At 69.5% G+C, this 115343-nt stretch carries 99 protein-coding genes and 1 pseudogene (2 of these 100 cut by a window edge); 56 read left to right on the forward strand and 44 right to left on the reverse strand.

Features of this window, described 5'->3' with window-relative positions:
- The 8 genes from H074_RS11965 to H074_RS12000 form a co-directional block, all read right to left on the reverse strand.
- Positions 1-272 carry the start of a flavodoxin family protein gene (locus H074_RS11965; protein ID WP_007030295.1) on the reverse strand. It extends 340 nt beyond the left edge of the window, so 272 of the gene's 612 nt are visible here — the first part of the coding sequence; its start codon is at positions 270-272; the stop codon falls past the left edge of the window.
- Entirely contained in the window at positions 269-1567 is a 1299-nt protein-coding gene (locus H074_RS11970) for a UDP-glucose dehydrogenase family protein (RefSeq protein ID WP_007030296.1), read from the reverse strand. The genes H074_RS11965 and H074_RS11970 overlap by 4 nt, the downstream gene beginning before the upstream one ends.
- Positions 1568-1571: 4 nt before the next feature.
- Entirely contained in the window at positions 1572-2513 is a 942-nt protein-coding gene (locus tag H074_RS11975) for a glycosyltransferase family 9 protein (RefSeq protein WP_007030297.1), read from the reverse strand.
- Positions 2510-3196, reverse strand: coding sequence for an SDR family oxidoreductase (locus H074_RS11980; RefSeq protein ID WP_007030298.1), 687 nt, complete (start codon positions 3194-3196; stop codon positions 2510-2512). Before H074_RS11980 ends, H074_RS11975 begins: the two co-directional genes overlap by 4 nt.
- A complete protein-coding gene (locus H074_RS11985; protein WP_007030299.1) occupies positions 3196-4554 on the reverse strand; it encodes a PfkB family carbohydrate kinase in 1359 nt (452 codons plus the stop codon). The genes H074_RS11980 and H074_RS11985 overlap by 1 nt, the downstream gene beginning before the upstream one ends.
- The gene (locus H074_RS11990) at positions 4551-5114 is read right to left on the reverse strand and encodes a D-sedoheptulose-7-phosphate isomerase (protein WP_007030300.1); all 564 of its coding nucleotides are present in this window, start codon (positions 5112-5114) and stop codon (positions 4551-4553) included. The genes H074_RS11985 and H074_RS11990 overlap by 4 nt, the downstream gene beginning before the upstream one ends.
- A 16-nt stretch (positions 5115-5130) precedes the next feature.
- Complete coding sequence (locus H074_RS11995; RefSeq protein ID WP_007030301.1) at positions 5131-6753, reverse strand: carbamoyltransferase family protein; 1623 nt, start codon at positions 6751-6753, stop codon at positions 5131-5133.
- Between the two features lie 614 nt (positions 6754-7367).
- Positions 7368-8327 carry an NAD-dependent epimerase/dehydratase family protein gene (locus H074_RS12000; protein ID WP_039922236.1) on the reverse strand — a complete coding sequence of 320 codons (960 nt, stop codon included), beginning with the start codon at positions 8325-8327 and terminating at the stop codon, positions 7368-7370.
- A gap of 70 nt (positions 8328-8397) precedes the next feature.
- Here H074_RS12000 and H074_RS12005 point away from each other — a divergent pair, with 70 nt between their 5' ends.
- Genes H074_RS12005 through H074_RS12015 form a run of 3 tightly spaced genes read left to right on the forward strand, consistent with a single transcriptional unit; the run spans position 8398 to position 11049 of the window.
- Positions 8398-9285 carry a polysaccharide pyruvyl transferase family protein gene (locus H074_RS12005; protein WP_039922238.1) on the forward strand — a complete coding sequence of 296 codons (888 nt, stop codon included), beginning with the start codon at positions 8398-8400 and terminating at the stop codon, positions 9283-9285.
- Positions 9282-10154, forward strand: a complete 873-nt coding sequence (locus tag H074_RS12010) for a glycosyltransferase family 2 protein (protein WP_007030304.1) — start codon at positions 9282-9284, stop codon at positions 10152-10154. Before H074_RS12005 ends, H074_RS12010 begins: the two co-directional genes overlap by 4 nt.
- Positions 10144-11049 carry a glycosyltransferase family 2 protein gene (locus H074_RS12015; RefSeq protein WP_007030305.1) on the forward strand — a complete coding sequence of 302 codons (906 nt, stop codon included), beginning with the start codon at positions 10144-10146 and terminating at the stop codon, positions 11047-11049. Before H074_RS12010 ends, H074_RS12015 begins: the two co-directional genes overlap by 11 nt.
- A 113-nt stretch (positions 11050-11162) precedes the next feature.
- On the opposite strand, the gene H074_RS12020 is transcribed toward H074_RS12015, so the two are convergent.
- The 4 genes from H074_RS12020 to H074_RS12035 form a co-directional block, all read right to left on the reverse strand.
- Positions 11163-12380, reverse strand: a complete 1218-nt coding sequence (locus H074_RS12020; protein WP_007030306.1) for a glycosyltransferase — start codon at positions 12378-12380, stop codon at positions 11163-11165.
- A 29-nt stretch (positions 12381-12409) separates the two neighbouring features.
- Complete coding sequence (locus H074_RS12025) at positions 12410-13375, reverse strand: glycosyltransferase (protein WP_007030307.1); 966 nt, start codon at positions 13373-13375, stop codon at positions 12410-12412.
- Positions 13376-13403: 28 nt separating this feature from the next.
- On the reverse strand, positions 13404-13835 hold the full coding sequence (locus H074_RS12030; protein ID WP_007030308.1) for a DUF4383 domain-containing protein: 432 nt from the start codon (positions 13833-13835) through the stop codon (positions 13404-13406).
- 97 nt (positions 13836-13932) lie between these two features.
- On the reverse strand, positions 13933-14814 hold the full coding sequence (locus H074_RS12035) for an SDR family NAD(P)-dependent oxidoreductase (protein WP_007030309.1): 882 nt from the start codon (positions 14812-14814) through the stop codon (positions 13933-13935).
- Between the two features lie 149 nt (positions 14815-14963).
- Between H074_RS12035 and H074_RS12040 the strand changes: the two genes are divergently transcribed.
- Together H074_RS12040 and H074_RS12045 are read left to right on the forward strand one after the other, a co-directional pair.
- The gene (locus H074_RS12040) at positions 14964-15656 is read left to right on the forward strand and encodes a methyltransferase (protein ID WP_051071917.1); all 693 of its coding nucleotides are present in this window, start codon (positions 14964-14966) and stop codon (positions 15654-15656) included.
- On the forward strand, positions 15640-15855 hold the full coding sequence (locus H074_RS12045) for a CDGSH iron-sulfur domain-containing protein (protein ID WP_007030311.1): 216 nt from the start codon (positions 15640-15642) through the stop codon (positions 15853-15855). Before H074_RS12040 ends, H074_RS12045 begins: the two co-directional genes overlap by 17 nt.
- On the opposite strand, the gene H074_RS12050 is transcribed toward H074_RS12045, so the two are convergent.
- The 3 genes from H074_RS12050 to H074_RS42035 are packed head-to-tail and all read right to left on the reverse strand — an operon-like array spanning position 15823 to position 19463.
- A complete protein-coding gene (locus H074_RS12050; protein WP_007030312.1) occupies positions 15823-16833 on the reverse strand; it encodes an iron-containing redox enzyme family protein in 1011 nt (336 codons plus the stop codon). The two genes, H074_RS12045 and H074_RS12050, sit on opposite strands and share 33 nt — an antisense overlap.
- An 18-nt stretch (positions 16834-16851) precedes the next feature.
- Positions 16852-17949: a carboxylate-amine ligase gene (locus H074_RS12055; RefSeq protein WP_007030313.1), complete on the reverse strand. Its 1098-nt coding sequence runs from the start codon at positions 17947-17949 to the stop codon at positions 16852-16854.
- Positions 17946-19463, reverse strand: a complete 1518-nt coding sequence (locus H074_RS42035) for an FAD-dependent oxidoreductase (RefSeq protein WP_007030314.1) — start codon at positions 19461-19463, stop codon at positions 17946-17948. The genes H074_RS12055 and H074_RS42035 overlap by 4 nt, the downstream gene beginning before the upstream one ends.
- A gap of 83 nt (positions 19464-19546) precedes the next feature.
- On the opposite strand from H074_RS42035, the gene H074_RS12065 reads away from it, so the two are divergent.
- From H074_RS12065 to H074_RS12080, 4 genes are all read left to right on the forward strand, one after another.
- On the forward strand, positions 19547-20845 hold the full coding sequence (locus tag H074_RS12065; protein WP_007030315.1) for an ATP-grasp domain-containing protein: 1299 nt from the start codon (positions 19547-19549) through the stop codon (positions 20843-20845).
- Positions 20846-20848: 3 nt separating this feature from the next.
- Positions 20849-22873, forward strand: coding sequence for a CocE/NonD family hydrolase (locus tag H074_RS12070; protein WP_007030316.1), 2025 nt, complete (start codon positions 20849-20851; stop codon positions 22871-22873).
- Complete coding sequence (locus tag H074_RS12075) at positions 22860-23783, forward strand: alpha/beta hydrolase (protein ID WP_007030317.1); 924 nt, start codon at positions 22860-22862, stop codon at positions 23781-23783. Before H074_RS12070 ends, H074_RS12075 begins: the two co-directional genes overlap by 14 nt.
- Positions 23784-23935: 152 nt before the next feature.
- Entirely contained in the window at positions 23936-24385 is a 450-nt protein-coding gene (locus H074_RS12080) for a DUF6098 family protein (RefSeq protein WP_007030318.1), read from the forward strand.
- A 448-nt stretch (positions 24386-24833) separates the two neighbouring features.
- Here H074_RS12080 and H074_RS12085 read toward each other — a convergent pair whose 3' ends face one another.
- Positions 24834-25922: a carboxylate-amine ligase gene (locus H074_RS12085; RefSeq protein WP_007030319.1), complete on the reverse strand. Its 1089-nt coding sequence runs from the start codon at positions 25920-25922 to the stop codon at positions 24834-24836.
- A 70-nt stretch (positions 25923-25992) separates the two neighbouring features.
- On the opposite strand from H074_RS12085, the gene H074_RS12090 reads away from it, so the two are divergent.
- Positions 25993-26352, forward strand: a complete 360-nt coding sequence (locus H074_RS12090; RefSeq protein ID WP_007030320.1) for a hypothetical protein — start codon at positions 25993-25995, stop codon at positions 26350-26352.
- Between the two features lie 10 nt (positions 26353-26362).
- On the opposite strand, the gene H074_RS12095 is transcribed toward H074_RS12090, so the two are convergent.
- Positions 26363-27301, reverse strand: coding sequence for a universal stress protein (locus tag H074_RS12095; RefSeq protein WP_007030321.1), 939 nt, complete (start codon positions 27299-27301; stop codon positions 26363-26365).
- Between the two features lie 118 nt (positions 27302-27419).
- Between H074_RS12095 and H074_RS12100 the strand changes: the two genes are divergently transcribed.
- Positions 27420-27611 carry a DUF2795 domain-containing protein gene (locus H074_RS12100; protein WP_007030322.1) on the forward strand — a complete coding sequence of 64 codons (192 nt, stop codon included), beginning with the start codon at positions 27420-27422 and terminating at the stop codon, positions 27609-27611.
- Between the two features lie 144 nt (positions 27612-27755).
- On the forward strand, positions 27756-28049 hold the full coding sequence (locus H074_RS12105) for an STAS domain-containing protein (RefSeq protein ID WP_007030323.1): 294 nt from the start codon (positions 27756-27758) through the stop codon (positions 28047-28049).
- A 23-nt stretch (positions 28050-28072) separates the two neighbouring features.
- Here the strand turns inward: H074_RS12105 and H074_RS12110 are convergent, their stop codons facing one another.
- Both H074_RS12110 and H074_RS12115 read right to left on the reverse strand, forming a co-directional pair.
- Entirely contained in the window at positions 28073-29317 is a 1245-nt protein-coding gene (locus H074_RS12110) for a PucR family transcriptional regulator (RefSeq protein WP_007030324.1), read from the reverse strand.
- Positions 29318-29339: 22 nt separating this feature from the next.
- Complete coding sequence (locus tag H074_RS12115) at positions 29340-29741, reverse strand: STAS domain-containing protein (RefSeq protein WP_007030325.1); 402 nt, start codon at positions 29739-29741, stop codon at positions 29340-29342.
- Between the two features lie 210 nt (positions 29742-29951).
- Here H074_RS12115 and H074_RS12120 point away from each other — a divergent pair, with 210 nt between their 5' ends.
- Entirely contained in the window at positions 29952-30647 is a 696-nt protein-coding gene (locus tag H074_RS12120) for a DNA alkylation repair protein (protein WP_007030326.1), read from the forward strand.
- Between the two features lie 78 nt (positions 30648-30725).
- Here H074_RS12120 and H074_RS12125 read toward each other — a convergent pair whose 3' ends face one another.
- Positions 30726-31109 (reverse strand): nuclear transport factor 2 family protein, encoded by a 384-nt coding sequence (locus H074_RS12125; RefSeq protein ID WP_007030327.1) that lies wholly within the window; start codon positions 31107-31109, stop codon positions 30726-30728.
- 124 nt (positions 31110-31233) lie between these two features.
- On the opposite strand from H074_RS12125, the gene H074_RS12130 reads away from it, so the two are divergent.
- Both H074_RS12130 and H074_RS12135 read left to right on the forward strand, forming a co-directional pair.
- The gene (locus tag H074_RS12130) at positions 31234-31815 is read left to right on the forward strand and encodes a PadR family transcriptional regulator (RefSeq protein WP_007030328.1); all 582 of its coding nucleotides are present in this window, start codon (positions 31234-31236) and stop codon (positions 31813-31815) included.
- The gene (locus H074_RS12135) at positions 31808-32230 is read left to right on the forward strand and encodes a VOC family protein (RefSeq protein ID WP_039922277.1); all 423 of its coding nucleotides are present in this window, start codon (positions 31808-31810) and stop codon (positions 32228-32230) included. The genes H074_RS12130 and H074_RS12135 overlap by 8 nt, the downstream gene beginning before the upstream one ends.
- Positions 32231-32236: 6 nt before the next feature.
- On the opposite strand, the gene H074_RS12140 is transcribed toward H074_RS12135, so the two are convergent.
- Positions 32237-34090, reverse strand: a complete 1854-nt coding sequence (locus H074_RS12140; protein WP_039922240.1) for a glycoside hydrolase family 5 protein — start codon at positions 34088-34090, stop codon at positions 32237-32239.
- Positions 34091-34161: 71 nt separating this feature from the next.
- On the opposite strand from H074_RS12140, the gene H074_RS12145 reads away from it, so the two are divergent.
- From H074_RS12145 to H074_RS12155, 3 genes are all read left to right on the forward strand, one after another.
- Positions 34162-34713, forward strand: coding sequence for a cysteine hydrolase family protein (locus tag H074_RS12145; protein WP_007030331.1), 552 nt, complete (start codon positions 34162-34164; stop codon positions 34711-34713).
- Positions 34714-34808: 95 nt separating this feature from the next.
- Positions 34809-35810 (forward strand): aldo/keto reductase, encoded by a 1002-nt coding sequence (locus H074_RS12150; protein ID WP_007030332.1) that lies wholly within the window; start codon positions 34809-34811, stop codon positions 35808-35810.
- Entirely contained in the window at positions 35810-36244 is a 435-nt protein-coding gene (locus tag H074_RS12155) for a VOC family protein (RefSeq protein ID WP_007030333.1), read from the forward strand. Before H074_RS12150 ends, H074_RS12155 begins: the two co-directional genes overlap by 1 nt.
- Positions 36245-36257: 13 nt before the next feature.
- On the opposite strand, the gene H074_RS12160 is transcribed toward H074_RS12155, so the two are convergent.
- Both H074_RS12160 and H074_RS12165 read right to left on the reverse strand, forming a co-directional pair.
- Positions 36258-36845 (reverse strand): hypothetical protein, encoded by a 588-nt coding sequence (locus H074_RS12160; RefSeq protein WP_007030334.1) that lies wholly within the window; start codon positions 36843-36845, stop codon positions 36258-36260.
- A 145-nt stretch (positions 36846-36990) separates the two neighbouring features.
- Positions 36991-37803, reverse strand: coding sequence for a PhzF family phenazine biosynthesis protein (locus H074_RS12165; RefSeq protein ID WP_007030335.1), 813 nt, complete (start codon positions 37801-37803; stop codon positions 36991-36993).
- 80 nt (positions 37804-37883) lie between these two features.
- On the opposite strand from H074_RS12165, the gene H074_RS12170 reads away from it, so the two are divergent.
- A complete protein-coding gene (locus H074_RS12170) occupies positions 37884-38330 on the forward strand; it encodes a GNAT family N-acetyltransferase (protein WP_007030336.1) in 447 nt (148 codons plus the stop codon).
- A gap of 112 nt (positions 38331-38442) precedes the next feature.
- Here the strand turns inward: H074_RS12170 and H074_RS12175 are convergent, their stop codons facing one another.
- From H074_RS12175 to H074_RS12185, 3 genes are all read right to left on the reverse strand, one after another.
- Positions 38443-38865: a YkvA family protein gene (locus H074_RS12175; protein ID WP_007030337.1), complete on the reverse strand. Its 423-nt coding sequence runs from the start codon at positions 38863-38865 to the stop codon at positions 38443-38445.
- Positions 38862-39449, reverse strand: coding sequence for a Chromate resistance protein ChrB (locus H074_RS12180; RefSeq protein ID WP_007030338.1), 588 nt, complete (start codon positions 39447-39449; stop codon positions 38862-38864). The genes H074_RS12175 and H074_RS12180 overlap by 4 nt, the downstream gene beginning before the upstream one ends.
- Before the next feature lie 145 nt (positions 39450-39594).
- A complete protein-coding gene (locus H074_RS12185; protein WP_235096735.1) occupies positions 39595-39963 on the reverse strand; it encodes a hypothetical protein in 369 nt (122 codons plus the stop codon).
- Positions 39964-40447: 484 nt separating this feature from the next.
- On the opposite strand from H074_RS12185, the gene H074_RS12190 reads away from it, so the two are divergent.
- Positions 40448-41251 (forward strand): endonuclease I family protein, encoded by an 804-nt coding sequence (locus H074_RS12190; RefSeq protein WP_007030340.1) that lies wholly within the window; start codon positions 40448-40450, stop codon positions 41249-41251.
- A 39-nt stretch (positions 41252-41290) separates the two neighbouring features.
- Here H074_RS12190 and H074_RS12195 read toward each other — a convergent pair whose 3' ends face one another.
- Positions 41291-41770, reverse strand: coding sequence for an NUDIX hydrolase (locus H074_RS12195; protein WP_007030341.1), 480 nt, complete (start codon positions 41768-41770; stop codon positions 41291-41293).
- A gap of 327 nt (positions 41771-42097) precedes the next feature.
- Between H074_RS12195 and H074_RS12200 the strand changes: the two genes are divergently transcribed.
- The 3 genes from H074_RS12200 to H074_RS12210 all read left to right on the forward strand — a co-directional run bounded on the left by H074_RS12200 (position 42098) and on the right by H074_RS12210 (position 45995).
- Positions 42098-42514 carry a DUF6228 family protein gene (locus tag H074_RS12200; RefSeq protein ID WP_007030342.1) on the forward strand — a complete coding sequence of 139 codons (417 nt, stop codon included), beginning with the start codon at positions 42098-42100 and terminating at the stop codon, positions 42512-42514.
- A gap of 528 nt (positions 42515-43042) precedes the next feature.
- Positions 43043-44494 carry an amidase gene (locus tag H074_RS12205; RefSeq protein ID WP_007030343.1) on the forward strand — a complete coding sequence of 484 codons (1452 nt, stop codon included), beginning with the start codon at positions 43043-43045 and terminating at the stop codon, positions 44492-44494.
- Positions 44495-45068: 574 nt separating this feature from the next.
- A complete protein-coding gene (locus H074_RS12210) occupies positions 45069-45995 on the forward strand; it encodes a hypothetical protein (RefSeq protein ID WP_152521396.1) in 927 nt (308 codons plus the stop codon).
- Positions 45996-45998: 3 nt separating this feature from the next.
- On the opposite strand, the gene H074_RS12215 is transcribed toward H074_RS12210, so the two are convergent.
- From H074_RS12215 to H074_RS40725, 6 genes are all read right to left on the reverse strand, one after another.
- Positions 45999-47081 carry an SAVED domain-containing protein gene (locus H074_RS12215; RefSeq protein WP_007030345.1) on the reverse strand — a complete coding sequence of 361 codons (1083 nt, stop codon included), beginning with the start codon at positions 47079-47081 and terminating at the stop codon, positions 45999-46001.
- Between the two features lie 545 nt (positions 47082-47626).
- Positions 47627-47968: a VOC family protein gene (locus tag H074_RS12220; protein ID WP_007030346.1), complete on the reverse strand. Its 342-nt coding sequence runs from the start codon at positions 47966-47968 to the stop codon at positions 47627-47629.
- A gap of 81 nt (positions 47969-48049) precedes the next feature.
- The gene (locus tag H074_RS12225; RefSeq protein ID WP_007030347.1) at positions 48050-48919 is read right to left on the reverse strand and encodes a carboxymuconolactone decarboxylase family protein; all 870 of its coding nucleotides are present in this window, start codon (positions 48917-48919) and stop codon (positions 48050-48052) included.
- A complete protein-coding gene (locus H074_RS12230; RefSeq protein ID WP_007030348.1) occupies positions 48916-50151 on the reverse strand; it encodes an RNA polymerase sigma factor in 1236 nt (411 codons plus the stop codon). The genes H074_RS12225 and H074_RS12230 overlap by 4 nt, the downstream gene beginning before the upstream one ends.
- The gene (locus tag H074_RS12235) at positions 50148-50522 is read right to left on the reverse strand and encodes a YciI family protein (RefSeq protein ID WP_039922242.1); all 375 of its coding nucleotides are present in this window, start codon (positions 50520-50522) and stop codon (positions 50148-50150) included. The genes H074_RS12230 and H074_RS12235 overlap by 4 nt, the downstream gene beginning before the upstream one ends.
- Complete coding sequence (locus H074_RS40725; protein ID WP_161630677.1) at positions 50504-51085, reverse strand: hypothetical protein; 582 nt, start codon at positions 51083-51085, stop codon at positions 50504-50506. Before H074_RS40725 ends, H074_RS12235 begins: the two co-directional genes overlap by 19 nt.
- 148 nt (positions 51086-51233) lie before the next feature.
- On the opposite strand from H074_RS40725, the gene H074_RS12245 reads away from it, so the two are divergent.
- The gene (locus H074_RS12245) at positions 51234-52343 is read left to right on the forward strand and encodes a DUF4037 domain-containing protein (RefSeq protein ID WP_039922279.1); all 1110 of its coding nucleotides are present in this window, start codon (positions 51234-51236) and stop codon (positions 52341-52343) included.
- A gap of 35 nt (positions 52344-52378) precedes the next feature.
- Positions 52379-52525 (forward strand): LbetaH domain-containing protein, encoded by a 147-nt coding sequence (locus H074_RS40730; protein ID WP_161630678.1) that lies wholly within the window; start codon positions 52379-52381, stop codon positions 52523-52525.
- A gap of 627 nt (positions 52526-53152) precedes the next feature.
- On the opposite strand, the gene H074_RS12255 is transcribed toward H074_RS40730, so the two are convergent.
- The gene (locus H074_RS12255; RefSeq protein ID WP_007030353.1) at positions 53153-54430 is read right to left on the reverse strand and encodes a DUF3100 domain-containing protein; all 1278 of its coding nucleotides are present in this window, start codon (positions 54428-54430) and stop codon (positions 53153-53155) included.
- Between the two features lie 291 nt (positions 54431-54721).
- On the opposite strand from H074_RS12255, the gene H074_RS12260 reads away from it, so the two are divergent.
- The 6 genes from H074_RS12260 to H074_RS12285 all read left to right on the forward strand — a co-directional run bounded on the left by H074_RS12260 (position 54722) and on the right by H074_RS12285 (position 58092).
- Complete coding sequence (locus H074_RS12260) at positions 54722-54967, forward strand: hypothetical protein (protein WP_007030354.1); 246 nt, start codon at positions 54722-54724, stop codon at positions 54965-54967.
- 299 nt (positions 54968-55266) lie between these two features.
- A complete protein-coding gene (locus tag H074_RS12265) occupies positions 55267-55716 on the forward strand; it encodes a hypothetical protein (RefSeq protein WP_152521398.1) in 450 nt (149 codons plus the stop codon).
- A complete protein-coding gene (locus H074_RS12270) occupies positions 55713-56939 on the forward strand; it encodes an NRAMP family divalent metal transporter (RefSeq protein ID WP_007030356.1) in 1227 nt (408 codons plus the stop codon). The genes H074_RS12265 and H074_RS12270 overlap by 4 nt, the downstream gene beginning before the upstream one ends.
- On the forward strand, positions 56936-57334 hold the full coding sequence (locus tag H074_RS12275; protein ID WP_007030357.1) for a PRC-barrel domain-containing protein: 399 nt from the start codon (positions 56936-56938) through the stop codon (positions 57332-57334). Before H074_RS12270 ends, H074_RS12275 begins: the two co-directional genes overlap by 4 nt.
- On the forward strand, positions 57321-57593 hold the full coding sequence (locus H074_RS12280) for a PRC-barrel domain-containing protein (protein ID WP_007030358.1): 273 nt from the start codon (positions 57321-57323) through the stop codon (positions 57591-57593). The genes H074_RS12275 and H074_RS12280 overlap by 14 nt, the downstream gene beginning before the upstream one ends.
- Before the next feature lie 313 nt (positions 57594-57906).
- Entirely contained in the window at positions 57907-58092 is a 186-nt protein-coding gene (locus H074_RS12285; protein WP_007030359.1) for a hypothetical protein, read from the forward strand.
- Between the two features lie 54 nt (positions 58093-58146).
- Here the strand turns inward: H074_RS12285 and H074_RS12290 are convergent, their stop codons facing one another.
- The 6 genes from H074_RS12290 to H074_RS12315 all read right to left on the reverse strand — a co-directional run bounded on the left by H074_RS12290 (position 58147) and on the right by H074_RS12315 (position 62603).
- Positions 58147-59346 (reverse strand): PP2C family protein-serine/threonine phosphatase, encoded by a 1200-nt coding sequence (locus H074_RS12290; RefSeq protein WP_007030360.1) that lies wholly within the window; start codon positions 59344-59346, stop codon positions 58147-58149.
- Positions 59346-60356 carry a SpoIIE family protein phosphatase gene (locus tag H074_RS12295; protein WP_007030361.1) on the reverse strand — a complete coding sequence of 337 codons (1011 nt, stop codon included), beginning with the start codon at positions 60354-60356 and terminating at the stop codon, positions 59346-59348. Before H074_RS12295 ends, H074_RS12290 begins: the two co-directional genes overlap by 1 nt.
- On the reverse strand, positions 60353-60790 hold the full coding sequence (locus H074_RS12300; protein WP_007030362.1) for an anti-sigma regulatory factor: 438 nt from the start codon (positions 60788-60790) through the stop codon (positions 60353-60355). Before H074_RS12300 ends, H074_RS12295 begins: the two co-directional genes overlap by 4 nt.
- Positions 60780-61166, reverse strand: a complete 387-nt coding sequence (locus H074_RS12305; RefSeq protein WP_007030363.1) for an STAS domain-containing protein — start codon at positions 61164-61166, stop codon at positions 60780-60782. The genes H074_RS12300 and H074_RS12305 overlap by 11 nt, the downstream gene beginning before the upstream one ends.
- On the reverse strand, positions 61163-62032 hold the full coding sequence (locus H074_RS12310; RefSeq protein WP_007030364.1) for an STAS domain-containing protein: 870 nt from the start codon (positions 62030-62032) through the stop codon (positions 61163-61165). The genes H074_RS12305 and H074_RS12310 overlap by 4 nt, the downstream gene beginning before the upstream one ends.
- Positions 62033-62126: 94 nt before the next feature.
- On the reverse strand, positions 62127-62603 hold the full coding sequence (locus H074_RS12315; RefSeq protein WP_007030365.1) for a MarR family transcriptional regulator: 477 nt from the start codon (positions 62601-62603) through the stop codon (positions 62127-62129).
- A 136-nt stretch (positions 62604-62739) separates the two neighbouring features.
- Here H074_RS12315 and H074_RS12320 point away from each other — a divergent pair, with 136 nt between their 5' ends.
- Positions 62740-63954, forward strand: coding sequence for a PP2C family protein-serine/threonine phosphatase (locus tag H074_RS12320; protein WP_039922249.1), 1215 nt, complete (start codon positions 62740-62742; stop codon positions 63952-63954).
- A 36-nt stretch (positions 63955-63990) separates the two neighbouring features.
- Here H074_RS12320 and H074_RS12325 read toward each other — a convergent pair whose 3' ends face one another.
- The gene (locus tag H074_RS12325) at positions 63991-64485 is read right to left on the reverse strand and encodes an ATP-binding protein (protein WP_007030367.1); all 495 of its coding nucleotides are present in this window, start codon (positions 64483-64485) and stop codon (positions 63991-63993) included.
- Positions 64486-64773: 288 nt separating this feature from the next.
- On the opposite strand from H074_RS12325, the gene H074_RS12330 reads away from it, so the two are divergent.
- Positions 64774-65568 carry a nucleotidyltransferase domain-containing protein gene (locus H074_RS12330; protein WP_007030368.1) on the forward strand — a complete coding sequence of 265 codons (795 nt, stop codon included), beginning with the start codon at positions 64774-64776 and terminating at the stop codon, positions 65566-65568.
- Between the two features lie 80 nt (positions 65569-65648).
- Here the strand turns inward: H074_RS12330 and H074_RS12335 are convergent, their stop codons facing one another.
- The gene (locus H074_RS12335) at positions 65649-65933 is read right to left on the reverse strand and encodes a hypothetical protein (RefSeq protein ID WP_039922250.1); all 285 of its coding nucleotides are present in this window, start codon (positions 65931-65933) and stop codon (positions 65649-65651) included.
- A gap of 1271 nt (positions 65934-67204) precedes the next feature.
- Here H074_RS12335 and H074_RS12340 point away from each other — a divergent pair.
- The 5 genes from H074_RS12340 (at position 67205) to H074_RS40975 (ending at position 71043) form a co-directional block, all read left to right on the forward strand.
- Positions 67205-67876, forward strand: coding sequence for a response regulator transcription factor (locus H074_RS12340; protein WP_007030370.1), 672 nt, complete (start codon positions 67205-67207; stop codon positions 67874-67876).
- A 71-nt stretch (positions 67877-67947) separates the two neighbouring features.
- The gene (locus H074_RS12345) at positions 67948-69084 is read left to right on the forward strand and encodes a sensor histidine kinase (RefSeq protein ID WP_161630679.1); all 1137 of its coding nucleotides are present in this window, start codon (positions 67948-67950) and stop codon (positions 69082-69084) included.
- A 34-nt stretch (positions 69085-69118) separates the two neighbouring features.
- Positions 69119-69625 carry a DUF2231 domain-containing protein gene (locus H074_RS12350; RefSeq protein WP_007030372.1) on the forward strand — a complete coding sequence of 169 codons (507 nt, stop codon included), beginning with the start codon at positions 69119-69121 and terminating at the stop codon, positions 69623-69625.
- Positions 69622-70326, forward strand: coding sequence for a phosphatase PAP2 family protein (locus H074_RS12355; protein ID WP_007030373.1), 705 nt, complete (start codon positions 69622-69624; stop codon positions 70324-70326). The genes H074_RS12350 and H074_RS12355 overlap by 4 nt, the downstream gene beginning before the upstream one ends.
- A gap of 426 nt (positions 70327-70752) precedes the next feature.
- Positions 70753-71043: a DNA ligase-like domain-containing protein gene (locus H074_RS40975; protein WP_007030375.1), complete on the forward strand. Its 291-nt coding sequence runs from the start codon at positions 70753-70755 to the stop codon at positions 71041-71043.
- Here the strand turns inward: H074_RS40975 and H074_RS12365 are convergent.
- Entirely contained in the window at positions 71031-71261 is a 231-nt protein-coding gene (locus tag H074_RS12365; RefSeq protein ID WP_007030376.1) for a chromate transporter, read from the reverse strand. The genes H074_RS40975 and H074_RS12365 overlap by 13 nt on opposite strands.
- 80 nt (positions 71262-71341) lie before the next feature.
- Here H074_RS12365 and H074_RS12370 point away from each other — a divergent pair, with 80 nt between their 5' ends.
- The 4 genes from H074_RS12370 (at position 71342) to H074_RS12385 (ending at position 73708) form a co-directional block, all read left to right on the forward strand.
- Entirely contained in the window at positions 71342-71710 is a 369-nt protein-coding gene (locus H074_RS12370; RefSeq protein WP_007030377.1) for a hypothetical protein, read from the forward strand.
- Between the two features lie 202 nt (positions 71711-71912).
- Entirely contained in the window at positions 71913-72746 is an 834-nt protein-coding gene (locus H074_RS12375; protein ID WP_007030378.1) for a DUF1259 domain-containing protein, read from the forward strand.
- 30 nt (positions 72747-72776) lie between these two features.
- Entirely contained in the window at positions 72777-73280 is a 504-nt protein-coding gene (locus H074_RS12380) for a Chromate resistance protein ChrB (RefSeq protein ID WP_200865767.1), read from the forward strand.
- Complete coding sequence (locus H074_RS12385) at positions 73277-73708, forward strand: chromate resistance protein ChrB domain-containing protein (RefSeq protein WP_007030380.1); 432 nt, start codon at positions 73277-73279, stop codon at positions 73706-73708. Before H074_RS12380 ends, H074_RS12385 begins: the two co-directional genes overlap by 4 nt.
- A gap of 230 nt (positions 73709-73938) precedes the next feature.
- Here the strand turns inward: H074_RS12385 and H074_RS40220 are convergent, their stop codons facing one another.
- The gene (locus H074_RS40220; protein WP_007030381.1) at positions 73939-75975 is read right to left on the reverse strand and encodes an SEL1-like repeat protein; all 2037 of its coding nucleotides are present in this window, start codon (positions 75973-75975) and stop codon (positions 73939-73941) included.
- Between the two features lie 1083 nt (positions 75976-77058).
- Between H074_RS40220 and H074_RS42345 the strand changes: the two are divergent.
- The 14 genes and pseudogenes from H074_RS42345 to H074_RS38760 all read left to right on the forward strand — a co-directional run.
- A pseudogene (locus H074_RS42345) lies at positions 77059-77261 on the forward strand (universal stress protein); the annotation flags it as partial.
- A gap of 584 nt (positions 77262-77845) precedes the next feature.
- Positions 77846-81283 (forward strand): beta-ketoacyl synthase N-terminal-like domain-containing protein, encoded by a 3438-nt coding sequence (locus H074_RS12395; RefSeq protein WP_007030382.1) that lies wholly within the window; start codon positions 77846-77848, stop codon positions 81281-81283.
- On the forward strand, positions 81280-84738 hold the full coding sequence (locus tag H074_RS12400) for a non-ribosomal peptide synthetase (RefSeq protein ID WP_007030383.1): 3459 nt from the start codon (positions 81280-81282) through the stop codon (positions 84736-84738). Before H074_RS12395 ends, H074_RS12400 begins: the two co-directional genes overlap by 4 nt.
- Positions 84739-84748: 10 nt before the next feature.
- On the forward strand, positions 84749-90085 hold the full coding sequence (locus tag H074_RS12405; protein ID WP_007030384.1) for a type I polyketide synthase: 5337 nt from the start codon (positions 84749-84751) through the stop codon (positions 90083-90085).
- Between the two features lie 182 nt (positions 90086-90267).
- A complete protein-coding gene (locus H074_RS12410; protein ID WP_007030385.1) occupies positions 90268-93303 on the forward strand; it encodes a non-ribosomal peptide synthetase in 3036 nt (1011 codons plus the stop codon).
- On the forward strand, positions 93300-98747 hold the full coding sequence (locus H074_RS12415) for a non-ribosomal peptide synthetase/MFS transporter (RefSeq protein ID WP_007030386.1): 5448 nt from the start codon (positions 93300-93302) through the stop codon (positions 98745-98747). Before H074_RS12410 ends, H074_RS12415 begins: the two co-directional genes overlap by 4 nt.
- A complete protein-coding gene (locus H074_RS12420; protein WP_039922257.1) occupies positions 98744-100015 on the forward strand; it encodes an ATP-grasp domain-containing protein in 1272 nt (423 codons plus the stop codon). Before H074_RS12415 ends, H074_RS12420 begins: the two co-directional genes overlap by 4 nt.
- Complete coding sequence (locus H074_RS12425; RefSeq protein ID WP_007030388.1) at positions 100012-101289, forward strand: ATP-grasp domain-containing protein; 1278 nt, start codon at positions 100012-100014, stop codon at positions 101287-101289. The genes H074_RS12420 and H074_RS12425 overlap by 4 nt, the downstream gene beginning before the upstream one ends.
- Complete coding sequence (locus H074_RS12430; protein ID WP_007030389.1) at positions 101286-102221, forward strand: TauD/TfdA family dioxygenase; 936 nt, start codon at positions 101286-101288, stop codon at positions 102219-102221. Before H074_RS12425 ends, H074_RS12430 begins: the two co-directional genes overlap by 4 nt.
- A 193-nt stretch (positions 102222-102414) precedes the next feature.
- Positions 102415-102627: a hypothetical protein gene (locus H074_RS12435; RefSeq protein ID WP_007030390.1), complete on the forward strand. Its 213-nt coding sequence runs from the start codon at positions 102415-102417 to the stop codon at positions 102625-102627.
- Positions 102628-103004: 377 nt separating this feature from the next.
- The gene (locus H074_RS12440; protein ID WP_007030391.1) at positions 103005-106859 is read left to right on the forward strand and encodes a non-ribosomal peptide synthetase; all 3855 of its coding nucleotides are present in this window, start codon (positions 103005-103007) and stop codon (positions 106857-106859) included.
- On the forward strand, positions 106856-113167 hold the full coding sequence (locus H074_RS12445; protein ID WP_007030392.1) for a type I polyketide synthase: 6312 nt from the start codon (positions 106856-106858) through the stop codon (positions 113165-113167). Before H074_RS12440 ends, H074_RS12445 begins: the two co-directional genes overlap by 4 nt.
- Positions 113168-113190: 23 nt before the next feature.
- Positions 113191-113841, forward strand: a complete 651-nt coding sequence (locus H074_RS40735; RefSeq protein ID WP_007030393.1) for a class I SAM-dependent methyltransferase — start codon at positions 113191-113193, stop codon at positions 113839-113841.
- Positions 113747-115343, forward strand: partial view of a class I SAM-dependent methyltransferase gene (locus tag H074_RS38760; RefSeq protein ID WP_161630680.1) — the 5' portion only. 257 nt of this gene lie beyond the right edge of the window; the window shows 1597 of its 1854 coding nt (coding positions 1-1597); its start codon is at positions 113747-113749; its stop codon lies off the right edge, out of view. Before H074_RS40735 ends, H074_RS38760 begins: the two co-directional genes overlap by 95 nt.

Here is a 115343-nt window from a genome sequence, read left to right on the forward strand (position 1 = left end):
CTGGACATGTGCCCGACCCAGGTCGGTGTCGAGATCAGCAGGATGTCGGCGGCGACGATCTTGCGTCGGATCTCGGGCCAGGCGTCGCCGTCGCCCATGTCGGCTTCCACACCCGGTTTGACGTCGTGGTCGACCACACGCACGAGTTCACCGGTGGCGCCGTGTCCGGCCAGTTCGTCCAGGAGCTGCTGGGCGATCAGCGCGCTGCTCGACGGCGCGGGGGACGGTTTGAGCGAGCACACCAGTGCGAGAGCCTTCAACGGCTGGGTCATCCTGTCCTCCTGTTCGGATCGGTACCGAGTCCCGTATGGGTGAAGCCCGCTTCGCCGAGCGTCGCCGGGTCCAAGAGGTTCCTGGCGTCGACGACGACGGCGCGTTCGGTGACGGCGGCGAGCCGGTCCCAGTCGAGCTCGCGGAACTCGGGCCACTCGGTGAGCACGACCAGCGCCGCCGCGTCCTTCGCGACCAGGTACGGGTCGTCGACGACCTGGACGGTGTCCGGTTCGACGGCTTCGACGCCGGGGTCGTACGCGGTCAGCACCGCGCCACTCCTGGCGAGTTCCCGCGCGACCGCGAGGGCGGGGGAATCACGCAGATCCCCGGTGCCCGCCTTGAACGCCAGTCCGAGCAACCCGATACGGATGCCCGAGAGCGAGCCGTCCGAAACACCGGTGATCGCGAGGCGGATCTTCCGCACCACGGCCGCCCGCTGGCGGGCGTTGGCCTTCATGGCGTCGCGGAGGATGCCGAAGTCGACGCCCGCGTGTTCGGCGGTCCTCAGCAGCGCGGCGGTGTCCTTGGGCAGGCACGAGCCGCCCCAGCCTGGGCCGGGGACGAGGAAGGCGGGGCCGATCCGGGAATCGAGCCCCATGAGCCGTCCGACGTCGCGGATGTCGGCGCCGTAATGCTCGCAGAGTTCGGCGAGGACGTTCACGTAGGACACTTTCAGCGCCAGGAACGCGTTGCTGGCGTACTTCGCGAGCTCGGCGCTGGCCGGATCGGTGAACCACACCGGCGCGTTCGTCTCCCCGTACAACGCGGCAACCCGTTCGGCGGCCGCCCGGTTCGCCGGAACCGCGCCGAGGACGATCCGGTCGGGATTCAGGAAGTCTTCGACGGCGTGCCCCTCACGGAGGAATTCGGGATTGCTCACCACGGGCAGGCCCCGCCGTCCCAGTGACTCCTCCAGCCGGGCCCCGGTGCCGACCGGGACGGTGGACTTGGTGACGACGACACAGCCGGGTGCCAGCAGGCCGGGGAGTGTGGCCACGACCTCGTCCAGCACCCGGACGTCGGCGTCGCCGTCCTTCCCCTCCGGGGTGGGCAGGCAGAGCAGCACGACGTCCACATCGGACAGTTCCCGCGGCGCGGTGGTGAACCGGAGGCGCCCGCGGCCCAGGCCGTCCCGGACGAGTTCCGTGAGCCCCGGCTCGGCGATCGTGACCTCGCCCCGCTCCAGTTCATCCACTTTGGACCGATCGTTGTCGACGCAGACCACCCGATGGCCCAGATGCGTGAAGCACGCGGCACTCGTGAGCCCGACGTAGCCGGCGCCGATCACCCCCACCCGCTCAACCACGAGAGGCCCCCGTCCTGAGCAGGTCTTCGGCCGCGGCGAGGACGCGCTCCTCACGCAACAGCAGCAGCCCCGGGTCCGGAGCGCCGCCGTGCGGGTCGCCGACGTCACCCACCCAGAGGACCGTGTGCTGCCGGGCTTCGGGAGGCGGTCCCCAGAGCCGTGGCGGGGTCGGCCCGAACAGCAGGACCGACGGCGTCCCGTACGCGGTCGCGAGGTGTCCGACGCCGGTGTCCCCGCAGATCACCAGCCGCGCCTCGGCCACCGTCGCGGCCAGTTCGGCGAGACCGGAGTCGCCGGCGAGCACCGCCTCGTCGGGCAGCCCGGCCGCTTCGGCGATCTCGCGAGCGAGTGGTGCTTCCGCCGCGCTTCCCGTGACGACCACCCGATGCCGGCCGGAGAGTGCCCGCGCCACCCGCGCGTACCGGTCCGGCGGCCAGCGCCGGGCGGCGAACGCGGCTCCGGGATGAATCACCACCGCGCCCGCCGCCGGGCTGGGTCCGGGAGGCGGCGGTAGCGTGAGGTCGCCGCGGTCGGCCGGGATCCGGGCGGCCTCGAGCAGCCGGCACCAGCGGTCGACCTCGTGCGCTTCGGCGGGCCAGTCCGGGCCGTCGACGCCGGGAAAGTCCGGATGCCGGTGCGTGATCAGTTCGAGCGGGTCCTGGGCGAGCAGGTCGTGGATGCTTTCCGGGCCGCGGCCGTGCAGGTTCACCGCCAGCCGCGGCGGCTCGCCGGGCCAGGACAGTTCGCCGAGCCCGGCCGTCGGGAGCAACTCGTCCACCGCGTCGATCAGCTCGACGATGTCGCGCAGGTTCTCCGGTGCGGCGAGCACCAGGCGTTCGCCGTCGAAGGCGCGGCGCAGGGCCCGCAGGGCGGGAACCGCGGTGAGCAGATCCCCCAGGCCGAGGGCGCGCAGCACGAGGATGCCACCGGTCACGGCCAGGACCCTTCCTCCGAAGCGCACACCACGAGTTCGCGGACCTCGCAGCCGGGCGGCTGGGAGAGGGCGAACACCACCGACGCGGCGACGTGCTCGGGCTGGTTGAGTTTGGCGTCCGGCGGCGGCTTGTACTGCTCGGCCCGGTCGTCGAAGAACGCCGTGTGCATCCCGCCGGGTACCAGCAGTGTCACCCCGACACGGCCCGCCAGTTCCATGGCGAGTGCCCTGGTGAAGCCGACGACGCCGAATTTCGAGGCGCAGTAGGCGCTCGCGTCACCGGCGACCCGCAGTCCCAGCGTCGACGCGCAGGTCACCACCGTGCCGTGGCTCAGCCGCAGATGGGGCAGCGCCGCACGGACGACCGCGGCCGTGCCGAGCAGGTTGACCCGGATCACGCGTTCCCAGTCCGCCGTGGACACCTCGTCGAGCGCGCCGCACGCGTCGGTCCCCGCCGCGGTGAAGACGCCGTCGATCCCGCCCGCCCGTTCGGCGAGTTCGTCCACGGCGCTCGCGGCCGCGGCGGAATCGGCCAGGTCGGCCTGGACGAAGGCGACGTCGCCCGGCGGTTCGGCGCGGTCGATGACCAGCGGGGTGCCACCCGCCTCGCGGACGGCTTCGGCTGTCGCGGCGCCGAGTCCGGAGGCGCCGCCGGTGATCAGGATGTTGCCGAGAGGACGCATCATGCTCCTTCCGCCGCGGCCACCAGCCGGGAGGTGGAATAGCCGCGGATGGTCGGGATCAGGACGATCTCGCCGCCGTGCCCGCGCACCACGGCGCTTTCGGGGAGTTCCGTGTCCGCGTAGTCGCCGCCCTTGACCCAGACGTCCGGTCGCAGGCGGTCGAGCAGAGCGGCGGGATCGGGTTCGTCGAACACCACGACGGCGTCGACCGAAGTGAGTTCGGTGAGCAGCCTGGCGCGGTCGCGGGCGGTCACGATCGGCCGTCCCGGTCCTTTCAGGCCGCGCACCGAGGCGTCGGAATTGAGGCAGACGACGAGCGCGTCGCCCAAGGAACGCGCCTGCCGCAGCAGACTGGCGTGACCGGGGTGCAGCAGGTCGAAGCAGCCACCGGTGGCGACGAGTCTGCCGCCTCGCGCGCGGATCCGCGCGGCCACGTCGAACGCCGAAGCACCGTGGTGGGCGGTCTCCGGTTCGGGTTCGTTGTCCACAGTGGACAAAGTGGCGGCGCCACCGGTCGCGACGAACCGGGCCGCCGTCTCGACTCCGGCGGCCACGGCGTCGGCGGTGGAGGCCCCGTCGAGCAGCGCGGCGGCGACCGCGGACGCGAAGCGGTCACCCGCGCCGCAAGTGTCCTTGGCCACGACACCCGACGGCGGCCGGAACGTCGTGCACGAGCCACCCTCGGTCAGCACCGCGCCGTGCGAGCCCGTGGTGACGCTGACCGCGTCGGCCTTCCAGAGCGCGTGTACTTGTTTCGCCAGGTCCTCGGCGTCGGCGCGGGTTTCGGTGACCTGCTCGGCTTCGGCGAGATTCGGCGTGGCCAACCGGACTCCCGCGACGGGCTCGCTCCCGCGGGGATGCGGATCCCAGACGATCGGGATCGTGCCGGCCAGTTCGGCGAGCAGCGCGCGGATCTCCGGATGACCGGTGACGCCGCGACCGTAGTCGGCGACGAGGATCGCGCCCGCCGAGCGCAGCGCTTCCCGGACGCCGGAGGTGAGCGGCGAGAACTCCGCCCTGCCGTCGCCGCTGTCGAGACGGACCAGTGACTGTCCCGCGGCGCGAACGCGCTTCTTGGTGACGGTGGTGCCGCGCAACGGCATCGGCACCACCCGGACCTCGCGTTCCAGCAGCCCGGTCAGGGTCCGTCCCGCCTGATCGCCACCCAGCGGGGTGACGAGGACGACCTCGGCGGTGGACCGCGCCGCGAGCAACGCGGCCAGCCCGGCGCCGCCCGGCCGCCGCCATTCGCGGGCGAGGTCGACCACGGGGACCGGGGCGTCCGGGCAGAGCCGGTCCGAGGTGCCGTCGACGTCGATGTCCAGCAGGGCGTCGCCCAGCACGACCAGCGGCCTCATGTGGGCACCCCGAGCGCGTCGTCGAACGCGGTGCACAGGGCGTGCACCAGCGCGAGGTGGACCTCCTGCACGGTGGCCATCGACGGCGCCTCCACCGGGATCGCGTCCGAGCACAGCGCGGCGAGCGGATTGGGGGAAGGGCCGGTGATCGCCCAGGTGGTGATGCCGAGTTCGTGTGCGGCCTTCGCGGCCGTGACGACGTTCTGGCTTCCCCCGCTGGTCGAAAGGCAGACGAGGAGGTCACCGGGGCGGCCGTGCGCGCGCACCTGCCGGGCGAACACCTCGTGTTCGCCGTAGTCGTTGACGATGGCCGTCACGGCGGAGGTGTCCGCGTGCAGGGCGATCGCCGAGAAGGGCTGCCGGTCGTTGCGGAACCGGCCCACCAGCTCCCCGGTGAGGTGCTGTGCTTCGGCGGCGCTCCCGCCGTTGCCGCACGCGAGCAGCCGCCCGCCCGCGGTCAGCACAGCGGCCAGCTGGTCACCCCAGTCACGGATCTTCGGCGACCAGGAAACGGATTTCCCGGCGGCCTCGCTCAACGCTGCGAAGTGTTCTTCGATCACGACACACCTCCAAAGGTCAGGGACGGCGGACCACGAAAGGTCCGAGGGCGAGCAGGTCGATGGGGGCCGAACCGAAGCACTCCAGCGCGTCCCGGGGTGAATCGACCATCGGCCTGCCCGCGGTGTTGAGGCTGGTGTTGACCACGGCGGGTACGCCGGTACGCCGTTCGAACGCGCCGAGCATCCGCGCCACGAGCGGTTCCTCGCCCGCGTCGACGGTCTGCACCCGGGCGGTGCCGTCGACGTGGGTGACGGCGGGGATGCGATCCCTCCACTCTTGCGCCACGTCGTGCACGAAAAGCATGTACGGACTGGGAAGCGGGCCGCGGGAGAAGATCTCGCCCGCGCGTTCGGCGAGCACCATCGGGGCGACCGGACGGAACTGTTCGCGGCCCTTGACGTCGTTCAGCCGTTCCAGATTGGCCTCGTGTCCGGGATGCGCCAGCAGTGACCGGTGCCCGAGCGCGCGCGGACCGAACTCGGACCGGCCCTGGAACCAGGCCACGATCCGGTCTTCGGCCAGTGCTTCGGCGACGGCCTCGGCGACGTCGTCCGGGCGTTCGTAGCGCACGTTCGCGGTCCGGAGCGCGTTCTCCAGCTGGTCGTCCGTCCAGCCTCGGCCGAGATCCGCGCCGGTCATCGGGCCGCCGCGTTCGCCGAATTCGGCGGCGAGTTCCAAGGCCGCGCCGAGCGCGGTGCCGGCGTCACCGGCGGCGGGCTGGACCCAGATCCGGTCGAACGGTCCCTCGGCGTGGAGCCGGGTGTTGGCGACGCAGTTGAGCGCGATCCCGCCCGCCAGCGCGAGGTCGGTGTGCCCGGTGTGCTCGTGGAGTCCGGCCGCCAGTTCGAGCAGCACGTCCTCCAGACATCGCTGCACACTCGCGGTCAGGTCGGCGTGGACCTGCCCCGGTTCCTGTCCCGGCTCGACGGCGGGCGCGAACGACGACCAGTCGATCTCGTCGGTGCGGAACCCCATCCCGTTGGTGTGCACGCTTTCGGCTATCCGATCGAGGAACCGGGGTTTCCCGTAAGAGGCCAGCGCCATCACCTTGTACTCGTCGCTGGACCGGGCGAACCCGAGGTGCTCGGTCAGGTCCTCGTACATCAGCCCGAGCGAATGGGGGAGCCGTTGCTCGGCCAGCTCCTCGAACTTGCCGTCGCGGTACTCGCCGGCGAGATAGGACGTACTCTCGCCGCGGCCGTCGGCGACCAGTACCGCGCAATCCCCGAACGGCGCGGCGAGCGCGGCCGAGGCGGCGTGTGCGACGTGGTGCCGGACGAACCGGACGATCGCGGGATCCAGCCCCGGCAAGGCCGCTTTGAGGAAAGCGGGAGCCCGGCGGGCGAAATCGGTGCGGAGACATTCGTTCTTCCCGTCGTGTCCCGCCAGACCCGGTTCGACGAGCGCGGGGTCGTACGAATAGCCGACAGCGTCGAGATCATGCGCGGAGATCCCCGCCTCGGCCAGGCACCACGCGGCGGCCTCGGCCGGTTGCTCCCAAGCGGAGAACGGCACCGGCCGCTTGCCGTGCTTGCGACGGCTGAACCGTTCTTCCTCCGCCGCCGCCACGATCTCGCCGTCGACGACAAGGGCCGCGGCCGGGTCATGGAAGACGGCGTTGACACCGAGAATGCGCACCGGGCCACCTCTCCGGTCGGGGATGCGGGCCGTGACCCGCGCCTACTCCCATAGCGCTACCCGGTGCAGTCGGGGATAAACGATGCGGCGGAAAAGCCCAGGACGTCGCTACTGAGCGAAGCGTCTCTCGGTGGATTCACGGGTGGGATTCCGCTGTGCGGCTCCGGTGGCTCGTGAGTGTTCTGGGTCGTTCTATTGAGGGGGCAAGGCAATCGAGGCGTGTCCTGATAGCGAAACCAGCCGGGATACGCAGGTCGAGGTGGTCGTGAGTGGTAAGTCGCGTTAGAACGTCATTTACCACTCACGACCACCTGGCCGACTCGGTCCCAGCGCCCTCGCTCGCCTGAGGTACATGAAGGCCCCCTTTCTTGCGCCTAGCGCTAGTAAGAGGGCCTTCATGTACTCGACCAGGTGTGAAGGTCGAGTTTCCTCGGCTGCGCCGCGTGAAGGAGGCCTTCACGCGCGGCCGCTGTGACTGGTGGTGCATGTGGGGCGAACGTGGCGATCGCCGATTCCGTGAAGGCCTCCTTGAGGGACCCAGAGTCCGTGAAGGAGGCCTTCACAGACACGCCACGGACCCGTACTCGCCTGCCCGTGCTTGATCGGCCACCGGCTCAGGAGCCGGCGGCCGGGTGGGATGCGGACCGCTGCCGCGCGAACCAGGCGACGGTGCGCGGAAGTCCTTCCGTCAGCGGGATCTCCGGGGCCCAGCCGAGTTCACGGCGGGCGCGGGAGATGTCCGGGCATCGGCGGGCCGGATCGTCGACGGCGGCTTCGACGTGCTCGATCCGGGACGTGCTGCCCGTGACGGTCAAAATCTCCTCCGCGATCCGCAGCACGGTGAGTTCGTGGGGGTTGCCGAGGTTCACCGGGCCGGGCATGTCGGAGGCGGCCAGCGCGATCAGGCCGCGGACGGTGTCGTCGACGTAGCAGAGGGAACGGGTCTGGTCGCCGGTGCCGGTCACGGTGAGCGGTTCGCCCGCCAGCGCCTGGCCGATGAACGTCGGGATCATGCGACCGTCGTCGGGGCGCATGCGCGGGCCGTAGGTGTTGAAGATCCGTGCTATGCCGGTGTTCACGTCCCGCTCCCGGCGCATCGCCGAAGTGAGGGCTTCGGCGTACCGCTTGGCCTCGTCGTAGACGCTGCGCGGTCCGATCGGGTTCACGTGGCCCCAGTACTCCTCACGCTGCGGGTGCTCTTGGGGATCGCCGTAGATTTCGCTCGTCGACGCGAGGACGAAACGGGCGCCGTCCCGTTCGGCGAGGTCCAGCGCCCGTTCGGTGCCGTACGAGCCCGCGCGCAACGTCTCCAGCGGAAGACGGAAGTAGTCGCGGGGCGAGGCGGCGGACGCCAGGTGGAAGACGACGTCGAACGGGCCCGGCGCGCTCATCGGCGCGGTGACGTCACGCGAAAGAAGCCGGAAACCCGGACGGTCGAGGAGGTGTGCCACATTGGCCGTGACGGCGGTGGCGAAATTGTCGGCCGCGACCACCTCCGTACCGGCATCCAGCAGCCGTTCGCACAGATGCGAGCCGACGAAACCCGCGCCCCCGGTCACCAGCGCTCTGTTCATGGGGACCGGCTACCCGCTGCGAGAGCCGGAAAAACCGTGTGAATCCGGAGATGCCGGGTAAGCCTCGGATATGCGTGCATTGGTGATCGGCTGGGCGAGCTTTCGTCACGGCGAGGCGACGGCAGGGGACGTTCTCAGTATGCGCAGGATCGACGAGGCGCTGTCCGCCATGGGGCTGCCGCACGACCTGGCGTGGAGCCCGGTTTACCGGCCGGGTGACGTGAATTACGAAGAGGTGGATCCGGCAAGGTACAGCCACGTGGTGTTCGTCTGCGGGCCCGCGCACGGCCGGCAGGTGCGGGAGGTGCACCGGAGGTTCGCCCATTGCCGTCGGATCGCGGTCGGGGTCTCGGTGATCGATCCGGAGGATGACACGGTCAAGGGCTTCGACCAGGTGTTCGCGCGGGACCACGACGGAGTCGGCACACCGGATCTGTCCCTCGGCGTGCCGACCGACGAGGTACTGGTGACAGGGGTGATCCTGGCGTCGCCGCAACGAGAGTACAGCGACTCCGGCCGTCATGCGGAGGTGCACGCCTCGGTGAAGGAATGGATCGCCGGGGTGGACTGCGCGAGGGTGCCGCTCGACACCCGGCTGGCGTCGTCGGACTGGGAACGATGCGAGACACCGGACCAGTTCACGTCGATCCTGTCGCATCTGGATGTCGTGATCACGACGCGCCTGCACGGACTTGTGCTGGCTCTCCAGGCGGGGGTGCCCGCTCTGGCCATCGACCCGGTCGAGGGCGGCGGCAAGGTCACCGCCCAGGCCGACGCGCTCGGCTGGCCCGCGCTCGTCCCGGCCTCGGAGGCAGGCGATCAGGACGTGCTCGACTCCTGGTGGCGATGGTGTTCCTCGGTGCAGGGCCGGGCGGTGGCCGCGCTCCGCGCGCTGCCTGCCGACAACGGGCTCGTGCGGGACATGGTGAAGGCGCTCAAAACCAGGCCGGTGCGATGAAGAGGACCAAGACGACGGTGGTGATCGCCACCCGCGATCGGGCACCGGAACTGGAACGGACGTTGCGGGAGCTGACGGCGCTGCGGCCGCCACCGCCGATCGTGGTGGTGGACAACGGCTCGTCCGACGGTACGGCGGCCAGGGCCGCCGCGTTCCCCGGTGTCCGCGTGATCCGATTGCCGCGCAACATCGGTGTGGCGGCCCGGAATCTCGGCGTCGCGGTGGCTCGGACGCCGTACGTCGCCTTCAGCGACGACGATTCCTGGTGGGCCGACGACGCGCTCGCCGAAGCCGAACGCATCCTCGACGCCCACGACGACATCGGGTTGGTGGCCGCGAAAACCCTGGTGGGGGAAGAAGAACGCGAGGACCCGGTCGTCCCGTTGATGGCAGGCAGCCCGCTCGGCAGGCCCGGCGGGCTTCCCGGGCCGGCGGTGCTCGGTTTCCTCGCCTGCTCAGCGGTCGTCCGGCGGACCGCCTATCTGCAGGCCGCGGGTTTCCATCCCCTGCTGCATTTCGGTGCCGAGGAGAAACTGCTGTCCTACGACCTGGCGGCACGCGGCTGGTGGCTGTGTTACGCGGAGAAGGTGCGGGCGCACCACCACCCATCAGCGTTGCGGCCGTCGTCTTCCTGGCGCGAGCGCGCCGAACTCCGCAACCGGATACTGATCACGGTGATGAGACGGCCGGTGCGCCGATGCCTCGCCGAAGGGTTCCGGGTGCTGGCCAGGGTTCCACGGGAACCGCGCGTGCTCGGCGCGCTCGCCGGGGTGCTCCGGAGGCTGCCATGGGCGCTCGCCGACAGGCAACCGCTGCCCGCTCCGGTGGAACGCCGGATCCGCGTCCTGGAACACGCCCATGGAGGATGAAGTGAAGGACCGGATCACGGTCGTGGTGATCACGCACAACCGGTGTGCGCAGCTGCTGGAGACGCTCGCTTCCATGACCGCCCTGCCCGACGCGGCGCCGATCGTGGTGGTGGACAACGCTTCCACCGACGGCACCGCCGACGCCGTCGAAGGACGGTTCCCGTCGGTCCGGGTGATCCGTTCGCCGCGGAACCTCGGCGCCGTCGCGCGCAACGTCGCGGTCCGCGAAGTGGAAACGCCGTATGTGGCTTTTTGCGACGACGACACCCGATGGCAGCCGGGATCACTGCGGCGCGCCGCCGACCGGCTCGACGCGTATCCCGGACTGGGCGTGGTGACCGGACGTTGCCTGGTGGAACCGGCGTTGACCGAGGACCCGATCACCCCGGAACTGCGGCATTCCCCGGTCCCCGGCCCGGACTGGCTGCCCGGCCCGGCGCTGCTGGGCGTCATGGCGGGACTGTCGGCCGTCCGTGTCCGCGCGTTCCACGACGTCGGCGGGTTCTCCGACCGGATGTGGCTCGGGGGAGAGGAGGAGCTGTTCGCCCTCGACCTCGCGACCAAGGGCTGGTGGATGTGCTGGGACGAGGAGATGGTGATCCACCACGCTCCTTCGGCCGTCCGCGACCCGCGGCGGCGCCGTCAGCTCGGCATCCGCAACACCCTGTGGACGTTGTGGCTGCGGCGTCCGCTCGGCAGCGTCCTGCGCCGGATGGTCGCGGTGCTGCGTTCGGCTCCCTTCGACCGGGCGACGTTCGCGGCGGTGGCGGAAGCGGTGCGGGGGATCCCGTGGGTGCTGCGGGAACGCGCGGTGGTCCCGGCGGGAGTGGAACGCGGTCTGGTGCTGCTGGAGGAGTCGCAGCGGAACTCGGTCGCGCGGCGGTACGTGGGGTGAGACGTACGCCCGCCACAGTCGCCTTGCAGTACATGAAGGCCCCCATCCTTGCGCCAGGCGCGAGGATGGGGGCCTTCATGTACTCGGAAAGGGGCCTTCACGGACATTGGCTGTCAGGAAGGTGAAGCGGCTACCGCCATTTCCGTGTCCCCGCTCAGGACGCGTCCATAAGCGCGCGAGCAATCCGAGGCCACCCGGTCCCACGAGTAGCGCGCCCGCACCCGGTCTGCGCCGGCGATCCCGAACGACTCGCACGCCGAAGCGTCGCCGAGAAGCCGCCGCAGCGCTCCCGCCAGCTCCTTCGGGCTGCGCGGCGGAACGAGCAATCCTGTGACGCCGTCGACGACGGTGTCGGTCAGCCCGCCCACAGCGCTCGCCACGACCGGGACACCGCAGGCCATCGCCTCCAGCGGCACGATGCCGAACGGTTCGTACCAAGGCGTGCAGACCACCGCGTCGGCGGAGCGCAGGAGCGCGGGCATGTCTTCGCGGGACACCAGTCCCGGCAGGCGCACGCGGTCGCCGACGCCTGCCCGGTCGGCGATCTCCCGCAGCCGCCGCACCTCCGGCGCCTGGGCGAGCGGACCCGCATCCGGGCCGCCCGCGATGACCAGTTCCGTGTCCGGCAGCGAGGACAGTGCGCCGATGGCGAGGTCGAAACCCTTGCGCGGCACCAGCCTGCCGACGCTGACGATCCGATGTGGAGCCGTGCGGGGAGCGCACTCGCCGTCCGGGGTGAACCGCGCCAGGTCCACTCCACAAGGGACGACGGAAGCGCGTGACCGCGGCAGGCCCATCCGCACGAGTTCGAAGACCTCGTCCGAGCACGTCGCGATCACCCGGTCGGCTTGTTTGGCGATCATCCGCTCGAGCCGGATCCGGTCGGGCGGGCTCGTGTCGTTCTTGCCCTGATAGCGCCGTTTCACGACGCCCAGTGCGTGAAAGGTCTGGGTCACCGGGATGCCGAGATCCTTCGCCGCGAGGATCGAAGCCAGGCCGGACATCCAGAAGTGCGCGTGGACGACGTCCGGCCGCTTCTTGGCCCAGCGTGACCGCAGCACCCGGCCGAACTCTCCCATATAAGGCAGCAGTTCGTCCTTCGGCAGCTTTCTCGCAGGGCCCGCCGGAACGTGGACGACGCGGTAGCCGTCCGGCGTTTCGACCGTCGCGGGGGTTCGCCGGTTCTCGCGACGCGTGTAGACGGTGACGTCGTGTCCCTGCCTGCTCAGCGCGGCGGAGAGCTCGGCGACGTGGACATTCTGACCTCCGGCGTCGGCTCCACCGAGGGCGGCGAGCGGGCTGGCGTGCTCGGAAACCATCGCGATCCTCATCGGGCTCCTTCCCTCCGCCTCCGGCGGAATCAAGCGGTCACCTCGGCCAGCAGGGCGTCCCAGCGTTCGAGGAACGCCTCGAGCCCGTAGTGGCTCAACGCGAACTCGCGAGCTGATTTCCCTGCCAGTACGGCGAAATCGGGTTCATGGATCAATTCGCGGTAGGCCTTCGCCAGCGCCTTGATGTCCGTCGAGACGGCACCGGCGTCGGGAGGGACCGCGAGTACCGCTTCGGTGGTCGCCAGTGCCACGACCGGCATGCCGAGATGCATCGCTTCGAGCAACGACAGTCCCAGCGACGTCCACCGAGCGGTGTGCAGGTAGACGCGGCGCCGGGCGACCTCGGTGTGCAGTTCCCGGCTGGGCAGGTCGCCGCCGGGATGTACCGCGGGATGGCGGCCTTCGAGCTCCTCGCTGCCGATCCCGTACACGTCGACCGGCGCGATCTCCGCGAAAGCGGGCAGCAGATCGGTTCCGGTGATCCGGCCTCGTCGCGCCGGCTCGTTGATCAGCGCCGCTCCGTGGGGCACTTCCCCGGTGTAACGCTCACCCGGATCGGGGATCCCGTGCGGAACTATCACCGTGGGCGCGAGACCCGAGTCCCACATCAGTTCGTTGAAATGGGTCACGTGGACCAGCGGGATGTCGTCCCGATCGGCCAGCGGATGCCGGGTGGTGGCCGCGTGCTCCCGGGGAGTGTTGTGTTCGACGTAGACGGCGGGCACTTCCTTGCCGGGGCGGCGGCGCAGCCACCGCGCGGCCAGCTGGATCTCCTCTGGCCGCTGGAGGATCACGACGTCGACGTCGAGGTCCTTCAGGTCGTCGACCGGGACCTCTTCGGCGGAGGGCCAATCGCGTCCACTGAGCCCGCGTCCCCACGGCCCGCCTTCGGCCAGCAACGGCAGGAGGCAGTGATGGCCACCCCGGACGAAGGACTCGGTCCAGGAACCGTGGACGTGCCACAGGAGGATCCGGAGCGGGGCCGTTTTCGTCATATCCGCCAAGTTGCCCGTTGTGGACGAACTAAACGTTTTCCCTTGCCTTACTTTGGTTTCGCTGGGAAAGGCGGGTGGCCGCGATGCCCACCGCGAGCGCCGCGAGGGAGGTCAGCGCGTGGAGGACGTTGTCGGCCCAGTTGAGATTGACCGCGTCCCCGGAGGAATCGGTCCCCGCGGAGAGCGCGCCGAATGCGGTCAATCCCGCGAATGCCACGAAAGCCAGCCAGCAGTAGGCCGCGATCGCGGACGGTTTGAAGACCGCGACCAGGCCCAGAACGCCGATCACGGTACGGATGACGTCGAGCATTCCGGTCGCGCTGAAGATCCACAACGTGTTCTCGCCGACCTGGTTCGCCTCGGGGAGGAAGAAGAAGCCGAGCACACCCAAGACGAGATGGACCAGTGCGATGACGAACACCACCGGTCGCAGAAGGAAGCCTGTCGTACGCAGTTTCATCGGAAACGCCTCCGTTTCGCCGCAAGCCCGTCGGATACCCCCTGGAGACGACGTGAAACTCCCCCGGCGGACGGCCGGGGAAGTGCCACGCGATGCCTCAACCGGATTGGGGGTCGGTGTCGTCGTGCGGGTCGCCGGACGACGTGCCCTGCTCCCCACGGACCTCTTCGCGTTCTTCCTCGTCCCGTTTCCCGCCGCCGGGTTCGGCCATCTTCGCCATCTGGGCGGCCTTGGCCTTGTCCGGCAGCACGCGGGAGGCCGCGGTCTGCACCTTGTTCTTGGCGGAACCGGCGACCACCTTGTCGTCACCCTGCATGAGCGCCTCGAATCCTTCCCGTGCGACGTCGGCGGGGTCGTCCTTCGGACCCGAGCCGATCTTGGTGTCCCGCATGCCCGCCCGGTCGAAGAACTCGGTGTCCGTCGGGCCCGGCAGCAACGCCGTCACCGTCACTCCGGAGTCCTTCAATTCGGTTCGAAGTCCTTCGGAGAACGACTGCAGGAACGCCTTCGATGCCGCGTAAACGGCGTGATAGGGACCGGGCGCGGTGGCGGCGATGGACGAGGTGAACAGCACGCGACCCGCCTTCCTCTCCGCCATGGGCTTCGTCAGCCGATGGGTCAGGTGGACCGCCGAAGTGATGTTGAGGTTCACCACCCGAAGCTGGTCACGCAGGGCGCTGTCGAGCACCGCGCCGCCGACGCCCACCCCGGCGTTGACCGCCAGGGAGTCGACCGGGCGGCCGGTCGCCGCCACCCGGTCGACGAGTTCTTCGACGCCCTCGTACGCGCTGAGATCCACTCGTACGGCGTCCACGCCGGCGCCTTGGTCCTGCAGGGCGCGGGCGGCCGGGATGAGTTCGTCGTCCTCGGCGGCGATCACCAGATCGTATCCGTGCCCGGCGAACTGCTTCGCCAGTTCGAACCCGATCCCGCTGGACGCTCCGGTGACGACCGCGAGCGGTTTGGCCGGATTGGCCATCTGTTCCCTCCTTCGGTCGCTTCTCCCTGCGGCTACCCCTTCCGAGCGCGTCCAACCCTGCTCACGCGGAACAATCGGCGGGCCACTGTGGACGTTTCGCGCCGCACGGCAGGGGTAGCCGGGAGCAACTACGGCGAACCGGAGGGAACATGACCGCGATCTCCCAGGCAGCAGCGATACCACTCGCCCCGGCGCGGCCTCGGCTGCTGCGGCCGCCGGGGGTGTATCGCCCGCAACACGACACCTGGTTGCTGGCGAGCGCGTTGAGCGCGTCAGGAATGCCCGCCGGAGCGAGAGTTCTCGACCTCTGCACCGGGACCGGCGCCCTCGCGCTGGCGGCCGCGGCGCACGGCGCGGGATCGGTGACCGCGGTGGACATCTCCCGCCGGGCACTGGCCGCGGTCTGGGTCAATTCGCGGCTGCGCCGGCTCCCGGTCCGGCCGCTTCGTGGCGGCTTGGCCGAAGCGGCTCGTGGCGGCCCGTTCGACGTCGTGCTGGCGAACCCGCCTTACGTGCCCTCCCCGGTGCCCGCGGCCGGAGCCGCCCGGGCCTGGGACGCGGGCCCGGACGGCAGGATCGTGCTCGACCAGGTCTGTGCCCAGGCGTCGTCGCTGGTGGCGCCGGGCGGGTACCTGATGATGGTCCACTCCGCGGTCTCCGGCCCCGGCAAGTCGCTGGAGCGGTTGCGGGCGGCGGGAATGACCCCGGCGGTGGTCGCCACCCGATCGATCCCCTTCGGCCCCGTCATGAGGGCACGGGCGGCCTTCCTCGAAGCGGCGGGCCTGATCGCGGCCGAACAACGGCACGAGGAACTGGTGGTGATCCGTGCCGACCGGTCGTGAGACCAAGGTCCGGATCGAACCCGGCGGGCCCCTCCTGGTGGAGGGGCCGGTCGAGGTCGTCACCGACGACGGCGAAACGGTGACTTCGGATCGCTTCGTGGTCGCTCTCTGCGCCTGCCGCCGCAGCAAGCGTTACCCGTTCTGCGACACGAGCCACCGCCGCCGCTCACGGCAAGGGGTGCAGCGGCCTCAGGAGTGAGCTCTCCCCGGCCGACCAGGCGCCCAGCAGGTGCTCGGTCAGCCGGTTCTCCAGCAGGTCGGTGGCCTGGATGCCCAGCGCGATGTCCGCCGCCAGGTCCGGTTCCCGTTCGAGCAGATCGCCGACGACGTCGTGCCGCAGTACCTGTTCGTGCACCGCGTCGGCCTCGATGTGCTCGGTGTAGAAGTACCGGCATTCCGGGGCCCCGCCGAGGCGTTCCAGCGCCTGGTCCATCCGCCGGGCAGCGGGCGCGGTGGTGATCTCGGCGGCCGCGAAGTGCCCGACGAGCGCGCCGCGCAGGCTCCGGTGCAGGCCGAACAGCGACATCATGTTCACCGTCGCGAGCATGCACGCGGGGACGTGGTCGAGGTAGGCGAGGTAGCCGGCCGACAGGCCCGCCGCGGTCAGCAGATCCGCGAACAGGCGGGAATGCGCCTGATCGGCCCGCCCGCCGCCGAACTCGTCGAACTCCACGGCGACCAGCGCCGTCTTGGCCCTTCCCCGCAGCCGCGGGATCACCCACGCGTGGGGATCTGCCTCCTTGAGGTGGTAGATCGACCGATGCGCGAAATACTCCTCGACGTGCCACCGTTCGCCCTGGTCGCGCAGGAAGTGGGAAACGCCGCCACCCTCGACCGGTTCGACGAGCAACTCGTCCAGCAGCCCGCCGACGTCGTCGCCGCCGGGCACGGCGGCGCGGATGCCGTCGAGGAACACGTGCTCCAGAACGGAGCGGAAACCGAGCAGGCGGGGGTCCCATTCCCATTCGGAGTCGACACCGTCGAAGCCTTGGTAGTGCAGCTCGTAGCAGACGTGCAACGCCAGCTGCAGATCTTCACCGAACGGGTCGGCGCCGGTCGCCACTTCGAGGTCGAAATCGTCCCGGCGCCCGCCTGCCAGTGTGTCCACCACGGCGGCCGAGAGCGGGCCGCGGATCTCGGGCAGCCTCGCGGCCACCTCTCGGTCGATCGTCGTCATGGTCCGGGAGTACCCGGTCTAGGCGTGCGGAACCGTCTCTTCGGTCAGCATCCGCAACACCGCGACCTCTCCGTCGGCGGCGGCCCGGCGCTGCCGTTCGGCGCCGGTGCCCTCCCGTTCCAGCCGTCCGAGAAGGGTACGGACGAGGTCCGCGTCACCGGTGTCCTCCAGTGCCTGCTTGGTGTGCGCCAGCAACGCGGCGACGCGGTCACCCACCGGGACCGGCTTCCCCGCCACCGGGTCGACGGCCGGCCCCAAAAGACCGTGACGCGCGGCCGACCACACCGCGGCGGCGGCGATCTGCGGATCCAGCGGCGTGGCCTCCACCCCGTGGTCAAGCTCGGTGAGGGCGGTGCGCACCAGCGCGCGGGTCAGCAGTCCCTGCAGGACGGCTTCGTCCACGGTGGACGCGGTGTCGGCGGCGCGGACCTCGACCGTCGGCCACCGCGCGGACGGCCGCGCGAGCCAGAAGGTCTGGTTCTCGTCCACCAGGGCCCCGCAGTCCACCAGCTTCCCGACCTGCTCCTCGTACGCGGCGGCGTCCACGAAGTACGGTGCGACGCCCGAGCCGGGAAAACGGCTCTGCTCCACCATCCGCCAGCTCTCGTAGCCGGTGTCGCGGCCGCCTTCGAACGGCGAGTTCCCCGACAACGCCAGCAACGTGGGCAGCCACTCGCCCAGGTGGTTCACGACGGCGACCGCGGTTTCCCGGTCGGGCACGCCCACGTGCACGTGACAGCCACAGGCCTCGTACGCCTTGACGACACCGGCGTACAGGGCGTCGACCTTGCCGAACCGGTCGTCCGTGCCGTAGTCGCGATCGGGTGAGGGACGCAGGGGACTGCCGGAGGCCAGGATGGCGCAGTCCTCGCCCGCCGCCGCTTCGGCGAGCGTACGGCGTCCCGCGGTCAGGTGTTCGTACAGCTCGTCGGCGGTCTCGCAGACGCCGGTGGCGGCCTCGACCTGCGTCGGGCGCAGTTCCCGGTGGACCGCGGCACCGTCCGGCAGCGGACAGCAGATCCGATGCCGTTCGAGCACCGCCTCGGCCCGGGGACAGCTCACCCCGGTCCTGGGATCGACCAGCAGGAACTCCTCTTCGATGCCGATCCCTGTCATCGTGGCTCCCGCTTCTTCGGCAGCGCGCGCACGGCCGGACCCTGGATCACCGACCCGTCCAGACCGAACCGCGAACCGTGGCAAGGGCAGTCCCAGGTCTTTTCCGCGTTGTTGAACGCGACGAGACAGCCCAGATGGGTGCAGTGGGCGCCGACGGCGTGCAGTTCACCGCCCGGATCGCGGTAGGCGGCGACGAGTTCGCCGCCGTCACGGGTCACCTTGGCCTCGCCGGGCGCGAGTTCGTCCAAGGCGGCGGGCTTGCGCAGCGCGCTGAGGTGGTCGCCCACCAGGAACTTCGCGACCGTGGCGTTGTTCTCCACGGTCGAGATCGCGGACCGCAGGTCGAAGCGGTTCGGGTCGTACAGGCCGGCCGACGGGTTCTCCCGTCCGGTGAGGAGATCCGCGAGCAGCAGCCCGGCAGCGGTGCCGCCGGTCATACCCCACTGACCGAAGCCGGTGGCGACCCACAGGTGACGGCTCGCCGGGTGGTAGCGCCCGACGTACGGCACGGAGTCCAAAGTGGACAGATCATGGGCGGACCACCGGTGGGTGACCCGGTGCACGGCCGCGTGCCCGCTCGCCCAGGCGGCCAGCCGTTCGTAGCGGCTCTCGACGTCGACGGAGTCGCCGACGCGGTAGTGCTCGCCGCCCACGACCGCGTACGGGACGCCGTCCTTGTGGTAGCTCCGCACGGAGTGGTGGGTGTCGGCGTCCAGGTACATCCCCTCCGGCGGGCGGTTGCCTTCGACCGGCCCGGCGACCACCAGATCGCGGACCGGGTCGAGCCGGGCGAAGAACAGGCCGCGGTCGAACACGGGGTAGTGGGTCGCCACCACGACCTCACTCGCCCGCACCTCACCGGAACTGGTACGCACCTTGGTGCCGCCGAGTTCGTCGACGCCTTCCGCGCGTACGCCCTCGACGATCGTCCCGCCCAGGCGTTCGATCTCGCCTGCCAGGGCGAGCAGCCAGCGGCGTGGGTGGAAATGCGCCTGCGACGCGAACTTCACCGCGCCGACCGCGGGCACGTCGAGGTCGACCTCGGTGACATAGGTGGCCGGGAGACCGGCCTCGGCGGCGGCTTCCGCCTCACGTTCGAGGCTTTCGACGGTTTCGGGCCTGGTCGTGTAGACGAAGCTGTCGGCGCGGGTGAAACCGCAGTCGATGTCGAGTTCGGCCGTGGCCGCGGCGATCCAGTCCAGGGCGCCCGCCTGTGTGGAGGCGTACATCGCGGCGGCTTCGGCGCCCTTGGTCTTGGCCAGCGTGGCGTACTTGAGCCCGTGCTGGGTGCTGACCTTCGCCGTGGTGTGCCCGGAGACCCCCGCCGCGAGGCGGCCGGCCTCCAGGACCAGGACCGAGCGCCCGGCCCTCGCCAGCCGGTACGCCGCGGTGAGCCCGGCGATACCGCCGCCGAGTACGGCGACGTCGACCTCCGATGGCAACGGCGTGCCGGTGCGATCGGGAGCGGGAGCCGTGTCGAGCCACAATGAACGCGTTCCGGGCAACTCCGTCATGACGGCCGGATTCCCTCGGGGTGAGGCGGGCAAACCAGGGCGGTCCTGGTTTTCGGGAGCACTCGACCGGGTAGCACTGGCCTATGACCACATCCTCCAGGCCCCCAGCGGAAAAGAACATCTTCGTCATCGGTCTCGACGACGCCAACGAGGAACTGCTGAGACGGCTTCCCGGTGCCGGCCGGTATCGCTTCCATGGCTTGCTGTCACCGGAGGAACTCCAGCACGGCGAGATCCCGATCGTGGAACTCGTGAAGAAGGCCGAGTCGCGATTGGACGCCTTCACCGGGCCGATCGACGCGATCGTCAGTTATTGGGACTTCCCGTCCTCGACGATGGTCGCCATGCTGTGCGAAAAGTACGGCCTCCCTGGTGTTTCGCTCGAGGCCGTACTGAAGTGCGAGCACAAGTACTGGAGCCGCCTCGAACAGTCGAAGGTGATCGACGAGGTCCCGTCGTTCGGCATCGTCGACCTGGACCAGGACGACCCCAGGCCGCCCGAGGGCGTCGATTACCCCATGTGGCTCAAGCCGGTGAAGTCGTTCTCCTCGGAGCTGGCCTTCCACGTCGCCGACGACGACGAGTTCGACAAGGCCGTCGCCGAGATCCGGGCAGGTGTCGACAGGGTAGGCAAACCCTTCGAACGCGTTCTCGGCAAGGTCGAGCTTCCCGCCGAGGTGGCCGAGGCCGGGGGAGCGGCGTGCCTCGCGGAGGGAGAGCTCAACGGTGTGCAGGCCGCTACCGAAGGATATGTCTACAAAGGACAAGTCACGGTCTACGGTGTTCTCGATTCGATCAACTACCCCGACTCGGCGTCCTTCCTGCGGCATCAGTACCCGTCGCAGCTGCCCGAGGACGCCGTCGAGCGGATGAAGGAGATCTCCGTCCGTGTGATGGAGCAGATCGGTTTCGACAACGCCACGTTCAGCATCGAGTTCTTCTGCCATCCCGAATCCGGGCAGGCCTGCCTGCTGGAGATCAATCCGCGGCATTCGCAGTCCCACGCGGAGCTGTTCGAGTACGTGGACGGGGTGGCGAACCACCAGATCATGGTCCAGCTGGGCCTCGGCCAGGATCCCGGAAGGCGGCGGAACAAGGGCGACTACCGGATCGCGGGCAAGTGGTACCACCGCCGGTTCCGTGACGGGCTGGTCACGCGGGTGCCCACACGGGGTGAGATCGCGGACCTGGAGACGGAGATCCCCGGGGTGAAGATCGAACTGGTGGCGGAGAAGGGGCTACGGCTCTCCGACCTGCCCGAACAGGACAGCTACAGCTACGAACTCGCGCACATCTTCGTCGCGGCGCAGACCGAACGGGAGATGGAGAGCAAGTACCGCCGGTGCACCGAGGCGCTGCGGTTCGACTTCGAGGAGGGATAGCCCATGCGGACGGTGGCTTCGCTGCCGTACGAGATCACCGAGGAGGACCACGTCTGGATCCCGGTCTCCGACGGTGTCCGGCTGTCGGCCCGGATCTGGCGGCCGGTCGCTTCGGACGGCGAGCCCGTCCCGGCGATCCTGGAGTACATCCCGTACCGGCACCGCGATCTGACCTCGGTCCGGGACTCCGTGCACCACCCCTATCTGGCCGGGCACGGCTACGCCTGTGTGCGCGTGGACATCCGAGGCTCGGGGGAGTCGGAGGGTGTCCTCGCCGACGAGTACCTCGAACGGGAGCAACTCGACGCCGAGGACGTCCTCGAATGGATCGCCGCGCAGCCGTGGTGCTCCGGCCGCACCGGCATGATGGGGATCTCCTGGGGCGGGTTCGCCGCCCTGCAGGTGGCGGCGCGCAAACCACCGAGTCTGACCGCGATCGCGATCTCTTCGTTCACCGACGACCGGTACTCCGACGACATGCACTACATGGGCGGCTGCCTGCTCTCGGACAACGTCGCCGAAGCCTCCACGATGTTCGCCTACGCCACGTTGCCGCCCGACCCCGCGCTGGCGGGCGAACGATGGCGCGAACTGTGGCACGAACGGCTGGAGAACTGCGGTCTCTGGGTCGGCGAATGGCTGAGCCACCAGCGCCGGGACGACTACTGGCGGCACGCGTCGGTCTGCGAGAACTACAGCGACGTCCAGGTACCCGTGCTCGCCTCCAGCGGCTGGGCGGACGGGTACTCGAACGCCGTCTCGCGGCTGCTGGCCAATCTCGACGTGCCCCGCCGTGGTCTGATCGGGCCGTGGTCCCACAAGTATCCGCACCTCGGACGGCCAGGCCCCGCCATCGGGTATCTGCAGGAGCTCGTCCGCTGGTGGGACCACTGGTTGAAGGACGTCGAGAACGGCGTCATGGACGGGCCGATGCTGCAGACCTGGATGCAGGACAGCGTGCCGCCGTCGACCTCGTACGAGGACCGTCCCGGTCGCTGGGTGGGGGAGCCGTCATGGCCTTCACCGCATGTGCGCCCGTCCGAGCACCGGCTCGCCCGGCACCGGATCGCGCGCCCCGGCGAGGAGGTCCCGGCGGAGGACCTGTCGGTGGAATCGCCGCTTTCGGTCGGTCAGTTCGCCGGAAAGTGGGCCTCCTACAGCGCTCCGCCCGATCTGCCGTATGACCAGCGTGAGGAGGACGGCGGCTCGCTCGTCTTCGACACCGACGTGCTCGCCGAGCCGTGTGAAATCCTCGGTTCGCCGGTGGTGGATCTGGAGGTCTCGGCGGACAAACCGGTCGCGCAGGTCGCCGTCCGGCTGTCCGATGTCGCGCCGGACGGCAGGGCCACGCGGGTGACCTACGGTCTGCTGAACCTGACCCATCGGGACGGGCACGATGATCCTGAGCCACTGGAACCGGGCAAGCGGTACCGGGTCCGCGTCGAGCTCAACGCGGTCGCGCAGGCCTTCCCCGCCGGGCACCGGATCCGGTTGTCGATCTCGTCGTCGTACTGGCCGCTGGCGTGGCCGCCGCCGGAACCGGCGATGGTGACCGTCCACACCGGACAGAGCACGCTCACGCTGCCGGTGCGGCCGGTGGCGGAAGCGGACGAGGTCCCGGCGCGGCCGTTCGGCGAACCCGAAGGCGCGGAACCGCTTCCCGCCACCCAGATCGAACCCGGCGAGCAGCGCTGGACCGTCTCCCGTGACCTGATCGACTACCGCTCCGCCCTCGAGATCGTGAAGAACGAGGGCAAGGTCCGGTTCGACGACATCGACCTCGAGGTCACCAGGAACGTGTTCGAGCGCTATTCGTGGGTGGCCGACGACTTCTGTTCGCCGGTCGCGGAGACGGCGTGGTCGATGACGTTCGCCCGCGACGGCTGGGAGGCCAGGAGCGAGACCCGGACCCGGGTCTCCTGCACACCCACGGAGTTCGTGATCGACGCGCAGCTCGACGGCTACGAAGGGGAGCGAAGGACATTTTCCCGCAACTGGCATCGGACGGTACCCCGTGATCAGGTCTAAGACGAGCCTCGCGGCGAAATCGCTGCTCGCGTGGCTGCGCCTCACCAACCGGAAGCGCACCTACGCCGAGCTCGACCGATTCCGCCGGAGCATCGAAAGCAGTCAGGCGAAGGGCGATCGGGGGCCGATCCGCTCGATCAGGCGCCGGTTCGACGTCCAGCGGTCCGAAGTGGACGGACGGCCGTGCTATACCATCCGCCCGCCGGGCGGTGGGGACGGGAAGCGGGTGCTGTACTTCCACGGTGGTGCCTACGTGCATCAGATCCAGCACGACCACTGGCGGTTCTTCGGACGGCTGATCGATCGCACCGGATGCGCGGTCACCGTGCCGATCTACCCGCTGGCCCCGGAGCACCAGTGCCCGGAGACCACCGCGTTCGTCCGGCGCGCCTACGACGTTTTCTCCGCGGGTGCCGGCCCGGAGGAGCAGATCGTGATGGGGGATTCCGCCGGTGCGGGGATCGCTCTGGCACTCACCAAGGCGCTGCGGGACGAAGGCTCGCCGGTGCCCAAGGAGACCGTCCTCTTGTCGCCGTGGCTGGACCTGACGATGACCCATCCGGCGCAACCCGCCCTCGACCGGCGTGACCCGTACCTGGCGCTCACCGGCCTGAACGAGGCGGCCAGGCTCTATAGTGGACGGTTACCGCGCACCGATCCCAGGCTCAGTCCGTTGTCCGGTGATCTTTCCGGCCTCGGGGCGCTGTCCGTCTACATCGGAACAAAGGATGTCCTCCTCTCGGACGCCCGTCGTCTTCGTACGCTGTGCACCGAACAGGGCGTGCCGCTGAGCTACCACGAGTACGAGGGCATGATCCACGCGTGGATGCTGGCCTCGATCCCGGAAGCGAGGCTCGCACTGGAGGAGATCGCGCATCTCGTGGACCGGTCGCTCGTGAAAACGGTGTAGTTCCTCCCGTGAGCGGGTAACCGGAAGGCAATGGCCGGCGTAGCGAGGTTGCACGTCCGCCGGCCGTGAGGTGGACCGGCGTGGGCAGCCCCGGCGGAGCAGGGACGCCGGCACGCCGGTCACCGTGTCCACCGTTCGCACTGGAGCGCTCGATGCAGCAGTTGGAGTCACTGGGGGAACTCGCCGCACTGGTCCGGCGGCGGAAACGCCTGTACGTGAGGTGGGCGCCGACCCCCGAGCATCGCCCCGGCACGAGCCGGGACGAGCTCACTGGGGCGGAACTGCCTGGACTCTCGGTGAATCCTCTCGACCCCGAACCCTGGTGGCGGGATCAGCCGCTCGAACTCTGGCTGGCCAGGCGGCTTTACGACTACTGCCACCTCAGCCACGAACGCCGTCGTGAGACCAAGCCTTGGGTGCTGGCGGGCCGGGTGGTCGGTTCGGGACCGGACAACGAGCCGCTGCTGACCGATCCCGAACCCGTCGCGCGTGTCCGTACCGCCGTTCTCGACGAGGCTCGGGAGCTGTTGCGCGAAAGGGCGCGGCACAACGCGGACTGGGGCCCATTGCGCCGACCGCCGGAGCTGCATCAGGCGCCCTGAGCGGCGGACCGTGGTGGGTCTCGTGAGTGGTAAGGACGGTTATTAAGGGGTAAGGCAAACGTGGCGTGGTGCGGGTGGCGGCGGGAGCGGGCTCGCCGCAGCGACCTGGCGCATTCTGACTATCCATACGAGACACCGACCCCAATCAAATGCCCGATTTGTGTACTTTGCGCGGCTTCGCGCAGGGGTCGTGAGTGTTAAAGAGCGCAACATCTAACCCTCATTATCACTCACGACCCCCGTGTGAAACTGCGCATATGGGCATCAATCGGATATTTTGCCGCCAAGGAGTGTCCCCTGTGGACACTCGGTGCACGGCCGGCCCCGCCGGTCAGTCCAGAACAACGCGGCGCAGGACTCGCTGTCCGCCGTGAAGCCGGCGAAGAAGGCCGTCACCACAGGAGCCTCGGTCAGGACACGTTTGCCTTACCCCTCAATAGAACCGCCCTTACCCCTCACGAGGCCGGACGGCCAGCAGATCCACCACGTCTTCCGCGCATTCCCGCTTGGCGAACCGTGCCCGTTGACGGTCGGCCCCGCTGCCCTCGGCGACCAGCTTGGCGCAGCCGTCGCGGACGAAATCGAGGTCACCGGTCTCTTTGAGGGCGCCGGCGGCGAAGGTGACGACGTCGTCGAGGACGTCGCTCGCCGGTGCGAGGTCGCCGGTCCGGAAATGCGGGCAGCGGCCGGAGAGCCCTTCCCGCGACGCGCGCCAGATCTGCGCCCGCAACACTTCGTTGGACAGGTCCGAGGGGCGTTCTTCCGAAGCGAGGATCGTGCCGACCAGCCCGCGGATCAGCACCCCGAACAGAACCGCTTCACCTGCGGTGGCCGCGACGTCGCCGAGCCGGAACTCCACCGTCGGCTGCTTCTCGGAAAGCCTTACGTCCCAGTAGACCATCGCGCGATCGAGGATGGCGCCCGCGCGGAGCCACGCGTCGACGATGCTTTCGTAGTGGTCCAGCGAGGTGAACAGGGGCGGCGAGCCGGCCGAAGGCCAGCGGTTCCACTGCTGGTAACGCCAGCTGGCGTATCCGGTGTCGTACCCGTCGCAGATCGCGGAATTGGCGGTCATGGTCAGCAGCGCGGGCAGGAAGGGCCGGACGTGGTTGATCACTCGGATGCCGGTTTCCCGATCGGGGATGGCGATGTGGACGTGACAGCCGCAGGTGTGCGACGTCCGCGCGGTCGCGCCGAAGTGTTCGGACATCCGTTCGTAGCGCGGATTCGGGGTGATGGCGGGTAAAGCCGTTTCCGCCAGCGGTGCGCTGCCGCTGGGCAGCAGGCGGCAGCCTCGCCGGGCGGCGCCTTGGGCCAGCTCCGCCCGTAGCGTCGTCAGCTGCCGCTCGGCCTCGTCATGTGTCGTGCAGACACCGGTGGCGGATTCGGCCTGCGAGCGCGTGAGCTCCTGCTGAAGTTCGCCCTGTTCCTCGTCCGCCGCTTCCACGACGGAGTCACCCGCGGGGGAAAGGTGACCGTATCGATCCACCACGAAGAACTCTTCCTCGACTCCGAAAGTGAGCACGTCGTCGTTCACAGTCGCTGATACCCCTGGCCACTTCGGCACAAACTTGTTTTCGCAGGTCGCGGACGGGGTATTCCAGGGCATGAGACCGAACTCGGAGGAGCCGCCGTATCTGCTGGCCGCACAGGCCGGCACAGTCGTGCGTCACCTGCATAGCCGCCTGCGGGCCGGCGAAGCGGCGTCACCCGCCGACCTCTGCCGGACCATCGGTGCGCTGCAGCAGCTCGCCGACGACCTCGTGCAGGTCCTGCCGGGTTTGCAAGGGCAGCTCGAAGAGAGCCTGCTGGACGGCCAGGTCGGCGCGGGCGATACAGCGGGTGAAGCGTGGGGCAAGGTCGCCGAGGTCGGTTACGCGCTCGCCCAGGCTCGTACGGGCGGTCTCCTGATGGCCGCGGAACTGCGTGTTTCGCGACGGATGCTCGGAGAACTGGCTTCTTCGTGATCCGCCGCGCTCAGCCGACCGGCTGAGCGCGGACCACCGCCACCGGGCAATGCGCGTGGTGCAGCGCGTCGTCGCTGACCGAACCCAGCAGCAGCCGCCGGAGATCGCCGTGATCGCTCCGGCCGAGCACCAGGAGCGCGGCCTCACTGGACTGCACGGTCAACGCCTGCGCGGCGGGCCCTACCCCGTGCACCGTTTCCACGGCGACGTCCGGATAGCGCTCCCGCCACGGCTTGAGCTGCCGGGCGACGAGTTCGTCGGCGACCTCCTGGGGGATGCCGGGTGCCGGATCCAGTACCGGTCCGCCGAGCAGGGGCTCGGTCGCGGGACCCCAGAGTGGCATCCGCGCGACGTGGACCGCGTGCACGGTGACCCCGTGACGAGCGGCGAAGTCGAACGCGAAGCCGGCCGCCTGCGCGCTCTGCTCCGAGCCGTCGGTACCCAGGATCACCGGCCCGCCCGGAGGCGGCTCTTCCCCGCGCACGACCACGACAGGACGTCCGGCGGTCTTGGTCACGCCGGATTCCGTCGAGCCGAGGACAGCCCTGGTGAACAACCCCGTGTGGGATTCGCCCAGCACGATCATCGCCGCGTCCGTCTCCTCGGCGACCGAGGTCAGGACCTGCTCCGGAGTGCCGCCGCGGACGACCGTGCGGACGTCGAGACCGGGGTCGGAGCGCTCCAGGGCTTCGGCCATCGAAGCGAGCTGCCGACGGGCAGGCTCCACCTCGGCCGCTTCGTCGGCGGCCTGGGGGACCGCTTCGTTCAGCGGTGTCGCGACAGGGTCGGAGCCGGGTGGGGGGAGCCTGTCGCGGGTGCAGTACGCGAGGACCAGGCCCAGACCGCGGGTCTTCGCCTCGGCAACCGCCCAGCGGACGGCGCGGCGAGCTTCGGGCGACCCGTCGAAACCGGTCACGACCGGCCCGGTACCGCTCTGTACAGCGGACATGGAACATCACCTCCGACCTGCTGGTGGTACCCGCTTTCCCCGGTGTTCAAGCGCAGGCGTTTCCCCGGCCGCCCGCCGGGTACGCGAAGCGGGCAACCCATCGGAACGAGGAGAAACAGTGAGCAAAGTGAACCCGATCGAAATCCAGAAGTGCCTCGCGGGCGTCGACTACCCGGCGGGCAGGGACGATCTCGTCCGGGCCGCCGAGGGCAACGGCGCCGACGAACAGACGCTCGATCTGCTGCGGAAACTTCCCGACCGGAAGTACGAAGGCCCCAGCGGAGTGAACAAGGAGCTCGCGAAGGAGTAGACGGTTTCATCGGACGCGGTGCCGGGGTACCTCCACCATATGACTTCCCCGTCAACGCCCCGCGCGCTTGACACGAAGCGCGCCTTTTCAGGAATCTCCCGACAGCGGGCACCCGAAGAATCCTGCGGACGTCTCCGACTGCACGTGAGCAGGCCGACGAAAGGGACCGCCGTCGTCAAGGCGAACGGTGAGGTCGATCTCGGCACCGCGCCGAGACTGTGGGACATGCTGAGCCAGCGGCTTCACGGCAGCGGCACCACGGTGATCGTCAACCTGTCCGAACTCGAGTTCTTCGGTGCGACGGGCGTCCGGGTGCTCGAACGGGCGCAGTTGCTCGCCGAAGACAGGCACACGCTCCTCTTCGTCTTCCCGGGTGAATGCCGGTCCGCCCGCCGGATGCTCGACCTCTGCGATCGCGAGGCCCTCCACGTCCTGTAGACGTCTTTGATGACGCGTCACAATCACTCCCGGCAGGTGGCCGTGCGGGCCGAAAGAGCCGCGTTCAGCAGGGCGATGTGTTCGAGCCGGGTGGGGTCCAGGCCGGTGAGGTCGGCGACCCGGCGCAGGCGGTAGTCGACGGTGTTGGGGTGGACGTGCAGCGCCGCGGCGGTCTGCCGTCGTCCTCCACGGCGGAGGAAGGTTTCCAACGTCTGCAGAAGTTCTTCGTTGCCCTCCAGCGGTGCCAGCCGGATGGCCAGCCGGTCGCGTGCCGGACCAGGACGCGAAAGCTGGTATTCGAGCAGGACGTCGTCGAGCCGGTACAGCCCGGGCGGCCGTCCGGCCGCGGTGGCGACCGCGAGCACGTCCTGTGCGAGCCTAGCCGCGACGTGCACCCCGGACGGTTCGGCCGCGGCGGTTGCGGCGAAGACCTCCGCTCCCGCCGTACGGGCGACGTCGGCGAGGACCCGCTCCAACCGCGCCCAGTCGCGTGTGGACAGTTCATCGGCCGCGGTTTCGTGCGGCAGCAAGGCGATGCCACCTTCGGGTGTGAGAGAGGTCAGGACCGTGCCCCGGATCTGGCGCTCGAGTTCGACCCGCAGCCGCCGGAGTTTCCGGCGTCCGGCGACCAGCGGATCGACCCCGTCGACCTCCTCGTCCGGATGCGCCCCGACCGACGCCGCGAGGACGATGTAGCACGGCGGCAGGCGCAGGCCGGCCTGTCCCGCCGCGACCTCCGCGGGTTCACCGTCGAGCAGCGCGGAGAGCACCGCGTGCCGAGCTGAACGTTCGTCGTCGAACATCGTCTGACGCTCGTCGAGGTACCCCGCGCCGACCGCGGGTGTGACCACCTCCAGATAACGCAGGGTCAGCGCGTTGACCGCCAGGACGTCGGCGACCTCGTCCGGGCGCGCGTCCGGTGTCAGTGACGCCCAGACCACCTGGATGCCGATGTGGTACGCGGTGAGCACGATGTCGATCGGGATGCCCTCCTCCGCGCGCCGGGCGGCCGATTCACGCAGGAAGTCGAGTTCTTCCCGCGTCGGCGTGGCCCCGGTGCGCAGAGTGTCGATGAACGAACGGAGGTTTTGCTCGATCACGTGCGTGATGTCGCCGCTGAGTTCCTCGGCGGGCAGCAGGCGGTACTCCGGGATCCGGGAGACGATCTCGGAGAGCACCGTCTTCGCGAGCGACGGCAGGACCTCGGCCAGCCGTTCCGCCAGTGGACGCCCGCCGATGCGGAACCCTGGATCCTTGTCGCCCGTCACAACCGCCCATCATGACAGCTGGTCAGCGCACGAGCGCGTCCCGTGCCGAATCGAGGGTCGGGTGCACGATGAAGACCGCGTCGAGGCCGAGCAGCGCCATCGGGCGCAGCAGGGCTCGTTCCTGGGTGACGATGATGAACGGGACGCCTGCCTCTTCGGCCTTCGTGCGGATCTGGACGAGAACGGTGAAACCGGATGAATCGCAGAAACTGATCGCGGACAGGTCCGCGATCAGCGCCGCCGGTGTGAAGCGCAGCTCTTCGTCCAGTGCCCGTCGCAGGTCGTCGGAGACACCGAGGTCGATTTCACCGGACACGGTGACCACGGTGTCGGTGGCGGAGGCGGTGATCGAGATGTCGAGAGGCGACACGAACCTCCGCGTCGAGCGGGGCAGAGCGGAAGCGGGAGCGCGGTAGTCGGTCAAGTTGACTCCTTGCCGGTATGGGGGCCGGCTGCTGCCCGGTGGACATGCCGGACCCAGAACAAAGGACCCCGGCGGCTGGTGTCTGAACCGCGACGGGTCAACCGTAGCAGCCTCGTGGCTCGACTTGCCGGATGAGCGATGCCAGGCCGGTCACAGGCACGCGGAGTGCCTCGTAGGCTGGACGCCACACGTAGTGGACGGGAGGCCGAGGTGACCGGGACGACGACGGCCGAGGTGATGGCTGAACTGGCCGCTCTCGAGGACCCGCGCGCACGTCAGGTGAACGAGAAACACGGCGACGACCACGGGGTGAACCTCGGCAAGCTGCGTGCGGTCGCGAAGCGGCTGAAAACGCAGCAAGAGCTCGCACGCGAGCTCTGGGAAACGGACGACACCGCGGCGAAACTGCTCGCGCTCCTGATCTGCCGTCCGAAGGCGTTCGACCGCGACGATCTGGACCGCATGGTGCGCGAGGCGCGCACCCCGAAGGTGCACGACTGGCTCGTGAACTACGTGGTCAAGAAGAATCCGCACGCCGAGGAGCTGCGCCTGGCCTGGTCCGCCGATCCGGAGCCCGTGGTCGCGAGCGCCGGCTGGGCGTTGACCACCGAACGCGTGGCGAAGAAGCCCGAGGGTCTCGATCTCCCCCGGCTGCTCGACGTCATCGAGGCGGAGATGAAGACCGCGCCGGATCGCCTGCAGTGGGCGATGAACCACTGCCTGGCGCAGATCGGGATCGACCACGCGGAACACCGTGCCCGGGCGATCGACATAGGGGAGCGCCTGGAAGTGCTCAAGGACTATCCGACCCCGCCGGACTGCACGTCGCCGTTCGCGCCCGTGTGGATCGCCGAGATGGTGCGACGGCAGCACGAGCTGGAGGTTGATCGCAGGCCCGGTCCGTGAAGGCCTCCTTGAGGGACTCTGGGTCCCTCAAGGAGGCCTTCACGGACTCGAGAAGGTACGGAGGAGTGGACCGACGTCTCAGCCGACCGCGTCCGCCTTGATGGCCTCGAACTGGGCGCCCATGCGCGCCGCGAGCGCCTCCGCCGCCCGCAACGGCCGGACCATCACCTTGAAGTCGGTGATCTTGCCGTCGGTGTCGAAGGTCAGGAGGTCGCAGCCGTTGATCTCCAGCCCGTCGACCGTCGCTTCGAACTCGTACACGTGGTGCGCGCCGTCGTGGATCTCGCGGACGTAGCGGAAGTCCTCGAACACGCGCAGGACCCCGCGCAGGATCGCCGCGGTGATCGCCTTCCCCTGGTAGGGCTTGAACGCCACCGGGCTGGTGAAGACCACGTCGTCGGCGAGCAACGCCTCGATCGCGGCGGCGTCCTTCGCTTCGACTGCTTCACGGAACGTGGGCATGGCGATCTCCTCATAGTCAACTTGTTGAGTAGACGCCGCCGAGCGTAGGTGATCACCACGCCACTGTCCATCAAAGTGTCTAATCAACTTTGCGACTAATCGGCACAGTGACTATCATCGCGCCATGGCGCTGCGGAACGCGATCCTCGCGACGCTCCTGGACGGCGAGTCCTCGGGCTACGACCTGGCGAAGAGCTTCAACGCCTCGGTCGCCAACTTCTGGACCGCGACGCCGCAGCAGCTTTACCGTGAGCTGGACAAGATGGAATCGCAGGGCCTGGTGGCGGCACGGGTCGTCGAACAGCAACGGCGTCCCAACAAGCGGCTCTTCTCCTTGACCGACGCGGGCGCGGCCGAACTCGCCGGCTTCACCACGCGAGCGCCGAAGCCGACCGCGATCCGTGACGAACTGCTGGTGCAGGTCCAGGCGGTCGAGGCAGGCGACGACGAGGGGATCCGGCGCTCCGTCGCGGACAGGATGGCCATCGCCGAAACGAAGCTCAAACGGTTCGAACGTCTCCGGGAGCGGATGCTCGGCGACTCCGCCGAGGCCGAGTTCCTCGCGACCGCGCCCCGTGTCGGGCCGTATCTGACCCTCGCCCGCGGGATCGCGTTCGAACAAGAGAACATCCGCTGGTGTGAACAGGTTCTCGCGGTGCTCGACCGGCGTGCGGCCGCGGGTGACGGAGGTGATCGGCTTGGTTGAGCGGAAGACGGGTCCGAAGTTCCGCCAGGTGGTGCTGGACTGCACCGATGCCCGTGCCCTGGCGGAGTTCTACCGCCGCCTGCTGGTGTGGGACTACCGCCCCGGCGACGAAGCATCCTCCTCCGGCGCCGAGGACAAGGACTGGCTGGTACTGAGAAACCCGGACGGCGGGGCGCAGATCGCCTTCCAGCAGGTCGATCGGCTGCCGGAAGCGAGCTGGCCGGACGCCGAACCCGTGCCCCAGCAACTGCACCTGGACCTGACCGTGGACTCGGTCGAGGAACTCGAGGAGCAGCACGCCCGTGTCCTCGAACTCGGCGGGCGGCTCAGGTACGACCGCAGCGACCACCCGGAAGAACCCTTGCGCGTCTACGCGGATCCGGCGGGGCATCCGTTCTGCGTCTTCGTCGCCTGAACGCGCTCAGGCTCGGCAAAGCAGCGCGTCAGGGGTGCGATTCGAGCCGATACGGCCGGTGTACGCGACTCCGGCGACGTACTCGCCCGGTGCGCATTGCCCTTTGTAGTGGCCCGACGCGAAGTCACCGCCGGGAGTCCCGGGCGGCCGGTTGTCGCCGCGGTCGAACCAGACCGTCCGGCCGGTTCGGCCCAGCGGGGTGGCGGACCGGCCGCACAACAGGGCGGAGAACGCCGAACCGGTGACGCTGTGACCGACCGCGGCGTGATCGGGCGGGCATTGCACCTTGGTGTAGCCGGACGCCCAGTCGGTGTCCACATAGGATTCCCCGCGGACCACGGCGTATCCCGTCGGGACGGCGAGCGTGCCGGTGCACAGACCCCGGTTCCCGGTGTGGGAAAGACCGCTGAGCCGCTGGCCGTCGGGGCAGGCTCCCTTGCGCGCGCCCGGATCCCAGTCCGCCATCCCGCGAACCGCGCGGGACGCCTGGAAATCGGCGTGGTCGAGATTGAGCATCGACCAGCGCTCGGTCTCCGGGATCCGGCCGGAGCGGGATGGCGAGCTCACCAGCCGCCGCCACGCGGGGCCACGCCAGTCCGTGCCGTCGAGCACGTCGACGCGCCTGCCGGCGGTGTCCCACGAGAGCAACGACCACCCGTTGCCCGTGTCGCCGTCGTGGAAGCCGACCGCGGGCCAGTAGGCGAAGTCGGTGTCGGTCTCGGCGAGATAGCCGACGAAGTTCTCGAACCAGGCGCGGCTCGCCGCATCGGTGGTGTGACGGCCTTCGCCGAACTCACTGATCCAGAGCGGCGCGGTGTAGTGCTTGCCGGTCTCCGCCGAGACGAAGAACGCTTGCCGGTGAAGGACATCGCGTAATTCCTGGGGTGACAGGTCGCGGTAGCGCGGGTCGTGGGTCTCGCCGGTGCCGGTCGCTCCGGAGTGGTTCGGACCGGTGTAGCCGTAGAAATGCGCGGCGTAGACCAGTTTTCCGGAGTCCACGAGCGTATGCGACAGCGTGCGGGCCGGTTCCAGCGTGGGCCTCCCGTGGGGAAGGCCGTCGACGGGCAGGCCGGTCCAGTTGATGCCCTCGACGATGAGCAGCAGGCCGGGATTGGCCTCGGTCTGGATGCGATCGGCCACTCGCTGGCTCGCGCGCTGCCAGTCCGTGGCGTTTCCCCAGCCCCAATTGGGATCGTCGAAGACGTTGCGGCGGACCTCGTTGTACAGATCGGCGCCGACCACCCGCTTGTTCGCGGCGTAGCGGCGGGCCATGAACAGCCAGTCGTCCTGCCACCGCTGCTCGGTCTGCGCGGTGTTCCAGCGCTCGTTGCCGTCGAGACCACAGCACCAGCGGGAGGTCGTGGTGTGGTTGTTGAGGATCACCGCGAACCCGCGTGCGGTCAGCCGCGTGACGACGCGGTCGTAGACCTGCAACGGGGTCAGGCCGCGCAGCTCCGGATTCGCCGGGAGATCGGGGACCGGCCTGGTGTCGTGGATCATCGCGTTGGAGAAAGGAAGCCGGACACTGTTCAGGCCCAGCTCCGCCAGTCCGTCGATGATCGTGTCGATCGCCGCCCGGTCCAGCCCGAGCGGCGTCTGGTAGGCGATCTCACCGGCGTGGTGCGCGGCCGGATCGTTCACGTCGCCCGACCCGGTCCACGTACCGCTCGCGCCGTGCCAGTTGGCGGCCTTCAGTTTGAACCGGTCGCCCGCCGCGTCGACGATGTAGCGGCCGCGCGTGCTGAGCGGTGCGACCCAGGCCGCGGGGTCCGTCTCGGCGCGGGCAGGCGCGAGCGGGGGAGGGGGAACCACGATTCCGGCGGTCACCAGTGCGGCGAGCAGCACACTCTTGATCCTCACCCGCCGGAGGCTAGCCACTCGCTTGGCCGGTTGTATACGGACGTTCGGGTTGCTGTTGGTAGCTTCCCGCCATGACCACCGCGCTGATCATCGGTGACCTCCAGCGAGGCATCACGGGCAATTACCCTTTCGCCAAACAAGTCCTGCCTCCGATCGAAGCCCTCCTGCCGCGCGCGCGTGCGGCAGGCGCGCTCGTCGTGTTCGTGCACTTCGCGCTCCGGGGCAACGGGGCCGACCTGCCTCCGGAGAACGCCTTGTTCAAGACGTTCCACGAAGCGGGAGATACGTTCCACGAGGGTTCGGCCGGGACCGAGATGGATCTGCCGGTCGCCGACGAGGACGTGGTCGTGCTGAAACGCCGTGCCAGCGCGTTCGCCGGTACGGATCTCGATCTGGTGCTCCGCGCCCGGGGTGTCGGCACCGTCGCGATCGCCGGGGTCGCGACCAGCGCGATGGTGGCCGCTACGTCCTACGACGCGGCGGACCGCGGCTATCACGTGACCGTGCTGCGCGACGGTTGCGCCGATGGTGACCCGGCGATGCACGACTTCTTCGTGGACGCGGTCTTCCCGAGCCGCGGGTTCGAGGTCGTGACGTGCGCGGACTGGCTCGTGCGCGATTGAGGACGCCCTCTCGGATCCACGAGCGCGAATAAATCGCGGGAGCGAATCGCCCGGATATGGCACCGTGGTCGCCGAGCTGATCAAGGGGGCCGGCGATGGAGACGAGAAGACTCGGGCGCACCGATGTCGAGGTGACGCGGCTGGGGTTCGGCGGCGGGCCGCTCGGCGGATTGTTCGCGCCACTGGACGACGACACCGCCGCGGGTGCGCTGGCCGCGGCCTGGGATGGTGGGATCCGGTACTACGACACGTCGCCGCACTACGGGATCGGACATTCCGAGCGTCGCATCGGCGAGTTCCTGCGCTCGCGGCCGCGTGACTCCTTCGTCCTGTCGACAAAGGTCGGCCGCCTGCTGATCCCGCAGGACCCGGACGGGAAAAGGGATCCGGCGGGCTTCCACGTCCCCGCGACGCACCGCCGGGTACGCGACTTCACCCGCGACGGGATCCGGCGCAGTGTCGAGGATTCCCTGGAGCGGATGGGCTTGGACCGGATCGACGTGCTGTACCTGCACGACGCCGAGCAGTTCTTCGACGACGCGGTCCGCGACGGCTACCCGGCCCTCGCGGAACTGCGGTCGGAGGGGACCGTCGGCGCGATCGGCGCCGGCATGTACGACACGGCCATGCTGACCACTTTGGTCACGGAGACCGATGTCGACGTGATCATGCAGTCCGGCCGCCACACGCTGCTCGATCACAGCGCGCTCGACACGTTCCTGCCCGCGTGCGAGGAACGCGGTGTCTCGGTGATCGCGGCGTCGGTCTTCAACTCCGGGCTGCTCGCCGTGCCGCGGCCGGTCGAGGGAGCGCATTTCGACTACGAGGCCGCCACACCGGAGGTCGTGGAGCGGACGAACAGGATCGCCGACGTGTGCGAGGCGCACGGCGTGACGCTTCCCCAGGCGGCCATGGCCTTCCCGCTCCAGCATCCGGCCGTCGCCGGCATCGCGGTGGGGATGCGGTCCGCCGAGGAGGTACAACGCGATGTGAAGGACTTCGCCGTGGAGGTGCCGGCGCAGGTCTGGAACGATCTGCGTGCCGCGGGCCTGATCCGCTCGACGGCGGATCACCCCCGAGTCAATAGGATGGTCTGATGGTGTCGGTCAAACAGGTCCAGATCACTTTCGATTGTGCGAAACCCGAGCGTGTCGCCCGTTTCTGGTGCGAGGTGCTGGGCTACGTCGTACCGCCGCCGCCGGAGGGGTTCGACACCTGGGACGACTACACCCGCACGCTGCCACCTGAGAAGCAGGACGCGGGCTTCGTCTGCAGTGATCCCACCGGGGTGGGCCCCCGGCTGTACTTCCAGCGCGTTCCCGAAAGCAAGGTGGTCAAGAACCGGGTGCATCTCTGCGTGCGGGTCGGCACCGGGCTCGTGGGTGAAGAGCGCCTCGCCGCTCTCCAGGCCGAATGCACCCGCCTGATGGCGCTCGGTGCGGTTCGCCAGCGGGTCCTGCTCGCCGACGAGGAGAACGAATCCTGCATCGTGATGCAGGACATCGAGGGCAACGAGTTCTGTCTCGACTGAGCGGCCATGATGGTCAGGCGTCGCGAATGCTGAACGTCGTGATGCAGAAGCCACCGTCCTCCGTGCGATCCGCGATCACGGTGCCCTTGGCGGACCGTTCTTTGACGACTCCGGAGACGTCGGCGAGGACGAACTTGGACGTCCCGCTGGTATCGGTTATCCGAACGAGTGAACCCAGCGGAAGAAGGGAATCGATCTTGTCGTCCATGAATCTCTTCTGCGCCTCGCAGGCCGTCGCGATCGCCGCGGCCTTGTCGCGTCCGGCGATCTTGGCGAGGAAGTCCTCGATCACCTGAACGCCTTTCTCGGGCGGCGGAGCCGGACGCCTGGTGACGGTGATCCTCGGGCGGCTCGGCCGGCTGATCGTGGTGCTGCTCGGGCTTTCCGTGGTGCTCGTGGGCGCGGAGGTCGTCGTCGGGCTGGAGGAAGGGACGGGCAACGAGATCCCGGGGCCTTTGCGGAGCAGGAACCCGGGAGCGGCGAAACCGGTGATGCAGAAGGCGACCAGCGCGATCACCGCGACCAGGATCCCGACGGCCACACCGGGCTTGACGGTCGGCTGCTGGGTGTTCTGCTGGTCGTGCAGGCCTGGACAGGTCATCGGATTCACCTTCCGCGCGGGATCTGAATTGGCGATCCGACGGAGCTTTCCCGGCGTGGGTTCCGATCCTTTCGTGGATATTACGGCTCCGCGAAATCTGTTTCGCGGAACGGAAAAGCGTGCTCGTGGAGACCGGTGTCGGGTATCAAAGGTGATCGCTGATCAGTGACGTGCCGCCGACCCAGGCTTCGCCGCCCGTCGCCGTGATGGTGGCCGGGCTGCCCAGTGCGTCACCCATGTCGACGCTGATCGCGGTCCCGAGAAACGCGGCGAGGCACGCGGTGCTGTTGGCGTTGGCGATGTCCTCCGGGACGCCGATGGACGGCGCGAACATCCGCGCCGCGAGCGTTCCCTCCCGCGATGGCCGGGTATACACGTAGGCCCCGAGGAGGCCGAAGCGGTCACAGGCGTCACGCAGGCGGTCCATGTCCGGCGTCACCACGGCCAGCGCGGCGCGATCGGGCACGGGCACCAAGACCCGCTCCCGGCCGATCCCGGCGACTCGCATCTCCGACTCGAATCCCAAGGCGGCCGACAGCAGGGCGTGCTCGGCGACGGCCGGCTCGCGGTGCTCGACGGGGCCGGGGTCGAACGCGGAGGTGAACAGCCGCCCATTCGGTTCACACCAGCCGCCGAAGACACGGCTGCCGGTCCGGAGCGTGGCCTCGAAACGCCGCTCGGTGCCCGCTCGTGAGGCGAGGGCGGTCAGGGCGGCGATCGTGCCGTGACCACAAGCGGGCAGCTCTCCCGTCGAGGTGAAGAACCGCAGGTCGACCAGGCCCTCCTCGGGGCGCCGGACGAAGACCGCGTGCGAAGCGCCCCAAGCGGCGGGCACCTCGCGGCGTTGCTCGTCGGTCAGCGGCGCGTCCTCCGTCACCACGGCGGTGGGGCTGCCGCCCGCGCCTCCCCGCAGACAGGCCCGGACGAGGGTCACGGACGATCCCGGCGAATGTTCCATGCCACGAACATTAAGGACACCGGCCGCGGTGAACGTCGCCGAGGACGAAAAATGTCGGTGGTCGCTGTCACACTCCCGCCATGACGAACGAGGTGCGTCTCAGGGCCGTCGAGAAGGCCGATCTCGAAGTGTTCTTCGAGCAGGAGCAAGACCCGGAGGCCACCAGCCGCGCGGCGTTCCCGCCGCGTGATCGTGAGCGGTTCATGAAGCATTGGGAGACCCGGGTGCTCGGTGATCCGGCGGTGACCGTGCGCACCGTTCTGGCAGGCGGCCGGGTCGCGGGCAACGTGGTGGCCTGGCCGCAGGACGGCAGACATTGGGTGGGTTACTGGTACGGAAGGGATTTCTGGGGAGGAGGTGTCGGATCGCGAGGGCTGGCCTTGTTCCTCGACGAGATGCCGGTACGGCCGTTGTACGCCGACCCGGTCGGGACCAACATCGGATCGGTCCGTGTGCTGGAGAAGCGCGGTTTCCGGCTGCTGCCCGAAAAGAACGGTGATCACGTGCTGCTCGTCCTCGACGAGTGATCCGGCGAGGACCGCGCCGGAAGACCGTGCCCCGGCCGCGAGACGCGACCGGGACACGGAAGTCGACGGTTCAGCAGGGTCGCAACACCCAGCAGAGCGGCCGTGCGCGTGATCAGCCTGTGGCGGTGGGGAATCCGGTCAGGCGGGCCAGCGCGTCGAATCCGTCGTCGGTGCCGGGCCAGGCCGCGCGAACGGCGTCGAGCCCGGCGCGGCGGACGACGCCACGCAAGACGACGGTGACGATGATGGCGTCGTCGGCGTAGCCCAGAACGGGGATGAAATCCGGGACGAGATCGATGGGCAGGGCGAGGTAGACCAGCAGCAGCGCGAGCCTGATCCGGACGCCACGGGGCTGTGTCTTGTCCGCGGCCAGACGGCGGATGAGCCGCAGCACGTCGGGCAGCAGTCGCAGCGCTTCCCGGAGCAGCCCGCCACGCGGCCGGGCGAGGACGAGTGCCACGACGAGCGCGAGCCAGGCCAGGAGCAGCGCACCGACGAGGCCGAGCAACAGGTCCCACCAGAACGACCCGGTCATCGCGGTTTCCCCGCGCGGAGCCGGGGCGTGGCGTGGTCGGGGGCTTCGGCGCGCAGGGCGGCTTCCTCGAAGGCGGCGAGTTCGACCGCGGCCTGCTCGACGGCGTCGCGGGCCTCCTTGCCGCCTGGCGCGGCGAAATAGTCGCGGGCGGTGATCTTGTCCATCCAGCTGCGGAACCGGTGCAAGTCGGCTTCGGATTCTTCGACTTCCGCGTAGGTGGCGTTGCCGCGGGCCTGCTCGTCCGCGAGTTCCCGCCGCAGTTCGGGCAGCCGCTCGAGGACTTCGGCGTACTCGGCGTCGCGGGCCTCGTTCAGTTCGGCGATCACCGCCTGCTCCTCGGCCGGGTCGGTGAACGCCATGGGCAGCGCACGGGCCGTTCCGCCTTGATGGCGGACCCGGTCGATGAGGCGGCGTATCTCCCGCACCACCTCGGCCCGCGCGGGCAGCAGGCACACCGATTGCTGCAGGTAGAGCGCGCCGAGGGAGCGGAGTTTGCGCCAAACCTGAACCCGCAGCGAGTCCGGCGCGCCGGCGGTGGACACGCTGATCACCAGCCAGCCCTGATCGCGAGGTTCACCAGTCACATTGCCATGTTACGTCCGTAACATCGCGTTGGTCCAGCTGTAACGGATGGACGATTCACTCTCGTGATGGCCCGTCCGACCTCGAGCAAGGTCAGGACGAGACGGCTTGTTCTGGTGTAGCGAGTGTGCGTCGAGCACGGCGGGACTAGCGTGGCATCGTCAACAACGTCGGTGTCGGTGGTATCGAGCCGCGGTCGACGGAAAAGACGGCGAGGAAGTAGTTCGCCTGAACACAGTTGACGTTCTCCCCGCCGGTGAGCTCCGCTGTCAGCGTGTCGCGCTCGACGGTCAGAACGGCGCTGTCCGCGGCGCAGCCGGGCACGGCGAAGGCGAAACCGCGCCGATCGGCAGGAGGGACGAACGACAAAGCCGCACGGACCTCGTCCAAGTTCTTGAGCCGAGCGCGCTCCAAGGTTCGCTGGAACTCCTCGGCGTCGGCCGTTCCCAGTTCCGCAGGCTCCAAATCCGCCAACCGGGTGTACGAGCCGAGTCCCTCGAATGACTCCAGCCTCACCTGCCCCTTGCCGGCGCCGGCGCCACATCCCGCCACAACCAGTAGAAGGCACACTGCGATCCATCTCATGCGCCGAGGACGTAGTGGGCCGCTCTCCCGGTTGCGCCGCTTCGGTCTCGAAGCGATATCCGTCCTGATGTCAGAGCCCGAGTTCCGAGATACCATGTCCAAAATGGACACGAACGAGCCGTGGCCGGGTGCTGATCGGCGACCGTTGGTCGCTCAGTGACCTTCACTCGCCGTTCTCCCGCCATGGATCACGACCCGGTCGTAAGGATCGTCCGTCTCCAGGCATGACGTGGCCAGGTGCCAGAACCTCTGACCGCGATCCACTCGCGGATCTGCTCGCTCAACTCGGCCACGCGGAGCGTTGCCTATTGACATCCATGACAGTATTTTTCCAACTAGACGACTAGTGCGTTGCCGGGGTTGTGGCTGAGCAGACGACGATCCGGGTCGGCGCCTCTGGGGAGAGGAACTGTCCATGCAGCCAGCCCGCCGTATCTCTGTCGTCCTCGCAATCGGCGCCGCGGCGGGGATCGCGTTCGCGTCGCCGACCATGGCGGGACCGTCCATCGTCGCCGGCGGGGTGACGGCGTCCGGTGACGACTACTACCAGGACGCACTGGGCAAGACCGGGCCCGAACTCAAGGCGGCGTTGCACAAGATCATCAGCACCAACACCAAACTGACGTACGAACAGGTGTGGGACGGGATCAGGGCCACCGACGAGGACCCGGCCAACAAGGCGAACGTCGTGCTGCTCTACAGCGGTCGCTCGCAGGCGAAGACCGCCAACGGCGGGGGAGTCGACGACTGGAACCGGGAACATGTCTGGGCCAAGTCGCACGGTGACTTCGGCACCGCCGTCGGGCCCGGTACCGACTTGCACCACCTGCGAGCGGAGGACGCGTCCGTCAACAGCGCTCGCGGGAACAAGGACTTCGACACCGGCGGCTCCCCGGTCGAGGAAGCGCCCGGGAGCCTGACCGATGACGACTCGTTCGAGCCACGGGACGCGGTCAAGGGCGACGTGGCCCGCATGATCCTGTACATGGCCGTCCGCTACGACGGCACCGACGGTTTCCCTGACCTCGAACCCAATGACGCCGTCGACAACGGCTCCAAACCCAACATCGGCCGGCTCTCGGTCCTGCTGACCTGGAACACCCAGGACCCGCCCGACGCCACCGAGCAGCGCCGTAACCAGGTCATCTACGACCGGTTCCAGCACAACCGCAACCCGTTCATCGACCACCCGGAATGGGCGGCCTCCATTTACGGGTAGCCGGCCGATGTCGCTGGCCCAGTCGCAGAATTCCGAGCTTCACGTGGTCGGCGAGTGGACTACGCGCCTGGCTATCTCCGCGTCCAGTGGGCTCATGTCTTCGCGCACCGGTTCCGATGGCGGCCACCACCGGAAGTCCAGTGCTTCGTCGTTCTCGATCAGCCGCGGCACGATCTGGAGTTGAACCTTATAGACAGCAAGGAGTTCCCGTCGCTCCGGCTTCGTGAGATCGAACTCGGCCATCGCGGCGAAGGTCAGGCCCGCCACGTGGATGCCAGTCTCCTCGCGCAACTCACGCACCGCGGCCTGACGCGTGGTCTCACCTGGTTCTCGCATTCCTCCTGGAAGCTCCCACTGCTTTCGCCGGCTGTCGAACATCATCAGGACGGCGTTCGCGTGGGCGACGACAACCAACGACGCGGGCACCTGCTCGACCGGATACGCCGGCTCCTTTTCCGCCACGTAACGAAAGCCGACCAACGCGTTGCCGGTACGATCACGGATCGGAAGCGCAACCATGGCGCCGATCCAACCGCAACACGGACAGACTCTCCACACCCCAGCCGGCTCGCAGCGTCCATCCCAAGATCGTGTCGCCCCCTGACCCCAGTGTGCCCTGCTCCCTCACCGCCACGCCCAGCTCCGCGAAGTTCGGGCGCCGGTCCCGAAACCGCGACCACAGGGACGTATCCGGTGGCCGACGACAGGGAGAGAATCCGTTCGGATCAACCTCGAGCCGAACACCGGCTCCCAGCAACGCACGCAATTCGGCGTGAGGGTGCGCCTGATCGCGCTATACGGTAATTCCGGTTGTCGTCTCAGTGGCTGAAACGCCATGATACGACCGTGATCAAGACGCGGATTGGCTCCAACCACGACTTTCTGCAGCTGACGGCTGATGTCGCAGAGGGTGGTCCGCCACGGTTCTTGCTTGCCGAGCTGCAGCTCCACGGCTTGTCCGCGTCGGTTCGGGTCGTGCACTGCTATGCGACAGGGTTCGCCGATCTCGCGGGATTCTTCCAGTGCCACGTGGATGACTGGCGTGGCTGGGATGGGGTCCGAACCTGGGAGTCCCTCGAAAGGGAACTGAAGATCGATGCGTCCCACCAGCACGGCCACGTGCAGCTGCGGGTCACCCTCCAGAGGTTTCAACCCGACTGGGGAAACGATGGCTGGACCGCGACCGGTGATTTGACGATCGAGCCCGGAGAGCAATTGTCGCAAATCGCCCAAGAGATCAAGGTGCTGGCGACTGGCTCGTAGCAGTTTCTCTGGAACGCTCGGCGGCATGAGCGGACGTCGAGAAGCATGACGACATTGCCCGTCGGCAAACGATGTGTCGGGCAAGGTTCAATGGCAATGCCACGTAGCTTGACTTGAATATGAAAACCAGCTCCATGTCGCCGTTGTCCTGGCCGGGGGGTCGTGAGTGATAAGAGTCGTTAGAACGCCCCTCATCACTCACGACCCACTCGGACAACGCTCCACGTATCCCTGTCGCCACACCAAACACTGTCCATCAACTTAAGCTACGTGGCATTGGGTCCGATGGGGGGTCGGGAACATCAACGGCCGGCGGGCGGGAATTGAGACATCCATCCTGTTGCACGATGCGGCATTTCATGGCCTGTGCGGTGGAGTTGGCCCACTGCCGGCGCTGTGACCTGCGGTGGGCCGCCTTCGGCGGCGGAACCAGTGCGCGACTTCGTCGGTGAAGGTGGCCCGTTCGGCCTCGCCGTTGCGCGAACCGGAATTTCGTGTCCTCTGTGGCGGGCCGATAGCTTCGGATTCATGGAGTGGAGCTTTCAGACAGCCGAAGAACTCGTTGCCGCGTTGCGCGCCGGTGCGGTGACATCGGCGGAACTGACCGACGAGGCGATCGCCCGTATCGAGCGCGACGACGAGGTGATCAACGCGATCTGCGTGCCGGACTTCGACCGTGCGCGGGCCGCCGCGCACCGTGCCGACCAGGCACGCGCGCGTGGTGAGGACCGGCCGCTGCTCGGCATTCCGGTGACGGTCAAGGAGTCGTACGACATCGCCGGGCTGCCCACGACCTGGGGCATGCCGCCGCACCGGGACCATATGCCGGCCGAGGACGCGGTACAGGTGTCGCGACTCAAGGCCGCGGGCGCGGTGGTGCTCGGCAAGACCAATGTGCCGTTGGGGTTGCAAGACATCCAGAGCTTCAACGAGATCTACGGCACCACCATCAACCCGTGGGATCACGGTCGCACGCCGGGCGGGTCCTCCGGCGGGTCGGCGGCGGCCCTGGCGTCCGGGTTCGGCGCGCTGTCCCTTGGTTCCGACATCGCCGGCTCGCTGCGCACCCCCGCGCATTTCTGCGGCGTCTACGCGCACAAGCCGACGCTCGGACTGGCGGCTAACCGCGGTATGGTCCCGCCGTCCGAGCCGGCATTGCCCGCCGAACTCGACCTCGCCGTCGTCGGCCCGATGGCGCGCAGCGCCCGCGACCTCTCGCTCCTGCTCGATGTCATGGCCGGACCGGACCCGCTGACGCTCGGTGTGGCGCACCGTTTGGCACTGCCGTCCGCCCGCCACGAGCGGCTGAGCGACTTCCGGGTCCTGGTCCTCGACGAGCATCCGCTCATTCCGACCGGGTCCGCCGTGCGGGCGGGCGTGAACCGGGTGGCCGACGCGCTCGTCGACGGCGGCGCCCGCGTCGGACGGCACAGTCCGCTGCTGCCCGATCTGACCGAAGCCGCGACGCTCTACATGCAGTTGCTGATTTCGGGCTCCGTTGCGCGTTTTCCCATCGAATCGTACGAGCAGCTGCGGACCCGCGTCGCCGGACTGAGCGCGGACGACCAGAGTCTCGACGCCGTACGGCTGCGCGCCATGGTGTTCAGCCACCGCGACTGGATGGAGGCGAACAACCGGCGCGAACTCCACCGCCACGGCTGGCGGCAGCTGTTCGCCGAGTTCGACGCCGTGGTTTGCCCGATCACGCCCACTCCCGCGTTCCCGCACGACCACAACCCCAATCCGTTGGAACGGCACATCGACATCGACGGCGTCGAGTACCCGTACTTCGACCAGCTCGTCTGGGCCGGCCTGGCCACCATGCCCGGCCTGCCCGCCACTGCCATACCCGCGGGCCGGTCCACCGAGGGCCTGCCGGTCGGAGTGCAGCTCATCGGTCCGATGTACGAGGACCGCACCCCGCTGCGGCTGGCCGAGCTGCTCGAGCAGAAGATCGGCGGCTTCCAAGCGCCGAAGTAGGCGTACTGGCCGGCTGGCCGGGATACGACGGGGACAGGCGTTGTCGAGAACTCCCATCCCTGCCAACGCGCGCTCGTCTGCATGAGCGGACCTCATCGCGGCATGAGCGCGTGTGCCGGACCGGATCCATGCCGACCGCGTTCGCCGTTTGCCACACCAGACGGGCGTGGTCGACTGTCCAAGAACCGTGCGGCGCCGAGCTGATGGTTCTATTGAGGGGTACGACGCGGCCAGGAGCCAGGCGGAGCTTCCTGTCACCACACGGCATCAAGCCGAACATCAAGAAGGCGGCGGAGGATCCGTCACTCCGACGCGCCACCGGCAAAGGTTCCGACCGGAACCATTCCCGGAACTGGACGACGGGTTGCCCGGCTTCGCTCCCTACCAAGGCGGGCTGTCGGCGGGGCGGCCCCGTGGCCCGGCAGTCCCCTTCACCCCGCCTGGCACACTGCCACGGCCTCGACCGTCCTTTTTGGAGCATCGAGAAGATGCCAAATAATTCTGCGCGTGTACAGGATTTTGAAGAGCTTTGGGGCCCATTGCCGGGTGGTCAGTGATGTGTCAGCATCGTCGGATGACGATCGGCGATGCCAGAATGGCTACTTTTGTCTTCTTGCGGGATCGAATCAACGTGCTGCTGGCGCCCACTGGCTGTGCGTTCGACGTCTACCCGCATGGGTCCTTCATGAAGGGCACTCAAGTGGATCCGTACGGCGACGTCGACGTGGTGGTCGAACTTTGTCACCCGATCGTGCCCGAGTGGCGAGGCGGCTTCGAGCCGGCCCCCGGTACGCGGTTCGGCAAACGGGTGAAAGGTCGGACGCCCACTCCGGAATTTCTGTGGTTCAAGGAAACCGTCGCACGAGCGCTGAGCCATGACTTCGAGATGATGGCACCTGGCCTGGGATCGATGGTCGCGTGGGGCAAGGTCCAGCGGGTGCTCAAGGTGGCTCCGGTCTTCCCGGGCCACGTCAACGCCGATCTGCTGATCTGCCAGCGCTTCCTGGAGACGCCGCCCGTTTCCATGAACACGGCGGACCAGGGAGTCATTTTCTGGGACGGCTACGGTGAACTCCAGGTCAGTCATCCGAGGAAGTACATCGCGAAAGTCAAGGAAAAGGACATGCGCACCGACGGCATGTTCACGCAATTCGTCCGTCACCTGAAAGCGAACCATGTCGCCCTGAAGCACCAGGGCTCCGGAAGCAGGCGCTCGTCCATTCCGGGGCAGAACGTCCCCATGGACTCGTCGCTGGGCGTGTCCTCGGCTACTCTGGAAATGCTGGCGTATGGGGTACCCAACGACCACTACTCTTCCCGAAGCCTGAACGCGACGCGGAAAAAGGTGAGAGCCCATCTTCGCGGTGTCGCCGAGACCGAACGTTCGCGTGAGTCCTTCGTGCCGTGGGATCTCGTCAACGACACGACCTATCCGCAATGGATCGAGTTCATGCACGGAGGATTCAGGATGCTGCTCTCGAACGAGAAAATGTGGGCCTGACGGTCAAGCCGGGGCCGAAGGGGGAAAGGGCTCGTAGGAGTCGCTGGTCGCGTCGAAGGTGAACGCCGTCCACCGTCCGCGTTCCGGCGATGCCAGCCGGGCGCCGAGTGCGACCGCGATCGCGGCCGGTCCGCTGAGGAAGATCGCGTGCCTGCCGGTTCGGGCGTCGGCGGTCAGTGGTGCTTCCCGCCAGGCGCGGCAGGTCTGCTCCACCGCCCCGGTGAAGGTGGCGGTGTCCTCGGTCAGCAGCGGTGACGCGTTCCGGAGCCGCAGGAGGTAGCCGAAGCCATGGCGGCGGCAGGATGTCATCACCTGGTCGAAGAACTGGTCGCCGCGGCCCTGCAGGTCCAGCGCGAGGGCGACCTTGTCCGGGTCGCCGTCGTCGATGGCCTCCAGCCGGTCGACGTCCAGCGGTTCGACGTCGGAGTCGATCGCGCGCAAGGACGTCGCGGGGAAGTACGCCGGCGTGCCGTCCGCCTGCCGGATGGCGTGCACCACCACCTCGCGGGCGTGGGTGTATCCCAGCCGGGCGCCGAACCAGAACGCGACGTGCAGCGGCATGGTGGGGATCAGGTTGATCCGGACGGCATCGGGGGTCAGGCGTTCGGCCATCGTGGTGGCGGACAACGTCTCGTCGGCAAGGGCGTCGACCAGTTCGCGGTCCCAGGCGCCGTCGCCGGGCAGCTCGATGCCGGTCTTCAGCGTGATCGTGCAGGTTCGACGGCTGAATTTCTCCGCCTGCTGCTCCAGGTGCCGGGCGCGTGCCTGCCCGCGCCGTCCATCCGATGCGGTGACCACGATGCCGACCCGCACTCGACGGCGGGCACGGTTCCTCGACCACAGGCCGAGGGCGACCAGGGCGAGCCCGGCGGCGAAGGCCAGCACGAACCACCATCGCCCGGCGGGCTCGCCAGCCAGGAACGATTTCGCGGCCTCGACTCCGAACCCGCCCGCCGCCATACCGCCGACGGTGAGCGGGGCCGTGCCATCGGTGACGGCTGCCCACCGTCCCGCGGAGCCGCCGGAAGTGTCAGCGGAGCCGGCGACCGTCAGCCGGGGCGAAACCGGCCGTCCTGAATCTGTCACCCACAACCATCCGTTCGGGGCCCGCGTTCGTGGTGTGCTCGAACCAGCAGATAAGGCCATTCTATTCGGCCAACTGGCGGACGACGCCGATAGACTCGCCGTCGCGCCTAAAGGAAAGTAAGGATAAATCTTCGGACGATGTTTCATCGGGATTCAATCGACGATCGATACCGCCACCGGCATATCGATGCTCGTCCGCATCACCGCTCGATCCCGTGCGCGACAACGATTATCGCTCTTGACGGGGCCACCTGCAGCTGAATTCACCGTTCCGGAGGGGGTTGGGGCAGGAAGGTATCCTCTTCGCCGGCCTGAACCGGCGCTCCGTGCCGTCGCGAAGACCGCCGCCGACCCGGCCGGCCACTCCTCACGCTGAGACGTCTATCGCCTGATGGTCAATCATGAGCCGGCTCCGGCAGTCGTGCGAGCCCCGGCGGAGGCCATCCGCGAGCCTCAGGTCGAGGAGTTCGAGCTTTCCGACGAACGTGTATGACGCCGCCGATGTACCCGTGTCGTGCCGGCCCGGGCCCGCGGCCGGCGTCAAGTCAGCTCTGCGGGGCGGGTTCGTAGAGGCTGAACGGGATTCCTTGGTCGTCGTGGCAGTGCGCGATCCGGCCGATACCCGGGACTGTGGAGACGTCTTCGCTGTGGCCACCGAGTTCGTGCAGCCGGTTGACCGAGGCGTCGATGTCGTCGGTGGCGAAGTAGACCCTCGGGTGACTAAAGCCGTCCTCGGCCGGGATGATCGCGCCGTCGGGCCCGTTGTCGATCACGTGGTAGTCGCCGTCGAATTCGCTGGTGCCCCAGTTGAACAGGGCGCCGTAGAAAGCGCGGGCCTTGGCGGTGTCGGCGGCGGGGATTTCCACCCAGTTGACCTGTCCGGGCATGATCGGTCCTTTCGGTGAGGAGCGGTTGTCTCCTCTCAAGGACGAACGGCCGAGTTCGTTCTCGACATCACCGCGGCGGATTCATTCATCGATCGCGCGGCGTCCGGCGTCGAAGCTGCGCGAGGCCGCGCCGACCGCCGCGGCCGCGGTCACTTCGAAGATCGTGTCCTCGCTGTGACCGGCCGCCGTGAGTTCGCCGATGTCGGTGTCGATGATCTTGTAGGAGGCGTCGCGCACGTTCGTCGCGTAGGTCTGCAGCGGCTCCGGGAGCGTGTCGCCGAGCAGAGCCGCCGAACGGACGGCTTTGTCCGTGACGCCCGGCGTTTCCAGGACGGCGTGGCGCAGATTTCGCGCGGCGTCGCCGAGGTCGGTCCTGGCGCCTTGGGAGATGAGGAAGCCGGGGAAGCGGTAGCCGAACCGGTGCAGGGACCGGGTTCCGGTCTCAAGCTGGCCGTCGCGCAGGACGAAGCCGAACGCGTTGGCGAGGCGGTTGACGATGTCCCAGACCAGGTTCACACGCAGGGCTTCGATGACGGCTTGCCCTGGCAGATCGGTGACCGTGGTCGCGTCGATGTGTCCTGGAGTCTGGCTGACGGATGCCAGGAAGGTGCGGACGGCCGTGAGCTCCGGGCGCGGTGAGCTGGGGTCGTCGGGATCGATCTCACCGGTGGCGGCGATCCGGACGAGTTCGGCGTGTGTGACCGCGCAGAACGAGCACCGGTGCAGCTGTGCGGTGGACATTGCGAGGTATTCGCGCTCCCCGGCGGTCCAGTACGACGGTCCGCGCATCGCGTCGGCGGTGAGGTCCAGCAGCGGCCGGGCGAAGAGCGCGGGCCGGTAGAGCAGCATCTTCACGATGTCGGGCGTGGCCACACCGGATTTCCTGGCGGTGAGGGCGAAGAACAGCTTCGCGCGGCGGCGGTGGCCGTGATCGAGGATGGACAGTCTCATCGGGACTCCGCGGTGTCGAGAGCGTGCAGCCGGGCAGCGAGGAAACGCCGGTCGGCGGGTTTGATGGCGAGGTCGTGCGCGCGCCGGTACGCCGTCGCCGCCTCGGCGGTCCGGCCCAGGCGCCGCAGGAGATCGGCACGGGCGGCGTGCAGCAAGTGGTAGCGGTCGAGGCCGTCGATCCGGTCGATGAGTGCCAGGCCGTCGGACGGGCTGGTGGCCATGGCGACGGCGACGGCGTGGTTCAGCGCGACCACCGGCGACGGCGTCAGCTCCAGCAACCGGCCGTAGAGGCCGGCGATCGAGCCCCACTCCGTCCGGTCGGCCGCCGGTGCCTGGGCGTGCAGCACGGCGATCGCGGCCTGCAGCTGGTACGGCCCGGGCACGCCGAGGCGCAGTGCCCGGTCGAGCAGGCCGACCGCTTCGGTGATCTCGCTGCGGTCCCACCGTGTGCGATCCTGGTCTTCGAGCAGGATGAGGTCACCGTCGGCGGTATAACGCGCCGCGGCGCGCGAGTCCTGCAGGAGCAGCAGCGCGGCCAGTCCGAGTGCTTCGGGTTCGTCGGGCATGAGGGTGGCGACGAGCTCGGCGAGCCGGATCGCTTCCTGTTGCAGCGTGCGGAATTCCGGCTGGTCCGCGCCGGCGGTGTAGCCCTGGGTGAAGATCAGATAGATCACCGCGAGGACGCCGGAGAGTCGTTCGGGCAGGAGATGGTCGGCGGGGACCTCGAGGCTGATCCGCGCGTCGCGGATCTTGCGTTTTGCCCGTACGAGGCGCTGGGCGAGTGCGGTTTCGGTGACCAGGAAGGTGCGGGCGATCTGTCCGGCGCTCATCCCGGCCACGGCTTGCAGCGTCAGCGCGACGCGGGCTTCTTCGGTCAGGGCGGGGTGGCAGCAGGTGAAGATGAGGCTGAGCCGCTCGTCGCCCACACCGAGCAGGCTGCCCTCACCGACGTCCATGGTCGTCGCCTCCGGTCGCGGTCCGAGTTCGGCGAGCTTGTCCTGACCCCGGCGGGCTCGGCGGAGCCGGTCGATCGCGCTGTTGCGGGCCGCGGTCAGCAGCCACGCCACCGGGTCGTCCGGCACGACGGTGTACCACTTGCGCAGGGCGAGCGCGCAGGCGTCCTGGAGGGCGTCCTCGGCCAGCTCGAAGTCACCCAGGACGCGGACCAGCGCCGCGAGCATCCGGGACCGGTGCTCGCGGTAGACGTCCCGCAGGACCGGAACCGAGGTCATATGCCGGTCGAGGGCCGATGGTCGAGGTCGGGGACGCCGGCGATCGGGCGGACTTCGATCGTGCCCTGTGCGGCCATCGGGCACAGCGCGGCCAGCTCGAGCGCCTCGTCGAGGTCGCGGCAGTCGAGAATGTAGGTGCCGCCGAGGTGTTCGTGGGTTTCGAGGAACGGCCCGTCGGTGATCAAGGTCTTGCCGTCGCGGACGCTGACCGTGGTGGCGGTGTGCTCGCCTTGAAGCGGATGCCCGGCGACGAACGCGCCGCGGCGGCGGCACTCGTCGGCGAAGGCGTTCACCCTGGCCAGTGCCTCGGGGAAGGCCGGGTCCCCGGGCTCCGGGCGGTCGCAGTTGTAGATCAGCAGCATGTAGTGCACGTGTCCTCCAGCCCGGGCGGTGTCGATCCGTCGAAGAGGATGACGAACGGCTCGACCGTAACTCGACAGGTCGCGTCAAGCTTCCCGCCACCGCCGACCTGCTCGCCGCCATGGTGGTTCACGGTCATGCGGCACGGCAGCGACACCTCGCCGCGCAGCCACCCGCGAGACAAGAACACCATCAGCACAAAACTGCGCTGGGCGCTGCTTGCCCTGCACGCCTGGGGCGCGGAAGGACACGAACACCTGCGGGAAATCGCACGCGCGGTCCTGCCGGCCTCCGGAACCCGCACCACACCATGCTCCAAGGGTTGCGGTCGATCTTCAAGCTGCTCAAGGCCCACAAGATCGTGTTCGTCAATCCGGCCGCGCGCATCCCCGGTGTCAAGCAACCCGGTCGAATTTCGCTTCCGACCCCGGTCGAGCACCTCCGCGACGGCCGCCTCCAGTCGGCCGGTCGCAGCATCCCGCTCGCCCAGCCAGTCCGCTCTCGACCGCGCGCGTATCTCGATCACCGGGCCGCCCGCCGGCCCACCACGGCCAATCCGCATCTGTTCATTCAAGCGCTACGCAAAGATCGCATCCTGCACGAAACCCACGCCACCAACGGCGATGTCCGGCCACGCCGAAACCAGTGGCCTCGGCGAACGATGAACGGTGCTGTCCATAACCAGTCGCGGCACCCGTACTGCTCACGGCAGTATGCCCATCATGGCCCCACCGTTCATCCCAGGCTTGGAACTGTCGCGCCGCTTCTACCACGAGGCAGTACGGCCCGTGGTGCAGAAGCATTTCGGGGACTTGCCGCACACCGCCGCCCGAATCGGCACCGGCTCCGAAGTCCTGGGCTTCGACACCACACGCTCCGCCGACCACGAATGGGGTCCGCGACTGCAGCTGTTCCTGCACGCACAACACGCCGGCCAGCACGCGCAGGACATCATCACCGCGCTCAGCAGCGAGCTGCCCAAAAGCTTCTACGGCTACCCCACAAACTTCGCCCCGACCGGCGACGATCGTGTTCGCAGCATGGAGTTCACCGAAAGCCCGGTCTTCCACCGCGTCGACGTCACAAGTCTCGACGCTTGGTTCACCGACAACCTGGGCTTTGATCCGCGCGCCGCGATCGACACGCTTGACTGGCTGTCCACTCCGACCCAGACCCTGGCCGAGGTCACTGCCGGCGCGGTCTTCCATGACGGATTGGACGAGCTCGCCGCCGCTCGTTCGAATCTCAACTGGTACCCCAAAGAGCTCTGGCGCTACGTCCTTGCCTGCCAATGGCAGCGCCTCTCCCAAGAAGAAGCCTTCGTCGGACGCTGCGGCGAGGTCGGCGACGAACTCGGCTCGGCCGTCGTCGCCGCCCGCCTGGTCCGCGACCTCATGCGCCTGAGCCTGCTCATGCACCGCCGCTACCCGCCCTACAGCAAATGGCTCGGCAGCGCCTTCGCTCAACTTGCCTTCGCGGCCGATATCACCCCGGTACTGAAGGCGGCGATCGCCGCCACCACATGGCATGACCGGGAAAACCACCTCGCAACGGCGTACTCGGCCCTTGCCCAGCGGCATAACCAACTCGGACTGACCGACCCACTCGACCCCAGCACCCGGCCCTACCACGACAGGCCATTCCAAGTCCTGCACGCCGAACGATTCAGTCAGGCACTGCTCGCCGGCATCACCGACCCCGATCTCCGCGCTCTGCCGCTCACCGGGGCCATCGACCAATTCGCCGACAACACCGACCTCGTCGCCCACCGCATGCGGACTCGCACCATCACCGCGGCCCTGACCACACCCAGGACTGCACCAATCAGCTGATCCGGCCTGGACCTCGACGGCTGTCATCGTGCGCTGTGGCGCGGCCATCGGCGCCGGGGGCACGCGTCGCATGGGGCGTGGAGATCGGGCGGTACGCCCTGATCGGGGTCGGCGCCGTGATCCTGCGCGACGTCGACCCGCACCCCCTGGTCCTGGGCAACTCAGCCCGCGCCATCGGCTGAGTCCGCCGCTGCGCACACTGCACCGGACATACGACCTGGTCTCCGGCCAGCTGACCGACATCCCGCCCGGTCCGTGCACCGGCGCCGGTCACCGGCGGGCTGGGTAGCCTCGCCGCGCCTGACCCAGGAACGGCTGCCGCCCGCCGAGTACTACGCCACACGGCCCAAGCAGATCGCGAGCGTGATTGTGATCTTCCGGGACGTCGACAGTCGCGTTCTGCTCATCGAGACCACCTACGGCTCCGAAACCTGGCCGCGGAAGACCGCTCCGGCGTACCAGTGGCCGAAGGGGCGAACGCCAGGATTGCCCGGTCACGTGTGGGCGTGCCTTCAAGGAGCGCGGCGCTGAATACGTGACAGATGCTGTGATAAAGCAGAGCTGATTCGGGTGACCCGCACACCTACTCCAGTCGAGCGTTGGCATTGGCCCGCTATATCGGCATCGTCACCCATGAGGCGCACGTCCTGGCAGGGAAGGAGCGATGCCTGATGCGCGCCTATGAAGTTGAGCAGGCTGTTGTACTGCCGAGTCAGGCGCACGGGTTGATCGCCGCGATCGGGTCAGCGGAGACCGCGCAGGTGGCGGAGATTTCGGCGAGGTTGGAAGACCACTCCGGTGGTGGCCGGTCATCCGGCGAACCCGCCGAGGGACAGGACGGCCTGGGCCAGCAGGGCCGAGGTGAAGAACGAACCGGCGAAAACGAGAAGGGTGACGACGACCGCGCGCCAGCTCAGGGTCCGCAAGATCTTCAGCTGCCGGGTGGTCACGCACAGACCGACGCAGCTGAGCACCGCGGTGGCCAGTGTCAGCAGGTCGACAGCGGACAGGATCCGCAGCATGGTCGCCGACCACGGCAGTCCGGGCGCGGTCAGGACGGCGCCGACGAGCGCCGCCCACAGCACCGTCGGCACGAACCGGCCGGTCCGGTTGCCGAGGATCCGTACCCCGAAGGCGAGGGCCAGCAGTACGAACACCCCCGGCGCCGCACGCCATCCCAGGGTGACGAGCAGCAGCACGGTCACGGCCAAGCCGGCCACCAGTCGGGAAGGCACGACCGTTGCTTTCGCCTCGAGCGTGTCCCCGGATTCCAGCCGGTTCCGTACGGCGGCGGGGGAACGGTACAGCCGTTCCAGCACCGGAAGAACAACGAAGGCGCCCAGCAGCATGGTGGTGACGTAGGTCAGTACGTCACTGGCCGTCGCCAGCGCGAGGATCTCGTCCTGGGGCAGGTCATGGGAACCGTGTGCGAGTGAACCCGCGCAGGAGATCGTCATGCCTCCGCTGCCGACCCCGCAGGCCATCGCCAGCGCCGTGGAACCGAACAGCGGAATCGCCGAGCCGACGCCCGCGAGTGCCGAGAAGAACAATGACCCGAAGAGTGTGCCGCTGATGTAGGTGGCGAGAACGCCTGAGCCTTCCGGACCGGAGATGCCGTACCGTTCGGTCACCAGGGCGATGCTGGGTTCGCGGCCGATGGAGAAGGTGGCGCCGATACTCGCGCGTCCGAAGCCGAGCAGCAGAGCCGCGGGGAAGGCCAGCAGCGCCGTCCCCACCTTTCCGAAGCTCTGCACAAGGATCGCCGGTCCGGCCTCGACGATCGTGGGAAGCGCCGTACCCAGCACGACTCCGGCTCGCACCACGAAGACCACCGTCAGCAGTTGCAGGAGTTGCCCGGCGCAGGACCAGATCAGTGCGGCTGCGTCCGGACGCCGCCAGGACAGCGACAGGTTGACGGCAACCGTGATCACGAAGGCGAAGAAGAGCGGCAGCAGGACGAGTGCGAACGTGCCGATTCGCAGTTCCAGTGCGCCCGCGTACTCCGTGCCCACGGTGACCAGTGCGCACAGCGTGGTCACCGCGATGGCGACCGCCGCCCCGGTCTTGGCGTTCGATGGCCTGGCCATAACCGTTGTCCGCCCCCCTGAACCCACCATATCCGATGATCCCGCCGAACCCGGTGAATGCGGATCTCTCTCGAAACATGCTCGTGAATGATCATCTTATGGAAAGTCCTTGCTGAATGCGTTTGTGCACGTAGTCCTTGGTTCTTTGGCAGTAGCGCATGCGGACGACGACGATGCGGTGCGGGACGGCGTTGGCTCGGCGGTCACCGCCATGGCCTGAACCGATAGGGGCAGGAAGTGGGCCGGGGCGCTGGTGATTCGAGCTGAAAGTTTCGCCGGCGTGGCGCTGCCATGCTCGAGCACGACCGGCTTCGCGCGGTACTGGCCGAGACCAAAGGCGAACTGCCCGTGATCGAGGTCGGAATCATCGCGATCGCATCCATGTACCTGCCGGCAACCCGCGGCATCAAGAAATACGAGAAGACCACCACCCGCAAGCCGGACGGCACGTTCGTCGAGAAAGAGAAGATCGAGTACACCGACCCGGCCCGCCCCCTCGGAGCGATTACCGACATCTTCCGGCAGACCGGCCAGTAGCTCCATAGTCGCCGACGGCCATGGCACTCGCGTCTCGGGAGATCAGACCGTCACGGTCGAACCGCCGGCCCACGGCGGGATTGGCGGCTCCGGTCCGATCGTGATGTCGGAGACGCCGGACCGCATTACCGTGTATCCGTGATCCCGGCCGATGCCCGAGAGGGGTTTCCTCGGCGCGGTCCGGTAGCCGGATGAATTGCTCAAACGACGCTCAAGGGGACATTGGGGCGCGTAAGGCAATTCTCTTGCACCGCTGTGTGTAATCGGCGGATGGTCGTTCGGACGGTTACGGTGTTTGAGTGACCGGTCGGCGTACTGCGGTGGTGTTTTGGACGGCGGTTCCCGTCGTGGTGCTGGTTGTCGTGGCGGTCGCGGTGGTGTGGCCCGGCAGTTCTGCTTCTTATCGCGGCGTCGCCCTTTCGGCGGCCGAGGAGGTTCTCGCGCAGGTTCGTACGGTGCGTCTGATGGTGGACGCCGACGCCGATGGGCGGATCTTGCCGTCTTACCGCAGCGCGGTGCTGTGGCAGGCTCGTGAGTCTCTCGCATCCGCCCAGGGCGACCTGGTCGGCGAGGAGGTTCCTGACCCGGAATCCGTGACCGTGCACGATGAGTTGCAGGCGCTGGTGAGCGAGGCGGGGTCGGAGATCGGCGCCGCTGACACGGCTGAAGGATCCGGCCTGCGTGTGCTGGTCGATCGGCTGGGTGTCACCGGTGATCGGCTGTCGGACTTCCTTGCGAGGTATCGGTGAAGAAGTTTCTGGCGGTCACGCTCGGGATTCTCACCGCGATCGGTGGGTTCGTCGACATCGGTGACCTCGTCGCCAACTCGCAGACCGGTGCCCGGTTCGGGATGCGGCTGGCGTGGGTCGTAGTCGTGGGAATCGTCGGGATCTGCGTCTATGCCGATATGGCCGGGCGGATCGCCGCGGTCAGCGGCAGGCCGGTGTTCGATCTGGTGCGGGAACGTCTCGGACCGCGGGTGGCGCTGGTCAATCTCGCCGGGTCGTATTTGGTCACGATGCTGACTCTCGGCGCGGAGATCGGCGGGGTCGCTCTGGCGCTGCACCTGGCCACGAGTGTGCACTATCTGCTGTGGGTTCCTGTGGTGGCCGTGGTGCTGTGGGTGGTGCTGTGGAGGACCAAGTTCGAGACCCTCGAGCGGGTGTTCGGTCTGCTCGGTCTCGCGCTGGTCGTCTTCGTGATCGCGCTGTTCACGTTGCCGGTGCCGTGGCCTGAGCTTCTGGGGCAGGTCGGTTCCGGCCCGCCGTCGACGGAGAACTGGGCGACTTACGGCTATTTCGCCATCGCCCTGTTCGCCGCCGCGATGACCCCGTATGAGGTGTTCTTCTTTTCCTCCGGTGGCGTGGAGGAGAAGTGGACCCGTAAGGATCTGGGTACCGAGCGGGTCAACGTGTTCGTCGGGTTCCCGCTCGGGGGACTGTTGTCGCTGGCGATCATGGCGTGCGCGGCGGTGGTGTTCGAACCGGCCGCGGTCAAGGTGGACGCGATCACGCAGACGACGTTGCCGGTCGCTCTCGCGCTCGGCAAGCTGGGTTTGGCGGTGGTGATCCTCGGTGTCTTCGCGGCGACCTTCGGTGCCGCGTTGGAGACCGGACTGTCCACCGGGTACACGGTCGCGCAGTATTTCGGCTGGGAATGGGGGAAGCGGGTCGCGCCACGCCAGGCCGCCCGGTTCCACACGGTCGTGCTCGTCAGTGTCGTACTGGGCGCGGCTCTGCTGCTGACGACCATCGACCCGGTCAGCCTCACCGAGTACACGCTGCTGCTGTCCGCGGTGGTGCTCCCACTGACGTATCTGCCGATCCTCATCGTCGCCAACGACCGCGAGTATCTGGGGGACCAGGTCAACGGGCGGATCCGCAACTTCCTGGGCGTCACCTACCTCGGTGTCATCCTCGTCGCCGCCATCGCCGCCATACCCTTGATGATCATCACCGGAGCCGGCCAATGACCGCCGAAATCCCTGACCCGATCCTGGTGGACTTCCACCTGCTGGACCGCGAGATCGTCGATTTCGCCGGAGCCAAGATCGGCAAGGTCGACGACGTCGAATTCGAGATCGGCGACGACGGGCGCCCCCGCGTCGCGGCATTGCTCGTCGGGCAGCGCGCTCTCGGGCTCCGCATCGGCGGCCGGTTCGGGACCTGGTTCGCCGCGGTCGCTGCACGGCTGCGCGCCGAAGAGGACCCTCAGTTTCTGCGAATCCCGTACGACCATGTCTCACAGGTCGGCAGCCACGTCACGGTGTCACTCCGCCGCGAAGTCCTGACGACGCCGCCGCTGGAGAGCTGGCTCCGACGGCACCTCATCGGCCGCATTCCCGGAGCCGGCGATGCGCGCCAGTGACCTCCTCGGTGCCGCCGCCTACGACGACTCCGGACAGCGCCTCGGCTGGATCGTCGAACTCGTCGCCGAAACCACGCCCGACGGTCCACCAGCGATCAAGGCGGTCCTCATCGCGCCACGAAGGCACCTTCGGCTGCTGGGCTACGACCGCCACGGCATGCGCCACCCCGTGCCGATCCGGCAACTCGCAAATCGCCTCCGCAGGAACATCCACGAAGTCACCTGGAACGAGCTGCGGCTCGCGCCGCCTCCCACGTAAGGAGTCCTCGGACCATCGCGGAACGGGTACATGATGGCCCCCTTCCTTGCGCCAGGCGCAAGGAAGGGGGCCATCATGTACCCGCGCAAGGCTTTCACGCGGCACCGTGGAGTGGCTCGGACAGTTGCTCGCTCAGGTGCTCCTCCTGTCGATCGGGGTGATCGTGAACAGATCGCCAGGGCGTGAGCCACGAGGAAGGGCCGTCGCGGTCATACCGGAGCGGTTCGAGCCGCGGTCAACTCGGCCATGAACAGGCCAGGGCGAGGACAGCCGGCCGCGTCGACGGCGGGCGCAGGTCGTGGAGGCTCCGGCGGTGCCGTTCGGTGCGAAGGAAGAACCGGTCGACACCTTCCGGTCCAATATCAGCCGTGACTTCACCGGCGCACTGCTCGGCCCCGCCGACTTCGGTGATGCCCGATTAGATCACGACGCCATTTCGACGGGGCGACGTTCGGCAAGGCTGCCCGCTTTGGCGACGTCGGCTTCCGCGGACACGTGACGTTCAACCGGTGGAGTACTTCGCTCCCGCAGGGCGCTTGACTCTTTCGGCTGTTCACCTCGGGGTGTCGGGCAGTGGTCGGCGGACGGCGAGGACGACGGTGTCGTCGGCGTGCAGGACGACGTCGTGCATCCGGGTGGCCAGTTCCCGGGGGAGTTCGGTGATGGGAAGCGGGGCGTGCGCGGGGGCGAGGTTCAGGAGCCGGGTTTGGCCTTCGAGGTAGTCTTTGCGGCTTTCGACGAGGCCGTCGGTGTAGAGGAGCAGGGTGTCGCCGGGGTCGAGGGTGTGGTGGAGGAGTTCGGGGCTGCCGGGCTCGGGGAATCCGATTCCGCGGCCGACGACCGGCGGGCGCAGCAGTCGTGCTTGACCGTCCACAGTGGCCAGTACGGGGGCGGGGTGGCTGCCGTTCGCGAGGGTCAGTTCGCCGGTCGTGGGGTTGATCCTGGCGAGGATCACGGTCGCCATGAGGTCGGGTTCGATGGTGGCGAGGGTGTGCGCGGTGCGGGCGATGAGGTCGCGGAACGGGTGGCCTTCCAGTGCGAGGGTGCGGATGGCGTGGGTGACGGTGAGGGCGTGGCGGGTCGAGGTGACGCCGTGGCCGACCGCGTCGACGAGGGTGATGTGCAGGTGGCCGCTGGGAAGGACGAACCAGTCGTAGAGGTCGCCGCCGGTGGGGGAGTCCTGGTCGGTCGGGGAGTAGTGGACGGCCAGTTCGAGTCCCGGCACGGCCGGCGGGCCGGGCCGTAGCGCGTCTTCCAGTTCGCGGAAGATGACGGCGTGCGCGCGGCGGAGTTGTTCGTCGCGTTGTTCGAGTTCGATGTACATGGCCAGCACGCCGCTGTTGGTTTCGGCGAGTTCGTGTTTGAGCTCTCGCTGTTCCTGGGCGAGGGTGTCGGCGCGGGCGATGAGCGCGAGCGTTTCCTCGTCGGTGGCTTGGTCGTCACCGGCCGGGATGGGGTGCTGGGCGGTTCCCGTGGGGAGGTGCCAGGTGAGGCTCGTGTCGTCTTCGGCGTAGGGCAGAAGCGGGAGGGTGTTGCGCCGTGGCCGGTCGACCGGGTGGGGCACCCGGACGGTGACGGCGAGCAGGCGGTCGGCGGTGGTGGTCTCGAGCACGACGTCCGTGCCGGAGTCGAGCGCTGGTTCGGCGAGCAGGGTCGCGGCCATGACGAGGCGGGCGCGATCTTCGAGGGGGACGCCGGCTTCGGCGCAGGCGGTGCGGAGGCGGCGGCGGAGCCGGGCGAGGTGGGGGTGCATCAGATGAGCTGGTCCGGGTGCAGGGCGATCATGGCGGCGTCGTCGCGCGGGTTGCGGTGCCGGTGGGCGAGGTCGGCGGCGAGGAGCAGCGCGTTCGCGGGCTGGGCGGCGCTCGCCGGCGTGCGCCAGGTGTGGTCGACACCGTCGGTGTGGAGCACGACGAGGTCACCGGCGGCGAGCGCGGCGTGCCGGACTTGAGTCGCGGGCAGGGCGAACCCGACGACACCGGGGATGCTGAGCAGCAGTTGTGACCGGCCGTCTCCGCTGATCGTCGTGCCGCTGACGTTGCCGACTCCGCAGAACTCGAGCCCGCCGGACGTGATCCGGGCGAGCGCGACGGCGGCGCCGCGCGTGGTGCGCAGTGCGCGGTGCATGGTCGCCATCTGGTGGGGGAACGGGCGATCGGGATTCTGGCGGAACACGCGGATCGCCGTGTCGGCGGCTTCGGCGGCTTCGGGCCCGTGGCCGAGGCCGTCGACGACGACCGCGGCCCAGCTGTCGGTCAGCTCGGCGAGGGCGATGGCGTCACCGCAGTGGTCTTCCCCTTCGCGGGGAAGGCAGAAATGCCCGACCGCGGCGGCATGCGCGGCCGGTGTCCCGGGGACGAGGACCCGGGCCGCGGCGAGGGTGCCGGACCAGGGCGCCGAGCGGATCCGGAAGACGGTGGCCATCCTGCCGACCGCGCCGAGGCCGGTCCCGAGTGTGCCGGTGGTGGTGTTGCCGTCGAGGAGCCAATGTCCGACGTCCGCCATCCCCGGGCCGTCGTCGGCGGCCAGGACGTCGATGCCGAGTCCGATCGGGGACCGCTGCACGACGATCGAACCGTTGATCGCGTGCCGGTCGAGGTTCCCCGCCAGCTCGGAGGTCACGACGGCCGCGCGTTCGGTGAGCACTTGAGGCAGCCCGGCGGCCCGGCCGGTTTCGCGGGCGGCCCGTGCGGCGGCGTAGACGGCGCTGGAGTGGTCGACGCGCAGGTGCCGCGAGGGCGGGGGAACCACGATGCCGGTCATGGTTTCCAGCGCGCGATCGTGATGGTCGTGCCCCGGCCGGGGGCGGTGTCGATGGTGAATTCGTCGACCAGGCGGCGCGTGCCGCCGAGACCGTGGCCGAGTCCGGCGCCGGTGCTGAAGCCGTCGGTCATCGCCTGTTCGACGTCGGCGATCCCGGGTCCGTTGTCCCGGACCCGTAGCCGCAGCCCGATCCGGCCGCGGTCGTCGCGCAGCACGATGATCGTCATGGTTCCGCCGCCACCGTGGATGTAGGCGTTGCGGACCAGTTCGCTGGCGGCGGTGACGATCTTGGTCTGGTCGACGATGGAAAAACCCGCGGCGACCGCGCTGGACCGCACGGCGTGCCGGGCGGTGAGCAGATCCTCTTCGGCACGGACGTCGTGTTCACGGGGTGGGATGTCGCGTCCGGGGTCGGTGAGTTCGTCAGGGAGCATGAGGCGCCTCGGCGGGACGGCGCCAGCCCAGCAGTTCCATCGCCTGTTCCGCGTTGAGCGCGGTCCGGACACCGGTGAGCTGCAGTCCGAGTTCGGACAACGTGATCGCGACCGCGGGGCGCATTCCGGCGACGATCATCCGCGCGCCGAGCAGGCGTCCGGTGTCGGCGAGCTGCATCAGGACCCGCGCGACGAAGGAATCGATGATCTCCAGCCGTGAGATGTCGATGATGACGCCGCGGATGCCTTCGTCGGAGATGCGGGCGGTGAGCTCTTCGGTGAACCGCAGAGCGGTCTTGTCATCCAGGTCGCTGAGCAGGCCGGTGAGCAGGATGTCACCGAGCCGCAGGATCGGCAGTCCTGCCTGGGTGCTCAACCGGTCACCCCGCCGGAGTGGGAGTTGTCGCCGATGAGGCGCATCGCGGTGGCCAGCGCGTCGGCGAGGGAGCCGCGGGTGACGATGTGCGACAGGTCGATGCCCAGCTGGGTGATGGTCTGCGCGATCGACGGGCGGATGCCGCTGATGACGCATTCCGCGCCCATCAGCCGGACCGCGCTGACGGTCTGCAGCAGGTGCTGGGCCACCGCGGTGTCGACGGTCGGCACGCCGGTGATGTCGATGATCGCGACGCGGGCTTCGTGGGTCTGGATCGCCTCGAGGAGGCTGTTCATCACGACCTGGGTGCGGGCACTGTCGAGGGTGCCGATCAGCGGCACCGCCAGCACGTGCCGCCACAGCCGTACGACCGGGGTGGACAGCTCGAGCATCTGGTTGTGCTGCTGGCGGATGATCTGTTCCCGCCCGGTGACGTAGACCGTGAAGGTCAGCACCCCGGCACTGTCGAGCAGTTCGCTGACCAGCAGCGCTGCTTGATAGCGCAGGCCGGCGTCGTCGGTGTGCCGCTCGATCGCGGCCAGCATCATGCGTTTGAGCGACAGGATCGCCATGGCGGTGGCCGACGGCTCGGCGCCCGCGCGGGCCCGGTGCTCCGACAGCGACGTCAGCGCGTCTCGGACCGCGCCGTCGCGCGCCACGATCCGGTCCGCGGGCAGTGCCGTGCCCAGCGCGGCACGCAGGGCTTCGAGCAGTTCGGCGGCCTCGCGGCGGAGATCCTGCTCGGTGTGCGCCGCGGCGGGCGGCTCGAGCTGGTGCCGGACCCAGTCGGCCACCAGCGTGGTGTGGTCGTGGTCGAGGGTCCGCGTCAGCAGCTCCCGAACGGGGGCATGGTCCGTCCCCAGCACCGTGTCCTCCTGCGGTTTGGGGCGCGTTCTGCTCTACGCCGATGAACTGTTGTCATATAACAACAGTCGAGGGTACTCCCGCAACAGCGGCGCCTCACGGCGCCCCGCGACCGACCTCGTCCCCAGCGCCGGCGGCGTGGTATTCCCGCAGTCCGGCGGCCAGCGCCGCCCTCCCAGCGGGGGTCATCTTCGCGAGTACCGCCTCGACGTTCTCCCGTCGCCGGGCGCGTATGTCCCGTAGGTAGGCGCGGCCGCGCTCGCTCAACCGCAGCGTCAGCTCACGGCGGCTGCGGGTGCTGGGCAGGCGTTCGAGGAAGCCGACCGCTTCGAGCCGGTCGCAGAGCCGGCTCACCAGCGGCGGGGTCGAATCGAGCAACTCGGCCAGGGTGCGCAGGTTCAGCCCGTCGTGGTGGCCCAGAACGACCACCGCGCGCAGCTGGCCGGTCGACAACGGCCGCGGGGACACGTCCTGCACCCGCTCGACGACGAGTTCGACGAGGCCGGGAAGGTCGAACACCGCAGCCGTCCCGTCCGGGGTTGGTTGCTCGCGGGACCGATCCACGGTGTCCACTCTGGCATCTTTATGCTCATTCCTGCAGCACAGCTCACGCGAATCGCCGTAGACCGGCACGCCGGGGCGGCGCAGACTCAACAGAATCAACGTGTGCCTGCCCGGTGCGCGATCCGGGTGAGCGGGAGGCGGGGCGTTGGACAGATCCCTGGTAGTGGAGCGTCTTTTGCGGGACGTCCCTCCGCACGACTTGCCCGCCGCACTGCGCTCGGCCCTGTCCGAGCACTTCGGGGCGCGGGCGGTCGAGCTGCTGATGGCCGATTACGCCCTTACCGAGTTGTGCCAGGTGAGCACGCTTCCCTACACGTCCGACCCGATCCCGGTCGAGGGCACGGCACCGGGGGCGGCCTTCGTCGCGCAGGCCGCCACGTTCGAACACGAGGGCGCGAGCGTCACCGGATACCTGCCGGTCAGCGTCCGCGGTGACCGGCTCGGAATCCTCGCGGTGACCCTGCCCGAAGAACCGGAACCACCGGTGTGGGCCGAACTCGACCGATTCGCCGAAGCGCTGGCGCACGAACTGTTCGTCGCCGACCGCGACACCGACCTCTACATCCAGGCCCGGCGTTCCTCACGGCTGACACTGGCCGCGGAGATGCAATGGCAGCTGCTGCCCGGACGGGCCTGCACCCGCGCCGAATTCGCGCTCGGTGGCCAGCTCGAACCCGCCTACGCCATCTACGGTGACTGCTTCGACTGGTCCGCCTCCGCGCACAAACTCGCCGTCACGCTCATCAACGGCATGGGGGAGGGTAGCGAAGCCGCGCTGCTGACCAACCTCGCCGTCAACGCCCTGCGCAACGCCCGCCGGGCCGGAGTCGCGCTCGACGCCCAGGCCGAACTCGCCGACCAGGCGCTCTACGCGCACTATCGCGGCGCCCAGCACGTGGCCGCGTTGCTGCTGGAGTTCGATCTCGCCACCGGGACCGCCGATGTCGTCGACGCGGGGTCGCCACGATTGTGGCGGCTGCGGGACGGAAAGGCCGAGCAGGTCCACTTCGACGAACAGCTCCCGCTCGGAACATTCGAGGACACCCTCTACACCGCCGAGCGATTCCAGGCCGTCGACGGAGACCGGTTCGTGTTCGTCAGCGACGGCGTCTACGATGCGGCCGGGCCGCACGGCGAACACTACGGGGACCGTGAACTCGCCGAGGCCGTCGTCGCGACCGCCGACCTGCCTGCCGCACACGTTCCGGGCTCCCTGCTAAGGGAACTCAGCACCCGCCGCCACGGCGAGCAGGCCGAAGACGACGCGATGGTGGTGTGCCTCGATTGGTTCGGGCCGACACCGCTGTCGGGCTCGGATTCCAGTCCCTCTGTCGCTGTGGGGGCGGTCAACATCTCGTGATGAGGCAGTGGACCGATGCCGGGCATCGGTCCACGGTCAGGACGCCGTGTTCCGCCGCAGCGCGGCCGGTCGCCACACCAGGCTCACTCGCGTACCGTGCGCACCGGTGTCGATGGTCATCTGGTCGGTGAGCTCGTCGATCAGGCGCAGGCCACGACCACCGGAAGCAGGCTTGTTCACGCGCGACCGCGCCGCGGGAATGCCGTCACCGGTATCGGCCACAGTGACCGTGATCGCGTCACCCGCCCAGTCGGCATGAAGCCGGACCCAGCCTCGCCTGCCGGGGTAGGCATGCACCGCCGTGTTGGCCAGCGCCTCGTACGTGGCGATGGTGATGTCGTACTTGCTGTTCGTGTCGATCGGCAACTCGTCCAGCCAGCCGCTCAGTCTCCGGCGAAGCAGGGCGACCTCGCCGGGCAGCGCTGGAACGAACTCCTCGAAAGCCGGCCTTACGGCCGTATCGATCGGTGCACCGAGAACGGTTCCGACCTCCGGACTGGCTACGTCGACGTCGGAGTCGCTCCTCACCATGCTCGGATCTGGAGTATGTCGATACACGATCTACTCCTTCCCTCATCGCCAGCCCCCAATGGCCACTGGCGTCAAAGCGTTGACTACCCACATTGACCCATTCCTACTCGCGACGCTGTCACGCTGGCCGAAGTTGTTGCCCGTCAAGGCAAAGTGCTCCCGGCGGATGCGGGAGTGGAGTTCGAGCCTGGCTGGGGGTGAGAGGCGTTCGGTTTCGGTGCCCGGCATGGTGGGAAGGTCGGCATTCGCAATGCCGCGTTGTTTCTCTGATGATCTAGGGTTGTTCGCATGTTTTCGATCGCGCAGAGGAGGGCGGTCCGGGACGGTCTTCTCTCCTGGGCGCGTGATGATGCCCAGGTGAGCGCGGCGGCGTTGGTCGGCTCCGCGGCGACAGGCCGTGAGGACGCGTGGTCGGATATCGATCTGGCGCTGCGTGTCGTGCCCGCGGCGGAGCCGGAAGAGGTCAGTGCTCGCTGGACCGCCCGGCTCTATGACGAGTACGACGTGGCGCACCATCTCGACGTCGTGGCCGGAGGTGTCCTCTATCGGGTGTTCCTCCTGACCAGCTCGTTGCAGATCGATATTTCGTTCTGGCCCGATGATCAGTTCCGGGCGACCGAGCCGGGATTCAAGCTCGTGTTCGGGACGGCGAACACGCCGACGAACCCGGCGAGCCCCGACCCTGATCACCTCGCGGGGATGGGATGGCTGTACGGGCTGCATGCGCGCTCCGCGATCGCACGGGGCCGTCGCTGGCAGGCCGTGATGATGCTCGACGGTGTGCGTGATCAGATCATCGCGCTCGCCTGTGTCCGTTATGCCTCAATCCACACCATGGCCGGGAAGCTGACAAACTCCCGCCCGAACTGCTTGACGAGCTCATGCGAGCGCGCGCCCGCACGACGGATGATCACGAACTGCGCCGAGCCAACGAGGTATCCATCGGAGCACTCGTCCGGGAGATCGGTCGTCATGACAAGACGCTTGCGCGGCGCCTTGCGATGCCGGCGGAGGCCCTCGCTCGCCCCTGACGCGGAGGGGCACCTTGTGCGGCGGGACGTGCGGTGCTCTTTTGACGGTTGATCAGCTGACATCGGTTGCTGCGAGGGGGCCCCAGCGGAGACCGATCCGTCAGTAATGGCCGGTCGGGGAGGCGGTGACTGTTAGGGTCCGGCCATGCGAGTGTGGTGCTGTGGCCTGGTCGTGGGCGCGGGTGTGCTGCTCGGCGCGTGCGCCGGGGGCGGATCGGGGGCTGGTCGGGTGGTGCCCGCGACGACCACGCAGGTCCCGGAGACGGTGGCGACCGGCCCGCTGAAGACGTCGACGTCGTCACCGCCGGAGACTCCGGTGACCACCACGACCCAGCTGACGCCGGAGACGCCGCGGACCACGACGCATCGCTCCACGACGACCGCCAAGCGCCCGACGACCCCACGTCGCACACCCACCCGGAGACGTTGACGGCCTTGACCACCGTCCGTCGGCGATCATCGGCGATAGCCGCGGCCGACGACGCGGTCACCGTCGGCCGTCAGAACACGACACGATGGCCACGTCGCGGCAGTTGGCCGCGTTTTTCGCGCAGGCTGTGGCGTGGTTGGGTTGGCGGCGGGAGCGGGGTCACCAAAGCGAGCCGGCGCATTCTTGACTGTCCATAAGAGACACTGATCCCGATCAAAGTGCCCGATTTGTACACTTCGTGCGGGGTCGTGAGTGGTAAAGATCGTTAGAACGCTCTCTATCACTCACGACCCCCGTGTGGAACTGGGCGTATGGGCATCAATCGGATATTTTTCCACCGGAAAGTGTCCCATGTGGACACTCGGTACACGGCCGGCCTCGTTTGCCAGTCCAGAACAGCGCGACGAAGGACTCTATCCAGCTTGAAGTCAGCGAAGAAGGCTTTCACAGCAGGAGGGTCGGTCGCGACACGTTTGCCTTACCCTCAAATAGCTCTATATGCCTGTCTTTCACCTCTTTCCACTGGTCATGGCTTGACCCTGTGTACGTCGACCATGTCCGGCAAGACTTGAGGTAAGTGGAGACAAACTCAATCTCCCAGACGAGCCATCTATGTCGTTGTCGCGCTCGCGCGGCCGCGGCCCCGGACCGGGACGCGTCGTCGGCGGAGGCCTTCCCGCCGGCGATCTGCTCGACAGTGGATGGTCTCGCGGTCGAGGCGCACAGCGCCCGGGATTGCGGGATGGCCGGGTCGTAGGAACCCGGCTACCGCCCGAACGGAGCAAGCGCGGTGTCGTCGCGAACACCGGATCGACCGGGCTTCCCCGTCGATGACTCGGCGAGATGCAGGTCGCGCTGTCCGCAAAAGATCTTGGGCTCGAAGTGAAACTCGTGTGCGGGACGTCTGCGTGACCCGTCCGCGTGAAGAAGAAGATCGAGGACTCTGACCCCCTGGCAACGAGGGGGAGGGGTTGCCAGGGAACCAGATTCCTCGAAGTCGTCTTCCGGCCGTTGCCTGTTACAACGGAAGCGACCCCACTGAGGCAGTGTTCGGAAAACGATCGGACGTGGAGCGGGCGGAGCCTTCAGTGGCTGCGGTAGGGCGAGTTCGATGACCGCCGTGCTAGCCGGCTTTCAACTGCCTTCGTGGCGGGGCTCGGAGTTCCGGTCATCGTGCGCTGGTCGGGGTCCTTTCATGAGACGATGCCCTGTGCGCGAAAAGGTGCCGTGGTCCGATCGCGCGGTGACAATGTCAGGTATGGACAGCGACGGGACGCCGGTCAGGTTGCTGCTGGTCGAGGACGAGCCCGAACTGCGCGGGATGCTCACCGGCCTGTTCACCGAGGAGGGATATCTCGTCGACGTGGCCGCGGACGGGCAGCGTGGCCTGCACTACGGGCTCTCCCGCGGTTACGACGTGATCGTGCTCGATCGGCGTCTACCCGCCATCGAAGGCCTCGACCTGCTCTCCCGTTGGCGTGGGCGGGGCGTGACCACGCCAGTCCTGGTGCTCTCGGCCTTGGGCAATCCCGCCGACAGGGTCGCCGGCCTCGACGCCGGAGCGGAGGACTACCTCGCCAAGCCGTTCCATCTTGAGGAGCTGCTGGCCAGGTTGCGGGCATTGCGTCGCCGTCACCTCGATGCCGCCCGCGGGCTGCCGGTGCCCGGCGGTTCGCTCGACATCGACAGCAGGGAGGTCATGATCGACGGAGGGGTGGTGTCGCTGTCCGAGCGCGAATGCGCGCTGCTGGTCACCCTGGCCGCGCGCCCGGCTCAGGTGTTCACCCGCGCCGACCTGCGGGCGCTTGTCTTCGACGACGCAGGGCCGGAGGTGGTCGAGAGTTACGTGCACTACCTGCGCCGCAAGCTCGGGCCGGACGTCGTGGCGACGGTGCGCGGGCGCGGGTATCGGCTTGGCCGGATCCGATGAGTTCCGCCGACGTGGCTTCGTTGCGTCGCACGGCGTTACGTGTCGGAGTGCAGACCGCGGTGGCTGTCACGGTGACTGTGCTCGTTCTCTGCGGCATCGCGCTGTTGGTCATGTTGAGCGGGCAGCACGACGACGACGCCGCCGTGATCGCCGGGGCGATCGCCAGTGCGGACGATGTCACCGATCCACCTGCCGGGACCTGGGTGGTGATGCTGCGCCAGGGCGTGGTGGAAGCCAGTCCGGGACTTCCGGCGGGTGCGTCCGACGAAGCCGTGTTGCGGCGCAGCGCCGAGGATCGGTCCGCGGTGACCGAAGACCGCGTCGCGGGTGACCGGGAGTATCGCGTGCGCACCGAGCCGCGAGACGGTGGCGCGCTCCAGGTGGTCCTCGACCTCGGCCGCGACCACGTTCAGCGCACCCGGCTGATCGAGTCACTCGTGCTCGTCGGTGCTGTCGGTCTGCTCCCCGCGGCCGGTATCGGCGCGTGGTTGGGACGCCGCGCCATGATGCCCATGGCGAACGCACTCGCCCTGCAACGTCGATTCGTCGCCGACGCGGGACACGAACTGCGCACCCCGGTCACCCTGCTCAGTACCCGGGCCCAGCTGATCCAGCGAGCCCTGCTCCGCAGGGCCGACGTGTCGTCCGATGTGGACAAGCTCGTCCGCGACGCCGACCAGCTCGCCGCCATCCTCGAAGACCTGCTCCTGGCCGCGGACCCCAGGGGACAAGCGACACACGAACCTGTCGATCTCCGCGGCGTCGTCGAACGAGTTGTCGAGACGGCCCGAAGCGAGACCCGCGTCCCCATCACCTTCGTCCCCCACGAGCGGGTCGGGGTGCTCGGATCCGCCGCCGGTCTCACCCGTGCCGTGACGGCGCTGCTCGACAACGCCGTCCGGCACGCGGATACCGGCGTTGTCGTGACCTTGCGTGTCGATCTCGCGGAGGCGGAGCTCGACGTCACCGACGACGGGCCCGGTATCGCTCTCGAAGCCCTGCCTCGCCTCTTCGACCGGTTCGCCACCACACGTACCGAACGCGCCGAAGGTGGCCGCAGGCAGTACGGGCTGGGTCTTGCGCTGGTCAGCGAGATCGCCGCCCGCCACGGTGGGACCATCACCGCGGTCACGTCGGATGAGGGCGCCCGTTTCCGGCTGAGGCTTCCCGCTCTCCCAGGGAACTCCCAGAATTCGGCGACATCCTGATCAGGCCCGCGAACCACCGATCCGGAAGGCCGCCGTGCCCCCCTTCGTCTCCGGACTGCCCTTGCATGTCCTGGTCGTCCATGCCGTAGTCGTCCTCGTTCCGTTGGCGGTACTGGCCACGATCGTGATCGCCATCTGGCCTGCTGCTCGACAGCGGGCCGGGTGGCCGGCGGTCGGGTTGACCGCGGCTGCCACCGTGTGCGTCCCCATCGCCGCCGACAGCGGAGAAGACCTGCGCGATCGGCTGGCACCGACCGCACTCATCAGCGAACATGCCCAGCTCGGAGACCAGTTGCTGATCTTCGTGGTGGGCCTGCTGGTGGTCTCGACCGCGTTGGTCTGGTTCGATCATCGGCGTCGCCGGGAGCAGCCAGGTACCTCGCGCGTTCCTCGTAAACCGGTCGTCATCTCACTGGCTGTGCTGACCGTGGCGGCCGCCGTGCTGTCCGCGGTCCAGGTCGTCCGAATCGGTGACTCCGGGGCGCGCGCAGCCTGGTCCGATCGGCAGTACGAGACTCCGCGAGCGGGGTCCCGCGGATGAGCGGGGGCGACGATGGGCTGTATCGGGCGGTGACCGGTTTCGCCGCGTCGGTCCCGTGGCTCGCCGGTCCTGCTGTGGCTGTCACCGAGTACGGCCTGTTCCTGGTGGTCCCGGCGATCGTGGCGATGCTGTGGTGGGCCAGATCGCGAGGACCGAGGGCGCTCGCGAGCGCCCTCTGGGTGCCGTGCTCCGTGGCTCTCGCTTTCGGTGTCGACTCGGTGATCAAAGCACTGGTCGCCGAACCGCGGCCGTGCTGGGCGGTAACCGGGGTGCGTCCGCTGCTGCCTTGTGACCCGCCTGCCGACTTTTCCTTTCCCAGCAACCACACGGCCATCGTCGCCGCCTTCGCGGCGGCGGTATTTCTGGTACGACGCCGATGGGCGATCCCCGCCGGCATCTTCGCCTTGCTGATCGGCCTCTCCCGCGTCTATGTGGGGGCGCACTATCCGCACGACGTATTGGCGGGGCTGGTAGTCGGCGCGGGCGTGGGGATGTCCGGGGTCCTCGCGCGGTCGTCGACAACCCGCTTCATCTCGCGTCATGTCCCGCGGTCAGGGCGACAGCACGCTGACAAGGTCAGACCCAGCGAGTTCAAAGAGTCACGGATGACACTGGGCCGTCAGATGAGGAGAGGACGACGGCTTCACGGTTCTGGCTGGAGCCGGACTGACCACGGGTCACCCACGACTTCATCACACTGACCCCCTTCGCCGACGACACCGAGGTGTCACCTCTCGCGCGTCACACCGTCCCGAATAGGCGGTCACCGCGGACCTGGTGGCGCAGCTGGCGTTCCGTGCGATCCCTCAACCGCTCCGGCCTCGACATCCCCAGCGACACCGACCTCGACACCCTGATCGCACAACTGCGCGCAGGGTCGCCCGAACCGGTGGTGGGCGAGCCCGGACCCGGCCGGACCGTGTCCTGGCGGACGAGGCCTGCGGTGTTCTGGCGTCTGCAGGGAGCAGTCGCTCGCGCTGAGTAGAAACAACGAGGCTGACCAGCCGAAACGACAAGGACTTCGCCAGCAGACTCCGCATCCTCGGCGACGTGCTCAATGGCCGCCAGGCCGTGCTCGACGGCGAGATCGTCGCGCTCGACGACCACAGCCGCCCGACTTCGGGCTCTTGCAGAACTACGCCGGCGGTGGCGATGTGGCCGTGGAGTACTTCGTCCTCGACGTCCTGCTGCTGGATGAACCCTATGAGCAGCGGCGGACGGTGCTGGAGGCGATCGAGCCGCCGGGCAAGAACCTCGTCGCGATCACCCCGTCCTACAGTCACGCCGATCTCTCGGCGACCGGCATAAGCCCGCACGATCTGCTCGACGTCGCGAAGGACCGCGGGCTCGAAGACCTGGTCGTGAAAGCGATGCGGCCGAAGTACACGCGGCGGCCGTTGAGCAGTCAGCCCACGTAGATCGCCAGATGCTGGGCCTGGGGGTCGGGTGGCAGCATGCGGTAGTTCAGCGCGTGCAGGAACCGCTGCTGGCCGATCCGGCGTTTCTCTTCGACGAGGACGCGCTGCATGACCGCGATCTGCCCGGCCAGGCCGCCGAAGGTCTGCAGGGAGGTCAGGAACCATGCCCAGGTCGCGGTGAGGCGCGGGATGAGATCCCGTTTCGTGGTTTCGGGCACCGGTGAGTTTTCCTCTCTGCGCGCACGACGGAACCCGAGTAATGTAACCGTGGTTGCACCGTTACCGGGAGGTGTTCCACATGCTGGCCTGGTCGACCGTCACCTATGGCGCCGTGCTGTCGGTGATCCTGGTGGCAGTGCTGGTCGCTCTGCTGGTGCGTCCTCGCCGGCCGCTGGTGATCGCCACCGCCGCGCTCGCGGCCGGGGTCGGCCCGGCGGCCTGGAACGCGATTCTGAATGCCGTGCACGCTCCCGGTTTCTTCACCGACGCCCCGATCGCGGTGTTCCCGGTCAGCTGGCAGGACACCGGCAGCGGCGTGTTCGCCTTGGCGGTCGCCGTGCTGGCGCTCGGATTCGGGCCGCTGGCCAGGGAATCAGGGCGACGGGTCGCCCTGACCTCGCTCCTGGCGGCGGTCGCGGCACTGGTCGTGGACGTCTACCTGTACTGACCCCGCCGTTGCCCGGCAGTACGCGGGGATCGACGAGCCGAAGAAAGGAATGATCGTGGTGGCCCGACATCGCGTTGTTGTGCGGATGTTCGCTGGAGTAAGCGCGCTCGTGTTGCTGGCCGGGTGTGGTGCCGGCCGGGGGAGTGCCGGCGCTGGTCCGGAGGCTGACGAGCATGGCCAGCACCCCCGGTGGATCGAGCCGGTGAAGACGACCGAGGCGGACTGGAAGGGCGTGGCCGACGCGCTGGGCCGCTCGGGCAAGCTGTCCGGGGAGACGGTGTATCGGGTGGGGTTCCCACGCCGGGACCTGCCAGTGGTGTCGAAGGGCGTGCGGATCAAGGCCGGGTTCGCCCTCGGCTCCTATGCGGCGTTCGTCCGCTACCGCGACGGCAAGACGATGGTGATGGGTGACCTGGTGATCACCGAGGACGAGCTGCCCCGCGTGACGGATGTGCTGCAGCGCAACGGGATTTCCCAGACCGCGGTGCACAAGCATCTGCTGGCGCACGAGCCGCAGGTGTGGTGGTGTCACATTCACGCCGAGGGCACCGACCCCGTGGCGATCGCGCAGGGGATCAAGGCCGCGTTGGACGTCACCACCACCCCACCGGCCGTTGATCCGACGCCCCCGCCGCCGCTGGATCTGGACACCGCCGGGATCGACGCCGCGTTGGGCGCGAAGGGCACCAACGACGGCGGTATTTACAAGTTCTCCTTCGCCTGCGGGGAAACCGTGACCTCCCACCGGCGGGTTCTTTTGCCCGCGATGGGGGTGAACACCGCGCTGAACTTCCAGCCCGTCGGTGGCGGCAGGGCCGCGATCAACGGTGACTTCGTGATGACCGAGCACGAGGTCCAGAATGTGATCAAGGCGTTGCGCGCGGGTGGGATCGAGATCGTGGAACTCCACCATCACGCGCTGGATGACCGGCCGCGGTTGTTCTACATGCACTTCTGGGCCGTCGACGACGGCGTGAAGTTGGCCAAGGCGCTCCGGGGCGCGGTGGACGCCCACAACGTCCACCCCGCGAGCTGACCGGCGCCATACCAGAGCGAGACTGAGTAGGTGAGCAGCGCGACGTCCAGCCGATCGAACACACCGGGCCAGTGGGTGCTGCTTTCGTATCGGATGCCCCGTGAGCCCTCCACGCCCCGGATCACGGTGTGGCGCAAGCTCAAACGGCTGGGCGTCGCCCAGCTCGGCGACGGACTGGTCGCTCTTCCCGCCGACGCCCGCACCCGCGAGCACCTGGACTGGATCGCCGACGAGATCCTCGAAGCCGGCGGCTCCGCCATGGTGTGGCTCGCCCAGCCGACCGGAGCGGGTCAGGAACGGCAGCTCGCCCAGGCGATGGCCGATGCCCGCGCCACCGAATACACCGCCGTGCTCACCGAAGCCGAGCAGGCCAAGACGGCGCCCGAACCGGAACGGCTGCGCGTCATGCGGCGGCTGCGCGCCGAACTCCGCCGCATTCACCGCCGCGACTACTTCCCGCCCCCGCAACGCACGTCCGCCGAGCACGCCGTCAGCGCACTCCACCCCGACCACGTCACCGAGGAGACCGCATGAAATGGGCCACGCGCGCAGGTATCCACATCGACCGTGCCGCCTGCGCCTGGCTGATCCGCCGCGCGATCGATCCCGACGCCGGGTTCGTGTTCGTCACCGATCCGGCCGATGTGCCGCCGGATGCCACGCCGTTCGACATGCGTGGTGTCGACCTCGGCCACCACGGCGGAGATTGCAGCTTCGAAACCATCCTGCGCCGCCACGACATCACCGACCCGGTCCTGTGGCGTATCGCCGAAATCGTCCACGAAGCCGACCTCGACGATGAACGTTACGACGCTCCCGAAGCCCCGGGACTCGATGTCATCCTCCGCGGTCTCTCCATGATCGGCGACGATGAAAACACTCTCAGCGTCACCAAGCCTCTCTTCGACGGCCTCTACGAGTACTACCACCGCGCCGGGCTCCTCGGCCGCGAACCAGCCTGACCGCCCGGAACCACCACGCTGCGCCGGAGAAACACCATTGGGGCGGTGCGGCGAGCACGCGCACCGCTCGCCATGGGGCACCGTCCGGGCGAGACGCAGCACATGCGGCGCGAGTTTTAAGAATCGGTCAGGTATTACCGACGACCCTTGACGACGAACCCGTTCTTCGTACGGTTGACGAGCTCGTGAAGATCGAGCAACAGATGGGCGAAGCTGTTTGGCCTAGGTGATCAAAACCAATCCGTTGCCGTTGTACCGTCTGGCTCGAGACCAAGCCGGCAAATTCGTTGCCAGTGGGGGTCATTGGAAAAGGCATCTACTATCATCATCAGACCGTTGGCATTCCCTGCGTCTGTTATGCGTCGCGCCAATCGAACTGCCTCTTCCTCCTCCCCGTTCCTGCCACGTGAGACGATTAGCATCTCAAAGGCAAACGGGTCCCCGGCCAGCGCTGCTCGTTCCGCGAGAGCCTCCGCCTCATCGCGGTTGCCCTTGTCTTCACACACTTCCGACAAGAGAGCAAGGTCACTCGCGCTAGCTGAGCGCCCTGCGGATTCTGCTTCGGAGATACGTTCTCGGAGGTTCTGCTCAAGCTTATCTGGACCGCCACTTCGCTGCTGGATGTCCGCCAATGGCCGTCGGGTGACGGTCTGAACACCATTCTTCGCCCGCGCACGGAGTTCTGCAGCTTCGCGTTGATCGCCGGCTTCGGCGCGCAGGCGTGCTAGCTGTCTGAGTGGTCGGGTCCGCGTGATCCCGGCCGCTTCGACCGCTTCGCGCAACCACTGTTCCGCGCGGGCGTTGTCTCCTGCCGATTCAGCTAGCTGCGCCAGGATTTGCAGAGCTCTGGCATCGTGCTGGTCTGCCGCCGCCAATAGCCATCGTTCCGCGTTCTCGGTCTTGCCACGGGCGTCGAGAAGGCGTGCCAGTTCGATCTGCGCAGTTGAGTTCCCAAGTTTCGCAGCGCGGTGGTAGTGGGTTTCGGCTTGTTCGAAGTTGCCGGATCGGGCGTGCATCTCACCGAGCAGAACGAGTGCTTGGAGGTTCCCGAATTCCGCGGCTCGCTCGAACAACATGGCTGCGTGCCGGAGGCGCCACCGGTCTGCCGCGGCAGAGCCGAGCGACAGGAGGACCGCGGTGTCCGCGAAGTGATCACGCGCTGCCTGCCAGAACTCCGCTGGTGGGACCTCGAAGTATCGGCTCGTCCTGCCCCACTGCGCCAGGTAGTCACTCAAGGTGAAGCCAGGGTTGTCGGTCGTGCTCTGCCCTGGTTTCTGTCTCCGTCGCACCACGAGTCCAGATGCCCCGCGACACATCGCGCCGGCGAAAGTCAATGCCTGGTCCAGCCAGTGGCCGCTGGCCGACTGCCATTCGGAGTCGGACAGGTAGCCGGGCGCCGCGTGCTCCAGGAAGGATCGAGGTGAGTCCTGGGCATCGACCAACCGCCGGACGTCGAGTACGGCGTTGATGACCGCCTGAGCAGGAGACGGAGCAGCTTGATAACGCTCCACCATGGCCGGTCCTGCCGCGAGGTACTGCGTGATCTCGCCAAACCGTGAGAAGGCAACCGCTTGTCGCAAACGTGGGTCGTTGCTGGCGGCAGTGCGTACTGCGACCAGTTCCTCCTGACTGAACCGGGACGGAATCGGCAGCTTGTTGTCGTCAAGGAGGATGCGGACTTGTGGGTGCAGATCAACCTCATCCGGAGACGGAACGTTGGTGATCCCGCTGAGATACTCCGGCCAGATGGTTCCCATGATGAGCACTGGTGCACGCTGGCGATCACGGATAAGTTCGCGCACGTTCGCGGCGAGCAGCTCGCTCACATTGGCTTCAGGCGACACCAGGTAATGCTGGAGTTCGTTCAACCACACGACTGTGTACGGCGGTACCCGTGCCAGCCCGTCGAGTACGGCCTGTGCCGGAGACGGTGAGATGGGGTGCCACACTGTCCACCCAGCCGGCAAGTGCTGAATTGCTTCCCAGCACGCCCTTGTCTTGCCAGCTGAAGAACCACCGACGAGGACAATGAACTCGCTCGTACCTTCGGAGGCACGCTGCACGATCTGGCGGAGCTTGTCGTCGTGCGGCCGTGATACGTATCGAGGAAGCGACGGAAGAGCGGCTTCGGTTGCGTCCAAGGCTGTGATGGCTCGGTGAACTTCGAGCTCGAACGGGTCGAGGTCGTCGATCGGTACCAGCCTCAGGTCAGATGGCTCAGGCTCCGGTGGAACCGGGTTGACGATGATCGTTCTGTTGTAGCTCACCGGTCCCGATTGTCCGACGCTGAAACCGCCCGATTCGGCGTTTACTCCGCCGTGCATGATGGCTGTGGGCTTCTGAGCCTGGGCATTGCCACTCTCCGGGAAGGACTGCCCTACGCCCTCGCCGGACCGGGAGGGTCCTGTTTGGGTTCTCCGTTCGCTACCTGCCCGCCAGTCATGACTCCAATGGTCAGCCCCGACCCGTGACCGTGGACACCATCGTTGATGGTGACGTCAGGTTGAGAAGGTGCGCTCGCGGACGTCCTTTTACGCCGTTCAGCCCGCAACTGGAGTACGAACGCTGAGACCGCGACTGGGAACGAAAGGATGGCTACAACCCAGCTCAAGCCCTCGATCGTCGGTCTTAACGGATGATTCTCGCTCAACAGCCACGTCGGAAGACCGAACCGCAGCAGCGCCCAGAATCCAGCTGCCGCAACGATCACTAGAAGAGCCACGGCGAGACCTCGCCACCGCTGCCTCAACGCCAACTCCTTTCGCCCCTCGGGGGGCGGGCCTACGGGCCCGCAGTCTAACGCAACCGCCGAGTCGAGTGCCCATCATCGCGGACCGGGCCACGCTTTCCGCGGCCGCCTATCGGTCGACAGAAGTTTGGTTCTCTACTCTGGGCCGTTCCCCGCTAGCCCGCCCAGCAGCCCTGCCGCAGCGGCGACAACCACGACCGCATCATCCCTACTCCACACGTTCGCTGGCGTGGCGGCCGTTGCGGGTGTTGCGGCGTGTTCGGGCGTGGGTGGTGACGTCGTGTTGGAGTGCCTCGATGTCGGTGGCTGTGATCTGGTCGAGACGCCGGTCGCCCCAGGCCAGTGTTAGGCGGGTGGCGAGGATAAGAGCGGGGGCCGGGGCAAGCTCAGGGTGGAGTCCGATGTGGACATAAGTTCGGACGCGCTGGCCGAGCCTCGACCGACTTGCTGTCGATGCCGTATTCCGCTACGCCATCACGGATCCGAGCGAAGAGCTCACCGGGGGAGCCGGCCATCGGTTCGACGGCGGTCGCTGAGCGGACAAGCCTTGGAAAGAGCCTTCGAAGAACGTACTGGCGCAACACCTCGCCAGTCGACGGGAGTTCTGGTCCGCGACCGGCCACGCCAGGCCCTGTAGGAGTTGAGCGGCAGAGCACAGCTCAGCTCGTGGTCGTTGGCAACAGAGGTCGCGGCTGGTTCACCCGACTGCTGCTCGGCTCGACCGGCCAGGCGCTCGCGCACTATGCCGAATGCCCGCTGATGGTGGTCCGGTCGAAGTGTGCCTCTGGTGTCACCGCAACGTGAAGAGCCGACGAGGCCTCGACACGGATGCGCCCGGCGCATGTCCATGCCACCCCGACCTCTGCGCAGCACCAGGACGTTCTCGACGTTCAGGGACACGGTCGCGGCGTTGACGTTCAAGTGCCCCTCCTGTCTCGGTCGAGCGTAACTTTACGACGGACGTAAGTATGTCTCGGATGCCGCGATCGAGTTCCGGGAAGTCCTGCGCGATCGGGAATCGTATTTCTGAATCGATTGCAATGAATTCACGTTCTGGTTGTTTGTAAACGTATTTCGTGCGGCACGGTGTCGGTTAATATCCGACGCCTTACTGAAGGTAGTCATTCGAGTGTCGATGGTGGCCGAAAAGTCGGGCGCGAAATGCCGTCCGGGTCGCTGATTGGACTGGAAGACCTGCATAGTTGCAACATATGGTCCAAGATCGGTAGGCCATTCGAGCTAAATCAACGGAATTCGTATTCCTCGGCGCGGCCGGTCGTCTTAACCTTGCGTAATTCTTCGCCTGAATGGTCACTGGGGAGCAAGATGAAGTCCACGCCGTTGTTGTCGCGCGCCCGAAAAACCTCGGAGCGACTGCTCGACGCCCGATGACACAAGCCGGCTGCGTCAGCCGATTCGACGTGCACGTCCGGCAATCGCCCGACCGGATCGCGGTCTTCGAGCACGGCACCGGGCTCACCTACGCCCGGCTCGCCGGGCTCGCGGGCGGCCGCGCGCTGCGGTTGCGCGACGCCGATGTCCGGCCGGGGGAGCGGGTCGGGCTCGTCACCGAGCACGGCAGCGCCGCGATCGCGGCGATCCTCGGCACCCTCGCCGCGGGCTGCACCTACGTCCCGCTGGACCCGACCTTCCCCCGGGAGCGTCTCGAGTACCAGCTCGCGGCCGCGCGGGTGACCGCCGTGCTCGCGGATCCGGGGTACATCGAGCTGGCGGAGTCCTTGTGTCGCAACGGATCCGCGCGGCTCGTGCGCTCGGGCACGGAGACCGCGCCGCTTCCGGTGCCCGAATCCGATCCGGACAGCCCGGCGTACGTGCTGTTCACCTCCGGGTCCACCGGCCGGCCGAAGGCCGTCGCGCAGACCCATCGCAACCTCCTGCACGTCGTCGACAACCAGATCGCCGCGCTCGGCATCACCGCGGCCGACCGGCTCAGCCTGCTCGCGTCGTTCGGCTTCGACGCGGCGATCCCGGACCTCTACCCGGCATTGCTCAGCGGCGCCGCGCTCGTGCCGGTCGACCTGCGCGCGCACGGCCTCGCCCACGCCGCGCGCGAGCTGGCCCGGCACGAGGTGACCGTCTACCACTCGACGCCCACGGTCTACCGGCACCTGCTCGACGTTCTCGGCGAGACCGGCCTCCCGTCCGTGCGGACCGTGCTGCTCGGCGGCGAGCAGGCGACCCACGCCGACGTCCGCCGCGGCCGGTTCGCCCCGGAGTGCGTGTTCGTCAACGGCTACGGCGCCACCGAGGTGACCTTCGCCGCGCACTACCGGACGACCGCCGCCGAGCTGGGCCCGGACGCCGACGGGCCGCTGCCGATCGGGCGCGCGCTGCCCGGGTTCACCCTCACCATGCTGGAAAGCGGCGAAATCGAAGTGCGCGGACGGCACCTCGTCGACGGTTACCTCGACCAGCCGAGCCCGGCGTTCGGGGTGACAGCCGATGGCGGCCGTCGATACCGGACCGGCGACCTCGGCCGGCTGCTGCCGGACGGGAACCTCGTCTGCCTCGGCCGGCTCGACCGGCAGGTCAAGGTCCGCGGCTTCCGGGTGGAGCTGACCGAGATCGAGGCCAGGCTCGCCGAACAGCCCGGCGTGGCCGAAGCCCGCGCGATCGTGCGCGACGGCGACCTGCTCGCCTACGTGACCGCGGCCGTCCCGCGTCCGGACGGCCGGGTGCTGCGGGCCGCGCTGGCGGACGTCCTGCCCGGCTATTCGGTACCCGCGGCTGTCGCGGTGCTGGACGGTTTTCCGCTGACCGTCACCGGAAAACTCGACGAACTGGCGCTTCCGGACCCGCGGGCGGCCGCGACCGTCCCAGCCGAGCGGCTGACCCCGGCCGAAGAACGCGTGCACCGGATCTGGTGCGCGGTGCTGGACCGTGACCGGATCGGGCGCACCGAGGCGTTCTTCGACGCCGGCGGCGACTCGCTGCGGCTCGGCCGGGTGCAGGCGCGGCTGGCCGACGAGTTCGGGGTGGACGTCCCGCTGCTCGCCCTGTTCGAGCGCACGACGATCGCCGGGCAGGCCACTTGGCTCACGCAGTCCACTTCGGACACTCAGCCGCCTGTTACCGCGGAGGAGCCGTCCGGTGATCTCATCGCCGTCGTCGGGCTGGCCTGCCGGTTCCCCGGCGCGCCGGACGCCGCCTCGTTCTGGTGGAACCTCTGCGCGGGCGTCGACTCGATCCACGACTACGCCGACGACGAGCTGGCGGCGCTGGGCATCGGGCCGGGCCTGCGTGCCGACCCGGCGTATGTGCGGGCGGGTGGCCGGATCGAGGGTGTCGAGGAGTTCGACGCCGGGTTCTTCGGGTTCACCGCCGACGAGGCCGCGCGGACCGATCCACAGCACCGGCTGTTCCTCGAAACGGCGTGGCAGGCACTCGAGGACGCGGGACGCGACCCCGCCGCCGAGACCGGGCCGGTCGGGGTGTTCACGGCCGCCTCGGTGAATCGCTACTTCCTGTTCCACCTGTTCGGCAACCCGGCGGTGACCGGCGACGTCGACCCGGACGACTGGGAGGGGCGGCTGACCGGCCGCCAGCTCACCGACCACCTGCCCGGCCAGGTCGCCTACCGGCTCGGGCTGACCGGGCCGGCGGTGGCCGTGCAGAGCGCGTGCTCCAGCTCGCTCGCGGCGGTGGCGCTGGCCGCGCAGAGCCTCGCGGACTACCGGTGCGACGTCGCGCTGGCCGGCGGGGTGAGCGTGACGTGGCCGCGGTACCGCGGCGGCGGGCTCGTCTCGCCGGACGGCCGGTGCCGCGCGTTCGACGTCGCCGCGGCGGGCGCCGGGTTCAGCTCGGGCGCCGGGGTGGTCGTGCTGCGGCGGCTGGCGGACGCACTCGCCGACCGCGACCACGTCTACGCCGTGCTGCCCGGCTGGGCGATCACGAACGATGGCCCGGACCGCGCGGGCTACGCCGTGCCGGGACCGGCCGGGCAAGCGGCCGCGGTGGCCGAGGCGCTGGCCGTCGCGGAGGTCGCCCCGGACGAGGTCGCGCTGCTCGAAGCCCACGGCAGCGGCACCCCGCTGGGTGACGCGATCGAGGTGGCCGCGCTCAACCGCGTCTACCGGGACGCGCCGCCGGAAACGTGTGCGCTGGGCTCGGTGAAGACGAACATCGGGCACCTCGACGCGGCGGCCGGCGTCGCCGGGCTGATCAAGGCCGTGTTGTCCGTGCGGCACGGCGTCATCCCGCCGAGCCTGCACTTCACGGCCCCGCACCCGGAAGTCGACCTGGCGGGCGGTCCCTGGTACGTCCCGGCGAAGGCCACCGACTGGCCCGTCAGCGAGCGGCGGGTGGCCGGGGTCAGTTCGTTCGGAATGGGCGGCACGAACGTGCACGTGATCGTGGCGGAGGCCCCTGCCGTCCCACCACGGCCGGCGGCGAGCGGTCCGTTCGTACTGCCGGTGTCCGCGCGTGACGCGAAGGCGCTGCGCGAGGCGGTGTCCCGGCTGCGCGACCGGCTCGCCACGGACGCGCCGGACCTCAGGGACGCGGCGTACACGCTTTCGGTCCGGCGGGCGTTCGCGTGCCGGGCCGCCGTGGTGGCGGACTCGGTCGAGTCGGCGGTCGCTGCGCTCGATGCGCTGCTGGCGAACGGAACCGACGTCGAAGGTCCGGTCGGGGCGGGGCGGGACCTGGCTGTCCACTGGGCCGGGGGCGGCGAGGTCGAGTGGGCCGCGCGGTTCGCGGGCGGTGAATCGGGCCGCGTCCCGTTGCCGGGCTATCCGTTCCAGCGGGAGCGGCACTGGATCGACCCACTGCCTCACCGCACAACCGACCAGGGGAGCGCTCGGTGACCGACACCTTGCCCGTCACGGGCGGACATGGCCCGCCACTGTCCTATCCGGACACCACGCTCACCGGGCTGATCCTCGCCCAGGCCGCGCGCACCCCGGATGCCGTCGCCGTCCGGCAGGGTGACGCCCGGCTCAGCTACCGCGAACTGGTCGCGTCGGCAACCGGCGTCGCCCGGCTGCTGCGGGCCCGGGGTGCCGGGCCCGGCACCCGCGTCGGCGTCTGCGCCGACCGGCGGCCGGAGCTGATCTCGACCGTCGTGGGCGTGCTGCTGTCCGGAGCCGCCTACGTGCCGCTCGAACCCGGCGGCCCGAAGGCGCGGCTGGCCGAAATCGCCGCGGACGCCGGGATCTCCCTTGTCGTAGGTGACTGCGCGCGGGCCGAATTCGGTGCCACGGAAGGCATCGAGGCTCTCGACGTGCCCCCGCCCGCGGACGGGCCCGCCGAGTGCCCCGCCAGGCCGGACGACCTCGTCCACCTCCTCTACACCTCCGGCTCCACCGGCCGCCCCAAGGGCGTGCTGACCAGTCACCGCAACGTGGTCGCGTTCGTCACCGGGTTCGCCGCCGCCCTCGGGATCCGGCCCGGCACCCGGACGCTCGGCATCTCCTCGCTCGCCTTCGACGCCTTCACCATGGACGTGTTCGTCCCGCTGGCGCACGGCGGAGCGGTGCAGCTCGCCGGCGCCGCCGACCGGGCCGACCCCGAACGGCTGCGGCGGTTCCTCGTCGAGCACGAGGTCGAGTGGGGCTTCGTCACGCCGACGCTGCTGTCCATGGTGGACCCCGCGGCCGTTCCCGGCTGGCGCGTCGTCGCCTGCGGTGGCGAGCCGGTGCCCGCGGACCTCGCCGCGCGCTGGCTGCCGGGCCGGCGGTTCTTCCACGTCTACGGCCCGACCGAGACCACCGTGGTGGTCGTCACCGACGAAGTCACCGGCATCCCCGCCGACCCACTGCCGCTCGGCCGCCCGACGCCGAACCACCGGGCGTACGTCGTGGACGCCGAGCTGCGGCCGGTCGCGCCGGGCGAGATCGGCGAGCTGCTCATCGGCGGTCCGGGTCTCGCGGATGGCTACCTCGGCAGCCCGGAGCTGACCGCCGCGAAGTTCGTCGACGACCCGCTCACGCCGGGGGAACGGCTCTACCGCACCGGCGACCTGGCCCGCGAGCTGCCCGACGGCCGTCTCGAGTTCGCCGGCCGCGCCGACCGGCAGGTGAAGGTCCGCGGCCAGCGGATCGAGCTGGGCGAGGTGGAGGCCGCGCTCACGACTCACCCGGACGTCGACGCCGCCGCCGTGGCGGCCGTCCCCGGGCCGTCAGGAACCCGGCTGGTGGCCTTCCTGGCACCGGCGTCCGCACCGTCCGATGTGGACGCACTCGGCCGGGACCGGCTCACCGCGGCGATGCGCCCGGCCGCGGTCCGGGTGCTCGACCGCCTGCCGGTCAACCCGGTCACCGGCAAGATCGACCGGCCCGCGCTGCGTGACCTGGCCGAAGCGGCGCTGGCGGGACAACGGGAGGACCTCGGCTCGCTCGGCACCCCGGCCGAACGTGCGGTCGCCGCCATCTGGCGGCGAGTGCTCGGCGCCGGCGCGGGGACGGATTTCCTGGCCTCGGGCGGGAACTCGATCGCCGCGATGCGCCTGGTCGCGGCGCTGCGGGCGGAGCTGGCCGCGGACGTCGCCACAGAGGACGTCTTCGCCGGTGGCACTCTCGACGGGCTCACCCGGCGGGTCGCGGCCGCGTCGCCGCTGACCGGGCCGGGGCTGACCACCGGGCACGCGCCCGCGCTGTCCCCGCAGCAGCGGCGGCTGTGGTTCCTCGACCAGCTCGCCCCGGACGCCGCGCCGTACAACATCGCGATGGCGTTCCGGCTGACCGGCGCGCTGGACGTCGACGCGCTGCGCCACGCCTTGCGCGCGGTCACCGAGCGGCACGACGTGCTCCGCTGGCGGATCCGGGCCGTCGACGGCGCGCCGCTGGCGGATCGCCTGCCGCCGGCGGACGTTCCGCTGCCGGTGGCGCCGGTGACCGAGGACGGTCTGCGGGCCCGGCTGGCCGCCGACGCCGCGACGCCGGTGCACCTCGACCGCGAGGCTCCCTGGCGCGTGCGGCTCTACCGGCTCGGCGAGACGGAGTACGTGCTCGGCTTCACGCTGCATCACGCGGTGTTCGACGGCTGGTCGCAGGACCTGCTGTGCGCCGACCTGTCGGCGGCCTACCGGGGCGAGCCGCTGCCGCCGCCGGTGGCGTCCTATGCGGACTATGCGGTGTGGCGGGCCCGACGCGACGAACGCCGGGAGGCCGTCGACGTCGCCTGGTGGACCGGACATCTCGCCGGCGCACCGGCCACAGTGGACCTTCCACGTGACCGGCCGCGACCGGCCGTGCAGACCTACCGGGGCGCGAGCCTGCGTCAGTCCTTTCCGGACGGCGCCGCCGAGTCGGTCCGGGCACTGGCCGCCCGCACCGGCACGACGCGCGCCGGGGTGCTGCTCGCCGCGTTCGGCCAGCTGCTGCGGCGGCTCACCGGCGCGACCGACCACCTGGTCGCCACGGTCGTCGCGGACCGGCAGCTCGCCGAGTGCCAGGAGGTCGCGGGGTTCTTCGTGGACATCGTGCCGGTGCGGCTGCGAGCCGACGACGCCGCGGACTTCGCCGCGCACGTCCGCGACGGCGGCGCGGAACTCCTCGCCGCGACCGCGCACCCGGCCGCGCCGGTCGAGCGGCTCGTCGAGGCGCTCGGCGTGCCCCGTGATCCCGCGCACGCCCCGCTCGTGCAGGTGATGTTCAACGTACTGAACTTCACCGAGCCGCGGCTGGAGCTGCCCGGCGCGCGGTCGGCGTGGCTGCCGGTCGACAAGCCGGGGTCGCCGTTCGACCTTACGGTGTACGTCCACGACGACGGCGTCGAACTGCTGTACAACCCGGACCTGTTCGACCACGCCCGGATGGCCGGGCTCGCCGAGGACTACGTCGCTCTGCTCGGCGCGCTGGCCGCGGCGCCGGACGCGCCGGTCGGGACGAGCGTGCCGGAGCTGCCGCGGGCGGGCGTCCGCACCGCCGCGCCGGGCGCGGCGACCCGCGCCCGGGCACGGCCGTCGTCGGTGGCCGCGGACCCGGCGGCGCTCGCCGCGACCGAGGCCGTGATCGCTCGTGCCTGGTGCGACGTCCTGGGTGTCGCCGAAGTCGGGCACACCGACAACTTCTTCGACGTGGGCGGGCATTCGCTCGCCCTGGCCCGGGTGCACGCCCAGGTCACCGCCCGGCTCGCCCGCCGGATCCCGATGGTCGACCTGTTCAGCCACCCCACCGTCCGCGCCCTCGCCGCACACCTGCACTCCGGCGGCGCCGCCGGCCCGGAGCTGGCCCGCGCCGCCGAGCGCGTCGCCGCCCGCCGCGGCCGCATCCAGACCAGAAGACCCCGTCGCACCGCCGGCCCGGCCGGCCCCGGATAGGAGCACCACCGTGACCCACCTCCCCGAAACCGGCACCGGCGATCCCGGAGCCGAACCGATCGCGATCGTCGGACTGGACGTGCGCGTACCCGGCGCGCGTGACGCGCGGCAGTTCTGGCGCAACCTCGTCGACGGCGTCGAGTCGATCGTGCCCGCCACCCGCGAGGAGATGATCGCCCGCGGCGCCGCACCGTCCACTGTGGACGACCCGAGCTGGGTGAACGCCACCGCCGTGGTCGACGGCTTCGACGAGTTCGACGCGGAGCTGTTCGGCATGACCAGCCGTGAAGCCGAGATCACCGACCCGCAGCATCGGCTGTTCCTCCAGTCGTGCCACGCCGCGCTGACCGACGCGGGCTACGACCCGTCCCGTTTCGACGGCGCGATCGGCGTCTACGGCGGGTCCGGAGGCACCGGTTACCTGATGGAGAACCTGCTCCACAACGAGCGGATCCTCGCCTCGCAGCACGGCGGTATCGGCATCTCGACCGGCAACCAGCCGAGCTACCTGACGACCTCGGTGTCGTACAAGCTCGACCTGCGCGGCCCGAGCCTCGCGGTGTTCACCGCCTGCTCGACGTCCCTGGTCGCGGTGCACCTGGCCTGCGAGGCACTGCGCAACGGCGAGTGCGACATGGCGCTGGCCGGTGGGGTGAATCTGGAGATGCCGCACGGCATCGGCTACATGGGCGTCGACGGCTTCACCTCGCCGGACGGTCACGTGCGCGCGTTCGACGCCGGCGCCAACGGCACGGTCTGGAGCAGCGGCGCCGGGGTCGTGCTGGTGAAGCGGCTGTCGCAGGCGATCGAGGACGGTGACCACATCCGGGGCGTCGTGCTGGGCAACGCGATCAACAACGACGGCGCCACCAAGGTCGGCTTCTCCGCGCCCAGCGTGTCCGGGCAGACGGAGGCGGTCGCGCAGGCCGTCGGCATGGCCGGTGTCGATCCGCGCACCATCGGCTACGTCGAGGCGCACGGCACCGGCACCGCGCTGGGCGACCCGATGGAGATCACCGCACTGTCCACTGTGTACGGGAACGGGGTCGTGGACACCGGCTGGTGCGCGATCGGCTCGGTGAAGAGCAACATCGGCCACCTGTCGCAGGCGGCGGGCGTGGTCTCCTTGATCAAGGCCGTGCTCGTCATGGAGCACGGCCTGATCCCGCCGACCATCAACTACCACGAACCCAACCCGGGGATCGACTTCCCGGCGAGCCCGTTCTACCCGGCGCGCGAGGTGACGAAGTGGGAGGCGGGCCCGGTGCCGCGGCGGGCGGGCGTCAGCTCGTTCGGTGTCGGCGGCACCAACGCGCACGTCGTGCTGGAGGAGGCGCCGAGCCCGCAGCGGTCCCGGACGCCGCACCCGGCGCACCTGCTGCGGGTATCGGCCAACACCGCGGAAGCGCTCTCGGCCGCGGTCGATCGGCTGGCCGAGCGGCTGGCCGGGGACGTCGACCTCGATCTCGCCGACGTGGCCCACACCCTCGCCGCCGGGCGCACCGAGTACCCGCACCGCGCGGTCGTCGTCGCCCGTGACCCGGAGGACGCGGTCGACGGGCTGCGGGACCCCCGGCGCCTCGTGTCCGCACAGGCCGGGGAGACGAACGTGGCGTTCCTCTTCCCCGGGCAGGGTTCCCAGTACGCCGGGATGGGCGCCGAGCTGTACCAGGCCGAGCCGGTGTTCGCCGCGGCCGTCGACGAATGCCTGCGGCTGCTCGAACCCGAGCTGCCGGAGCTGCGCGACCTGATCTTCCGGCCCGGTGGCGAGCAGGCGCTGCGGGAAACCCGCGTGACCCAGCCCGCGCTGTTCGTCGTCGAGTACGCGCTGGCGAAGCTGTGGCAGAGCTGGGGCGTGCGGCCCGCGGCGATGATCGGTCACTCGGTCGGCGAGTACGTCGCCGCCACCGTCGCCGGGGTCTTCACCCTGCCGGACGCGCTGAACCTGGTCGCCACGCGCGGCCGCCTGATGCAGTCGATGCCCGCCGGAGCGATGCTGGCCGTCCAGCTCGACGAGGAGAGCGTCGCCACGCGGCTGCCGGGCACCCTCGCGGTCGCCGGGGTGAACGGGCCCGGCACGTGCGTCGTGGCCGGGCCGTCGGACGCGGTCGCGGATTTCGCGGCGACACTCAAGGCCAGTGGCGTGCAGTGCCGCGAGCTGGTGACCTCGCACGCGTTCCACTCGCCGATGATGGACCCGGTCCTCGCCGAGTTCACCGAGGCCGTCGCCGCCGTCGCCCGCACCGCGCCCGCGCTGCCGTTCCTGTCGAACGTCACCGGTGACTGGATCACCGACGTCCAGGCCACCGACCCCGCCTACTGGGCCTCCCACCTGCGTCAGGCCGTCCGGTTCGGCGACTGTGTGAAGACTCTGTTCGAGCGTGGCGGCCGCTGGGCGCTCGTCGAATGCGGCCCGGGTCATCAGCTGGCAGGGCTGGCCCGCGGCCAGGTCCCGAAGGGCATGCCCGCGCCGCAGCCGAGCCTGCCGGGCCGTACCGAGCGCATCGGTGACGTCGAAACGCTTTACGGCGCGGCCGGTCTGTTGTGGACGAACGGGGTTTCCCTGGACCCGCGGACGTTCGGCGCGCCCGGCCACCGGGTCCCGCTGCCCGGCTACCCGTACGCGCGCAAGCGGTACTGGGTCGATCCGGACCCGGTCACGGCCACCCAGCCCGCGCGGCCGAGCGGTCCGCTGCCCCTGTCCGAGTGGTTCGCGGTCCCGGCGTGGCGGCAGGCGGAACCGGACCTGAGACGCGAGCCCTTCGCGACCGCGCTCGTCTTGGCCGCCGACGACGTCTTGCCCGGACTGCTGCGCGACGCGGGTGTGACGGTCACCGAGGTGCGACCCGGCGACGGGTTCGCCGCGACGGAGACCGGATTCACCGTCCGGCCCGGGGTGCGTGAGGACTACGACGCGCTCGTGGCCGCGCTGCCCGCCCGGCCCGAGCGGGTCGTGCACGCCTGGACGCTGGCCGGGGACGAGCGCGGTATGGCCGCCCAGGACCATGGATTCTTCAGCCTGCTCAACCTCATCCAGGCCTGGGGTGAGCCGGTGCGGATCGACGTGGTGAGCACCGGCACCGCCGACGTCACCGGCACCGACCTGACCCGCCCCGAGCACGCGACCCTCGCCGGCATCGCCCGGGTGGTGCCGCTGGAGGTCCCGGGCACGGTGGTGCGCCGGATCGACGTTGTCGACGCTGACGCGGCCCGCCCGCAGGACGTCGTCGCCGAGCTGTTCCGCCCGGCCGACGCGGCGGCCGAGGTCGCGCTGCGGGCCGGCCGTCGCTGGGTGCTGGACTACACCCAGCTCGAACTGCCCGCGAGCGCCGAGCCGGTGCTGCGAGACGGCGGCCGGTACTTGATCACGGGCGGGACCGGCGGCATCGGCATCACGCTCGCCGAGGACCTCGCCCGCCGGGTGCGGGTGAAGCTCGTGCTGCTCGCCCGCACCGGGCTGCCGCCGCGGGCGGAGTGGGACGCGCACCTCGCCGCGCACGGCGGCACCGATCGCGCCGGGCGCACGATGCTCGCCGTACGGAGGATGGAGGCCGCGGGCGCGGTGGTGCACGTCGCCGCCGCCGACGTCACCGACGCGGCGCGCCTGCGCGAGGTGCGTGAACTGGCCGAGCGTGAGTTCGGCGGCCTCGACGGGATCGTGCACGCCGCCGGGTTGCCCGGTGGCGGCGTCGCCGAGGTGAAGGAGCGGGCCGCGGCCGAGGCCGTGCTGGCCCCGAAGATCGCCGGGACGCTGGCTCTGGCCGAGGCGTTCGCCGACCTGCCGATGGACTTCGTCGCGCTGTGCTCGTCGATCACCGCGGTGGCCGGTGGCATCGGGCAGGTCGACTACTGCGCCGCCAACAACTTCCTCGACGCTTACGCGCGGGGCGACCACGGCTGGCGGGCACGGCTGGTCTCGCATGCCTGGGGTGGCTGGGACGAGGTCGGCATGGCCGCGGAGGTGGCCGCGCCGGCCACGATCCGCACCGCCCGGTCGCGGGCACTCGGCCCGGTCGAGCACCCCGTGCTCACCGTGCGCACCGAGGACGGCGCGCACGGGCTCGTCTCGGCGGCCACGCACTGGCTGCTCGACGAGCACCGGATCGCCGGGGTGCCGGTGGTACCGGGCACGGGACACCTGGAGACCGTCCGCGCGGCGGTGGCCGCGGCGCTCCCGAAGCCCGGTGACGGGCACGTCGTCGAGCTACGGGACGTCGCGTTCCTGGAGCCGTTCGGCGTCCCGGACGGCGCCACCGCGGAGTACCGCGTGGAGTTCGACGGCGACGACTTCACCGTGACCAGCCACGTCGCCGGCGCGAGCCGGACCCACGTGCGCGGATCCGCCGGGTGGATCGCGGCCGGGGCGACGTCCACTGTGGACATCGAGGCGGTGACCGGGCGGACCGAGCCGATCGACGACGGGCACGGCTTCGGCACCGGCCGCACCAGCATGGTCACCTTCGGGCCGCGCTGGGCGGCGTTGCGCGAACATCGCATCGGCGCACAGGAGGAGCTGGCCACGATCACGGCTCCCGAGGCGGCGGCGGGTGACGTCGGCGCGTGGGGGCTGCACCCGGCACTGCTGGACGTCGCGACCGCGTTCGGCCGCGGCCGGGGGAGTGGCACCTACCTGCCGATGAGCTACGGCCGGATCGTCGTGCACGACGCGCTCCCGGCGAGTTTCCGCAGCCACCTGCGCTACCGCGACTCCGGCGGCGACCAGGTGGTGGCGGCCGACCTCTCGCTGTGCGACGAGACCGGCCGCGTGCTCGTCACGATCGAGGACTTCGTGCTGCGCCAGGTCGATCAGGACGCCGTCGGCGGCGGCCTGACTTCGGCGTCCTCTATGTCCACTGTGGACACTGTGGCGACGTCGACCGGGATCCGGCCGGTGGACGGTGCCGAGGCGTTCGTCCGGGCGCTGGCCCCCGGCCTCGGCGGGCAGGTGGTGATCAGCACCCTCCCGGTGCGAGAGCTGATGGATCACCGGGTCAGCGCCGATGAGCTGGAGGAACCCGGCGAAGCGCCGGTGAAGGTGTCGGAGGACGACTACGTCGCCCCGCGCACCGACCTGGAGGCCGAAATCGCCCGCCAGTGGACCGAGCTGCTCGGCGTGGAGAAGATCGGTGTGCACGACGACTTCTTCGCTCTCGGCGGCAACTCGCTGGTCGCCATCCAGCTCATCGCCCAGGTGCGCAAGGCCACCGGCACGAGGCTGGCGATGAAGACGCTGTTCGAAGCGTCCACAGTGGCCACTCTGGTCGAGCGGATCGAGGAGCTGCGCGCCGGCAACGCCGAGGCGCCCGCCGAACCCGCCCGGACCACCATCCCGAAGCTCGAGCGCTGAGCCGAGATGTGCCCGGAAAGTGCCCGTACCCCAGCGAACACGCGTGCTTGGGGGCCGAACACGCGTGAGGCCGGATTCCGCACCGTGTTCCGGCTCGGCGCACGCGTGATCCGGCTGGACGCACGCGTGATCCGGCTGGGCGCTCACCTGGATAGACCAACAGACACTGAGAACAGGAAATCATGAGCGACACGAAGGAATGGACGTTCCCAGCCTCGTTCGGGCAGGAGCGGATCTGGCTGTCCGGCCAGCTCGACCCGGCGTCCCCGGTGTACAACCTGCACTGCCAGGCCCGGCTGGACCGCCCGCTGACCGCGGCGCAATGGCGCACCGCGCTCGGCGTCATCGTCGGGCGGCACGAGGCGCTGCGCACGTCGTTCCGCATGGACGGCGGCGCGCTCGTGCAAGTGGTGCACGCCGAGGTGCCGATCGAGCCCGAGGTGCACGACCTGCGGGACCTGCCCGCCGACGCCCGTGGTGACCGGCTCGCCGAACTCGTCGGCGCCGTCTCACGCGGGGCCATCCCGCTCGACTCGCCGCCGCCGTGGCGGGCCCAGGTGTGCCGCATGGCCGACGACGAGTGGGTGCTCACGTTCGTCGTGCACCACACCGTGTTCGACGCCGGCTCGGTGCTGGTGCTGGGGACCGAGCTGGGCGAGGCGTGCGACGCCGTGTTCGAGGGCCGCGAGCCGAAGCTGCCCGAGCTGGCCATCCAGTACCCGGACTACTCGGCCTGGCAGCGCGGGCAGCTCGAAACGTCCCGTGAGCAACTGGACTACTGGCGGACGCAGCTCGCCGGGCTGCCGCCGGTGCACGGCCTGCCCACCGACCGGCCGCGGCCGGCGGAGCTGACGTTCGCCGGTGACCAGGTGGACTTCGCCCTCCCGGACGGACTGATCGACCGGGTCGGCGAGCTGGGCCGGGAACTCTCGGCGTCGCCGTTCATGGTGCTGCTGGCCGGCTATGCGGCACTCCTGTCGCGACTGTCCCGAGTGGACGACATCGTCGTCGGCGTCCCGGTCGCCGGCCGCGATCTGCCCGAGCTGGCCGACCTGATCGGCATGTTCGTCAACCAGATGGCCGTGCGTGTCGACTGCTCGGGCACACCCGCGTTCACCGAGCTGGTCGGCCGGGTCCGGACCACGCTGCTGGAGGCGATCGACCACAGTCAGGTGCCGTTCCAGGCGGTCGCCGAGGCGGTCGGGGCCGAGCGCGACCCCGGCGTGCAGGCGCTGTATCAGCTCGGGTTCAACTTCCTGCCCGACTCGGGACTGGAGCCGATCCGCTCGGCCACCGCGAAGGACGACATCGCGATCGACCTGACCGCCGTGGACGGCAGGCTCGTCTACCGCACCGACCTGTTCGACCGCGAGACCGCCGAAGCCGTGGCCGAGCGGTACCTGCGGCTGCTGACCGCGGCGCTGGCCGATCCGGATCGGTCGGTCGCGGACCTGCCACTGCTGTCGGACGCCGAGCGTGAGCTGGTCCTGACCGGCTGGAACTCGGCGCCCGCAGTGTCCACTTCGGGCACCGTGCCCGCCCGGTTCGAGGCCCAGGTGCGGCGGACCCCGGACGCGCCCGCCGTCGACTTCGGCGAGGTTCGCCTGACGTATGCCGAGCTGAACGCGCGAGCCAACCGCGTCGCACACCGGCTGCGCGAGCTGGGCGCCGGTCCCGGCACCGTCGTCGGCGTGTGTGTGCCGAACTCGGCGGACCTGCTGACCGGCGTGCTCGGGGTGCTGAAGAGCGGCGCGGCCTACGTCCCGCTCGACCCGGCCAACCCGGCCCCCCGGCAGGCGCTGATCCTCGCCGACGCGGGTGTCCCGTTCGTGCTGGTCACCGGAAAGTCCACACTGGACACCAAGACGCTGGCCCTTGACGACCCGGCCGAGTGGTCCGCCGCGGCCACCGAGGACCCGGAACCGGCGGCCGGGCCGGGCGACGTCGCCTATGTGATCTACACGTCGGGCTCGACCGGGCGGCCCAAGGGCGTCGAGGTCGAGCACCGGGCCGTCGACACGTACCTGGCGTGGGCGCGTGAGGCGTACCCCGGTCTGGCCGGACGGGCGTTGCTGCACACGTCGCCGTCGTTCGACCTCACCGTGACGACGCTGCTCGGCACCCTCATCGCCGGGGGCGTGGTGGCCGACGGCGGCCGTCCGACATTCGTCAAGGCGACCCCGACGCACCTCGCCATCCTCGCCGAGGAGCTGTTCCCGACGGGTGAGCTGGTGCTCGGTGGCGAAGCGCTGACCGCCGAGGCCGTCCAGCCGTGGCGGGAGCGGCACCCCGGCACGCTCGTCGTCAACGAGTACGGCCCGACCGAGGCCACGGTCGGCTGCGTCGTGCACCGGATCGAACCCGGGGACGAGCTGCCGTCCGGACCCGTCCCGATCGGCCGCCCGGTGCCCGGCACCCGCGTGTACGTCCTCGACGAGCGGCGGCAGCCGGTGCCGCCGGGTGTCCCGGGCGAGCTGTACATCGCAGGGTCGCAGCTCGCCCGCGGCTACCTCGGGCTGCCGGAGCTGACCGCAGGGAAGTTCGTAGAGGGCCCGTCCGGCCGGATGTACGCGACCGGCGATCTCGCCCGCTGGCGCCGCGACGGCACGCTCGAGTACCTCGGCCGCATCGACGAGCAGGTGAAGCTGCGCGGTTACCGCATCGAGCCCGGAGAGGTCGAAGCGGCGCTGCGTGAGCTGCCGGAGGTACGGGACGCGGCCGTGTCGGTACGCGGCGACACGCTCGTCGGCTACGTCGTCGGCAGCACCGAGGGGGTGGCCGAGGCCCTGCGGAAGACGTTGCCGGAATACCTGGTGCCGACCCGGTTCGTGACGCTCGGCGTGCTGCCGATGGCGGCCAGCGGCAAACTCGACCGGGCCGCGCTGCCGGATCCCGAACCCGGCGAGGCGCCGGCGTACGTCGCACCCCGGACCGCGGCCGAAGAACTCGTCGCCGAGGTGCTCGGCGACCTGCTCGGCATCGACGACCTCGGCGCGCACGACGACTTCTTCGCCCGTGGCGGCAACTCGCTGCTGGCGATCCGCGCGATGGCCCGGCTCCGCAAACAGATCGAAGTCGACATCCCGGTGCGAGGGCTGTTCACCCTCACCACCGTCGCCGGGCTCGCCGCCGAGATCGAGCGGCGGCTCGCCGAGGACCTCGACCAGCTCAGCGACGAAGAGGTCCAGCGCCAGCTGGCCGAAGGCGAGCACTCATGACCACGATCGACGAAACCAGCGCGGCCGCGCGCCGCGCCCTGCTCGAACGACGGCTGCGACGGCGCACGGAGCCCGCCGCGACCATCACGCCGCGCCCCGGCGACGCCGTCGTCCCGCTGTCGTATCAGCAGGAACGCGTCTGGTTCATGGAGCAGTTCGCGCCGGGCACCGGGTCCTACCACATCCCGGTGCCGATCCGGCTGACCGGCAGACTCGACGTCGCCGCGCTCCAGTCCGCTTTGGACACCCTGCCTGTCCGGCACGAGGCGCTGAGGATGCGGTTCCCGGCCGGGGACGACGGACAGCCGACCGTCCACATCGAACCGTCGGTCACGGTTAATTTGTCCATTGTGGATGCCGGAAGCGCGGAAGCGGCCCGCGCCGCCGTCGACGCCGCCGCGGCCGAGACGTTCGACCTGGCCACGGGCCCGCTGCTGCGGGCGACCCTGGCCCGGGTGTCCGACGAGGAGCACCTGCTGGTCTTGTGCACGCACCACATCGTGGGCGATGGCTGGTCGGTCGACCTGCTGCTGCGTGACCTCGCCGCGCAGTACCACGCCCTGAGCACCGGCGGCACGGCCGAGCTGCCCGCGCTGAGCATCGGGTACGGCGACTTCGCGCACTGGCAGCGCCGCACGCTCACCGGTGGCGAACTCGACCGGCAGCTGGAGCACTGGCGGGCGCAGCTCACCGGGGTCGAGCCCCTGGAGCTGCCCACCGACCGGCCCCGGCCGGCCAAGCAGAGCTTCGACGGCGCGATCCACGAGTTCTTCGTCGAGCGCGACCTCGCCCGTGCCCTCGGCGAGCTGAGCCGCGGGCACGGGGTCACGCTCTTCATGACCCTGCTGGCCGCTTACCAGGTGCTGCTGTCGCGGTACTCGGGCCAGGAGGACTTCGCGATCGGCTCGTCGTCGGCCGGGCGCGGCCTGCCCGAGCTGGAGGGCGTGGCAGGCATGTTCATCAACATGCTTCCCCTGCGTGCCCAGCTGGCGGGTGACCCGTCGTTCGCCGAGCTGCTCGAACGCACCCGGCGGCACGTGCTGGACGCGTTCGACCACGCCGACGTCCCGTTCGAGCGGCTGGTGAGCGCGCTCGGCGTGCCGCGCGACGTCAGCCGCTCGCCGGTGTTCCAGGCGATGTTCGTGCTGCAGAACTACGAGATGGGCCGGATGGGCGCGGCCGGAGAGTCCGATGTGGACTTCCGCTGGCTGCCGATGGATCTGCCCGCGACCCGGTTCGACTTCGAGTTCCACGCGATCGAGGTCGAACGCGGGCTGATCGGCAAGTTCGTCTACAACACCGCGCTGTTCACCGCGGACACGGTCGCCGGGATGGCCGGGCGGCTGGTCACGCTGCTGCGCTCGATCGTCGCCGACCCGGACCGTCGGCTGTCCGAAGTGGACATTCTCGACGCCGGACAGCGCGAACTCGTCCTGGAGCGCTGGAACGCCACGACGGCCGAGTTCCCGCAGACCACGCTGCACGCGCTCGTGGAGGAGCAGGCCGCCCGGACGCCGGACGCGCCCGCGGTGACCTTCCGCGGCGAGTCGCTGACCTACCGCGAGCTGGATGAGCGGGCCAACCGGCTCGCGCACCGGCTGCGTGGCCTCGGCGTCGGACCGGGCGTGCTCACCGGGGTGTTCGCGGAGCGGTCGTTCGAGCTGGTCGTCGCGCTCCTCGGCGTGCTGAAGGCCGGTGGCGCGTACGTCCCGCTCGACCCGGAGTACCCGGCTGACCGGCTGGCGTTCATGCTGCGGGACGCGGCCGCGCCCGTCGTGCTGACGCAGGCTGCGTTGCGTGAAACGCTGCCGCCGGGGGAAGCGACCGTCGTTGTCGTAGACGACCCTGCCGACCCTGCCGACCCTGCCGAGACGGCCGGGCAACCGGGCACCCCGCCCGAAGCTCTCGCCGGACCGGAAGACCCGGCGTACGTCATCTACACCTCGGGCTCGACCGGCCTGCCGAAAGGCGTGCCCAACGGTCACCGCGGCATCGTCAACCGGCTCGACTGGATGCAGCGCGCGTACCGCCTCGACGGCACCGATTCGGTGCTGCAGAAGACCCCGGCCGGTTTCGACGTGTCGGTTTGGGAGTTCTTCTGGCCGCTGATCACCGGTGCGCGGCTCGTGCTCGCCGAACCCGGCGGCCACAAGGACGCCGCGTACCTGCGTGAGCTGCTCGCGTCCGAAGGCATCACCACCGCGCACTTCGTGCCGTCGATGCTCACGCTTTTCTTGGCCGAAGGAGGCGTCGAGACCTGTACGGCGCTGCGGCGGGTCGTGTGCAGCGGTGAGGAGCTGCCGCTCGACGCCGCCCGCGAGTTCACCCGGCGGTTGCCGGACTGCGAGCTGCACAACCTCTACGGCCCGACCGAGGCCGCCATCGACGTCACCGCCTGGCACTGCACGCCCGCCGCGCTCGCCGAGGTCGCGTCGGTGCCGATCGGAGCGCCGATCCAGAACATCCGGATCTACGTTCTCGACGGTGCCGGGCGACCATGCCCGGTCGGTGTGCCCGGCGAACTGCACATCGCCGGCGTCGGTCTCGCCCTGGGGTACCACAATCGCCCGGAGCTGACGGCCGAGCGGTTCGTGCCCGACCCGTTCCACAGTGGACGGATGTACCGCACCGGCGACCTCGCGCACTGGCGCCCGGACGGGACGATCGCGTTCCTCGGCCGGATCGACCACCAGGTCAAGTTGCGAGGCCTCCGCATCGAGCTGGGGGAGATCGAGACGACCTTGCGCGCCCAGCCGGGTGTGCGCGATGCCGCCGTGATCGTCCGCGAGGACACACCGGGGGACAAGCGGCTGGTCGGGTACGTCGTCGGCGACGCCGAGCCCGGCGCGCTGCGGACGGCGCTCAAGCAGAGCCTCCCGGACTACATGGTCCCACCGTCGTTCGTCCCGCTCGTCGAGCTCCCGCTCACCCCGAACGGCAAGCTCGATCGCAAGGCGCTTCCCGCTCCGGTCGCGTCCCGGGACGCGACCAAGGAGCTGGTCGCGCCGTCGACTCCGGCCGAGATCCTGCTGGCCGGGATCTGGCGGGACGTGCTCAAAGTGGACGAACTGGGCGTCGACGACGACTTCTTCGACCTCGGCGGCCACTCGATGCTGGCCACCCAGGTGGTGGCGCGGATCGGCAAGGAGGGCGCCGGCCAGGTCGGTGTCATGGACCTGTTCCAGCACCGCACGATCCGCGAGCTGGCGTCCTTCATGGACGGTGACACCACCGACCGGCCGCGGCACCTGCTGTACGAGCTGACCAAGCCGACGGCGCAGCGGACGCTGACCTACGTCTGCTTCCCCTACGGCGGCGGCAGCGCGATCGTCTACCAGCCACTGGCCGACGCGCTCCCGGAGGGCTACTCGCTCTACTCGGTCGCCATCCCCGGCCACGACGTCGGACTGTCCGAAGAAGCCCTGCCCTTCGACGACCTGGTCGAGCGGCTGGCCGACGAGATCCTCGACCGCGTCGACGGCCCGCTGGCCATCTACGGTCACTGCGGTGTCGGCAACGCGCTCGCCGTCGCCGTCGCCCGGCTGCTCGAAGAGCGCGGCCGCGAGCTGGAGGTCGTCTACATCGGCGCGATCTTCCCATTCGCGCGCATGAAGGGCGCGGTGGGGACGCTGCGCACCCGGCTGGAGAAGCTGCGCAGCAACCGGTACTACTCGAACTGGCTCAAGGGCATGGGCGTCGACACCGACGACCTCGACCCGGCGCAGGCAGACCGGATCATCACGAACATGCGCGCCGACAGCCGCGCCGCCGAGGAGTACTTCAGCGGCCTGCTCGACGCCCGCGTGGCCAAGCTGCGCGCGCCGATCGTGTCGGTGGTCGGCTCCGAGGACCCGGTCACCGACTACTACGCCGAGCGGTACCGGGAATGGGAGTTCCTCACCGACACCACCGCGCTCGTGGTGCTCGACCGGGCCGGGCACTTCTTCCTGCGCTACCGGGCCGACGAACTCGCGGAGATCGTCACGCGCGTGCACCCGGCGCTGGACGATCCCGGCGAGCTCGACGTCCGGGCCCGCGGCGAAGACGCGGCCTGGGCGGTGCACGAGACCCATCGGGCCACTGTGGACGAAAAGCCCGCGGTGCGGCCGAGCATGGGCCGGTTCGTCACGATCACGATCGGGCAGCTGGTGTCCTCGACCGGCTCGGCGCTGACGTCGTTCGCGGTGCCGATCTGGCTCTACACCCGCACGGGCTCGGTCGCCGACCTCGGCCTGCTGTGGGCGCTCGCGCTGTTGTTCGGCGTGCTCGTCCTGCCGGTGGCGGGTGCCCTGGTCGACCGCGGCGACCGGCGGCGGATCATGATCGCGGCCAGCAGCATCGCCGGCGGGATCCAGCTGGTCCTGGCGTTGCTGCTGATCACCGGGCACGTCCAGCTGTGGCTGTTCTACGTGCTGATCCCGCTCGGGTCGGTGGCTTCGTCGTTCCAGCGCATCGCCTATCAATCGTCGGTGGCGCAGCTGGTGCCCAAGCAGTACCTCGGTCACGCGATGGGCCTCGCGCAGCTGTCCACCGGTTTCGCCCAGCTGCTGATGCCGGTGCTCGCGGCCGGGCTGCTGGCGGCGATCGAGCTGTCCGGCATCCTGATCCTGGACATGGCGAGTTACGTGTTCGCGATCGTGGGCCTGCTGTTGGTGCGGTTCCCGGATCTGATGGGCTGGCGCCCGCGTGAACCGCTGCTGACGGCGATCGCGGGCGGGCTGCGGTACTCGTGGAACCACCGCGGCTTCCGCACGATGCTGCTGTACTTCGCGCTGGCGAACGTCTTCCTCGCACCCGCGCTGGTACTGGTCTCGCCGCTCGTGCTGTCGTTCGGCTCGGTCACCGACGTCGCGCAGGTGGCGCTGGCCGAGGCCCTCGGCGCGGTGGCGGGCGGGATCGGGATGGCGCTGTGGGGCGGCCCGCGGCATCGGCGGATGGTCGGCGTGCTCGCCGGCAACGTCGGGATCGCGCTCGGCAGCCTGGTGATGGGCCTGCGGCCGTCGCTGATCGTCGTCGCGGCCGGGGTGTTCCTCCTGGCCGCCGCGATGTCCGTGTCGCAGGGCATCTACGCGACGCTGGTGCAGGTCAAGGTGCCGCAGCGGTTCCACGGCCGGGTGTTCGCGATCAACCAGACGATCACGTGGTCGACGCTGCCGATCGGGTTCGCCGTGCTGGCGCCGCTGGCCGTCGGGTGGTTCTCGCCACTGCTGGCGCCGGGCGGCGCGCTGACCGGGTCGGTCGGCGCCGTGCTCGGCACCGGCGAGACCCGGGGGATCGGGCTCGCCTACGTCGTCTTCGCGCTGATCCTGCTTCTGATCAACGTGGGCGGGTTCTCGATGCGGCGGCTGCGCCGGTTCGACACCGAGGTGCCCGATTCGCTGCCCGACGATCTCGTAGGGGCGCAGGAACGTGAGCGCAAGCTCGCGGGGAAGAAGGCCGCATGAGTACGGCAGTGCTGGTCAGGGAGGCCCGCGGGCACTGGGTCGGCGAGGTCGCGCCGGTGATGCGGGCGGCCGGGCACCGCGTGGTGCTGCTCGCCCCGCCGATGGACGCGGCCGAGCGGGCCGCGCTGGACGGCGTGGTGGACGACGTCGTCGCGCTCGACGACGTCCACGACCCGGAAGCCGTTGCGGCGAAGGTCCGCGAGATCGCCGGCGGTGCGCTGGCCGGCATCTTCACCGGCTCGGACGGCGCCATCGCGAGCACCGCCCGCGCCGCGGAGCTGCTCGGGGTGGCGCGCTGCCCGGCGTCGGTGTTCGCCCTGTGCGCGAACAAGTTCGCTGTCCGGGAGGCCCTCGCCGCGGCCGGGCTGCCCGGGCCCGCGCACGCCCTGATCTCGTCGGCCGCCGAGGCGGCATCGGTCGCTTCGGCGGTCGGGCTCCCGGCGATCGTCAAACCGGTCAACGGGGCCGGCAGCAACCTCGTCCGTACCGTGTCCACTGTGGACGAACTGGCGGCCGCGTACGAGCTGCTGGCCGCGCGGCTGCCCAAGTCCGCTGATCCGCGCTACCACCGTCCACTGGGGACAGTTGATCCTTCGAAGACGTTTCTGGTCGAAGGGTTTCTGCGGGGCCCGGAGTACGCGGTGGACGTGCTGGTCCGCGATCGCGTGGCCGAGCCGGTCGAGATCCTCGACAAACCGCTGATCGACGAGCGGAAGTTCGAGCTGGCGCTGTCGTGCCCGCCCGCCGGGCTCACCGCCGACCGGGCCGAACTGGTCACCGCCGCGGCGGTCGCCGCCGTCCGCGCGCTGGGTCTCGACAACACCTGCGCCCACGTCGAGCTGATCGACGACGTCGACCGCGGCCCGACGATCGTCGAGGTCAACGCGGGCAGGCCGGCCGGGTCGATCATGCCGCTGCTGGCGAAGCTGCGCACCGGCATCGACGTGTTCGCCGAGCTGGCGGCGCTCGCGGTGGGCGCTCCGCCGCCGGTGCGGGAACCCGCGAAACTGCCGATCCCGCTCGGCATGCTGATCCTCTACGCGGCCGGTTCGGGCAGGTTGACGAGGATCGGCGGGCTCGACGAGATCGCCGAGCTGCCCGAGGTGATCGACGTCGTCACCACCGTCTCGCCGGGGCAGGTGCTCACCGACGAACAGGAGACCTACGCGGTCAACCTCGTCGTGGCCGGGTTCGCCGATCACGACGATCTCGCCGCCCTGCACGCGGAGGCGAGCAAGCTCATCCGGCTGGATCTGGAGGATGTGTGAACACCGCGTTCGTGGTCCGGGAGACCGCCGGGCAGTGGATCGCCGACGTCGTGGCCGCTGTGCACGCGACCGGCCTGCGGGCCGAGCTGGTCACCCAGCCCCTGGAACCGGCGGAGCAGGCACAGCTGACGGAACTGGTGGACGGCTTCGTCGTCGTCGACGACGTCCGTGACGCCGAAGCCGTCGCCGAGGCGATCCGAGCGCGGACCGCGCGTCCGGCCGGGGTCGTGACCGCCGCCGAGGGAATCATCGCGAGCGTCGCCCGTGCGGCCGAGCTGCTCGGCGTCGCGCGCTGCCCGGCGTCGGTGTTCACCGTCACGCACAACAAGTTCGCGGTCCGGCAGGTGCTGGCCGCGGCCGGGTTGCCGGGGCCGCGCTGCGCGCTGATCTCCGCCGAGTCCGAGGCGGCGTCGGTGGCTTCGGCGGTCGGGCTCCCGGCGATCGTCAAGCCGGTGAACGGCGCGGCCAGCAATCTCGTACGTACGGTGTCCACTGTGGACGAACTGGCGGCGGCGTACCGGCTGCTGGCCGAGCGGTTGCCGCTGTCGGAGGACGCCCGGTACCACCGGCTCATCGGTGGCGGACCGTCGCCGATCGACCCGGTGAAGGTGTTTCTCGTGGAAGGCCTGCTACGTGGGCCGGAGTACGCGGTCGACGTCCTGGTGCGCGACGGCGTCGCGGAGCCGGTGGCCGTGGTGGAGAAGCCGCTGATCGACGAGCGCAAGTTCGAGCTGGGCATGGTCTGCCCGCCGCTCGAACTGTCCGAAGAGGACACCGAAAGGCTGTTCGCGGCGGCGACGGCCGCCGCGCTCGCGCTGGGTCTGGACAACACCTGCGCGCACGTGGAGCTGATCGACGACGCCGAGCTGGGCCCGGCGGTCGTCGAGGTGAACGCGGGCCGTCCGGCCGGCGGCGCCCAGCCGGTGCTGCTGAAGCTCGCGACCGGCATCGACGTCGTCGCCGAGGCCGTGTCGCTGGCACTGGGCACGCCACCGCCCGCGCGAGGTGCGGGCCTGCCGGTGCCAGTGGGCTATCTGATCTTCTACGCCGAGGGCGCCGGGCGGCTGGTTCGCGTCGACGGCACCGACGAGGTCGCAGACCTGCCCGAGGTTCTGGAGGTCGTCACGATCGTGCGCCCCGGCCAACTGCTCACCGACGACCAGGAGATCTACGCGGTGAACGTGCTCGCCGCGGGGTTCGCCGACACCGAAGACCTCGCCGCGCTGCACGCCGAGGCCGCCAAGCTGATCCGATTCGAACTGGAGGAGTCATGACCGCCGAACTCGCGGCGAACCTCGGTCACGTCGAGGGCAACGAACACACGAAGCTCACCGTGTACGCGGCCACGGGCCTGGACTGGGTGCGCGCGCACCGCGAAGTGCTGCAGGACCGGCTGCGCGAGCACGGCGCGATCCTGCTGCGCGGGATGCCGGCCGACCTGGCGGTGTTCAACCAGGTCACCGAGGAGATCGGCGGCTCGCTGCTGACGTACACGGAACGGTCGACCCCGCGGTCGGCGGTCTCGGGCAACATCTACACCTCGACGGAGTACCCGCCGGCCGAGTCGATCCCGATGCACAACGAGAGCTCCTACTCGGCGCACTGGCCGGCCCGCCTGTTCTTCCTGTGCGACACCGCGGCCGAAACCGGCGGCGCGACGCCGATCGCCGACAGTCGCGCGATGTACCGCCTGCTGCCGGCGGGCCTGCGTGAGCGGTTCTCGGGCGGCATCACCTACACACGGGCGTTCCGTGAGGGTCTCGGGCTGACCTGGCAGGAGGCGTTCCAGACCGACGACCGCCAGGTGGTGGCGGACTACTGCGCCGGCAACGGGCAGACGTACGAGTGGACCGACGAGGGCCTGCGCACGCGGCACGTGCGTCCGTCCTTTGTCGCGGAACCGCACACCGGCGCGATGGTGTGGTTCAACCAGGCCAACCTGTTCCACGTCTCGAGCCTGGAGGAGGAGGTCAGCGAGGCGCTGCTGGAGCTGTACCCCGAGGAGGACCTGCCCCGCAACGCGTTCTTCGCCGACGGCTCGCCGATCCCGCAGGCGGACCTGATCACGATCAAGGCGACGTACGACGCGGTCAGCTACTCGTTCCCGTGGCAGCCGGGTGACATCATGGTGATCAACAACATGCTGATGGCCCACGGACGCGAGCCGTTCACGGGCAAGCGGCGGACCCTGGTCGCGATGACGTGACCCGGCGCAGCCTTCGAGGGCGACGGCCAAGCGCCAGTCGTCTTCGGGGCTGAGGTACTCGACCCGCCGCACCTCCGTGCCCACATCCTGTCGGCGGCAGGATCGGGAACGTCGCGTTGGTCCGGGCACCACCGGAGGAGGCGGTCGACACCCAGCACGACAGCGTCACGGTCAAGCTGATGCTGCTGGCGGTGTGGTCGCGAGCTACGTCTACGCGGGCAAGAACTGGCCGATTCTGTTCAACAGGCGCACCGGCGACAAGGTGAACCCGGTCACGGACGCCGACCACGAGGGTGTCCTGGCCATCGACGCCGAGGTCGGGGAAATGCTGCGGAAGAAGAGCCGGATCGACGACTTTTCGAAGTCCGAAGGCGTCGACAGCGCACTGCGGCAGTACGCCACCTAACATCGACCGCTTCGACAACGTCTCGGTCGATCTGCCCGAGTTCGACGGCCCGACTCTGCTGCTGAACGGGGAGAACGACCTCGACACCCCGGCCCGTGTCGCCCAGACCGCGAGTGCGGCGATCAAGGCGGCCGGCTGTACCGATCACAAGCCCGTCACCTACTCCGGTGTCGGCCACGCGATGAACGGGACGCGGCTGAGCCGGCTTGCCGGTGCCACTCCCCGCGGCGACGCGAATGCCGGCGGTTCTTCGGGCCGTCGGCATTCGTCGTTCCAGGCGACGGGGGAGTAGTAACCTTCACAATTTCTGGAAATGATTATCGTTCTCTGTTAGAACGGGGACACCGCCTGAAAGTCCCCGCCTCGGAGGAAACCGTATGAGTTCCACGCCCGTGTCCGCGAACCTCGCCTCCGTTGCCGAGCACGTGGCGGAAGTGCTCGGTCTCCCCGACGACGAAGTCGATGCCGACGCGTTGCTCAGCGAACTCGGGTTGGAGTCCTTCACTGCCGTGCGCTTGCGCCGGAGGCTTCTCACGGAGCTGGGGCTCGATCTTCCGCTGACCGCGTTCCTCGGCGGGGCGACCGTGCGCACCGTGGCGCGAGGTGATCGCGATCCCGGCTCGGCCGCGGACGAGGCATTCCCGCTCACGCCGATCCAATCCGCCTACCTGGTGGGACGTGAACCGCTGTTCCCGCTTGGCGGGGTGGCGACGTTCTTCTACCACGAGTACGACCGGGTGGCCGAAGAGCCGGAGGCCGACCTCGCCGCGTTGGAGACGGCGTGGAACCGGGTGGTGGCCCGGCATCCCATGCTGCGCATGGTCATCACGCCCGACGGGCGGCAACGGGTGTTGCCGGAAGTGCCCGAGTATCGCATCGAGCGTGTCGACCTGCGCGCTTCGGCCGATCCGGAAGCCGCGCTGACCGCCCTGCGCACCGAACACTCGCATCAGGTACGCCCGGCGGACCGGTGGCCGCTGTTCGACATCCGAGCGACCCTGCTGCCCGGCGGCCGCACCCGGATCCACGTCGGCGTCGACGTCCTCACCTCGGATCTGGGGGGCTGGTTCCGGCTCATGCGCGAATGGGGCGTTCACGTCGCGGACCCGGACGCGGCGCTGCCCGAACAGACGACCACGTTCGCCGAGTTGCTGCGCCGTCGTGCGGAAGATCCCGCCGAGCGGGAGCGGTCCGAAACCGACCGTCGCTATTGGACGGAACGGTCTCTGCCGCCCGGCCCGGCCCTGCCGTGGCAGGCTTCGGCGGCCGAACTCGGCGTCCCGCGCTTCACGCGTAGACAAGGGTGGCTGGAGGAGCCCGAGTGGACGGCGTTGCGCAAACGCGCCGCCGCCCACGGTTTGAGCCCGACCGGTGTGCTGCTGGCGGCCTTCGCGCTGGTCCTCGACCGATGGGGCGCCACTGAGCCGTTCAGCCTCAACACCACGCTCTTCGACTCGTCCGCGGCCGACCACGCTCCCGGATCGGAAGACGTCATCGGCGACTTCACCACCACTGTCCTTGTCGAGACGGAAGTGCCGGATCTGGCTTCGTGGCAAGGATTCGCCGGCTACGCGGCAGCGGTCAACCGGAGGTTCTGGGCCGATCTGGAGCATCGATCGGTGTCCGCCGTGGAGGTCGCGGCGCAGCCGGACGAGCTGACCGCCGCACCCGTCCACCCCGTGGTCTTCACCAGCGGTGTCGGTTTGGCGGGCGAGGGACCGGCACCCACGGACTGGCTGGGGCGCGAGGTCTTCGGAGTCTCGCAAACGCCGCAGATCCTGGTGGACCACATCGTCTACGACGAGGCGGGGCGACTGAAGATCGCCTGGGACAGCGTGGACGGGGCACTCGCTCCGGACGTCGCGGACGGGATGCGCGACGCCCACGTGCGGCTGCTGCGCCTGCTGGCCCGGGACGACGACGCATGGACCGACCGTGCCCTTGGCTGGGACCCGGCGTTCCTGCCCTCCCCGCCGCTCACCGCGGCCCCGTATCCCGACGCGGGCCCCCTGTTGGACGGCCCCGTCCGCGAGGCGGCCTCGCGTCATGCCGACGAGCCCGCGATCCTCGCGCCCGGCCGGACACTGACCCACCACGAACTGGCCGACCGTGCCGAGCGGGTCGGCGCCGCGCTGGCCGGAGCCGGGCTGGGACCCGGCGATCTCGTCGCCGTCGTGGCGGACAAGGGCGTCGACCAGATCGCGGCGATGCTCGGGGTCAACCGCAGTGGTGCCGGTTACGTCCCCGTCGAACCCGGCTGGCCGGACGCCCGGGTCGCCGCGGTCTGCGAGCGGGCGTCGATCAGGCACGCCGTGGTCGCTCCGGGAACCGGAACACAGTGGCCTGAAGGGACGTTCGTGCACCGGCTCACGCCGGAGGGCGTCCTGTCCGGTCCTCCCGGTGAACCGCGCGTCGCCGAACCTTCCGATCTCGCCTACGCCATCTTCACGTCAGGATCGACCGGGACTCCCAAGGGCGTCGCGATCGAGCACCGCGCCGTGCGCACCACCCTCGACGATCTCGCCGAGCGGTTCCCGCTGCGCTCCGGCGACCGGGTGCTCGGGTTGTCGGCCTTCAGCTTCGATCTCTCCGTTTACGACGTCTTTTCGGTCCTGGGCGCCGGTGGTGCGGTGGTCCTGCCCGACCTCGGACGTCAGCGCGACCCGGGCCACTGGCTCGAGCTCATGGCCGAACACCGGGTAACGGTGTGGAACACCGCCCCCGCCTTGCTGGAGATGCTCGTCGAGTACGCCGAGATCGATCCGGAGTCGGCCAGGTCCGCGGTCGCGAGCCTGCGCCTGGTTTTCCTGTCCGGAGACTGGATTCCCGTCACACTGCCGGATCGGCTGCGTGCCCTGGCACCCGGAGTGCGGGTCGTTTCACTCGGTGGAGCGACCGAGGGCTCCATCTGGTCGATCTGTCATCCGATCGGAGCCGTCGACCCGGCCTGGCCGAGCATTCCCTACGGACGGGCCCTGACCGGTCAGTCCTTCCACATCCTCGACTCGGAAGGGGCGCCGTGTCCCGTCGGGACCGAGGGTGAACTGAACATCGGCGGTGACGGGCTGGCCCGGGAGTACATCGGCGATCCGGTGCAGACCTCGCAGCGCTTCGCGCAGCACGACATCCTCGGTCAGAGGCTCTACCGCACCGGCGACCTAGGCCGCTGGCGTCCCGACGGCACGATCGAATTCCTGGGCCGGGTCGACCGGCAGGTCAAGATCCGCGGGCACCGGATCGAACTCGGCGAGGTCGAATCCGTCCTCGACCGCGCTCCCGAGGTGCGCAAGTCGGTCGCGAAGGCCGTGCCCGGACCGGATGGCCGCCCACGCCTGGTCGCCTTCGTCGCTTTTGCCGACCCGGCTTCGCCGCCCTCCGACGAGGACCTGATCGGGTTGCTGCGCTCCTCGGTGCCGGAGTTCATGGTGCCCAGCCGCTTCGTGCATCTCGCCGACTTTCCGGTCACCGGCAACGGGAAGGTGGATTACGCCGCGTTGGACAATCCGTACCGTCGCGCGGCCGTCCCGGCGCCTGTCGCCGCCCAGGTGACGGATGCGCCACCGGAGGAGATGCCGCCCTTGCGGGCCAAGGAGACGGTCGACGACCTCGGTGTGCTGGTGGAATCGGCGGGCGCGCGTGGCCTCGGTGTGACGATCACGGTCGACGCCGGCAGGCTCGGCCCGGTCGAGGCGCTCGCGGCCGCGGCGGACTGGGCTTCGGAGGCGCGCGAACGGGCCACGGCGAGGGGTTTCGATCTGGTCGAGCGGCTGCCGGAATCCGGTGTGCTGGCGATCGACCTCGGCCGGTCATGGATCGCCCCGGAGCCACGCGGTGACGAGGACTCGGTCACCTCTTTCGCGGTGCCCGGCCCAGTCGTCGTCGAGTCCTTTGCGGACTTGCCGGATCCCGCCGTGGAGCGGGCGGTGACGGAGGTGATCGAAGACCTTCTCAAGACCACTGTGGACAGTCGTGCCCCCTTCCTCGAACTCGGCGCGACCTCGCTGACGTTGGTGCTGGCGCACCGCCGCATCGCCGCGGAGCTGGCGCCGGGCCTGACGGTGGTCGATCTCTTCACCCATCCGACCGTGCGCGACCTCGCTCTGTTCATCACCCGTCGTCGGCGGGGGAACGAAGCGCCCGACGATCCTCCCGTGGTCGGCGCGGGGAACGAGGACGACGCCGCGGCTCGCCGTCGGGCCGCGCGGGCGCTGGCCGCCGAGGTGGCCCGATGAGCCCCATCGCGGTCACCGCCGTCGCGTGCCGTTTCCCCGGCGCGGACGACACCACGGGGTTCTGGGAGCTGCTCCGCGACGGCCGCGAGGGACTTCGCCGGTTCACCGAAGACGAACTGGACGCCCGAGGCGTTCCGGCCGCCCTGCGCCGTCATCCCGATTACGTCCCCGTCGGCGGGATCATCGACGGGCAGGAGTTGTTCGACCCGTTGCCCTTCGGCCTCACCGACGCCGAAGCGGCCTTGATGGACCCGCAGCAGCGGCTGTTCCTGGAATGCGCCTGGCAGGCGCTGGAGCGCTCCGGACACGGCGGCGGGGCAGGCGTGGGTTCGGTCGGCGTCTTCGCCGGAGCGGCGCAGAGCGCGTATCTGGCCGGAAACCTCGCCGGACGCTGGGATCCCACGGGCGGCGGGGCCGACCCCCTCGGCAGCTTCCAGACCGCGATGGCCACGCAGACGGACTACCTGCCGTTGCAGACGGCCTATCGGCTCGACCTCACCGGCCCGGCGATCAGCGTCAACACCACCTGTTCGACGTCCTTGGTCGCCGTGCACCTGGCCGCACAGGCGCTCCAGGCGGGGGAGTGCGACATGGCGGTGGCGGGCGGCGTGTCGCTGATCGTGCCCCAGGGGCACGGCTATCGGTATGTGCCGGAAGGGATCTTCTCCGCCGACGGGCGGGTGCGGGCCTTCTCCGCGGAGGGCACCGGGATCGTCTATTCCCAGGGCGTCGGGGCGGTGGTGCTGCGCAGGCTGGACGACGCCCTCGCCGACGGAGACCCGATCGCGGCGGTGCTGCACGGCAGCGCGGTCAACAACGACGGCGCGGGCAAGGCCGGGTTCGCCGCGCCTTCCGTGCGCGGCCAGGCGAGGGTGATCGCCGAGGCGCTCGCGGTTTCGGGCATCGACCCGCACGAGGTCGGCTACGTCGAGGCGCACGGCACCGCGACCCGCATCGGAGACCCGATCGAGGTCACCGCGCTGCGCAAGGCTTTCGGCTCCCAGGGGCCCGCCTGGTGCGGCCTCGGCTCGGTGAAGAGCAACATCGGTCACACGAATTCCGCCGCCGGGATCGCGTCCTTCATCAAGACCGTGCTCGCGCTCCAGGAGCGCACCTTGCCCGCCACACTGCACGCGCGGCCGTTCAACGACCGGCTGGAACTGGCCGGATCGCCGTTCGGCGTCGTCACCGAGACCCGGCCGTGGGACACCCCGCCGTACGCGGGGGTCAGCTCGTTCGGCATCGGCGGCACCAACGCCCACGTCCTGCTCGGGCCCGCGCCGGACCGTCCCGCACCCGAACCGGATCCGCGACCGCAGGTGCTGGTGTTCTCCGCACACGAGAAGGCCGCTCTTCCCACCAGTGTGGGCACGGAAAAGCAGTGGGCGGACGTAGCGCACACGCTCCAGGCGGGCAGGCCCCGGCTGAAGCACCGGGTGGCCGCCGTGGCGCTCGACGACGGTACCGTCCGGTTCAGTGTCCCCGCCGTCGCCGACGGGCCGCCACGGGTGGTGTTCGCCTTCCCCGGCGGAGGGAGCCAGCGCGCGGGAATGGGCGCGGACCTCTACGCCGCGGAAACCGTCTTCGCTCACTGCGTGGACGAGTGTGCCAGTCTGTTCTCCGGCCACCTGGGTACCGACATCCGGTCCGTGGTGCTGGGAGAAGACCGAGCGGCCGCGGAAGCCGCCGCGACCGGGTTACCCGCCCTGTTCGCCGTTTCCGTGGCGACCGCGCGCTTGCTCGAATCCTGGGGAGTCCGGCCCGACGCGGTACTCGGGCACAGCCTCGGCGAGTACGCGGCGGCCGTCGTGTCCGGTGCGCTGGCCCTGCCCGAGGCAGCCAGGCTGGTCGCGGCGCGCTCCACCGCCATGGCCCGGGCGGCGGGCGGCGGGGCGATGCTGGCCGTACCGCTGGGCGAAGAACGGCTCACCGGCATTCTCGCGCGACACCCCGAAGTCGATCTCGCCGTCGTCAACGCTCCCGAGGCGTGTGTGGTCTCCGGACCGGCCGTCGCCGTCGACACTTTGGCTGCTTCGCTGTCCTGCCAAGGGATCAGGCCGACGCGGCTAAGGCTGGATTCGGCTGCCCATTCCCGGCTCATCGAACCCGCGCTCGACGCCATGCGGACCGCGGTGCGTGGCCTGGCCGCGGGCGTCCCGCGGCTGACGGCGGTCAGTTCGCTCACCGCGGCCCCCGTCGGCGGGGAGTTCGCCGATCCGGAGCACTGGGTGCGGCAGCTGCGCGAGCCGGTGCGGTTTTCCGCGGCGCTCGGCACCGTCCTGGCCGACCCTCGCCGCACGGTCCTCGTCCAGGTCGGTCCCGGCGCGACACTCGCCGCGTTGGCTCGCGGGCGGGGTCTCGCGCATCTGACCGCCACGTTGACCACGTTCGACGCCGAGAACGGCGGCGCGGATCTCGCCGCGAGCCGATCGGCGCTGGGTGAGCTGTGGACTCACGGAGCGGACGTGGACTTCGCGGCCACGCACCGACCCGGACGCCGCCGGGTCATCGCACCCGGCTATTCCTTCCAGCGGCGCAGGCACTGGATCGAGCCCGCCGGGCCGGGTGCCGGCGAATCCGCCGGAGAGCTCCTCCAGGTACCCGTGTGGCATCAGCAAGCCCCGCTCGCGGCCGGACGGGTGGACGGCACCTGGCTGGTCACCGGCGACGGCCACGAGCCCGTCACCGAAGCACTCACTCACGCCGGTGCGCGCGTGGTGACCGAGGCCGACGGCCAACCCTTGCGGGGAGTCGTCGTCCTGGTCCCGGCGGGCCACGATCCCGAGGACGTCCGCACGGCCGTCTTCGCCCACGCCACGGTCGCCGCGATGGATCCGCGCCCCGAGGTCCTTCTGCAGGTCACCACCGGCGCTTGCCGGGTCGACGCGGCTGACCGGCCCGCTCCCGCGAGTGCCGCCGCCCGGAGCCTGCCCAGGGTGATCGCCCAGGAAACACCCGGTCTGCGCTGGCGCACCTTGGACGTCACCGCGACCACCGCCGACGCGTCGGCGGTGGTCGCGGAACTGGCCGACCTTCTCGCCCCGGACGCGCGGCCCGGCGCGGAGGTGGCCCTGCGGGATGACAGGCGCTTCCTGCGTACTTTCGCGCCGTTCCCGGTGGCTCCCGAAGCGCCGTCGGCCGAAACCGTCCTCGTCATCGGCGGTCTCGGGGACGTGGGAACCACGATCGCGCAGCACCTCGCCCGGCACGGGTCCCGTGTCGTGCTCACCTCACGGTCCGGAGACGATCCGGACCGCCTCGCCGCCGTGCGAAGCTTGGTCGCCGACGGCCACGACGTCTCCGTCCGGGTGGCCGACGCGGCCGACGAACGGGCGACCGAGGCGGTGCTGGCCGAGATCCGCCCCGATCTGGTGGTGTTCGCGGCCGGTGTCGTCGCCTCGGCCGACCTCCGTCCGTTGCGCGCGATCGGTCCGGAACACGTGGACGGGCACCTGCACGCGAAGGCGGCCGGAGTGCTCGCCTTGCGCGACGCGATCGACGCGCTCCCGGCGGAAGCGAGGCCGCGCACGGTCCTGCTGATGTCGTCGGCCGGAACGCTCGTCGGCGGGATCGGCACAGGTCCTTACGCGGCGAGCAACGGCTTCCTCGACGCCGTCGCCGAAGCGCGCCCGGACAAGGATCCTCGCTGGATCAGCGTGGTCTGGGACGCGTGGAAGGTCGGTCCACTGGGGACGGACCGCGAAGTCAACCTCGACTTCGCCCTCGACGCCGCTACGGGCATGGCCGCCCTCGACGGTGTTCTCACCGCTGCCCGCGCGGGCCACGCCCCGCCGGTGGTCGCGGTGTCCACCACCGACCTCCGGGCCCGGACGCGTCGTGCGGCCGTCTCCGTCGCGCACCACGGCAAGGCGGAGGCCGGTGGGCTGGACCCGATCGAATCCGTTGTCGCCCAGCTGTGGTCGGAGTTGTTCGGCGTGCCCGTCGAAGCCGGGGACGCGGACTTCTTCGCGCTGGGCGGGCACTCGCTGGTGGCGACTCGAATGCTGGCGGCCTTGGGCGAACGTTACGGTGTCCGGCTCGGTCTGCGCGACCTTCTGGCCGAGCCGACCGTGGAGGGCCTGGCCGCTCGTATCGCCGCGCATGCAGGAACGACGACGAGCTCCTCCGCGATCGTGGCGGGGAGCGGTATCGACGCCGACGGCACGTTCGGCATGACGCGAGTGCAGCACGCGTACTGGGTCGGGCGCGAGGGCGGCTATTCCCTCGGGGGAACGGCCTGTCACTTCGCACTGGAGTACGACTGCCCCGATCTCGACCTGGACCGTTACGAGAAGGCGTGGAACCGGGTCATCGACCGGCATCCGCTGCTGCGGGCGATCACCACGCGCCACGGCCGGATGCGGGTGCTCGATCACGTGCCGCGCTACCGCGTCCGGGCCCTCGACCTCACCGCCGCCGATCCGGGCAAACGTGAGCAGCGCCTTTCCCGGTTGCGCGAGCAGGTGTTCCGGCAGCCGGGCCCGTCCGACCGCTGGCCCCTGGTCCAGATCCGCGCCGCCAAGCTGCCCGGCGGCCGGACCAGGCTGTTCCTCGGCTTCGACGTCCTGATCTGCGACGCCGGCAGCTACTGGATCATCGACCGGGAACTCCAGCACTTCTACGAAAATCCCGACGCCGAACTCCCTGACGTGGGCATCACGTTCGCCGAATGCGTGGCCGCGCTCGAAGCACGCCGGGGCACCGGTGAGTGGAAGCGCGCCGCGGACTACTGGCGGGACCGGCTGGACACCCTTCCGGAAGCGCCTGCCCTGCCGGCGGATATCACCGTCGCCGGACAGGCGCGGTTCGTCCGCCGGGCGGCCCGCCTCGACCGTGGGGAGTGGGCCGCGTTCAAGGCCGCCGCGGCCCGGAACGGTGTCACTCCCACCGCGGCGCTGCTGGCCGCCTACACCGAAGCTCTCGGCGATTGGGCGGGCCAGGACCGGTTCGCGGTGACCCTCACGCTGTTCGATCGGCCCGCCGTCCATCCGGCCGTCGATTCCGTGGTCGGGGACTTCACTTCCCTGCTGTTGCACGAGACCGATCGCTCCGGTGCCGATTTCGCCGCCCACGCCCGCCGCACGCAGGACACGCTGTTCGCGGATCTGGACCATCGCGAGTTCTCCGCGCTGGAGGTCCTGTCCGAACGGGCCGCCCGGACCGGGGCACTGACGTCGGTACCGGTGGTCTTCACCAGCGCGGTCGGCTTGGCAGACGTCGTCGGGGACCGCGACCTGCAATGGGCGGGAGAACAGGTCGGCGCGCTGAGCCAGACGCCGCAAACGTGGCTGGACCACCAGGTCCTCGAACAGCGGGGTGAACTGCTCGTCCAGTGGGACGCGCTGGAACCCTTGCTTCCTCCCGGCGAGGTCGACCGGGTGTTCACCGCCTACACCGCACGCCTGCGTGAATTGACCGATGCGGCGGCCTGGGGCGGATGGCCGACGGAAGACGTGGCCATCACGCTCCGGGAGGGAACGGGCGGCAGGACACTGTTCGTGCTCCACCCCTCCGGCGGCGACGTGCTGTGTTACGGCGGGCTGTCCCGTGCCTTGGACGAGCGGCTGACGGTCGTGGGAATCATGGACCCGGGGCTGATGGGGCACCGCGTGCCCACCGATCTCACCGTCCTGGCGCGTCGCTACGCCGAGGTGCTGCGCCGGGTCCAGCCCACCGGGCCGTACCTGCTCGGCGGCTGGTCCATGGGCGGCAGTCTCGGCCACGAAGTGGCTCGCGTCCTGCACGAGCAGGGCGCTCACGTCGAACTGCTGGTGATGCTCGACTCCAACGACCCGACCTACATCACCCCGGTCACCGGCGACGTCGAAGGTGAGGTCCTCGTCCGGCATCTCGGGGCGTTGGAGGCGTTCCTGGACATCGATCTCGGTTTCGGCGACCCCGGACGGCGGGACGCGTTCCTCGCCCTCGATCAGGAAAGCCGTCTGCGGGAAGCCGCCGAATGGCTGCGCGCGCACCGGATCCTCGGCGCTCGCGAAGCCCTGGGCGACCGCGTGGCGGTCTTCGAGCGCCACTTGGCGGGGCTGGCCGCCCACCGCCCCCGCCCACTCGGCGACCCCGCGACCCGCACCGTCCTGGTGCGCGCCGATCGGCGGTCGACGCGCAACAGCGGCATCGGCATGGGGGTCGACGACACCCCGTCCGGGCTGAGCGACCTGGGCTGGTCGGCGCATCTGACGGCACCTCCGGAGGTCACGGGGATCGACGACGACCACTACTCACTCATGCGGGGCCAGGGCGCGGACGTCATCGCGCGCCTGCTCGACGACGCCCTCAAACCCTTCCTGTGACCGACATCGAGAACGGAGCCCCCGTGTCCGCCGAGCTGATCGCCTCGCTGGCCGAACACCCTTGGATCGACGCCGCCCACGCCGAGGGAGGCATCGTGCGGCTGCGGCCCGCCCGCGCCGCCACGGCGGTCCGTCCCGAGCCGGGACCGCTGGTCGCGGAGTACCTGGAACATTGGGGGGAGGTCTACGACTTCACCTACTCGGCGGGTTCAGGACCGCGAAGCGACGAGCCGGACTTCTCCGGGTGGAAATCCTCGGAAACCGGTGAACCCTTCTCCACCGAGCACATGACCGATTGGGTGGACCGGACCGTGGACCTGGTGCTGGCGCACAGTCCCCGCTTCGTGCTGGAACTGGGCTGTGGAACGGGATTGCTGGCCCGGAAGCTGGGGCCGCACATCGAAGGGTACGTCGGAACCGACGTCGCCCAGGCTGCCGTCGATCGGTTGGCGGCAGAGGCGGAGCCTGGGCGCGCCCATGTCCGGGCGGCGGCCCACGAAGTCGCCGCCCCGGCCGTGCGCGCGGCGATGGCGCGCCGGCTTTCCCGCCGCGGGCCCGGATTGCGTGCTGCTCAATTCGGTGACCCAGCATTTCCCCAACGTCGACTATCTGACCGCCGTGGTGGTGGACGCGTTACGGCTGCTGTCTCCCGGTGGAATCCTCGTGGTGGGTGACGTCCGGGACGCCCGCCTGCTGAAGGCGCACTGCCGGCGGATCGAAGCCTTGGCCGATCCGGACCCCGCCACCCTGGCGGAGCGCGCCGCCGCCCGGGCGGGGCGGGACGACGAGCTCAACTTCGATCCGGCCACTCTCGCCGAGGCCGCGGCACAGGCGGGACGCCCGGTGCGCCTCACCGTCCACCCCAAACAGCTGACCGAAGACACCGAGCTGGCGCGGTACCGCTTCGACGCGGTCCTTTCGGTGGGCGCCGCACCCACCGTCCGCCCCGAAACCGTCCCGTGGCAGGGCATCGCCGATCTTCCGGCCGCGGTCGACTCGAGTCGCGCGGTCCGCGTGACGGGCATCCCCAATCGGTTGCTCTCCGAGGACTCCAGCGGTGTCACCGCCCGCGATCTGGCCGACGCGCTCACGGATCGGGACGCCGTGGTGCTGTTCGACACGCGAAATCCGGGGCTGCTGGAGGTCGTCGCGCCGGCTTCCGCCGCACCGGTCCAGGTGGAAGACCTTGGCGGGGGCGCGATCGCGCACGAACCGTTCACCGGGTTCCTGACCCGTCGTCTCGGTGAAGTGGTGCGAAGCGCCGCGCGCAGACGGAAGTCCCCGGCGCCCGCTGTCGTCGTCGATCCCGGCCCACTCGCCGCGGCGGCGCGTGCGGCGGACGCCGCCATCGACCCCGCTGACGCTGCGCGTGTTCCGGCGTTCCTGGGTGAACTGGACCGGATCGCGTCGCAGGCCATGGCCGCCACCTTGGGAAGGGCACGAGTGGAGGGAACGGCGGACGAGTTCGCGGACGCGCTCGGCGTGGCCCCCCGGCACCGCTGGATTCTGAGGCGGTGGCTGGCCGCGTTGGCGGAAGAGGGCATGGCGGTCCACGACGAGCACGGCTACCGGCTGCCGGCTCCGGTGTCGCGTCCGGAACTGGAGGAAGCCATCGGTGGTCTCGACCGCGTCCGGGGCGGGATGGGCTATCCACCCGCGATGACGCGGTTCTTCCAGAGCGCCTTCCGGTATCTGCCCGAGTTGCTGCGTGACGAGGTGGCGTTGCAGTCGCTGCTGTTCGCCGACGGAGAGACGGACACGGCCGAGGGCGCCTACCGGGACAACCCGGTCAACCGCTACGCCAACGGTGCCGTCGCGCATCTGGTGCGGGCTCACGCCGCGTCGTCGGCGGCCGGGCGTCCGGTGCGGGTGCTGGAGGTCGGCGCGGGTGTCGGGGGAACGACCGCCGACGTGCTGGCCGCCTTGGCGGACAGGCCGAAGGACTACCTGTTCACCGACGTGTCCAGGTTCTTCCTGTCCGACGCCGAAGAGCGATTCGCCGGAACCGAAGGCGTGCGGTTCGGTCTGCTGGACATCGACGGCGACCCCGCGAGCCAGGGCGTGGCACCGGGAACTCTCGACGTCGTGCTCGGTGCGAACGTCCTGCACAACGCCCGTGACCTCGGCGCCACCCTGCGGTCGTTCCGGGAATCGCTGCTTCCCGGCGGGCTGCTGA

Origin of the sequence: Amycolatopsis decaplanina DSM 44594 (assembly GCF_000342005.1) — a bacterium.
In the GTDB taxonomy this organism is placed as follows: domain Bacteria; phylum Actinomycetota; class Actinomycetes; order Mycobacteriales; family Pseudonocardiaceae; genus Amycolatopsis; species Amycolatopsis decaplanina.

What these genes read in the sequence shown, in the direction of transcription:
- H074_RS11980 (WP_007030298.1), bottom strand. Translation starts at nt 3,196, where the DNA reads ATGCGTCCTCTCGGCAACATCCTGATCACCGGCGGCGCCTCCGGACTC.
- H074_RS11985 (WP_007030299.1), bottom strand. Translation starts at nt 4,554, where the DNA reads ATGAGGCCGCTGGTCGTGCTGGGCGACGCCCTGCTGGACATCGACGTC.
- H074_RS12000 (WP_039922236.1), bottom strand. Translation starts at nt 8,327, where the DNA reads ATGAACAGAGCGCTGGTGACCGGGGGCGCGGGTTTCGTCGGCTCGCAT.
- H074_RS12005 (WP_039922238.1), top strand. Translation starts at nt 8,398, where the DNA reads ATGCGTGCATTGGTGATCGGCTGGGCGAGCTTTCGTCACGGCGAGGCG.
- H074_RS12010 (WP_007030304.1), top strand. Translation starts at nt 9,282, where the DNA reads ATGAAGAGGACCAAGACGACGGTGGTGATCGCCACCCGCGATCGGGCA.
- H074_RS12015 (WP_007030305.1), top strand. Translation starts at nt 10,144, where the DNA reads ATGGAGGATGAAGTGAAGGACCGGATCACGGTCGTGGTGATCACGCAC.
- H074_RS12020 (WP_007030306.1), bottom strand. Translation starts at nt 12,380, where the DNA reads ATGAGGATCGCGATGGTTTCCGAGCACGCCAGCCCGCTCGCCGCCCTC.
- H074_RS12025 (WP_007030307.1), bottom strand. Translation starts at nt 13,375, where the DNA reads ATGACGAAAACGGCCCCGCTCCGGATCCTCCTGTGGCACGTCCACGGT.
- H074_RS12030 (WP_007030308.1), bottom strand. Translation starts at nt 13,835, where the DNA reads ATGAAACTGCGTACGACAGGCTTCCTTCTGCGACCGGTGGTGTTCGTC.
- H074_RS12035 (WP_007030309.1), bottom strand. Translation starts at nt 14,814, where the DNA reads ATGGCCAATCCGGCCAAACCGCTCGCGGTCGTCACCGGAGCGTCCAGC.
- H074_RS12040 (WP_051071917.1), top strand. Translation starts at nt 14,964, where the DNA reads ATGACCGCGATCTCCCAGGCAGCAGCGATACCACTCGCCCCGGCGCGG.
- H074_RS12050 (WP_007030312.1), bottom strand. Translation starts at nt 16,833, where the DNA reads ATGACGACGATCGACCGAGAGGTGGCCGCGAGGCTGCCCGAGATCCGC.
- H074_RS12055 (WP_007030313.1), bottom strand. Translation starts at nt 17,949, where the DNA reads ATGACAGGGATCGGCATCGAAGAGGAGTTCCTGCTGGTCGATCCCAGG.
- H074_RS42035 (WP_007030314.1), bottom strand. Translation starts at nt 19,463, where the DNA reads ATGACGGAGTTGCCCGGAACGCGTTCATTGTGGCTCGACACGGCTCCC.
- H074_RS12065 (WP_007030315.1), top strand. Translation starts at nt 19,547, where the DNA reads ATGACCACATCCTCCAGGCCCCCAGCGGAAAAGAACATCTTCGTCATC.
- H074_RS12070 (WP_007030316.1), top strand. Translation starts at nt 20,849, where the DNA reads ATGCGGACGGTGGCTTCGCTGCCGTACGAGATCACCGAGGAGGACCAC.
- H074_RS12080 (WP_007030318.1), top strand. Translation starts at nt 23,936, where the DNA reads ATGCAGCAGTTGGAGTCACTGGGGGAACTCGCCGCACTGGTCCGGCGG.
- H074_RS12090 (WP_007030320.1), top strand. Translation starts at nt 25,993, where the DNA reads ATGAGACCGAACTCGGAGGAGCCGCCGTATCTGCTGGCCGCACAGGCC.
- H074_RS12095 (WP_007030321.1), bottom strand. Translation starts at nt 27,301, where the DNA reads ATGTCCGCTGTACAGAGCGGTACCGGGCCGGTCGTGACCGGTTTCGAC.
- H074_RS12125 (WP_007030327.1), bottom strand. Translation starts at nt 31,109, where the DNA reads ATGCCCACGTTCCGTGAAGCAGTCGAAGCGAAGGACGCCGCCGCGATC.
- H074_RS12130 (WP_007030328.1), top strand. Translation starts at nt 31,234, where the DNA reads ATGGCGCTGCGGAACGCGATCCTCGCGACGCTCCTGGACGGCGAGTCC.
- H074_RS12145 (WP_007030331.1), top strand. Translation starts at nt 34,162, where the DNA reads ATGACCACCGCGCTGATCATCGGTGACCTCCAGCGAGGCATCACGGGC.
- H074_RS12150 (WP_007030332.1), top strand. Translation starts at nt 34,809, where the DNA reads ATGGAGACGAGAAGACTCGGGCGCACCGATGTCGAGGTGACGCGGCTG.
- H074_RS12155 (WP_007030333.1), top strand. Translation starts at nt 35,810, where the DNA reads ATGGTGTCGGTCAAACAGGTCCAGATCACTTTCGATTGTGCGAAACCC.
- H074_RS12160 (WP_007030334.1), bottom strand. Translation starts at nt 36,845, where the DNA reads ATGACCTGTCCAGGCCTGCACGACCAGCAGAACACCCAGCAGCCGACC.
- H074_RS12165 (WP_007030335.1), bottom strand. Translation starts at nt 37,803, where the DNA reads ATGGAACATTCGCCGGGATCGTCCGTGACCCTCGTCCGGGCCTGTCTG.
- H074_RS12170 (WP_007030336.1), top strand. Translation starts at nt 37,884, where the DNA reads ATGACGAACGAGGTGCGTCTCAGGGCCGTCGAGAAGGCCGATCTCGAA.
- H074_RS12175 (WP_007030337.1), bottom strand. Translation starts at nt 38,865, where the DNA reads ATGACCGGGTCGTTCTGGTGGGACCTGTTGCTCGGCCTCGTCGGTGCG.
- H074_RS12190 (WP_007030340.1), top strand. Translation starts at nt 40,448, where the DNA reads ATGCAGCCAGCCCGCCGTATCTCTGTCGTCCTCGCAATCGGCGCCGCG.
- H074_RS12195 (WP_007030341.1), bottom strand. Translation starts at nt 41,770, where the DNA reads ATGGTTGCGCTTCCGATCCGTGATCGTACCGGCAACGCGTTGGTCGGC.
- H074_RS12205 (WP_007030343.1), top strand. Translation starts at nt 43,043, where the DNA reads ATGGAGTGGAGCTTTCAGACAGCCGAAGAACTCGTTGCCGCGTTGCGC.
- H074_RS12210 (WP_152521396.1), top strand. Translation starts at nt 45,069, where the DNA reads ATGACGATCGGCGATGCCAGAATGGCTACTTTTGTCTTCTTGCGGGAT.
- H074_RS12220 (WP_007030346.1), bottom strand. Translation starts at nt 47,968, where the DNA reads ATGCCCGGACAGGTCAACTGGGTGGAAATCCCCGCCGCCGACACCGCC.
- H074_RS12225 (WP_007030347.1), bottom strand. Translation starts at nt 48,919, where the DNA reads ATGAGACTGTCCATCCTCGATCACGGCCACCGCCGCCGCGCGAAGCTG.
- H074_RS12230 (WP_007030348.1), bottom strand. Translation starts at nt 50,151, where the DNA reads ATGACCTCGGTTCCGGTCCTGCGGGACGTCTACCGCGAGCACCGGTCC.
- H074_RS12245 (WP_039922279.1), top strand. Translation starts at nt 51,234, where the DNA reads ATGGCCCCACCGTTCATCCCAGGCTTGGAACTGTCGCGCCGCTTCTAC.
- H074_RS12255 (WP_007030353.1), bottom strand. Translation starts at nt 54,430, where the DNA reads ATGGCCAGGCCATCGAACGCCAAGACCGGGGCGGCGGTCGCCATCGCG.
- H074_RS12260 (WP_007030354.1), top strand. Translation starts at nt 54,722, where the DNA reads ATGCTCGAGCACGACCGGCTTCGCGCGGTACTGGCCGAGACCAAAGGC.
- H074_RS12275 (WP_007030357.1), top strand. Translation starts at nt 56,936, where the DNA reads ATGACCGCCGAAATCCCTGACCCGATCCTGGTGGACTTCCACCTGCTG.
- H074_RS12280 (WP_007030358.1), top strand. Translation starts at nt 57,321, where the DNA reads ATGCGCGCCAGTGACCTCCTCGGTGCCGCCGCCTACGACGACTCCGGA.
- H074_RS12290 (WP_007030360.1), bottom strand. Translation starts at nt 59,346, where the DNA reads ATGCACCCCCACCTCGCCCGGCTCCGCCGCCGCCTCCGCACCGCCTGC.
- H074_RS12295 (WP_007030361.1), bottom strand. Translation starts at nt 60,356, where the DNA reads ATGACCGGCATCGTGGTTCCCCCGCCCTCGCGGCACCTGCGCGTCGAC.
- H074_RS12300 (WP_007030362.1), bottom strand. Translation starts at nt 60,790, where the DNA reads ATGCTCCCTGACGAACTCACCGACCCCGGACGCGACATCCCACCCCGT.
- H074_RS12325 (WP_007030367.1), bottom strand. Translation starts at nt 64,485, where the DNA reads ATGGTGAGGAGCGACTCCGACGTCGACGTAGCCAGTCCGGAGGTCGGA.
- H074_RS12330 (WP_007030368.1), top strand. Translation starts at nt 64,774, where the DNA reads ATGTTTTCGATCGCGCAGAGGAGGGCGGTCCGGGACGGTCTTCTCTCC.
- H074_RS12340 (WP_007030370.1), top strand. Translation starts at nt 67,205, where the DNA reads ATGGACAGCGACGGGACGCCGGTCAGGTTGCTGCTGGTCGAGGACGAG.
- H074_RS12355 (WP_007030373.1), top strand. Translation starts at nt 69,622, where the DNA reads ATGAGCGGGGGCGACGATGGGCTGTATCGGGCGGTGACCGGTTTCGCC.
- H074_RS12370 (WP_007030377.1), top strand. Translation starts at nt 71,342, where the DNA reads ATGCTGGCCTGGTCGACCGTCACCTATGGCGCCGTGCTGTCGGTGATC.
- H074_RS12385 (WP_007030380.1), top strand. Translation starts at nt 73,277, where the DNA reads ATGAAATGGGCCACGCGCGCAGGTATCCACATCGACCGTGCCGCCTGC.
- H074_RS12395 (WP_007030382.1), top strand. Translation starts at nt 77,846, where the DNA reads ATGACACAAGCCGGCTGCGTCAGCCGATTCGACGTGCACGTCCGGCAA.
- H074_RS12410 (WP_007030385.1), top strand. Translation starts at nt 90,268, where the DNA reads ATGAGCGACACGAAGGAATGGACGTTCCCAGCCTCGTTCGGGCAGGAG.
- H074_RS12415 (WP_007030386.1), top strand. Translation starts at nt 93,300, where the DNA reads ATGACCACGATCGACGAAACCAGCGCGGCCGCGCGCCGCGCCCTGCTC.
- H074_RS12420 (WP_039922257.1), top strand. Translation starts at nt 98,744, where the DNA reads ATGAGTACGGCAGTGCTGGTCAGGGAGGCCCGCGGGCACTGGGTCGGC.
- H074_RS12430 (WP_007030389.1), top strand. Translation starts at nt 101,286, where the DNA reads ATGACCGCCGAACTCGCGGCGAACCTCGGTCACGTCGAGGGCAACGAA.
- H074_RS12440 (WP_007030391.1), top strand. Translation starts at nt 103,005, where the DNA reads ATGAGTTCCACGCCCGTGTCCGCGAACCTCGCCTCCGTTGCCGAGCAC.
- H074_RS12445 (WP_007030392.1), top strand. Translation starts at nt 106,856, where the DNA reads ATGAGCCCCATCGCGGTCACCGCCGTCGCGTGCCGTTTCCCCGGCGCG.